Origin of the sequence: Nocardiopsis sp. NPDC006938, from assembly GCF_042869555.1 — a bacterium.
Classification (GTDB): Bacteria; Actinomycetota; Actinomycetes; order Streptosporangiales; family Streptosporangiaceae; genus Nocardiopsis.
The window spans coordinates 311,243-418,077 of sequence record NZ_JBIAGA010000005.1 but is presented as its reverse complement, the minus strand read 5'-3'; the positions used below and the strand labels follow the sequence as shown (position 1 = coordinate 418,077).

At 73.6% G+C, this 106,835-nt stretch carries 98 protein-coding genes; 42 read left to right on the top strand and 56 right to left on the bottom strand.

Features of this window, described 5'->3' with window-relative positions; genetic code table 11:
- Positions 1-71 precede the first annotated feature (71 nt).
- Together ACFYL4_RS11265 and ACFYL4_RS11260 are read left to right on the top strand one after the other, a co-directional pair.
- Positions 72-1,721, top strand: coding sequence for an FG-GAP repeat domain-containing protein (locus tag ACFYL4_RS11265; RefSeq protein WP_387518215.1), 1,650 nt, complete (start codon positions 72-74; stop codon positions 1,719-1,721).
- Positions 1,722-2,025: 304 nt separating this feature from the next.
- Entirely contained in the window at positions 2,026-3,780 is a 1,755-nt protein-coding gene (locus ACFYL4_RS11260) for a GAF domain-containing protein (RefSeq protein WP_387518214.1), read from the top strand.
- A gap of 18 nt (positions 3,781-3,798) precedes the next feature.
- Here the strand turns inward: ACFYL4_RS11260 and ACFYL4_RS11255 are convergent, their stop codons facing one another.
- On the bottom strand, positions 3,799-4,455 hold the full coding sequence (locus ACFYL4_RS11255) for a response regulator (RefSeq protein WP_387518212.1): 657 nt from the start codon (positions 4,453-4,455) through the stop codon (positions 3,799-3,801).
- 359 nt (positions 4,456-4,814) lie between these two features.
- Here ACFYL4_RS11255 and ACFYL4_RS11250 point away from each other — a divergent pair, with 359 nt between their 5' ends.
- Complete coding sequence (locus ACFYL4_RS11250; RefSeq protein ID WP_357769893.1) at positions 4,815-5,375, top strand: pyridoxamine 5'-phosphate oxidase family protein; 561 nt, start codon at positions 4,815-4,817, stop codon at positions 5,373-5,375.
- 222 nt (positions 5,376-5,597) lie between these two features.
- Positions 5,598-7,853, top strand: coding sequence for a DUF6351 family protein (locus ACFYL4_RS11245; protein ID WP_387518211.1), 2,256 nt, complete (start codon positions 5,598-5,600; stop codon positions 7,851-7,853).
- Between the two features lie 12 nt (positions 7,854-7,865).
- Here ACFYL4_RS11245 and ACFYL4_RS11240 read toward each other — a convergent pair whose 3' ends face one another.
- Complete coding sequence (locus tag ACFYL4_RS11240) at positions 7,866-8,435, bottom strand: winged helix-turn-helix domain-containing protein (protein ID WP_357769889.1); 570 nt, start codon at positions 8,433-8,435, stop codon at positions 7,866-7,868.
- A gap of 176 nt (positions 8,436-8,611) precedes the next feature.
- Between ACFYL4_RS11240 and ACFYL4_RS11235 the strand changes: the two genes are divergently transcribed.
- A complete protein-coding gene (locus tag ACFYL4_RS11235) occupies positions 8,612-9,826 on the top strand; it encodes an MFS transporter (protein ID WP_387518229.1) in 1,215 nt (404 codons plus the stop codon).
- 41 nt (positions 9,827-9,867) lie between these two features.
- Entirely contained in the window at positions 9,868-10,698 is an 831-nt protein-coding gene (locus ACFYL4_RS11230; RefSeq protein ID WP_387518210.1) for a phosphotransferase enzyme family protein, read from the top strand.
- A 19-nt stretch (positions 10,699-10,717) separates the two neighbouring features.
- Here ACFYL4_RS11230 and ACFYL4_RS11225 read toward each other — a convergent pair whose 3' ends face one another.
- Positions 10,718-11,419, bottom strand: a complete 702-nt coding sequence (locus ACFYL4_RS11225) for a class I SAM-dependent DNA methyltransferase (protein WP_387518209.1) — start codon at positions 11,417-11,419, stop codon at positions 10,718-10,720.
- 513 nt (positions 11,420-11,932) lie between these two features.
- Between ACFYL4_RS11225 and erm the strand changes: the two genes are divergently transcribed.
- On the top strand, positions 11,933-12,802 hold the full coding sequence (erm, locus tag ACFYL4_RS11220; RefSeq protein WP_387518208.1) for an ErmE/ErmH/ErmO/ErmR family 23S rRNA (adenine(2058)-N(6))-methyltransferase: 870 nt from the start codon (positions 11,933-11,935) through the stop codon (positions 12,800-12,802).
- Between the two features lie 35 nt (positions 12,803-12,837).
- Here erm and treZ read toward each other — a convergent pair whose 3' ends face one another.
- Positions 12,838-14,631, bottom strand: coding sequence for a malto-oligosyltrehalose trehalohydrolase (treZ, locus tag ACFYL4_RS11215; protein WP_387518228.1), 1,794 nt, complete (start codon positions 14,629-14,631; stop codon positions 12,838-12,840).
- 121 nt (positions 14,632-14,752) lie between these two features.
- Positions 14,753-15,571 carry a putative RNA methyltransferase gene (locus ACFYL4_RS11210; protein WP_387518227.1) on the bottom strand — a complete coding sequence of 273 codons (819 nt, stop codon included), beginning with the start codon at positions 15,569-15,571 and terminating at the stop codon, positions 14,753-14,755.
- A gap of 170 nt (positions 15,572-15,741) precedes the next feature.
- Here ACFYL4_RS11210 and ACFYL4_RS11205 point away from each other — a divergent pair, with 170 nt between their 5' ends.
- On the top strand, positions 15,742-16,575 hold the full coding sequence (locus ACFYL4_RS11205; protein WP_387518207.1) for a MerR family transcriptional regulator: 834 nt from the start codon (positions 15,742-15,744) through the stop codon (positions 16,573-16,575).
- Between the two features lie 99 nt (positions 16,576-16,674).
- Here ACFYL4_RS11205 and ACFYL4_RS11200 read toward each other — a convergent pair whose 3' ends face one another.
- Genes ACFYL4_RS11200 through treY form a run of 4 tightly spaced genes read right to left on the bottom strand, consistent with a single transcriptional unit; the run spans position 16,675 to position 21,443 of the window.
- A complete protein-coding gene (locus tag ACFYL4_RS11200) occupies positions 16,675-17,127 on the bottom strand; it encodes a thioesterase family protein (RefSeq protein WP_387518206.1) in 453 nt (150 codons plus the stop codon).
- Positions 17,124-18,113, bottom strand: coding sequence for a 3-hydroxyacyl-CoA dehydrogenase NAD-binding domain-containing protein (locus tag ACFYL4_RS11195; protein ID WP_387518205.1), 990 nt, complete (start codon positions 18,111-18,113; stop codon positions 17,124-17,126). The genes ACFYL4_RS11200 and ACFYL4_RS11195 overlap by 4 nt, the downstream gene beginning before the upstream one ends.
- A 29-nt stretch (positions 18,114-18,142) precedes the next feature.
- Positions 18,143-19,039 carry a 3-keto-5-aminohexanoate cleavage protein gene (locus tag ACFYL4_RS11190; RefSeq protein ID WP_357766021.1) on the bottom strand — a complete coding sequence of 299 codons (897 nt, stop codon included), beginning with the start codon at positions 19,037-19,039 and terminating at the stop codon, positions 18,143-18,145.
- A 58-nt stretch (positions 19,040-19,097) separates the two neighbouring features.
- The gene (treY, locus tag ACFYL4_RS11185; protein WP_387518204.1) at positions 19,098-21,443 is read right to left on the bottom strand and encodes a malto-oligosyltrehalose synthase; all 2,346 of its coding nucleotides are present in this window, start codon (positions 21,441-21,443) and stop codon (positions 19,098-19,100) included.
- A gap of 302 nt (positions 21,444-21,745) precedes the next feature.
- Here treY and pstS point away from each other — a divergent pair, with 302 nt between their 5' ends.
- Positions 21,746-22,888: a phosphate ABC transporter substrate-binding protein PstS gene (gene pstS / locus ACFYL4_RS11180; RefSeq protein ID WP_357766014.1), complete on the top strand. Its 1,143-nt coding sequence runs from the start codon at positions 21,746-21,748 to the stop codon at positions 22,886-22,888.
- A gap of 45 nt (positions 22,889-22,933) precedes the next feature.
- On the opposite strand, the gene ACFYL4_RS11175 is transcribed toward pstS, so the two are convergent.
- The 5 genes from ACFYL4_RS11175 to ACFYL4_RS11155 form a co-directional block, all read right to left on the bottom strand.
- The gene (locus ACFYL4_RS11175) at positions 22,934-24,601 is read right to left on the bottom strand and encodes a glycosyltransferase (RefSeq protein ID WP_387518202.1); all 1,668 of its coding nucleotides are present in this window, start codon (positions 24,599-24,601) and stop codon (positions 22,934-22,936) included.
- Between the two features lie 96 nt (positions 24,602-24,697).
- Positions 24,698-24,868 (bottom strand): hypothetical protein, encoded by a 171-nt coding sequence (locus tag ACFYL4_RS11170; protein ID WP_357766009.1) that lies wholly within the window; start codon positions 24,866-24,868, stop codon positions 24,698-24,700.
- Between the two features lie 89 nt (positions 24,869-24,957).
- Positions 24,958-25,965 (bottom strand): NlpC/P60 family protein, encoded by a 1,008-nt coding sequence (locus ACFYL4_RS11165; RefSeq protein ID WP_357766007.1) that lies wholly within the window; start codon positions 25,963-25,965, stop codon positions 24,958-24,960.
- Between the two features lie 473 nt (positions 25,966-26,438).
- Positions 26,439-28,337 (bottom strand): alpha/beta fold hydrolase, encoded by a 1,899-nt coding sequence (locus ACFYL4_RS11160; protein WP_387518201.1) that lies wholly within the window; start codon positions 28,335-28,337, stop codon positions 26,439-26,441.
- A 274-nt stretch (positions 28,338-28,611) separates the two neighbouring features.
- Complete coding sequence (locus tag ACFYL4_RS11155) at positions 28,612-29,073, bottom strand: Rv3235 family protein (RefSeq protein ID WP_387518200.1); 462 nt, start codon at positions 29,071-29,073, stop codon at positions 28,612-28,614.
- 156 nt (positions 29,074-29,229) lie between these two features.
- Between ACFYL4_RS11155 and ACFYL4_RS11150 the strand changes: the two genes are divergently transcribed.
- The 5 genes from ACFYL4_RS11150 (at position 29,230) to ACFYL4_RS11130 (ending at position 36,192) form a co-directional block, all read left to right on the top strand.
- A complete protein-coding gene (locus tag ACFYL4_RS11150; protein WP_387518199.1) occupies positions 29,230-30,045 on the top strand; it encodes a glycerophosphodiester phosphodiesterase in 816 nt (271 codons plus the stop codon).
- An 8-nt stretch (positions 30,046-30,053) separates the two neighbouring features.
- Positions 30,054-31,439 (top strand): MFS transporter, encoded by a 1,386-nt coding sequence (locus ACFYL4_RS11145; protein ID WP_387518198.1) that lies wholly within the window; start codon positions 30,054-30,056, stop codon positions 31,437-31,439.
- 72 nt (positions 31,440-31,511) lie between these two features.
- On the top strand, positions 31,512-34,505 hold the full coding sequence (locus tag ACFYL4_RS11140) for an SNF2-related protein (protein WP_387518197.1): 2,994 nt from the start codon (positions 31,512-31,514) through the stop codon (positions 34,503-34,505).
- Positions 34,502-35,245, top strand: a complete 744-nt coding sequence (locus ACFYL4_RS11135) for an SWIM zinc finger family protein (RefSeq protein WP_357765990.1) — start codon at positions 34,502-34,504, stop codon at positions 35,243-35,245. The genes ACFYL4_RS11140 and ACFYL4_RS11135 overlap by 4 nt, the downstream gene beginning before the upstream one ends.
- Positions 35,246-35,355: 110 nt before the next feature.
- On the top strand, positions 35,356-36,192 hold the full coding sequence (locus ACFYL4_RS11130; RefSeq protein WP_357765987.1) for an SAM-dependent methyltransferase: 837 nt from the start codon (positions 35,356-35,358) through the stop codon (positions 36,190-36,192).
- An 18-nt stretch (positions 36,193-36,210) separates the two neighbouring features.
- Here ACFYL4_RS11130 and ACFYL4_RS11125 read toward each other — a convergent pair whose 3' ends face one another.
- The 8 genes from ACFYL4_RS11125 to ACFYL4_RS11090 all read right to left on the bottom strand — a co-directional run bounded on the left by ACFYL4_RS11125 (position 36,211) and on the right by ACFYL4_RS11090 (position 43,895).
- Positions 36,211-37,047 carry an isocitrate lyase/phosphoenolpyruvate mutase family protein gene (locus ACFYL4_RS11125; RefSeq protein WP_357765984.1) on the bottom strand — a complete coding sequence of 279 codons (837 nt, stop codon included), beginning with the start codon at positions 37,045-37,047 and terminating at the stop codon, positions 36,211-36,213.
- Positions 37,048-37,107: 60 nt separating this feature from the next.
- Entirely contained in the window at positions 37,108-38,247 is a 1,140-nt protein-coding gene (gene pcaD / locus ACFYL4_RS11120) for a 3-oxoadipate enol-lactonase (protein WP_357765981.1), read from the bottom strand.
- Positions 38,237-39,610: a 3-carboxy-cis,cis-muconate cycloisomerase gene (pcaB, locus tag ACFYL4_RS11115; RefSeq protein WP_357765978.1), complete on the bottom strand. Its 1,374-nt coding sequence runs from the start codon at positions 39,608-39,610 to the stop codon at positions 38,237-38,239. The genes pcaD and pcaB overlap by 11 nt, the downstream gene beginning before the upstream one ends.
- Before the next feature lie 62 nt (positions 39,611-39,672).
- Positions 39,673-40,263, bottom strand: coding sequence for a protocatechuate 3,4-dioxygenase subunit alpha (gene pcaG / locus ACFYL4_RS11110; protein ID WP_387518194.1), 591 nt, complete (start codon positions 40,261-40,263; stop codon positions 39,673-39,675).
- Positions 40,260-41,012, bottom strand: coding sequence for a protocatechuate 3,4-dioxygenase subunit beta (gene pcaH / locus ACFYL4_RS11105; RefSeq protein ID WP_357765973.1), 753 nt, complete (start codon positions 41,010-41,012; stop codon positions 40,260-40,262). The genes pcaG and pcaH overlap by 4 nt, the downstream gene beginning before the upstream one ends.
- A 51-nt stretch (positions 41,013-41,063) precedes the next feature.
- Complete coding sequence (locus ACFYL4_RS11100; protein WP_387518193.1) at positions 41,064-42,239, bottom strand: thiolase family protein; 1,176 nt, start codon at positions 42,237-42,239, stop codon at positions 41,064-41,066.
- 37 nt (positions 42,240-42,276) lie between these two features.
- Entirely contained in the window at positions 42,277-43,032 is a 756-nt protein-coding gene (locus ACFYL4_RS11095) for a CoA-transferase subunit beta (RefSeq protein ID WP_357765967.1), read from the bottom strand.
- A complete protein-coding gene (locus ACFYL4_RS11090; protein ID WP_387518192.1) occupies positions 43,029-43,895 on the bottom strand; it encodes a CoA transferase subunit A in 867 nt (288 codons plus the stop codon). Before ACFYL4_RS11090 ends, ACFYL4_RS11095 begins: the two co-directional genes overlap by 4 nt.
- Positions 43,896-44,072: 177 nt before the next feature.
- On the opposite strand from ACFYL4_RS11090, the gene ACFYL4_RS11085 reads away from it, so the two are divergent.
- A complete protein-coding gene (locus ACFYL4_RS11085; protein ID WP_357765963.1) occupies positions 44,073-44,876 on the top strand; it encodes an IclR family transcriptional regulator C-terminal domain-containing protein in 804 nt (267 codons plus the stop codon).
- A gap of 69 nt (positions 44,877-44,945) precedes the next feature.
- Here ACFYL4_RS11085 and ACFYL4_RS11080 read toward each other — a convergent pair whose 3' ends face one another.
- The 5 genes from ACFYL4_RS11080 to ACFYL4_RS11060 all read right to left on the bottom strand — a co-directional run bounded on the left by ACFYL4_RS11080 (position 44,946) and on the right by ACFYL4_RS11060 (position 50,647).
- Positions 44,946-46,334 carry a tripartite tricarboxylate transporter permease gene (locus ACFYL4_RS11080; RefSeq protein WP_357765960.1) on the bottom strand — a complete coding sequence of 463 codons (1,389 nt, stop codon included), beginning with the start codon at positions 46,332-46,334 and terminating at the stop codon, positions 44,946-44,948.
- The gene (locus tag ACFYL4_RS11075) at positions 46,331-46,780 is read right to left on the bottom strand and encodes a hypothetical protein (RefSeq protein WP_357765957.1); all 450 of its coding nucleotides are present in this window, start codon (positions 46,778-46,780) and stop codon (positions 46,331-46,333) included. Before ACFYL4_RS11075 ends, ACFYL4_RS11080 begins: the two co-directional genes overlap by 4 nt.
- Complete coding sequence (locus tag ACFYL4_RS11070) at positions 46,780-48,048, bottom strand: hydroxymethylglutaryl-CoA reductase, degradative (RefSeq protein WP_387518190.1); 1,269 nt, start codon at positions 48,046-48,048, stop codon at positions 46,780-46,782. Before ACFYL4_RS11070 ends, ACFYL4_RS11075 begins: the two co-directional genes overlap by 1 nt.
- 129 nt (positions 48,049-48,177) lie before the next feature.
- Positions 48,178-50,061, bottom strand: a complete 1,884-nt coding sequence (locus ACFYL4_RS11065; protein ID WP_387518189.1) for a helix-turn-helix domain-containing protein — start codon at positions 50,059-50,061, stop codon at positions 48,178-48,180.
- A 37-nt stretch (positions 50,062-50,098) separates the two neighbouring features.
- Entirely contained in the window at positions 50,099-50,647 is a 549-nt protein-coding gene (locus ACFYL4_RS11060; RefSeq protein WP_387518188.1) for a CGNR zinc finger domain-containing protein, read from the bottom strand.
- A gap of 25 nt (positions 50,648-50,672) precedes the next feature.
- On the opposite strand from ACFYL4_RS11060, the gene ACFYL4_RS11055 reads away from it, so the two are divergent.
- Positions 50,673-50,831 (top strand): hypothetical protein, encoded by a 159-nt coding sequence (locus ACFYL4_RS11055; protein ID WP_387518187.1) that lies wholly within the window; start codon positions 50,673-50,675, stop codon positions 50,829-50,831.
- Between the two features lie 31 nt (positions 50,832-50,862).
- Here ACFYL4_RS11055 and ACFYL4_RS11050 read toward each other — a convergent pair whose 3' ends face one another.
- On the bottom strand, positions 50,863-51,435 hold the full coding sequence (locus ACFYL4_RS11050; protein WP_387518186.1) for a TetR/AcrR family transcriptional regulator: 573 nt from the start codon (positions 51,433-51,435) through the stop codon (positions 50,863-50,865).
- Positions 51,436-51,547: 112 nt separating this feature from the next.
- Here ACFYL4_RS11050 and ACFYL4_RS11045 point away from each other — a divergent pair, with 112 nt between their 5' ends.
- Both ACFYL4_RS11045 and ACFYL4_RS11040 read left to right on the top strand, forming a co-directional pair.
- Positions 51,548-52,417, top strand: coding sequence for an NAD(P)H-binding protein (locus ACFYL4_RS11045; protein ID WP_387518185.1), 870 nt, complete (start codon positions 51,548-51,550; stop codon positions 52,415-52,417).
- Positions 52,418-52,544: 127 nt separating this feature from the next.
- Positions 52,545-53,423: an aldo/keto reductase gene (locus ACFYL4_RS11040; protein WP_387518184.1), complete on the top strand. Its 879-nt coding sequence runs from the start codon at positions 52,545-52,547 to the stop codon at positions 53,421-53,423.
- A gap of 88 nt (positions 53,424-53,511) precedes the next feature.
- On the opposite strand, the gene ACFYL4_RS11035 is transcribed toward ACFYL4_RS11040, so the two are convergent.
- Positions 53,512-54,033, bottom strand: coding sequence for a GNAT family N-acetyltransferase (locus ACFYL4_RS11035; protein WP_357765936.1), 522 nt, complete (start codon positions 54,031-54,033; stop codon positions 53,512-53,514).
- 220 nt (positions 54,034-54,253) lie between these two features.
- On the opposite strand from ACFYL4_RS11035, the gene ACFYL4_RS11030 reads away from it, so the two are divergent.
- Entirely contained in the window at positions 54,254-56,188 is a 1,935-nt protein-coding gene (locus tag ACFYL4_RS11030) for a glycoside hydrolase family 13 protein (protein WP_387518183.1), read from the top strand.
- On the opposite strand, the gene ACFYL4_RS11025 is transcribed toward ACFYL4_RS11030, so the two are convergent.
- A complete protein-coding gene (locus ACFYL4_RS11025) occupies positions 56,119-56,865 on the bottom strand; it encodes a thioesterase II family protein (protein WP_387518182.1) in 747 nt (248 codons plus the stop codon). The genes ACFYL4_RS11030 and ACFYL4_RS11025 overlap by 70 nt on opposite strands.
- Positions 56,866-57,165: 300 nt before the next feature.
- On the opposite strand from ACFYL4_RS11025, the gene ACFYL4_RS11020 reads away from it, so the two are divergent.
- The gene (locus tag ACFYL4_RS11020) at positions 57,166-57,813 is read left to right on the top strand and encodes a penicillin acylase family protein (protein WP_387518181.1); all 648 of its coding nucleotides are present in this window, start codon (positions 57,166-57,168) and stop codon (positions 57,811-57,813) included.
- 30 nt (positions 57,814-57,843) lie between these two features.
- Here the strand turns inward: ACFYL4_RS11020 and ACFYL4_RS11015 are convergent, their stop codons facing one another.
- Complete coding sequence (locus ACFYL4_RS11015; RefSeq protein ID WP_387518180.1) at positions 57,844-58,806, bottom strand: helix-turn-helix transcriptional regulator; 963 nt, start codon at positions 58,804-58,806, stop codon at positions 57,844-57,846.
- Between the two features lie 71 nt (positions 58,807-58,877).
- On the opposite strand from ACFYL4_RS11015, the gene ACFYL4_RS11010 reads away from it, so the two are divergent.
- Positions 58,878-61,142 carry an ATP-binding cassette domain-containing protein gene (locus tag ACFYL4_RS11010; protein ID WP_387518179.1) on the top strand — a complete coding sequence of 755 codons (2,265 nt, stop codon included), beginning with the start codon at positions 58,878-58,880 and terminating at the stop codon, positions 61,140-61,142.
- A 38-nt stretch (positions 61,143-61,180) separates the two neighbouring features.
- Here the strand turns inward: ACFYL4_RS11010 and ACFYL4_RS11005 are convergent, their stop codons facing one another.
- Positions 61,181-62,044: an NAD(P)H-binding protein gene (locus ACFYL4_RS11005; RefSeq protein WP_387518178.1), complete on the bottom strand. Its 864-nt coding sequence runs from the start codon at positions 62,042-62,044 to the stop codon at positions 61,181-61,183.
- A 152-nt stretch (positions 62,045-62,196) separates the two neighbouring features.
- On the opposite strand from ACFYL4_RS11005, the gene ACFYL4_RS11000 reads away from it, so the two are divergent.
- From ACFYL4_RS11000 to ACFYL4_RS10985, 4 genes are all read left to right on the top strand, one after another.
- Positions 62,197-62,784 carry an MFS transporter gene (locus ACFYL4_RS11000; protein WP_387518177.1) on the top strand — a complete coding sequence of 196 codons (588 nt, stop codon included), beginning with the start codon at positions 62,197-62,199 and terminating at the stop codon, positions 62,782-62,784.
- 193 nt (positions 62,785-62,977) lie between these two features.
- The gene (locus tag ACFYL4_RS10995; protein ID WP_387518176.1) at positions 62,978-64,285 is read left to right on the top strand and encodes a PepSY-associated TM helix domain-containing protein; all 1,308 of its coding nucleotides are present in this window, start codon (positions 62,978-62,980) and stop codon (positions 64,283-64,285) included.
- 269 nt (positions 64,286-64,554) lie between these two features.
- Complete coding sequence (locus ACFYL4_RS10990) at positions 64,555-65,166, top strand: TetR/AcrR family transcriptional regulator (RefSeq protein WP_387518174.1); 612 nt, start codon at positions 64,555-64,557, stop codon at positions 65,164-65,166.
- Complete coding sequence (locus ACFYL4_RS10985; RefSeq protein ID WP_387518173.1) at positions 65,159-65,773, top strand: GNAT family N-acetyltransferase; 615 nt, start codon at positions 65,159-65,161, stop codon at positions 65,771-65,773. Before ACFYL4_RS10990 ends, ACFYL4_RS10985 begins: the two co-directional genes overlap by 8 nt.
- A 9-nt stretch (positions 65,774-65,782) precedes the next feature.
- On the opposite strand, the gene ACFYL4_RS10980 is transcribed toward ACFYL4_RS10985, so the two are convergent.
- The 3 genes from ACFYL4_RS10980 to ACFYL4_RS10970 form a co-directional block, all read right to left on the bottom strand.
- Positions 65,783-66,112 (bottom strand): hypothetical protein, encoded by a 330-nt coding sequence (locus ACFYL4_RS10980; RefSeq protein WP_387518172.1) that lies wholly within the window; start codon positions 66,110-66,112, stop codon positions 65,783-65,785.
- A gap of 194 nt (positions 66,113-66,306) precedes the next feature.
- Positions 66,307-67,017, bottom strand: a complete 711-nt coding sequence (locus tag ACFYL4_RS10975; protein WP_387518225.1) for a response regulator — start codon at positions 67,015-67,017, stop codon at positions 66,307-66,309.
- 14 nt (positions 67,018-67,031) lie between these two features.
- Positions 67,032-67,907: a sensor histidine kinase gene (locus ACFYL4_RS10970; protein ID WP_387518171.1), complete on the bottom strand. Its 876-nt coding sequence runs from the start codon at positions 67,905-67,907 to the stop codon at positions 67,032-67,034.
- A 133-nt stretch (positions 67,908-68,040) separates the two neighbouring features.
- Here ACFYL4_RS10970 and ACFYL4_RS10965 point away from each other — a divergent pair, with 133 nt between their 5' ends.
- From ACFYL4_RS10965 to ACFYL4_RS10940, 6 genes are all read left to right on the top strand, one after another.
- Positions 68,041-68,754: an ABC transporter ATP-binding protein gene (locus ACFYL4_RS10965; protein ID WP_387518170.1), complete on the top strand. Its 714-nt coding sequence runs from the start codon at positions 68,041-68,043 to the stop codon at positions 68,752-68,754.
- Entirely contained in the window at positions 68,751-69,560 is an 810-nt protein-coding gene (locus ACFYL4_RS10960) for an ABC transporter permease (RefSeq protein ID WP_387518169.1), read from the top strand. The genes ACFYL4_RS10965 and ACFYL4_RS10960 overlap by 4 nt, the downstream gene beginning before the upstream one ends.
- Positions 69,557-70,306, top strand: a complete 750-nt coding sequence (locus tag ACFYL4_RS10955) for an ABC transporter (protein WP_387518168.1) — start codon at positions 69,557-69,559, stop codon at positions 70,304-70,306. The genes ACFYL4_RS10960 and ACFYL4_RS10955 overlap by 4 nt, the downstream gene beginning before the upstream one ends.
- Before the next feature lie 223 nt (positions 70,307-70,529).
- Positions 70,530-70,811, top strand: coding sequence for a hypothetical protein (locus ACFYL4_RS10950; protein WP_387518167.1), 282 nt, complete (start codon positions 70,530-70,532; stop codon positions 70,809-70,811).
- Between the two features lie 237 nt (positions 70,812-71,048).
- Positions 71,049-71,624 carry a snapalysin family zinc-dependent metalloprotease gene (locus tag ACFYL4_RS10945; protein WP_387518166.1) on the top strand — a complete coding sequence of 192 codons (576 nt, stop codon included), beginning with the start codon at positions 71,049-71,051 and terminating at the stop codon, positions 71,622-71,624.
- A 374-nt stretch (positions 71,625-71,998) separates the two neighbouring features.
- Positions 71,999-72,259: a PLD nuclease N-terminal domain-containing protein gene (locus ACFYL4_RS10940; protein ID WP_357762849.1), complete on the top strand. Its 261-nt coding sequence runs from the start codon at positions 71,999-72,001 to the stop codon at positions 72,257-72,259.
- Between the two features lie 42 nt (positions 72,260-72,301).
- Here ACFYL4_RS10940 and ACFYL4_RS10935 read toward each other — a convergent pair whose 3' ends face one another.
- From ACFYL4_RS10935 to ACFYL4_RS10910, 6 genes are all read right to left on the bottom strand, one after another.
- A complete protein-coding gene (locus ACFYL4_RS10935) occupies positions 72,302-73,654 on the bottom strand; it encodes a carboxylesterase family protein (protein WP_387518165.1) in 1,353 nt (450 codons plus the stop codon).
- Between the two features lie 164 nt (positions 73,655-73,818).
- Positions 73,819-74,595 (bottom strand): MBL fold metallo-hydrolase, encoded by a 777-nt coding sequence (locus ACFYL4_RS10930; protein WP_357762855.1) that lies wholly within the window; start codon positions 74,593-74,595, stop codon positions 73,819-73,821.
- A 58-nt stretch (positions 74,596-74,653) separates the two neighbouring features.
- Positions 74,654-75,754 (bottom strand): ABC transporter ATP-binding protein, encoded by a 1,101-nt coding sequence (locus ACFYL4_RS10925; RefSeq protein WP_387518164.1) that lies wholly within the window; start codon positions 75,752-75,754, stop codon positions 74,654-74,656.
- A complete protein-coding gene (locus ACFYL4_RS10920; protein ID WP_387518163.1) occupies positions 75,751-76,512 on the bottom strand; it encodes an ABC transporter permease in 762 nt (253 codons plus the stop codon). Before ACFYL4_RS10920 ends, ACFYL4_RS10925 begins: the two co-directional genes overlap by 4 nt.
- A complete protein-coding gene (locus tag ACFYL4_RS10915; protein ID WP_387518162.1) occupies positions 76,509-77,390 on the bottom strand; it encodes an ABC transporter permease in 882 nt (293 codons plus the stop codon). The genes ACFYL4_RS10920 and ACFYL4_RS10915 overlap by 4 nt, the downstream gene beginning before the upstream one ends.
- Entirely contained in the window at positions 77,390-78,433 is a 1,044-nt protein-coding gene (locus tag ACFYL4_RS10910; RefSeq protein ID WP_387518161.1) for an extracellular solute-binding protein, read from the bottom strand. Before ACFYL4_RS10910 ends, ACFYL4_RS10915 begins: the two co-directional genes overlap by 1 nt.
- Positions 78,434-78,749: 316 nt before the next feature.
- Between ACFYL4_RS10910 and ACFYL4_RS10905 the strand changes: the two genes are divergently transcribed.
- Both ACFYL4_RS10905 and ACFYL4_RS10900 read left to right on the top strand, forming a co-directional pair.
- The gene (locus tag ACFYL4_RS10905) at positions 78,750-79,787 is read left to right on the top strand and encodes a LacI family DNA-binding transcriptional regulator (protein ID WP_357762866.1); all 1,038 of its coding nucleotides are present in this window, start codon (positions 78,750-78,752) and stop codon (positions 79,785-79,787) included.
- A gap of 159 nt (positions 79,788-79,946) precedes the next feature.
- Positions 79,947-81,578, top strand: coding sequence for a BCCT family transporter (locus ACFYL4_RS10900; RefSeq protein ID WP_387518160.1), 1,632 nt, complete (start codon positions 79,947-79,949; stop codon positions 81,576-81,578).
- Here ACFYL4_RS10900 and ACFYL4_RS10895 read toward each other — a convergent pair.
- Positions 81,571-82,500 (bottom strand): DMT family transporter, encoded by a 930-nt coding sequence (locus ACFYL4_RS10895; RefSeq protein WP_387518159.1) that lies wholly within the window; start codon positions 82,498-82,500, stop codon positions 81,571-81,573. The two genes, ACFYL4_RS10900 and ACFYL4_RS10895, sit on opposite strands and share 8 nt — an antisense overlap.
- Positions 82,501-82,537: 37 nt before the next feature.
- Between ACFYL4_RS10895 and ACFYL4_RS10890 the strand changes: the two genes are divergently transcribed.
- Entirely contained in the window at positions 82,538-83,941 is a 1,404-nt protein-coding gene (locus ACFYL4_RS10890; RefSeq protein ID WP_357762875.1) for a PLP-dependent aminotransferase family protein, read from the top strand.
- A 17-nt stretch (positions 83,942-83,958) separates the two neighbouring features.
- On the opposite strand, the gene ACFYL4_RS10885 is transcribed toward ACFYL4_RS10890, so the two are convergent.
- Complete coding sequence (locus tag ACFYL4_RS10885; protein WP_387518158.1) at positions 83,959-84,531, bottom strand: TIGR03086 family metal-binding protein; 573 nt, start codon at positions 84,529-84,531, stop codon at positions 83,959-83,961.
- Positions 84,532-84,661: 130 nt separating this feature from the next.
- On the opposite strand from ACFYL4_RS10885, the gene ACFYL4_RS10880 reads away from it, so the two are divergent.
- Together ACFYL4_RS10880 and ACFYL4_RS10875 are read left to right on the top strand one after the other, a co-directional pair.
- On the top strand, positions 84,662-85,840 hold the full coding sequence (locus ACFYL4_RS10880) for a saccharopine dehydrogenase family protein (protein WP_387518157.1): 1,179 nt from the start codon (positions 84,662-84,664) through the stop codon (positions 85,838-85,840).
- A 25-nt stretch (positions 85,841-85,865) separates the two neighbouring features.
- On the top strand, positions 85,866-86,837 hold the full coding sequence (locus ACFYL4_RS10875; protein WP_387518156.1) for a patatin-like phospholipase family protein: 972 nt from the start codon (positions 85,866-85,868) through the stop codon (positions 86,835-86,837).
- A 105-nt stretch (positions 86,838-86,942) separates the two neighbouring features.
- Here ACFYL4_RS10875 and ACFYL4_RS10870 read toward each other — a convergent pair whose 3' ends face one another.
- The 3 genes from ACFYL4_RS10870 to ACFYL4_RS10860 form a co-directional block, all read right to left on the bottom strand.
- Positions 86,943-87,944 (bottom strand): hypothetical protein, encoded by a 1,002-nt coding sequence (locus ACFYL4_RS10870; RefSeq protein WP_357762886.1) that lies wholly within the window; start codon positions 87,942-87,944, stop codon positions 86,943-86,945.
- 323 nt (positions 87,945-88,267) lie between these two features.
- On the bottom strand, positions 88,268-89,767 hold the full coding sequence (locus ACFYL4_RS10865; RefSeq protein WP_387518224.1) for an aminopeptidase P family protein: 1,500 nt from the start codon (positions 89,765-89,767) through the stop codon (positions 88,268-88,270).
- Positions 89,768-89,934: 167 nt separating this feature from the next.
- Complete coding sequence (locus ACFYL4_RS10860; RefSeq protein ID WP_357762892.1) at positions 89,935-90,480, bottom strand: GNAT family N-acetyltransferase; 546 nt, start codon at positions 90,478-90,480, stop codon at positions 89,935-89,937.
- Positions 90,481-90,619: 139 nt separating this feature from the next.
- On the opposite strand from ACFYL4_RS10860, the gene ACFYL4_RS10855 reads away from it, so the two are divergent.
- On the top strand, positions 90,620-91,717 hold the full coding sequence (locus tag ACFYL4_RS10855) for a pyridoxal-phosphate-dependent aminotransferase family protein (protein WP_387518155.1): 1,098 nt from the start codon (positions 90,620-90,622) through the stop codon (positions 91,715-91,717).
- A 21-nt stretch (positions 91,718-91,738) separates the two neighbouring features.
- Here the strand turns inward: ACFYL4_RS10855 and ACFYL4_RS10850 are convergent, their stop codons facing one another.
- A complete protein-coding gene (locus tag ACFYL4_RS10850; protein WP_357762897.1) occupies positions 91,739-91,960 on the bottom strand; it encodes a DUF3099 domain-containing protein in 222 nt (73 codons plus the stop codon).
- A gap of 204 nt (positions 91,961-92,164) precedes the next feature.
- Here ACFYL4_RS10850 and ACFYL4_RS10845 point away from each other — a divergent pair, with 204 nt between their 5' ends.
- Complete coding sequence (locus ACFYL4_RS10845; protein ID WP_357762900.1) at positions 92,165-92,878, top strand: nuclear transport factor 2 family protein; 714 nt, start codon at positions 92,165-92,167, stop codon at positions 92,876-92,878.
- Positions 92,879-92,895: 17 nt separating this feature from the next.
- On the opposite strand, the gene ACFYL4_RS10840 is transcribed toward ACFYL4_RS10845, so the two are convergent.
- Positions 92,896-93,585, bottom strand: coding sequence for a response regulator transcription factor (locus tag ACFYL4_RS10840; protein WP_357762902.1), 690 nt, complete (start codon positions 93,583-93,585; stop codon positions 92,896-92,898).
- A complete protein-coding gene (locus tag ACFYL4_RS10835; protein WP_387518154.1) occupies positions 93,552-94,970 on the bottom strand; it encodes a sensor histidine kinase in 1,419 nt (472 codons plus the stop codon). The genes ACFYL4_RS10840 and ACFYL4_RS10835 overlap by 34 nt, the downstream gene beginning before the upstream one ends.
- A gap of 136 nt (positions 94,971-95,106) precedes the next feature.
- On the opposite strand from ACFYL4_RS10835, the gene purB reads away from it, so the two are divergent.
- On the top strand, positions 95,107-96,537 hold the full coding sequence (gene purB / locus ACFYL4_RS10830) for an adenylosuccinate lyase (RefSeq protein WP_387518153.1): 1,431 nt from the start codon (positions 95,107-95,109) through the stop codon (positions 96,535-96,537).
- A gap of 84 nt (positions 96,538-96,621) precedes the next feature.
- Here the strand turns inward: purB and ACFYL4_RS10825 are convergent, their stop codons facing one another.
- Positions 96,622-97,878, bottom strand: coding sequence for a sensor histidine kinase (locus ACFYL4_RS10825; RefSeq protein WP_387518152.1), 1,257 nt, complete (start codon positions 97,876-97,878; stop codon positions 96,622-96,624).
- Positions 97,879-98,146: 268 nt separating this feature from the next.
- Between ACFYL4_RS10825 and ACFYL4_RS10820 the strand changes: the two genes are divergently transcribed.
- A complete protein-coding gene (locus ACFYL4_RS10820) occupies positions 98,147-99,610 on the top strand; it encodes an alpha/beta fold hydrolase (protein ID WP_387518151.1) in 1,464 nt (487 codons plus the stop codon).
- Positions 99,611-99,687: 77 nt separating this feature from the next.
- Here the strand turns inward: ACFYL4_RS10820 and ACFYL4_RS10815 are convergent, their stop codons facing one another.
- Positions 99,688-100,005, bottom strand: a complete 318-nt coding sequence (locus ACFYL4_RS10815) for a hypothetical protein (RefSeq protein WP_357762917.1) — start codon at positions 100,003-100,005, stop codon at positions 99,688-99,690.
- Between the two features lie 179 nt (positions 100,006-100,184).
- Here ACFYL4_RS10815 and ACFYL4_RS10810 point away from each other — a divergent pair, with 179 nt between their 5' ends.
- Positions 100,185-100,337 (top strand): hypothetical protein, encoded by a 153-nt coding sequence (locus tag ACFYL4_RS10810; RefSeq protein ID WP_357762920.1) that lies wholly within the window; start codon positions 100,185-100,187, stop codon positions 100,335-100,337.
- A 55-nt stretch (positions 100,338-100,392) separates the two neighbouring features.
- Here ACFYL4_RS10810 and ACFYL4_RS10805 read toward each other — a convergent pair whose 3' ends face one another.
- A complete protein-coding gene (locus ACFYL4_RS10805) occupies positions 100,393-101,349 on the bottom strand; it encodes a threonine/serine dehydratase (protein WP_387518150.1) in 957 nt (318 codons plus the stop codon).
- Positions 101,350-101,399: 50 nt separating this feature from the next.
- Between ACFYL4_RS10805 and ACFYL4_RS10800 the strand changes: the two genes are divergently transcribed.
- Complete coding sequence (locus ACFYL4_RS10800) at positions 101,400-101,993, top strand: flavin reductase family protein (RefSeq protein WP_387518149.1); 594 nt, start codon at positions 101,400-101,402, stop codon at positions 101,991-101,993.
- 12 nt (positions 101,994-102,005) lie between these two features.
- On the opposite strand, the gene ACFYL4_RS10795 is transcribed toward ACFYL4_RS10800, so the two are convergent.
- From ACFYL4_RS10795 to ACFYL4_RS10780, 4 genes are all read right to left on the bottom strand, one after another.
- The gene (locus ACFYL4_RS10795) at positions 102,006-102,677 is read right to left on the bottom strand and encodes a maleylpyruvate isomerase family mycothiol-dependent enzyme (protein ID WP_387518148.1); all 672 of its coding nucleotides are present in this window, start codon (positions 102,675-102,677) and stop codon (positions 102,006-102,008) included.
- A gap of 85 nt (positions 102,678-102,762) precedes the next feature.
- On the bottom strand, positions 102,763-103,842 hold the full coding sequence (locus tag ACFYL4_RS10790) for a lytic polysaccharide monooxygenase (RefSeq protein WP_357762932.1): 1,080 nt from the start codon (positions 103,840-103,842) through the stop codon (positions 102,763-102,765).
- Positions 103,843-103,904: 62 nt separating this feature from the next.
- Positions 103,905-104,927: a glycoside hydrolase family 5 protein gene (locus tag ACFYL4_RS10785; protein WP_387518147.1), complete on the bottom strand. Its 1,023-nt coding sequence runs from the start codon at positions 104,925-104,927 to the stop codon at positions 103,905-103,907.
- A gap of 83 nt (positions 104,928-105,010) precedes the next feature.
- Positions 105,011-106,417, bottom strand: coding sequence for a glycoside hydrolase family 6 protein (locus ACFYL4_RS10780; RefSeq protein WP_357762938.1), 1,407 nt, complete (start codon positions 106,415-106,417; stop codon positions 105,011-105,013).
- Positions 106,418-106,835 lie beyond the last annotated feature (418 nt).

Here is a 106,835-nt window from a genome sequence, read left to right as displayed (position 1 = left end):
AGCTTCGTTCGTCCCTGCGGTGTTCGGTCCTCGCGGATTCGAAAGTGCATAGCACCCCTTGAACTGGGGTGTTGCGACGACCACTAGAACCCAAGGTGAGCCGCCCCGGCCCCTCGCCGCGCACGGCCCCGAACCGCTCCCGGACCCGTCGCGGTGGGGGTCGCCCACCCCGACGGCTCCGCCTTCACGTCGGACTTATCCACCGGGGAGTACACGGAAGGGACACCGGTACGGCCCCAGGAGCGCCCCGGAACCCCGCCCCCGAACCGGCGAACGCCCCCTGGCACGGCCTACCGCCCACGAACCGAACGGTTCCACCGTTCCCCCGCCCCTGGGAGGCCCCCATCGTTCAGCGCACCACCGTCCCACTGAGCACCCTTCCCCTGAGCGCCGCCGCGCTCGTCCTGCTGGCCACCGCCTGCGGCGCCCCCACCACCGACCTCAGCGAAGCCGAGAACACCGGCGCCTCCGGCACCCGTGCCGACCCCGCGCCGACGGTCGACGTCAACGGCGACGGCCACCCCGACCTGCCGATCAGCGGACGCTCCGGTACGGACGGGACCGGCGAACCCTACGTCGGCGCGCTGCTCGGCGGCACCGACGGGCTCTCCCCCGACCGCTCCGTCACCCTGACCCGCGCCGAGTTGGGGCTGGCCGACGACGGCGAGCCCATGAGCGTCCTGGGCACGGGCGACCTCGACGGCGACGGCCACGCCGACCTGATCGTGGACGCCGGGAGCGGGTACGTCGTGTGGGGTGGCCCCGAGGGCCCCACCGGGCAGGCCCAGCCCCTGCCCTGGCTGGACAAGGACGACCCGAGCGACATGTACGCCGTGTCCCTCGTCGTCGGCGACTTCGACGGGGACGGCAGGACCGACGTCACCGTCCTGGACCATCTCCAGGGCAGCCCGATCGGCGAGTACGAGGCCGCCTTCCACCGGGGTCCCTTCGAGCGGGACGGCTCCCCCGCCCAGACCCGCGAGGTGCCGCTGCCCGACGACGCCGGGGACGCCGACCTCGACGTGGTCGACGCCGACGGCGACGCCGCGCTGGACCTACTGCTCGTGCGCAACTTCGACGAGTCCCCCGCGCCCCACCTGGTGCTGCGCTCGGGACCGGACGGCCCCGCGCAGGAGGTCGTCGGCGACACCGCGCCCGGTCACGCGTACGCGACCGGTGACGTCGACGGCGACGCCAGCCCCGACCTGCTCGTCGGGGTGAGCGGCATCCCCAACAACGAGCCGGGTCACGAGGACGAGCTGCACCCGGGCCACGTCGACGCCTACGCGGGCTCCGAGGGCTTCCTGGACGCCGCACCGACCCGGATCACCCTCGACACCGAGGGTGTTCCCGGCGACTCCGAGGACGGGGACGGGTTCGGCAACGACCTCCTGGTGGCCGACGTCAACGGCGACGGGTACGACGACGCCGTGGTCATGACCGGGCCGTTCCACTCCTTCGAGAGCGCGACCCTGCTGTTCGGCGGCCCCGAGGGCCTCACCGGCGAGGGGGCGTCGGCCCTGCCGGTACCCGAGCGCGGCGACCTGGGCTCCTACCGCGCCCACGCGCTCGCCGACTACGACGGCGACGGCCACCCCGACCTGCTGCTGAGCACGGTGCACCCGGCCGCGCCCGACGACGCCGCGGGCTACGCGCTCCACCGGGGCGGCCCCGAGGGGTTCGACCCGGAGCCGGTGGAGTTCACCACCGAGGGGCTGTAGGACCGGGAAGGCCAGCGGGACCGTCTTCGAGCGGGGGCCGGTTCGGGTCGTGGACCACGCCCGGACCGGCCCCGCGCGCTCGACCACCCGCCACGGGCCGACGGTGGGGCGCATGCGGGGCGAGCCCAAGGTCCTTTCTGGGAAGGCCCTTCGGCACTTGTGCTCCAAGGAGGCCCAGCTGGGCGAACGACCAGTTCAGCCGGGGTGACCCGGCGCACCCGGCGGGGGCGGAGGCGGCGACGGGCGCCCCCGGGGCGCGCCTAGACTCGGTGGCGGCCCCTGGACAGCTGCCGGAAAGAGTCTCATGCGCGTGACAGACGGCGATCCCCACCGCCCCCTCGGGCAGGACCGGCTGTCGCTGCCCGAGGTACGCCTGGACGACCTCCTCGACGAGGTCCGGTCCCGGATGTCGGAGATCTCCCGCACGCAGGAGCGCATCCGCACCCTCCTGGAGGCGGTCGTGTCGATCGGCGAGGGCCTGGAGCTCGAACCCCTCCTGCTGCGGATCACCGAGACCGCGACCAGCCTCGTGGAGGCCCGCTACGGGGCGCTCGGCGTGATCGGCCCGGACGGGAACATGAGCCGGTTCATCCCGGTGGGCCTCACCCCGCACGAGATCGACCACATCGAGCACTGGCCCGAGGGCGAGGGCATCCTCGGGCTGCTCATCAAGGAACCCCGGCCGCTGCGGCTGCGCGACGTGCGCGACCACCCCGAGTCCCGGGGCTTCCCCGCGGGCCACCCGCCCATGCACACCTTCCTCGGAGTGCCGATCCGCATCCGCGACCAGGTCTTCGGCAACCTGTACATGACCGACAAGGTCGGCGGCGCGGAGTTCACCGGAGACGACGAACTCCTGTTGCGGGCCCTGGCCACGGCGGCGGGCACGGCGATCGAGAACGCGCAGCTCTTCGCGCAGACCCAGAGCCGGGAGACCTGGCTGGACGCCTCGGGTCAGATCACCACCCGGCTGCTGTCCGGCGCCGCCCCGGAGGAGGTCCTGCGGCTGGTGGCCCGGCGGGCCCGGGTGATGGCCCACGCCGACCTCGCCGTGATCGCCATGCCGGGTGAGGAACCCGAGACCCTCACCGTGCGGGTGTGGGACGGCACGGACGACCCGTGCGGCCAGGTACCGGGGGCGGCCCTTCCCCGTGAACCCGACACCCTGCTGGGCCGGGTCTACCTGAGCGGCACCCCGGTGCGGACGGACGTGGCCGAGTTCGAGCACCTCGGGGCGGGGTTCCTGGACCGCCTGGGGATGGGCCCGGCACTGGTACTGCCCTTCGGCCCCCCGGAGGGCGCGCGCGGGGTCCTGGTGCTCGGCCGCGACCGGGACCGGGAGCCGTTCCAGAGCAGTTGGCTGAGCATGCTGTCCTCCTTCGCCGACCAGGCGGCGGTCGCCCTGGAACTGGCCGAGGCACGGCTGGACTCGGAGCGGCTGAGCGTGCTGGAGGACCGGGACCGGATCGCCCGGGACCTGCACGACACGGTGATCCAGCGCCTGTACGCCACGGCCCTGACCCTGATGGGAACGGTGCGGCGGATCGACGACACCACGTCGTCGGAGCGGGTGCGGTCGGCCGTCAACGACCTGGACGACACCATCCGGCAGATCAGGTCCACGATCTTCGCCCTCCAGAGCCCGGTCGGCGACGACGCGCCGTCCCTGCGGTCGCGGGTGCTGGAGGTGGTCAACTCCGCCACGGAGTCGTTGGGCTTCGCACCGAGGCTGCTGACCCAGGGACCGGTGGACAACGGGGTGGACGAGGCCACCGGCGCCCATCTCGTGGCGGTGCTGCGGGAGTTGTTGTCGAACGCCGCCCGCCACTCGGGGGCGGCGTCGGTGGACGTGCAGGTCACGGTGGACGAGGACCGTCTGGTACTGCGGGTCTCCGACGACGGTCGGGGCATCCGGGAGGGCACGCACCGCAGCGGGCTGCGCAACGTCGTCTCGCGGGCGCTCGAACTGGGCGGGGAGGCGTCGGTGGACTCGGGGCCGGGTGGGGGCACCTCGGTGGAGTGGTCGGTCCCGTCCCGGACCGGCGGCGGGGCGCCGTAGCCGGGCCCGCCGCGCCGGTCAGGCGGTCTGGTTCATGGACAGCCGCACCGCGTACGCGGCGGCCTGGGTGCGGCGTGCCATGCCGAGCTTGGCCAGGACGCGGGACACGTAGTTCTTCACGGTCTTCTCGGCCAGGTACATCCGGGAGCCGATCTCCCGGTTGGTGAGCCCCTCCCCGATGAGTTCGAGGACGCGCCGCTCCTGTTCGGTGAGTTCGCCCAGCGGGTCCTTGCGCCCGGCCTCGGCACGCAGCCGTTCGAGCATGCGGGTGGTGGACTCGGGGTCGAGGAGGGAGCGGCCCTCGGCGACGGTGCGCACGGCGCCGACCAGGTCGGTTCCGTGGATCTGCTTGAGGATGTAGCCGGAGGCTCCCGCCATGACGGCACCGTAGAGGGCCTCGTCGTCGGAGTAGGACGTGAGCATGAGCATGCGGGTGTCGGGGAGCATCGAGCGGATGTCGCGGCAGACGGTGACGCCGTCGCCGTCGGGCAGCCGGACGTCGAGCACGACCACGTCGGGTTCGAGGGCGGGGACCCGGGCCAGGGCCTGCGCCGCGGTCCCGGCCTCGCCCACCACCTCGATGCCGCCCTCTTCGTCGAGGAGCGCTCCGACCCCTCGTCGGACGATCTCGTGGTCGTCCACCAGGAACACCCGGATCGGCGTGTCGGCGACCATCGGGCCCACCTCCTCAAGCGCTGGATGCGGTGACCGGGGGCGGCGCGGCCGCCTCGGGTCGTGGTTCGCACGGGGTCGTGGGTCGCCTCCGTCCCCAATCGGTTGGGGGCGTGACGGAAGGGCCGGCGGCGGGGCCCCGGCCGTGCGACATCACGGTGCGCCTCCCAGACTAGACAATTCAGATTCGCGACCTATGAGTCGAACGTCCTTTTCTGTTTGGGGCGAGCGTCCCGGCGGGTAGTCCGCACATGGGGACCTTCTCCGTCGCGCCGAGGGCTCGCGACCCTCCTTCTCGACGGCCGCGACCAGCGACGATGGCAAGGGTCGGAACCGAGGGCAGGCCACTTCTGGGGGTCGTGATGACGGGAACAAGCGATAGCGGCGTCTCTGCTCAGGACCGGAGTTGGGTGACGGGATCGGCGTCTCCGCCGGAGCAGAGGAGCGCCTCGGAGGGCACCGAAGGGCTCGCGGACAGCGACCGGTTGAGGACCGGGGCCGACCTCGCGGAGGAGCGCGACACGGCCTTCACGGTCCTGGCCCGCCAGACCTGTTTCAACCTGTTGGCCGCGCACGACATCGGTCGGGTCGCCTTCACCATCGAGGGCGACGCCGCGCCGACCGTGCTGCCGGTCAACTACGCGCTGGTCGACGACGCCATCATCCTGCGGTCGACGTTGGCCGGAACCATCATGCGCCACGCGCGCGGACACGCGGCCTTCCAGATCGACCACTTCGACGAGGAGCGGCACGAGGGGTGGAGCGTGCTGGCGTCCGGCCGCTGCCGATGGGTGCGCGAGCGGGCCGAGCTGGAGCGCATCCCCCAGGGGAGGCTGCCGCACCCCTGGGCGGAGGGGCCGCGTGACCAGGTCCTGAAGATCGTCCCGGGGCGACTGACCGGGCGGGAGGTCCACCGCACCTGAAAAGGGGACACCAGGGGCCGGACCCGGTGAACCCGGGCGCCGTTTCGGGGTGTTTCCTCCCCTGGAACGGGGTATCGGTGGCGGCATGGGAGCACAAAGCCCGCCTTACCGCCGGAGTGTCCCCGACCCGGTCCCGTGTCGCGCGGAGACGATCGTCCCGTGCGACACCGGTCTTCCCCGTCACCGCGCTGCGGCCCCGCGCTCCGGCGCGGAGGCCGCCCCTTGAGGTGCGCGTGGGGGCGGGTCGCACTGGGCGCGGGCGCCGCCGTCACGGCCACCCTCCTCACGGTCTCCGGTACGCCGCTGCTGCTCCACCAGGCCACGGCACTGACCCTGCCGCCGTCGGCGGCGCCCGGCGTTCCGGCCGGGGAGGCGGGCACGGACGCGCTGGCGGTGCGCGTGCTGTCGTCCCGTCCGGACGCGGTCGCGGGCGGCACCGCCCTGGTCCGCGTGGAGGTGCCTCCCCCGGCCGAACCGCACCAGGTGCGGCTGGAGGCGGACGGGTCCGACGTCACCGAGACCCTGCGCCCGGTCCACGCGCCCGGCGACGGGCACGTGCTGGAGGGGGTGGTGACCGGACTACCCGAGGGGACGACCGCGCTGGTGGCCGGGCTCACCGACGAGGCGGTGTCCGCGCACGGGGCGGGCGCCCCCGGCGAGGGGCGCGTGGTGGTCACCAGCCATCCCGCCGCCGGTCCGGTGTTCGCCGGTCCGCACCAGGACCCGTTCGTCTGCCAGACCGGGTCCTTCGCGCTCGCCTGGGGCGGTGATCTGGGCGCTCCACTGGACGAGGACTGTTCGGCGCGGACCGTGGCGGGCTACGTGTACCGCTCGGTCGACGGCCGGTTCCTTCCCCTGCCACGGGAGGACGTGCTGCCCTCCGACGTCGCCCACACCACGACCTCGACCGGGGAGCGGGTGCCGTACACGGTCCGCGTGGAGACCGGAACCGCCAACCGCGCGGTGTACGAGACCGCGGTCCTGCACGACCCGCGTGAGCCCGGTCCCGATCCGTGGAACGCGCCCGAGGGGTGGAACCGGCGTCTGGTGTACACGTTCGGCGGCGGCTGCCCGGGCGGCTGGTTCGTGCAGGGGGCCCGGACCGCCGGGGTGGTGGACCACGGCATGCTGTCCCAGGGGTACGCGGTGGCCTCGGCCTCGTTGAACGTGTTCGGCAACAACTGCGACGACCTGTTGGCGGCCGAGACGATGAGCGCCGTCAAGCAGCGGTTCGTCCTGTCCCACGGGGTCCCCGACCACACGTTGGGCTGGGGGTCCTCGGGGGGCGCCTACCAGTCGCACCAGATCGCGGACAACTACCCCGGTCTCCTCGACGGGATCGTGGTCTCCCAGAGCTACCCCGACGTGGGCTTCTCGACGGTTCCGGCGGTCACCGACGCCCTCCTGCTGCGCACCTACGCCGAGGCCCACCCCGACGCCCTGAGCCGGGAGGAGCTGCGCGCGGTGTCGGGGTTCGGGACGTGGGAGGGGATCGGGGCGATGGCCGACGCGGCCGCGCGGATCGACCCGCGGGGCGTGTGCCCGTCGGCGCTGCCCGCCGAGGAGCGCTACCACCCCCGGGACCACCCGGACGGGGCGCGCTGCGACGTGTTCTCGCACGCCCGCAACGTCTACGGCACCGACCCGGACTCCGGTACGCCCCGGCGCCCCCTGGACAACGTGGGGGTGCAGTACGGGTTGTCGGCCCTGGTCGACGGGGTCATCGACGTCGACCGGTTCCTGCACCTGAACGAGCACGTGGGCGGGTTCGACGGCGACGGCGCGGTGGTGCCCGAGCGCACCGTGGGGGACGCGTCGGCGGTACGGTCCGCCCACGCCTCCGGGCGGTTGCTGTACGGGGGCGGCGGACTCGCGGAGATCCCGGTCGTGGACCACCGGCCCTATCAGGACCACGCGCCCGACGGTGACATCCACATGCGGTACCACTCGTTCAGCACCCGCGAACGGCTGCTGGCGGCCAACGGCGACGCCGACAACCACGTGATGCTGGTCGAGGAGCACAGCGGCGGGGTGTTCTCCGCCGACCGGCCGGTGGCGGGACGGGCCCTGACCGAGCTCGACGCGTGGGTCACGGCGGCCGGGGAGCTCGCGCTGGAGAAGCCCGGGACGGCCCCGGCCGACCGGCTGCGCCGCACCCGCCCGGAGTGGCTGACCGACTCGTGCTGGGTCGGGGACGAGCGCGTGGTGGCTCCGCAGAGGCCGTGGCCGAAGGGCCGTGGCGACCGCTGCGCCGACGCCTTCCCCACGTACGGCTCACCGAGGACGGTGGCGGGCGGCCCGCTCGCCTCCGACGTCGTGAAGTGCCGGTTGACCCCCTTCGACGAGGCGGCGCATCCGGCGGACTTCGACGAGCGGCAGGCGGAGCGGGCCGGGGAGGTGTTCGCCGAGGGGGTCTGCGACTGGTCGGTGCCGGGCGAGGGGCAGCGTCCGCCGAGGGGGACCTGGCAGTCCTTCTGACCCCGGGGCGCGTCAGTCCTCGGAGATCCCGTGCAGGATGAGCCCTCCCCCGTAGAGGGGCCGGTCCCGGCGTTCGTGGTCGCTGACCACGTATTCGTCGACGACCGCCAGGAGGCGCCGGTTGAACTCGTGGCGCTCCTCGTCGTTGAGGTGCAGGGCGAACCGCCCGAGGATCTGCACGGTGTCGGGATCGGCCGCGCCGAGCTCGGAGGTGAACACGTCCAGCGGTGATGAGCGCTCCTCGGCGGCCATGTCGCGGAGGGGGTCGTCCAACCACCAGGTCGCGTTGGTGGCGCGGTAGGGCTTCTCCAGGGCCCCGGAGGCGCCCTGCCGGACCGGTTCGGCGGTGAGGAACCCGACGTCCACCAGCGTGCGAACGTGGTGGAGCACGGTTCCGGGGTTGGTGTCGAGCCGGTCGGCGAGTTCGCGGTTGGTGCGGTCGGCGATCAGGCACAGACGCAGGATGCGCAGGCGCAGCGGGTGCCCCAGGGCCTTGGCCTCGCGGGCGGTGGCCCGGCGGCGTCGGTTCGGGGCGGGGGGGTCGTTCCGTTCCGTGGGCTGCTCTGGGTCCGGGTCTGCCATGGGGGAAGCCTAGCGGGTGGTGACGCGGAACCGGATCGATTGAAATTTCTCAATCGATCTGTCAATCTCGATTCATGTCCTCCCCCCAAGGGCCCGCGCCCGACCCCCCTCCCGACGGCACCGGCTCCTCCGCTCCCGGCCCCGACCCCGCGCCCCCGCCCGCCGCCCACGGCCCGCTGGGGGCCGCCTACCGGCGGCTGTGGACCTCCTCCGGGCTCTCGAACCTGGCCGACGGCGTCATGCGGGTGGCCCTGCCCCTGACGGCCCTGCGCTTCACCGACTCCCCCGTACTGATCGCGGGCGTCACCACGGCCCTGGGCCTGCCCTGGCTGCTCTGCGCCCTGCCCGCCGGGGCCCTGGCCGACCGCGTGGACCGGCGGTGGGCGATGCTCTGCGCCAACCTCGCGCGCGGCGCCCTCGTCCTGCTGCTCACCGTCGGCCTGCTCCTGGACGCGGGGTCCGTCTGGCTGCTGTACGCGGCCGCCTTCCTCGTCGGAACGGCCGAGACCCTGTACGACACCTCGGCCCAGTCGATCCTGCCGCAGATGGTCCACCGCGACCGGCTCTCCCGTGCCAACGGACGCCTGTACGCGGTGGAGCTGACCGCCAACCAGTTCGTCGGCCCGCCCCTGGGCAGTGCTCTGGTGGCCCTGAGCGCGGCCCTGGCCTTCGTGACCCCGGCCGCGCTGTGGGTGGCCGCCGTGGGCCTGCTCCTGCTGGTACGGGGGCGGTTTCGGGTCGACCGCTCGGGCGCGTCCACCACGGTGCGGGCCGACATCGCCGAGGGGCTGCGGTTCCTGTGGCACCACCGCCTCCTACGGTCGTTCGCCGTCATGGTGGGGATCTCCAACTTCGCCACCAGCGCCGTGTTCGCGATCATCGTGCTGTACGCGGTGGGTCCGGACTCCCCCATGGGTCTGAGCGAACCCGCCTACGGCGTACTCCTGACCGCGACGGCCGCCGGAAGCCTGTTGGGATCGCTCGCGGCCGAGTGGGGTGAGCGCGTGCTCGGCCGGGCCTGGTCCCTGCGATCGTGCGTCCTGCTGTTCGCCCTTATGGTGGCGGCCCCCGGGCTGACCCCCAACGTGTGGCCGGTGGCGATCGGCTTCCTCGTCGGCGGAGTCGGGATCACGGTGTGGAACGTCATCACCGTGTCCCTGCGCCAACGCCTGACACCGGCGGCCCTGATGGGGCGCACGAACAGCGTCTACCGGCTGCTGGCCTGGGGCACCATGCCGCTGGGGGCGCTGACCGGCGGTCTGGTCGCCGAGGTCCTCGGGCTCAGGGCGGTGTTCCTCTGCATGGGGGCGCTCACGCTCGTCCTGCTCGTCCCGCTGTTCCGGCTGGACGAGGCGGCCCTGTCCCGCGCGGGTCAGGCACCGGAACGGTAATCCGATGGACCCGGTCCGGCCGCTCCGGTGAGGATGGCCGCATGCGCGACGACGACCGCTCCACCCCCTCGCCCCGGTTCGGGCCCACCGACGACGTCGAGGTCCTGGAGGGCGGCAACGTCGCCGCCCGGGTCCTGCGCGTGGGCGCGACCGTGCTCAAGCCCTGGCTGGCCTCCTCCCCGGCCGTGACCGCGCTCCTGCGCCACCTGCGGGATCGGGGGTTCTCCGGAGCGCCCGACGCGTACGGGGAGGGCCCGGCCGGGTTCCAGCGGCTGGCGTACGTACCCGGCACCCTCGCCGACCGGATGCCGCCGATGACCGAGGCGGAACTCCGGTCGCTGGGCGCCATGACCCGGCGGCTGCACGACCTCACCGCCGGATTCCGGCCCCCGGAGGGCTCCGTGTGGGACCAGCTCTTCCCTCCCGAGGAACCCGAGGTGGTCTGCCACAACGACCTCGCCCCCTGGAACCTGGTGCGGGGTGAGGACTCCCGCGCGGACGACCCGTGGCCGGAGTCGTGGTGCCTCATCGACTGGGACGGCGCCGGTCCGGCCAGCAGGATGGGCGACCTCGGGTACGCCGCGCACGGCTTCGTCCCCCTTCACGCGGGCGGCGACCCCGAGGCGGATGGGGCGCGGTTGCGGGCCCTGGCGGACGGCTACGGTTGCGACGCCGAACAGCGCCGTGCCCTCCCGGGCGCGGCGCTGCTGCGGGTGCGGGGCATGTTCACGGTCCTGGAGGAGGGCGCGCGAACCGGCCGGCAGCCCTGGGCCCGCCTGCACGCCGAGGGGCACGCCGACCACTGGGGCCCGGCCGCCGACTACGTCGAACGGCACCGGGAGCGGTGGGAGGCGGCCCTGTCGGCGCCGTGACCCCCCGGGCTCGGCGGGGTCAGTCGGGCCGCACCCACACGAACGCGGCGGAGATCGGGTGGCCGCGGAACCGTTCCCACTGGGGTTTGGCCGCCACCCAGCCCTCGTCCACGACCGCCTCGTCCAGTTCCTCCAACCGCCATCCGTGGGCCAGCGCCGCGCTCACGTGGTCGCCGATCAGGTGCACGTGGGTGGTGATGGCGACCTCCTCCCCCGTGGCGTCCGTGAAGTGCGTGGGCATGCCGGAGGCCATGATGAACTGCGGGTGGTAGGAGACCAGCACGCAGCGCCCGCCCGGCCTCGTCAGCCGTCGGGCCTCGGCGTAGAGGGGCGCGAGGTCGGGCAGGTGCTCGTCGATCAGTGAGGCGATGACCAGGTCGTAGCTGTTGCCCGGCAGGCCGGTGGCGCGCACGTCGCCCTGGGTGAGGGTGTCGTGGGCGCCGCGCCGGGCCGCCAACGCGAGCATTCCGGCGCTCAGGTCGACACCGTCCACGTGTGCCACGTCCCGGCCGCGCAGCCACGCCCCGGTGCGGCCGGTGCCGCAGCCGAGGTCGGCGGCGCGGCGGACCCCGGACCAGTCGGGCGCGCGGAGCCCGTCGAGCAGGGCCAGGTCCATGGCGTCGAGCACGGAGTCCTCGTAGGTGCTGGACCAACCGTCGTAGCCGGTGACCACGTCGACCGTGCGGTAGTGGCGGGTGTCGAAGTCCGAGAAGTCAGGCATGGACCCGAGTATGACCGGGGACGGAGCCCGCACGCGAGCGGTTTCGGATGCGCCACGGCGGTGCCCGGGCGCCGTGGGAAAACCCGTTGCGGTGCCGTCCGCGCCCCGTCTACCGTGCTGTCCATGGCAGCCTTCAACGCGATCGTTCGCGGCCAGCACGCCTGGCCCGTGGTCGCCCACGACTTCACCCGTCCGCGGTCCGTTCCACTGGACCGGTAGCGAAACCCCTCCGAGCGCACCGCCGTTTCCGCACCCCGCTTTCCCCGGGGGCGACGTCGGCGGTGCCAGGGGAGGTCGCTTCGGCACGCCTCACGTCCCCGGCGTGACGCGTGCCGCCGACGCGCCCGTGTAGAGCCACCCACCGGTCCAGGCCCGCCCCCGTCCCCTTCCTTCGGACGGGCGGTCGCGGTCCCCCCGGTTCCACCGGTGCGCCCGCCCCCTTGGGGGTGAGGCGCCGGTCCGTGCTGCCCGTCCTCGTCAGACCGCCCCCGAAGGCGGCAGAACGGACCACGCGTGGCACGCCACTCCCGCAGGACCACCGATCACCGCAGGAACGCCCCCGAGCGGGGGAACGCCCGTCCGGACCACCGGCGGCGCCTCTCCCAGAACTTCCTCGCCGACCCCGGAACCGCGCGCTGGGTCGTGCGGCTGTCCGGCGTGGGCCCCGACGACCTCGTGGTCGAGGTCGGCCCGGGTGAGGGCGCCATCACCCGGTTCCTCGCGGCCGCCGCCCGGCGGGTGGTCGCCCACGAACTCGACCCCCGCCTGGCCGCGCGGCTCGCCGAGCGCTACCGCGACCCGGCCCGGGGCGTGCGGGTGGAGCACGGCGACTTCACACGGTCACGGCCGCCCCGCGAGCCGTTCGCGGTGGTCGGCAACATCCCCTACTCCCGGACCTCCGACATCGTCCGGTGGTGCCTGGAGGCGCCCGGGCTGAGGTCGGCCACCCTCGTCACCCAGCTGGAGTACGCCCGCAAGCGCTCCGGGGCCTACGGGAGGTGGAGCCTGGTCACCGTGCTCACCTGGCCGTGGTGGTCGTGGCGGCTGGCCGGGCGGATCGACCGGAACCGCTTCCGGCCCGTGCCCCGGGTGGACGCGGGCGTGCTGGTCCTGACCCGCAGGACCGCGCCCCTGCTTCCGGTCGGACGCCGGGGCGAGTACCGGCGCGTGGTCGAACTCGGCTTCGGCGGCGTGGGCGGGTCGTTGTCGGCGTCGCTGTCCCGGCGCTACCCGGCCCGGCGGGTGGCCGCCGCGCTGGGGGCGGCGGGCGTGCCCGGCGCCGCACCGGTGGGGATGGTGCGCCCCGACCAGTGGGTCACCATCTTCGAGACCCTGTCCGGTCCCGCACACCGAACGACGCCGCGCCGCCACGACCGGGGGTGATGTGAGCGGGGTCGGCGCGGGCCCGCCGACCCCGCTCACATCCGCAGGACGGCGAACGACTCCTCCGGGACGGTGACCGTACTCGCCTCGATCTTGGCTCTCCCGGAGTCCAGCACCACCGCGCGCGGCTCGGCTCCCAGATCCACCGCGGCCTCCCGGTCGCCGAGGTTGCACACCAGGCGCAGCGATCCCCGGTGCAGGGTGAGCACACGTCCGTCCCGGTCGGCGTCCACGCGGAACCGGTCCAGGCGCGGGTCGGCGAGCTCGGGTTCGGCGCGGCGCAGGGCGATCAGGGCCCGGTGGACCTCCAGCACGCGCGCGTGCGGTTCCCGCGACGGTTCGGTCCAGTCCAGAACGGCGCTGTCGCGGGTGGCCGGGTCCATCGGGTCGGGGACCTCCTCCTCCGCCCAGCCCAGGGCGGCGAACTCGCGGCGGCGGCCGCGCCGCACCCCCTCGGCCAGGTCGGGGTCGGCGAAGGACGCGAAGAAGGGCCAGGGGGTGGTGGCCGCCCACTCCTCCCCCATGAAGACCATCGGAGTGTAGGGCGAGCACAGGACCAGTGCGGCACCGCAGGCCAGTAGGCCCGGCGAGACGTGCTCGCCCATGCGGTCGCCCCGGGCCCGGTTGCCGATCTGGTCGTGGGTGCCGAGGTAGCCCAGGAACCGGCTCCCGGGCAACCGCGCGGTGTCGACCGGGGCTCCGTGGCCGCGTCCCCGGAAGGTGGAGCGGGTCCCGTCGTGCCAGAACACGCGGCGCAGCGTCTCGGCCAGGACCGAGGGGCCCTCGAAGTCGGCGTAGTAGCCGTGGTTCTCCCCGGTGAGCGCCACGTGCAGGGCGTGGTGGAGGTCGTCCGACCACTGCGCGGTCATGCCGAGCCCGCCCGCCTCCCTGGCCAGGACGGTGCGCGGGTCGTTGCGGTCGGACTCGGCGACCAGGGACAGGGGGCGTCCCAGACCGGTGGCGAGCGCCTCCACCTCGGCGGAGAGTTCGGCGAGCAGCGGCACCGCGCGGTCGTCGCGCAGGGCGTGGACGGCGTCCAGGCGGAGCCCGTCCAGGTGGTAGTGGCGCAGCCAGTCCAGGGCGCCGTCGAGGACCAGCCGCCGGACGGGGTCGGAGTCGGGGCCGTCCAGGTTGAGGGAGGGCCCCCAGTCGTTCTCCCCGGAGAAGTAGGGCCCAAAGCGCGGCAGGTAGGCGCCCGAGGGGCCGAGGTGGTTGTAGACGACGTCCAGGAGGACGGCCAGACCCCGGCGGTGGCAGGCGTCGACGAACGCCTTGAGGGCGTCGGGGCCGCCGTAGGGGGCGTGGACGGCGGACCACAGGACGCCGTCATAGCCCCAGCCGTGGGTTCCGTCGAAGGCGTTGAGCGGCAGGAGTTCGACGTGGGTGACGCCGAGGTCGGCCAGGTGGTCGAGGCGGTCGGCGGCCGCGGTGAGGGTGCCCTCGGGAGTGAAGGTGCCGACGTGGAGTTCGTAGACGACGCCCCCGGCGAGCGGCCGACCGGTCCAGGTGTGGTCGCTCCAGGTGTGGGCGGTGTGGTCGAGGACCCGGCTGGGCCCGTGTACCCCGTGGGGCTGCCACAGGGAGCGGGGGTCGGGCAGGGGTTGGGGGTCGTCGTCGAGGAGGTAGGCGTAGGAGGTGCCGGGTCCGGCGCCCTCCACCCGGGCGTGCCACCATCCGTCGTCGGCGCGTTCCATCGGGTGGTCGGAGCCGTCGGCGCGTACGCGTACGCGCTCGGCCCGGGGCGCCCAGACGGAGAAGTCGCCGCACACACCGCGACCAGGAGAGTGAGGCGCGGTGTCGGCGTGACTGGAGTGCGGGGTGGCGGGCATGACCGGTTCGTTCACGGGGAGTGGCCTACCCCGGTACCCCGCGCGCCACGCCGACCGGTCCACGGGCCCGCGAGGGCGGCGCCCCGGCGGGATGCGCCCGAGCCACCGCCCCGGCCACGCCCTACGGGGACCTGAGGTAGGTGCCCAGGCGCACCGAGGCGGTCGTGGCGAACGGCTCGGGTAGCTCGGCGACGCGCCCCGCGAGCTCCTCGGGGGTCACGTGCCGGGCGCTGGGCCCCATCCCCACCACGGTCCGGACGTCCTCGTGCTCCAGGTCCATCGTGAAGCGCAGCTCCCGGGTGGCGACGGGGGTGAAGTGGCCTTCCAAACTCTGGGCCAGGCGTTCGTCCTTGCGGGGGTCGACGTCGAGCAGCCCCAGGGCCGCGCGGGGTTCGGTCAGGTGGTCGGGGGCCGGGGTGACCACCAGCAGCACCCCGCCGGGCCGCAGGATTCGGCGGAACTCGGCCGCGTTGCGGGGGGCGAAGACGTTGGTCACCGCGTCGGCGGTGTGGTCGGCCAGCGGCAGGCGGCGCCAGGAGTCGGCGGTGACGGCTCCGCCGCGCGGGTGCGCGCGGGCGGCCCGTCGGGCGGCGAACTTGGAGACGTCGGTGGTCAGCCCCACGGCGTCGGGAAGCTCGTCGAGAATGCGGGTGAGGTAGTGGCCGGTGCCGCCGCCGACGTCGACGATGACGCGGCGCCCGGCGAGCTCCTCGGCCAGTGCCCGGGCGAGGGGGTCGTAGTGGCCACGCTCCTGGAAGCGCTGGCGGGCGGCGACCATCTCCCTGGTGTCGCCGGACCCGGGCGGGGTGGCGCCGGTGAGCAGGCTCGCGTAGCCCTCCCGGGCGACGTCGAAGCTGTGGCCCCGCGCGCAGGTGAGCCCCTGGTCCAGCGGGAGCGCGCAGACGGGGCAGGTCAGGGAGGCCGCCAGGGCGGCGGGCATGCGCAGCTCGGGGCCGGTCTTCTTCGTCATGATCACGGTCAGCCTACCGAGCGCGGGGCACCGCGCGGCCCGGACCGGTTCCCACCGCCCGGGCGAGGCCGAACTCCGAACCCGCCGGTCGTGTCCGCGCACGAGTGCGACCCGCGCGGCCGGGCGGATAGCTTGTGTTCATGGGTGAGAGGCCGGTGCGACAGCCGACGAGTCGAGGCGGCGCGGACGATCGGGCCACGACCGTGGGAGTGGTCGCCTCCCTCCTGGGGGTCACGGTCCGGACGCTGCACCACTGGGACGAGATCGGCCTGGCCCGCCCCAGTGAGCGAAGCGCGGCGGGCTATCGGATCTACACGGCCGAGGACGTGGCCCGTATCCACCGGGTGCGCGTGTACCGGGACCTCGGGGTCTCGTTGGAGGAGATCGCCCGGCTGCTGGACGCCGACGCCGAGGAGGCCGCGCGGTCCCTGCTCCACCAGCGGGACCGGTTGCGCGGGCGCGTTCGCGAGCTGGAGCGGATGGCGGAGGCCCTGGAACGCCTGGCCCGGGCCAGGCAGGAGGGCGTGCTGCTGTCGGCGCGGGAGCAGATCGACGTCTTCGGGGCGCACTGGCAGCCCTCCTGGGCCGCCCGGGCCCGCGAACGCTGGGGCGCGACCCGCCAGTGGGCGCAGTTCGCCGAGCGGGCCGCGAACCGCACCGCCGAGGACTGGCGGCTGGTCGCACAGCGGGTCAGGGCACTCGACGCCGACCTGGCCGAGGCGGTACGCACCGGTGTCGCACCGGCGAGCACGGAGGCGAACGCCCTGGCCGAACGGCACCGCGAGTCGATGGGCGCCTACTTCGACTGCACACACTCCATGCAGGTGATCCTCGCCCAGACCAACGTGGACGACCCGGGGTTTCGGGCGCACTACGACGGCATCGCCTCCGGGCTGGCGGTGTGGCTGCGCGACGCCGTCAACGCCAACGCCCGCGCGCACGGCGTCGATCCGGAGAACGCGCTGTGGGAGTGACCCGCGCCGTCCGGCATCGGCCGGGTTCATGACGTCCGGGCGCGTTCACCGGGCCCGCCGGGACGGACTCCGCCCCGCTCCCACGTCCCGAAGCTCCGCCTAGGAACCGACGGAGCGGCCCGCGTAGTCGGGGGCGGGTTCGGCGAGGGCCGCCAGGCGGGCGGCCACCTCCTCGGGGAAGGGCACGGCCCTTCCTCGCCCCCGGTCGACGTGGAGCGCCATCAGCTCCTCGGTCGCCACCAGGGCGCCCGCCACCAGCATCTCGTGGCAGATCCGTACCTTCCTGCCCACGGGGCGGCCGGGTTCCGGTCCGACCACCCGGGTGCGGACCCGGACCTCGGCGTCGGCACCGACCTCCAGCAGGTACCGCACGTGCGCCTCGACGGTGTAGAGCGAGCAGCCGGACGCGTCGCGGTAGGCCGCTCCCAGACCGACCCGGTCCATGAGGGCGTCGGTCGCGAACCCGAAGAGCAGGACGTAGTAGGCCTCGCTGAGGTGACCGTTGTAGTCGATCCACTCGGGCCGCAGCCGCCGGGTGAGGGTCGTGTTCACGCGCCGCCTCGCGTTGGCTCGGCCGCCTCGGCCCGTTCGACCTCCGCCAGGGCGCGCGCCACCGCGATCAGACGCCGGTCGCGCTGGGCGACGAGTTCGGCGGTGGAGCGCCCGGCCACGACCTCGTCCGTGCCCGCGACCATGCGGTCGCGCAGCTCAGCGGTGAGTTCGGGGGCCTCCAGGCGGGTCCACGGCTCCTTCAGGGACGGCCCGAAGTGGTCGAGCATGTGCGCCATCCCGCCCTCTCCTCCGGCCAGGTGGAAGGTCAGGCAGGGCCCGAAGAAGGCCCAGCGCAGACCGGGCCCGCTGGTCATCGCCCGGTCGATCTGTTCCACGGTCGCCTCACCCTCGGCGACCATGTGCAGGGCCTCGCGCCAGGCGGCCTCCTGGATGCGGTTGCCGATGAATCCGGGAAGCTCGCGGTCCATGCCGATCACCGACTTGCCCGCGACCCGGTAGAAGTCCGCGGCCCAGTCGACGGCCCACCCCCGGGTGCGTTCTCCGCCGACGACCTCGACGAGGGGCACCAGGTAGGGCGGGTTGAAGGGGTGGCCGACCACGAGCCGCTCCGGGGTGCGGGCGGCCACCTGCATCTCGCTCATGCCGTAGCCGGAGGTGGACGAGGCGATGACCACGCCCGCCGGGGTGGCGGCGTCGATCTCGGCCAGCAGGCCGATCTTGAGGTCGAGGCGTTCGGGGGCGCTCTCCTGGACGAAGTCGGCGTCGGCGACCGCCTCGGCCAGTGTCGCCGCGACCGGCAGGTTCTCCTGGGCGGCGCCCTCGGCCAGTCCGAGCTCCTCCAACGCGGGCCAGGCCGAGGCGACCAGGGCGCGCAGCCCGTCCTCGGCTCCGGGGTCGGGGTCCCAGGCGACGACCCGGTAGCCGCGGCCCAGGAAGTGGGCGACCCAGCCGCCGCCGATGACGCCCGCACCGACGCAGGCGACCGTGCGCACGTCCTCGGGGGTGGTTCTCGCGTTCTCCGACATGGTGCTCCTCAAGGGGGTGAAGGGGGAGGTCAGGCGCCGCGGAGCTTGAGCATGGCGCGGGTCTCGGCCGGTGTGGCCACCCGGGCGCCGAGCCCCTCGATGAGGGAGACCGCCCGCTCGGTGAGTTGGCCGTTGGTGGCCTTCACCCCCCGGCTCAGGTACAGGTTGTCCTCCAGACCCACCCGGGCGTGTCCGCCGAGCAGCACCGACTGGGCCACCCAGGGCATCTGTCCGCGACCGATGGAGAAACTCGCCCAGTGGGCGCCCTCGGGGAGCAGGTTCACCATCGACAGGAGCACGCCGGGGTCCGACGGCGCCCCGTAGGGGATGCCGGTGCACAGCTGGAACATCGTCGGGTCGTCGATGAGGCCCTCGGCGTACATCGTCTTGGCGAACCACAGCTGGCCGGTGTCGAAGATCTCCAGTTCCGGGCGGACCCCGAGTTCCTGGATGCGCCGGGCGCCCGCGCGCAGCATGTCCGGGGTGGAGACGTAGACCTGGCTGCCGTCCCCGAAGTTGAGGCTGCCGCAGTCCAGGGTGCAGATGTCGGGCAGCAGCTCCTCCACGTGCGGGAGCCGGTCCAGGCCGTTGACCAGGTCGGTACCCTCCTCGAACCGGAGCGGGTCGTCCTGGCCGAGGACGAGGTCGCCGCCCATGCCCGCGGTGAGGTTGATGACGATGTCGACCCCGGTCTGGCGGATGCGGTCGACGACCTCGCGGTACAGGGCGTTGTCCCGGGAGGGCGCGCCGGTCTCGGGGTCGCGGACGTGGATGTGCACCGCGCTGGCTCCGGCCCGCGCCGCCTCCACCGCCGACGCGGCGATCTCCCTGGGGGTCACGGGTACGTGCTCGCTCCGGCCGACGGTGTCTCCGGCGCCGGTGAGGGCGCAGGTCAGGATGGGTGTGGGGTTGAGGGTGTCGCTCAAGGGGCTCCTTCTCGGTGATGGGGGACGGAGCCGGCGCCGGGCCGGCTCCGGAAGGGCTCTACCGCCGGACCAGGACGGCCACCGGGTAGTGGTCGAGCACCTCTGACAGGCGGGCGGTCGTGAGGCCGTCCACGCGTTCGGGGGCGAGCGTGCGGCCGGTGAGGCGGTCGGTCCACTCCCCCGGTCCCGAGGGCAGGGGGAGCACCGTGTCGGCCCAGCCCCCGGCGTCGGCCAGGGTCACCGGCAGGCGGGTGGCCACCACCGCCAGGCCGGGCTCGCGGGTTCCCCGGGGGGTGCGCGCGAAGGCGAGGGCGTGCCCCGCCGAGGGCCCCTGGGCGGCCAGCGGAAGGTAGCCCGTGGGGCGCAGTTCCCGGCGGGTGCGCAGGCAGGTCCGGACCACGTGGAGCTTGGCGGCCCCGGTGTCGTCCACGGGCGGGCGCCACCCCTGTTCGAGGCGATCCAGGAGCGCGGCGCGGACCGCGTGGTCCACGGGCCTGCGGTTGTCCGGGTCCACCAGGGACAGGTCCCACAGCTCGGTGCCCTGGTAGACGTCGGGCACGCCCGGGCCCAGCAGCTGGAGGGCCTTCTGCCCCAGGGCGTTGCTCCAGCCCGGCTCGCGCAGGGACTCCGCCAGGGCCGCGACCTCGGCGTATAGGCCCGTGTCGGCTCGCAGCCGCTCGGGCCACGAGCGGACGCGGTCCTCGAAGTCGGGGTCCGGAGCCGTCCACGAGGTGCCCAGCCGGGCCTCGCGGGCGGCCTTGAGCAGGTAGTCCACCAGGCGCTGGTCACTCAGCGGCCAGGCGCCCAGGAGGGTCTGCCAGCCGAGGAGGTCGAGGGAGGGCTCGGGCAACGGGACGCGTGCGCTCCAGCGGCGGACGGCGTCGGCGAACTCGGCGGGGATCTCCGAGAGGACGGCCAGCCGGGCGCGCACGTCCTCTGAACGCTTGGTGTCGTGGGTGGAGAGTGCGGTCATCGTGTGCGGTTCGGCCGCCTCACGGCGCAGGTTGTCCTCGTGGAAGGCGTCGGGCGCCACACCGAAGCGAGCGGGGTCGCCGCCGACCTCGTTGAGGGCGACGAAGCGGGTCGCCCGGTAGAACGCGGTGTTCTCGGTGCCCATGGCCACCACCATGCCGCTGGTCTGCTGGACGCGGCGGGCGGTCTCGCCGTGCGGGTCGTCGCGGACGGCGCGGTCCAGTGTCTTGAGGACCGGCTGGAGGTCGGGGCGGCGCTCGGCGGCGGCGCGCACGGCGCGGAACCAGGCCGGCTCGCCCTCGGGCAGGTAGGAGCGGTACACGTCGAAGGAGGTGAGGAGCTCGGTGACGGCCTCCTCGGCGCCCTCGGCGGCGGGCAGTGTCGCCGCGATCCTGCGGACCTCCGTGCGCAGGAGCTCGTTGGCGGCGTGGGAGCGGGCCTGGTGGTCGACGGCCCCGGTGTCGGTGGGCACGCCGAGGTCGCGGGCCAGCGACGTCAGGACGGGTTCGGCGTCGGAGTCGACGAACACCCCGCAGACCGTGCGTAGGGCGTCGTATCCGGTGGTCCCGGCCACCGGCCAGGAGGCGGGGAGGGTCTCTCCGGGCGCGAGGACCTTCTCCACCACGATCCACCCGGGGAAGCGTTCGGCGAGGCGGCGCAGGTAGCCCCCGGGGTCGCTGAGCCCGTCCACGTGGTCCACCCGCAGCCCGTCCACGCCCCACCGCAGGATCTCGGCGTGGGCGGCGTCGAAGACCCCGGGGTCCTCCACACGGACGGCGGCCAGGTGGTCGACGTCGAAGAAGCGGCGGTAGTTGAGTTCGCTGTCCCCGCGCCGCCAGGAGACCAGCCGGTAGTGCTGGCGTCCGTGCACGTCGGCGGGGTCGTCACCGGGGGCGTGGGTCCCCGGGGCCAGCGGGAAGCGCAGGTCGAAGTAGACCAGGTGGCCGTCGGTGAGGGTGAGCTCGGACAGGGCCGCGCGGCCGTCGTCGCCGTCGTCGGCCAGGACCGGCACCAGGATGGGCCCGGAGTCGTGGTCCAGGTCGAAGCAGCGGGCGTACACGGAGTCCCGTCCGTGTTCCAGGACGTCCCACCACCACGGGTTGGCGTCGGGGCGGGCCACCGACATGTGGTTGGGCACGATGTCGGCGACCACGCGCACGCCGAGCTCGCGTGCCCGCTCCAGGAGCGCGGAGAGCGCCCGTTCGCCTCCCAGCGCCTCGGAGACGCGTGTGGTGTCCACCACGTCGTAGCCGTGGTCCGATCCGGGCGCCGCCGCGAGGAGCGGAGAGAGGTAGACCGCGCCCACTCCGAGCCGGTGCAGCTGGTCGAGGAGGGCCGTGGCCTCGGGGAGGCCCAGACCCGGCCCCAACTGGAGCCGGTAGGTCGACGTGGGTGCCTGGGGGCCGTTCGGGCCGGTGCTGTGCGCGCTCATCACCCAGGATCAGTGCCCGGCCGTTCGGCGTGTCATACCTGTCCTGCGCCACCCGTGTCGGAAGGCCCGGCCCGGCAGCCTTCACCGGCGGAGAACCCCTCGTTCACCTCCCGTCCACCCGGCGTCCTCCGGGCCGCCACGGACACGTCCGGTTCCGCACACACCCGCGTTGGGGAAGAGCGTCCGACAATGGTTAAATTCATCGGCGGTCTTCCGTCACCAGCGACGACGCGCCGGGAACCGGCGGCCGGTGGTCGCCGGTGCCGAGGCCCACCGACTCCGACGAAGGGGATAGAAGCAGCGTGCTCCCGTCCAACAAGCGCACCCGCACCCAGCGCCGTCCCAGCACCCGCCGGGGCGCGGCCGCCTCGGCCGCGCTGGCCGGACTTCTGCTCGCGTCCACCGCCTGCGGCAGCGACGACGCCGTCCAGGGGGCGGGGCCCGAGGTCCCCGACGACCTGGAGTGCTTCTCGGGGAGCCTGCACGGTTCCGGGTCCAGTGCCCAGGAGAACGCGATGACGACGTGGATCGCGGGCTTCCAGTCGGCCTGTGAGGACGCTCGCATCTACTACGACTCGATCGGCTCGGGCGGCGGCCGCAACCAGTTCATCGACGGCGCGGTGACCTTCGCCGGGACCGACGCGGCGATGGACCCCGAGGAGAACGCGGACGCCGTGTCGCGCTGCGGGGGGTCCGACACCATCAACCTGCCCGCGTACGTGGTGGCGATCGCGGTGGTGTTCAACCTGGACGGGATCGAGCACCTCAACCTGTCCCCGGACACCCTGGCGATGATCTTCAACCAGGACATCACGCGCTGGGACGACCCGCGGATCGCTCAGGACAACCCCGACCTCGATCTGCCGGACCTGGCGATCACGCAGGTCAACCGGGCCGACGACTCCGGTACGACGGAGAACTTCACCCGTTACCTCGCCAAGGCGGCCCCCGACGCGTGGCCGCACGAGGCGGGCGGCCAGTGGCCGATCACCCCGCGCGAGTCCGCACAGGGCAACAGCGGCATCGCCGACACGGTCTCGCGCGCGAACGGCGCGATCGGGTACGTGGAGATGTCCCACCTGCACGGACTCCCCGCCGCCAGCATCGGCGTGGGCGACGAGTTCGTGGACATCGCGCCGGAGGCGGCCGCCAAGGTCGTGGCGGACTCCCCGCGCCGCGAGGACAACACCAGTGAGTTCGACCTGGCCCTGGACCTGGACTACGGCACCACGGAACCGGGCAGCTACCCGTTGGTGCTGGTGAGCTACGAGACGGTGTGCCTGGACTACCCGGACGCGGGCGAGGCCGAGCGGGTCAGGGCGTTCCTGCGGTACGTGGTGAGCCCCGAGGGCCAGGAGGCGGCCTCGGAGGAGACGGACTCGACTCCGGTCAACGACGCGCTGCGCGAGGACCTGCTGGCGTCCATCGACGCGATCGGCTCCTAGCGGGGGCGGTGGCCCCCGGGCGCGTCACCGAGGTGGCGCGCCCGTCTACGTGCCCCCGTCCGGGTCGTCGTCGGGCATCTGGCGGCCGCACGCCCGGCAGGCGCGGTGCCAGAGCCCGCGCAGCCGGGCGCGTACCGACCCGCGCGGGCGGGGGCGGCGCCAGCGGCGTCGGGTACGCCCTGTCCCAGTGCCGTCGTCCCCCTCTTCGGCCGGTCCGTCGGGTTCGGGGTCGGCGGGCACGGGCAGGAGGGTGTCCGCGGCGGCCCGGGGCGGTGGCGGGACGGACCGGTGCAGGGTCAGATCGGTGAGCGTGCCCTCGCCTCCGTGGATGCGGTAACGGCCGTGGAGCTCGGCGACCACGTCGGCGAGGTCCTCGTCCTCGCCGCACACCCGCATGGCCCGGGCGAGCGCGCGGGTCCGCCAGAGCCGCACCCCCGCGTCGCGGGTGGGCGAGGCGGCCAGGAACAGTTCGGTGAGTCCGGCGCGGGCGCGCTCGGCGCTGGCCAGCAGCCGCGACAGGGCGAGCTCGCCCAGCCCCCACGCCACGGGTACCTGGAGCAGGAACGGCGAGGGGAATCCGGTCCTGGGAGCGGAGGCGGCGAAGGAGATGCGCGGCTCCCGCAGGTAGTTGGCCTGGATCAGGCGCAGGTCGAGCTGGGGCCCCTCGAAGGTGCCCGGGGCCGCCCCGACGCCCTCCCAGTCGGCGACCAGGGTGACCGCGAGGTCGGTCTCGGTACCGCCGAGCAGCCGGTCCACGCACCCCCGGACCAGGTCGTAGGGGGCGCCTGCGACGTCCACCACGGCGTGGACCAGCGGGGTGCGGCGTCGGGCCTCGGGGACCCGTTCCCGGTAGGCGTGCGGGTGGGGCATGAGCTCCGCGAGGACCTCGGTGCGGAAGCGCTCGGAGGGCAGGCGGGTGCGCGCGGTGGAGGCCGCGCCCACGTGCCAGGCGGTGGCGGCGCGTTCGGGGACCATGACGGCTCCGGCCTGCCAGAGCCGGTAGCCGAACTCGGTGTCCTGGCCGAGGTCGAGGTCGGGGTCGACCCCGCCCGCGGCTTCGTAGAGGCTGCGCCGGACCCCGGCGGCGGCACCCAGGTAGGCGTGGAATCCGAGGTGGTCGGCGTCGCGCAGGTCGTCGCTCTGGTCGAGCAGGTGCTCGATCCAGTCGTGGCGGCCGCCGGTGTCCGGGGCTCCTTGCGCGTCCGCGGCGCGTGCCATGGCCAGGACCGCGTCGGGTTCGTGCGGGTCGGTGTCGCTGAAACGGACGCGGCCGAGGGTGACGCACTCCGCGTGGGCGTGGTGCCAGCGCGCCTGGGCCTCGACGAACTCGGGGCAGACGACCATGTCGGCGTCCATCCACATGAGGACGTCGCCGGTGCTGGCGTGGGCTCCGTAGGCGCGTGCGTATCCGGCGCCCCAACCGCCGTCGGGCGCGGCCACCACGCGGCAGCGGCGGGGCCGGACGTCGGGGAGCGTGAGCGGTGGCGCGGAGTGGTCGTCCACGACCACGACCTCGAAGAGGTGTTCGGGATAGGTCTGGTCGGAGAGCGAGGCCAGTGCCAGGTCGAGCCGTTCCTGGCCGCCCCGCGCGGGGATGATGACACTGACGGTGAGTTCGGGTGTCCAGCGGCCGGTGGCGGGGGGTGTCAGCGCGCTCCAGTCGTTGCGGAACACACGGGTGGCGACCCGTTCCACCCGGCCGCGGTGGGACACCCCGTCAACATGAGACCCTACGTGCTTATTCAGTGACACAGAGTCACTATAGCGATGTTTCCCCACACAGAGTGAGTGTCACCCCGCGTCGCTGTGTCACCGGCCCTGTGCCTGGGACCTGAGCATCCGTACGCCCAACAGGACGACACCGGCGACCAGGGCGATCATGACGCCCCACACCAGCAGGCCGACGATCACCGACAGCAACCAGAAGAGGGCGACGACGACCGCGACACCGGCGGCGACCCTGAGAACGAGACGACCCATGCGCGGAAGAATACGCGGCCGCCGCCTCCGGCGGAACCCCGGTCCGCCCTCCGGGAGGGGGCGGACCGGGGAGCCAGCGCGGGAGCGCCCTAGCCGGGGCGGACGGCGCTGGTGAAGACACCGTCCCAGTAGGCGGCCAGGGAGACCTCCTCCAGAGGCTTCGACGGGTTCGATCCGTGGATCATCTTGCCGTTTCCGGAGTAGATGCCCACGTGGCTCGGCGCCGAGACGCTGTAGAAGAACATCAGGTCGCCCGGCTGGAGCTGGTCGCGCGAGACCGGGGTCCCCGCGTTGACCTGGTCGTAGGTGGTCCGCGGCAGGTTCACGCCCGCCTGGGCCCAGGCGGCCTGGGTCAGGCCGGAGCAGTCGTAGCCGTTGGGACCGGTACCGCCCCAGACGTAGGGCTTGCCGATCTGCGCGCGGGCGAAGTCGAGCACGGCCTGGACGTCGCCGGAGACGGCGACCGCGGCTCCGGCGGAACCGCCGTCCGTGCCCGTCCCGGAGTCCTCGCCCACGGTCGGGTCGACACCTCCCAGACTCTCCAGCACCTCGGCCTGCTCCTCCAGTGCGGCCTCCCCCTGGGCCACCGCCTCCTCGGCGGCCGCCAGGGACTGGGCCGCGGCCTCCTCGGTCGCCTCAGCCGCGTTGAACAGCTCCTCGGCGTTCTCGACCTCGGTCACGTAGTCGGCCAGGGTCGCCTGCTGCCCCTCGGACAGGTAGTCGAGGTCGGCGATGTTCTGGAGCGCGTTGTCGGCGTCGCCGCCGAACAGCACTCCCATGGAACTGTGGGTGGCGCCGGTGTAGGCGCCCTGCACGATCACCGAGACCTGGCCGGACTTGGCGTCCAGTTCCTCCTGGGCCTGGTCGAGCCGTTCCTGGAGGTCCTCCAGCTCGGCCTCGGTCGCGGCGTGGTCCTCCTTGGCCTCGTTGTAGTCCGCGTTCAGCCCGGAGAGCTCCTCCTGGAGTTCCTCGTAGCGTTCACGGGCCTCGGACTCGGTCTGGTCGGCCAGGGCCACGCCGGAGGACAGGACCACGGCGCCGAGGGCGACGAAGCCGACCGTCGTCAGGCGGCGGGTGGGTTCGGGGTTGCGAGTCACAGCACCGACTGCCTTTCTCCCACACCCGTTTACCGGCACGCGGGCATCCCGAAGGCGCGCCGAGGGACGGCGCGGGGATGCGTGGCGGAGGGGTACCGGCGGCGACGGGAAGGGTCGCGTGAAGACGCCGGGCGTCGTGACGGCCCCCGCTCCTGGGAAGAGGACAGCTGCTGAGCGGGGCGCAACGGCAGGCCGTACGCTGTCACCCTGGTGGTGACGAACCGGGGCGTTCCGACCTGGGGGAACACTAATTCATCCCTCGGACCGGACGCGACCCGTCCGTGACCTCCCGTTGGGCGACCCGCCCCCGCCGCCCCGGGGGCGGACCGGCCCGGAACCCCGCCGGGCGCGAGGGTGGCGTCGGGTCGATCCCGGATCGGGCGGTTCACGAACGGGTCGAGCGCGGACGTGACCGTGGCGCGTCTCACACCGCCAGCGGGAAGGGGTCGGACACCGGTGCCCGACCCCCGACGTCACAGGTGGCGGGCCCACCATTCGAGGATCGCCTCGAACCGGGCCACCCGGTGGCTGGGCAGCCCCGTACGCGACAGTTCGTGGCCCTCCCCCGGGAACAGCAGCATCTCGGTCTCGTGCCCGCGCCGCTTGAGCGACACGAACAGGCGCTGGGCCTGTTCCACCGGGCAGCGCCAGTCCTGCTCGGAGTGGATGATGAGAAACGGCCGGTCGATCCGGTCGGCGTGGCTGAGCGGGCTCTCCTTCGCCCAGGTCTCCGGCGGCCCGTACAGCGGCTCGGGGAAGTAGGGCCCGATGTCGGACGACCCGTGGAAGCTGTCGATCGCGTTGACGGCGCGCTCGCTGATGGCCGCCCGGAAGCGGTCGCCGTGGTGGGCCGCGATCCACGTGGTCATGAACCCGCCGTGCGAACCTCCCATGACGCCCACCCGTGAGGCGTCCAACCGCTCGTCGGTCAGTGCCTCGTCCAGGAGGGCGAGGACGTCGGTCGAGGTGACCGCGCCCACCGACCCGATGACCGCCCGCCCGTGTTCCTGGCCGTAGCCCGAGGAGCCGCGCGGGTTGCAGTAGACCACCGCGTACCCGGCCGCCGCGTACACCTGGGTCTCGTCGAAGAGCTGCCAACCGTACTGCGCGAAGGGTCCGCCGTGGATCATCAGCACCACGGGGTGCGGCCCCTCCCCCTCGGGCACCGCCACCCAGCCGTGCACCTCGGTGCCGTCGACGGTGCGGGCGGTCAGCTCGGTGACCGCGACGGGGTCCAGCTCGGGGTCGCCGAAGGAGGTCAGCCTCCGGGGCCCGTCGCCGGTGACCGCGTACAGTTCCCCGCTGTCGCGCTCCCCGGACGACGCCACCACCGTGACCCCGCCCGCGTGGTCGAAGGAGGTGACCTGGACGTGTCCGCCGTGGACCACGGAGCGCACGCCGCCGGGGGTGACCCGGTACAGCTCGACCGCGCCCCGGTTCTCTCCGGTGACCAGGACGCCCTCGTCGGTCACCCGGGGAGTCTGGACCATGCGGGGGTCCTCGGTCCCGGTCAGCCTCCGGGGAGGCTCGGTGCCGTCGAGCGGGACCGACCACAGGCCCGTCACCCGGCCCACGAAGTCGCTGAGGTCCGGGCCGAGCTCGTCGGCGAGGAAGTACACGGTGGCGCCGTCGTCGGCCAGGGCCGCCGCCCGCGCGCCCAGGTCGCCCCGGGTGATTCGGCGCGGCTCGGCGCCCGCCTCGGGGGCGCAGACCCACAGGTCGCGGACGAGGTCGGTGTCCCGGGTCGCGTGCAGGGCGGCGTCGAACACCAGCCCGGTACCGTCCGGGGTCCACAGCGGCCGTCCGTGGTCGGTGTCGCCGACCGTGACCTGGACCGGCTCGCCCGCCTCCCCCGCCGGGTCGACGGGGGCGCTCACGAACACCTGCTGGCGCCGGTCGTTGGTGAACCCGAAGTCGTCGAGACGGTACTTGAGCGCGGTCAGGCGCCGCGGCGGTTCCTTGTCGGGAGTGCCGTCCACGTACCGGCCCTCCTCGGGCACGCGCGCGTTGTAGGCCAGTCGGGTGGAGTCGGGGCTCCAGGTGAAGGCTCCGGCGCCGAGGGGGTGTCCGGTGATCCTCCACGGCTCTCCGCCGTCCGAGGGCAGCACGTGGATCTGCGGGCGCCGGTCCTCGTCGGGGCGCAGGAAGGCGATCCACCGGCCGTCGGGGGAGAAGAGCGGGGAGGCGTCGCGCTGCCCCCGGGTGAGTCTGCGGGCGGGCGCGGACCCGTCCGTGGGCACGGTCCACAGAGAGCCGAGGTAGGCGTCCTCCTCGAGGTCCGGGCGGGTCACGGCGAGGACCGCCCGGGCGCCGTCCGGGGACAGGGACGGTGCGCCGAGGGTGTGCAGGCGTGCGATGTCAACGGGTTTCATAGACGAGTGGCGGCCGCGCGGGGGCGCGATCCGCCGTCTCCTTCCCTTGGGTACGGGGATGCCGGTGACCGAAGGCGCCCCCCGGTCAGGGGGTCATCCCACCCCGGACCCTATCGACGCGCTATGGGTCGCATCCATAGGTCCTGTCCCCTTTGTGTGACGCGTTCGTCGGGGACGGCCCGGGACGCCGGGGCCGTACCGCGCCGCCCGGGCCCGGGGCCCACCGCCCAGCCCGCCGCTGGCGTGTGCGCTCCGTGCCCGGGGACGGCGGCCCTCACAGGGAGCCGTCGGTCTCCAGACGGGTGCAGACCCAGCGGGTACCCTCCCGGCGCAGACGGAAGGCGAAGACGCGGGAACGGCTGTCGCAGGAGATCACCGCGCTGGCCTCCACCCCGCCCGCCCCGAGCGGCTGGTGGAACACCCGGGTCAGCCGGGGCGCCATCGCGCAGTCCACCGTGCCACGCAGTCGGCGCAGTTCCTCGCGGACCGGTACGGTCACGTGGTCGCGCAGCACCTCGGGCGCCCGCCTGCCCACCAGCACCTCGGCCATCTGCTGCGCCAACCTGCGGACGTCTCCCGGGGTGCGGTGACCGGCCAGGGGGGCCGCCGCGCACCGTCCCGCGGTCATGCCCCGGCGCGGGGTCCGGGCGGGGGTGCGCACCGGCCGCCAGGGGTGGGCGGCGGCGCGGGCGCAGAGGTGGCGCCGACAGGGGTGACCGGGAGTGGCGTGCGACATGAACGATTCCCTTCCGGGGAGGAACGAGGACCCGACACCCTTCAAGGAGCACGGCCCCGGGTTCCCGTGCCACCTGGCATTCCAGCTTTCGCGCGACCGTCGACACGGCTCACCCTCGACGAGCGGCCCCCACCTGGGAACCGTCATACTTCAGGTGTGACTCACGCTTACCTTTCCTCCCCCGTGCCCGTCGCCCTCGCCCACCGGGGCGGTTGGCTCACCGACGACCAGGGCGTGCGCCGCACCGAGCTGGAGAACACGGCCGTGGCCTTCCAACACGCCGTCGACCTGGGCTACGCGTACCTGGAGACGGACGTGCACGCCACCAGCGACGGCGTGCTCATGGCCTTCCACGACCGCACCCTGGACCGCACCACCGACCGGGCGGGCGCCATCGCCGCGCTGCCCCACCGCGAGGTGGCCCGGGCCCGGGTCGCGGGCAAGGAACCGGTCCCCCTGCTGGAGGACCTGCTCGGCGCCTGGCCCGGCACCCGCTTCAACATCGACCTCAAGGCGGACGGCGCCGTCGTGCCGCTCCTGGAGGTGATCCGCCGCACCAACGCCTGGGATCGCGTGTGCGTCGGTTCCTTCAACCAGAACCGCCTGGAGCGGGCCCGGCGGCTCTACGGCCCCCGGGTGGCCACCTCGTGCGGGCCCGCGGACGTGGCGCGGCTCCGCCTGGCGTCGCTGTCCCCGGTCCTGCGCCCCTTCGCCAGCCGCACCCCCGACTGCGCCCAGATCCCGTTGAGCCACGCCGGTTTCCCGGTCCTCAGCCGCGACGTGATCCGCACCGCCCACCGGATCGGCATGCAGGTCCACGTGTGGACCGTCAACGACACCGGGGTGATGGAGCGGCTGCTCGACGCGGGCGTGGACGGCATCATCACCGACAACACCGCCGGGCTGCGCGAGGTGCTCGTCCGGCGGGGCCGCTGGAACCCGCACGACCCCAGAACCGCGCAGAACGGATAGCCCCCTCCATGGCCACGACCACCGCGGACAACTCCCCCGCGTCCGACCCCGCGCAGCGCAGACGCGAACAGCGCGGCTGGTACACCTACGACTGGGCCAACCAGGTGTTCATCACCTCGGTGGTCACCGTCCTCATCGGCCCCTACCTGTCCGGGCTGGCCTGCTCGGAGGCGGGCGCGGCCGGGGACTGCTCCCAGCCCGGTCTCGTGCTGTACCCGCTCGGCGTCGAGTGGTTCGGCATGCACCCGAACTCGCTGCACCCGATGGTGACCACCCTCGCCGGGATCATCCTGCTGGTGATGCTGCCGGTCGTGGGAGCGCTCGCCGACCACACCCAGCACAAGAAGCGGTGGCTGTTCTGGCTGGCCGCCGCCGGGTCGCTGTGTGTCAGCGCGCTGTACCTCACCAGCGACTACCAGACGGCCGCGCTGCTGTTCGTCGCGGGCAACACCTTCTACGGCATGTCCCTGGTGGTGTTCAACGCCTTCCTGCCGGAGATCGCCACCGCCGACGAGCGCAACCGGGTGTCGGTGACGGGGTGGGCGCTGGCCTACCTGGGCGGCGGCCTGCTGCTCGCCGCGCACATGGGCCTGCTGGCCTCCGCCGAGTCCCTGGGGGTCTCCGAGGGGCACGCGGTCCGCATCGCCTTCGCGTCGGTGGGCCTGTGGTGGTTCCTCTTCTCCGTCATCGGCATCCGCCTGCTGCGCAACCGCTACGGCGGGCTCGCGGCGGAGCCCGGCCCGCCCAGGCTCGGCTCCTCGCTGCGACAGTACGGGCGCACCCTGCGGGAGATGCGCCACTTCCCGAACACGTTGACCTTCCTCCTCGCGTTCGTGCTGTTCAACAACGGCATCCAGGCGGTCATCTACTTCGCGGGCAGCTTCGCCAGCCAGGACCTCAACCTGTCCCTGGCGGTCCTGAGCGCCACCATCCTGCTCATCCAGTTCGTCGCCTTCGCGGGCGCGCTGCTCATGGGGTGGATCGGCCGCCGGTTCGGCACCAAGAACACGGTGCTGGCGAGCCTGGTCGCGTGGTGCGCCCTGGTCACCTGCGGCTACTTCCTGCCTCCCGACGACCCGGCGCTGTTCCTGCTGCTCGGGGCAGGCATCGGCCTGGTGCTGGGCGGCACCCAGTCGCTGGCCAGGGCCCTGTACTCGCTGCTCATCCCGCGCGGACGCGAAGCGGAGTACTTCAGCCTGTTCCAGCTGGCCGACCGGGGTTCGGTACTGCTGGGGGCGGCCTCGATCACGCTGGTCGTCAACCTCACCGGAGGCTTCCGCACCGCCATCTTCTCCTTGGTGGTGTTCTTCGTCATCGGCGGCGTGCTGCTGTGGCGCACGGACCTGAGGAAGGGCATCGAGGCGGTGGGCAACACCGTGCCGAACAACCTCTGACCCGTCACGGAACGTCGTCGGTCCCGGTGATACTGGGGGCCGACGACGTTCGTGTTCGGTACGGGGGGTGCGGTGCGGGTTCTGCACGGGGTGTGGTCCAGGGACGCGCTGGTGCTGTGGGGCGAGGGCGAGCCGCACGCCCGCCCCCGGGGCCCGCGGGCGGGGGCGCACCCCAGCGCGGCCGGGGTCGAGGAGCTGCGCGCGATGGCCGCCAAGGCCGGGATCGACCCCGACGCGCCCGCCGCCGTCGCTCCGGTACTGCGGCTGCCGGGGAGCGCGGCGGCCCCCGCCCCCTCCGACACCCCGGACGAGGCCCCCGCCGAGTTCGGCGACTGGTCGGTGCCGGGTCTGGAGCTGTCCGCGGCCGGCGCCCACCTCCTGCTCTCGGCGCTGGGCGACCTCCCCGTGGCGGTCGGCCCGGCCCTGGCCCACCTGCGCGCGGTGCACACCCTGGCCGAGCAGCTGGTCCGAGCCGGGTGCGTGCTGCCCGACCTGGTCGGCGACCCGCCCCGGGCGCGGTGGCGGCCCGCGCCCCTGGACACCGCCGAGGAACACCTGGCGGCGCTCACCCGGGCGCTCCCTCCCTCGGCCAAGGCGCACCTGCGCCCGGAGGAACACGGTGACGCGGCCCGCCTGTGCGTACTGGCTCCGCTCGAACTGCTCACCGACGCCGTCGCCCGGAGCCGGTCCGCCCCCGGGCGCGCGGGTCCGCCCGCCGAGGAGGACGCCCCGCCCGCCGCGCGGCTGGCGGCGGCGCTCACCGGCGACCGCGCCGGAGTGGACGCGGGCACCGCGCGAACCCTGCGCGGTCCCCTGCGGGAGTGGCGCTCCCGCGTGCGCGGCGGCGGTCGGGCACAGCTCCTGTTCGTCCTGCGTGAACCCGAGCCCGAGGGACCGCACGGCGGTCCCCGCCCCTGGACCCTGGAGTTCTGGGTGCGCTCCACCACCGACCCCGGCCTGCGCCTGCCGCTGGAGAGGGTGTGGCGGGGCGAGGGAGCCGCGTGGCTCCCGGAGGACGTGGGCACCACCGCCCTGGCCGACCTGCGCGGGGCCGCGCGCCACCTGCCCGGCCTCCACCGCTGTTTGCGCGAGCTCGCCCCGGCCCGGCTGGTCATGGACACCGCACGGGCACAGGACTTCGTGGGCGGGGCCGCCGCCCGGCTCACCTCGGCGGGGTTCGGCGTGGTCCTGCCCGAGTGGAGCGGACGCGCGGCCCTGTCCCTGCGGATGACGGTGCGGGAGGAGCCCCAGCGGCGCGGACGCGGCGGTGTGGGCCCGAACGAGCTCGTTGACGTGTCCTTCGAGGCCCTGCTGGGCGGCCCGGGGTCGCGGGAGCCGCTGGACGGCGCCGAGTTGGAGGAGCTCGCCGAGCTGGCCCGGCTCAAGCGCTCCCTGGTCCAGGTGCGCGGCCGGTGGATGGAGATGGACCCCGAACGGGTCGGGGCCGCCCTGGACCTCATGCGGCGCGGCGGGCGCGTGCCCCGCGAGGCGGCGCTGCGGACCGCGATCGGCGCGGAGCCGACCCCGCTGCCGGTGGCGGACGTGGTGGCGGAGGGGCCGCTGGGGGCGCTGCTGGACGGCGGGGTCGAGGCGGTGCCGCGCCCGATGGGCAGCCCGGCCGGGTTCGAGGGGACGCTCCGCCCCTACCAGGACCGGGGTGCGGCCTGGTTGCGGTTCCTGGGCGAGCTCGGGCTGGGCGCGGTGCTCGCCGACGACATGGGGCTCGGCAAAACCGTGCAGCTGCTGGCGCTGCTCACCGACGAGCGCGCCGAGGGCCCCGCCCCCGGCCCGACCCTGCTGGTGTGCCCGGTGTCGCTGGTCGGCAACTGGCGCAAGGAGGCGGCGCGGTTCGCGCCGGGGCTACGGGTGCACGTCCAGCACGGCCCGGACCGGCCCGGCGGCAACGCGCTCGCCCGGCTCGTGGGCGGCTGCGACCTGGTGGTCACCACCTACGGGGTGGTGGCGCGCGACGCCGAGGAGCTGGCGGGCCTGCCCTGGCACCGGGTGGTCTGCGACGAGGCCCAGGCGCTCAAGAACCACGCCACCCGGCAGGCCCGGGCGGTGCGGTCGCTGCCCGCCGCGACCCGGATCGCCCTCACGGGCACCCCGGTGGAGAACAACCTGGGCGAACTGTGGTCGGTGATGGAGTTCGCCAATCCCGGTCTGCTGGGTACGGCGGCCGGGTTCCAGCGCGCGGTGGGCGCCCGCGCCGAGGCCGAGGGGGGCTCGGGTGAGGGCACGGACCTGGTGCGGCGCCTGACCGGGCCGTTCGTGCTGCGACGGCTCAAGACCGACCGATCCGTCATCGCGGACCTGCCGGACAAGCACGAGATGCGGACCTGGTGCACGCTCACCCCCGAACAGGCCTCCCTGTACAAGGCGGTGGCGGACGACCTGGCCGAGCGGATGGCCGAGGCCGACGAGAAGGAGCGCAAGGGGCTGGTGCTGTCGGCGATGTCACGGCTCAAACAGATCTGCAACCACCCCGCGCAGTTCCTCGGGGACGGTTCGGCGCTGGCGGGGCGTTCGGGCAAGCTCGACCGCCTGGAGTCGATCCTGGGCGAGGCGGTGGCCGAGGGTGACAAGGCGCTGTGCTTCACGCAGTACGCGCGTTGGGGCGAACGGTTGGCCCCCTACCTGCGCTCGCGACTGGGGGTGCCCGTGCTGTGGCTGCACGGCGGCACCTCCCGCGCGGAGCGCGAGCGGATGACCGAGCACTTCCAGACGGTGGCGGGACCAGTGGTGTTCCTGCTCTCGCTCAAGGCGGCCGGGACCGGTTTGAACCTGACCGCGGCCAACCACGTGGTGCACGTGGACCGCTGGTGGAACCCCGCGGTGGAGAACCAGGCCACCGACCGGGCCTTCCGGATCGGCCAGCGCCGGAACGTACAGGTGCGCAAGCTGGTGTGCGTGGGCACCGTCGAGGAGCGGGTGGACGAGATGATCGAGCGCAAGAGCGTGCTGGCGGACGGCGCCGTGGCCACCGGGGAGGGCTGGCTGGGCGGATTGTCAGTGGAGGACCTGCGCGAGGTGGTGCGGCTGGCGCCCGAGGCGGTGTCGGGGTGAGCTGGGCGGAGCTGGTGCGCGACGCCCTGGGCCTCACCGGGGGCGGGGGCGGAGCGGTGGAGCGGCTCACGGTGGGCCCCGGTGAGGTCGGCGCGCGGACGCGGGGGCACGAGGTGAGCCTGATCCGGACCGTGTGGCCGGACCGCGAGTGGGAGAGGGCGGGCGCCGCGCTGGCCTCGCAGCCGCTGTTCCGTGCCCGTGTGCTCTCCGGTGAGCTGCCGGGGGCCGTGGCGCGGGTGTTCGCGCTGCTCGGCCTGGACCTGGTACCGGACGGCTGGGGCGACCTGGTCGCGACGTGCTCGTGCGACCACTGGCAGGGCCGGTGCGCACACGTGCTCGCGGTGGCCGACGCCCTGGCGGCCGAGGCCGATCGGGACCCCTTCGCCCTGGCCCGCTGGGCGGGCCGGGAGCGGCGCGCGCTGGTGGAACTCGTGCGTTCCTCGCCCACCGGTTCCCCGGCCCCTTCGAGTGAGGGAACGGAGTTCACCGGTGGCGGGGCCGAAGACCATTCCCGGGAACGGTGGGAAACGGGAAACGACGTTTTCGCCGCACAGGCACAAACGGCGTCCCCCCTTTCTCCGGCGGGATTTTGGGCCTTCCCCGTGATGCCCGCGCCACCAGCGCTGCCGGACGGTGCCGGGGATCGTGTCAGGGCCGCGGCGCCAGGGCATGTCGCCGACCACCTGCCCGGTTTCGACCGTTCCGCGAAGGGCCGCTCGGAGACCGGCGAAGGGCTCTGAGGCAACGCGTCGACCTTCTTACGGAAAACGCCGGTGGGGGCGCCCGGTCACGGTTACGATTCGCCTGGAGACGACCCCGCACGACGAGTCCTGATTGGTACCTCTCTCTTATGGCCGATCGCTTCCCTCCGCACATCGACATGGACACCCCGAGCATCGCGCGGATGTACGACTACCTGCTCGGCGGAAAGGACAACTTCGAGGCGGACCGCAAGGCGTGCGAGGCGCTGGCCGAGCACATGCCCGAGCTCGTCGCCTGCGCCAACGACAACCGGGCCTTCCTCGGCCGCGCCGTGGACCACGTCGTCTCCACCGGGGTGGACCAGTTCCTCGACCTCGGCGCGGGTCTGCCCACCACGGAGAACACCCATCAGGTCGCCCAGCGCACCAACCCGGCCGCGCGTGTGCTCTACGTCGACAACGACCCCATCGTGCTCGCCCACGGCCGCGCGCTCCTGGGCGACAGCGGGACGACCGCCTTCCTGATGTCCGACGTCCGCGACACCGACGACATCCTCGCCTCCCCCGAGGCCGCCAAGCTGATCGACCTCGACCGACCGGTCTGCGTCATGCTGGTCTCCGTGCTGCACTGCCTGCCGGACGAGAGCGACCCCTTCGGGCTGGTGCGTTCCCTCATGGACCGGGTCGCCCCCGGTTCCGCCGTCATCTACTCCCACGTGGTCTCCGACGACCCGGCGGCCGCCGCCTGGATGAACGGCATGATGGCGGAGTTCGGCACGTCCTGGGGCCGGGTGCGCACCCCCGAGGAGGCCGCCAGCGCGTTCGCGGGCCTGGCACCGGTCAGCCCCTGGGTGGACGGGAGGGACGAAGGCCCCCCGGCGGTGGACTGCGCCAGCTGGCGCCACCCCGACCACGACCCTCGTCCCCGCCCGCTCGACGCCGACGTCAAGCGGTGGGAGACGGCCGGGGTGGCCTTCAAGCTCTGACCCCGACGCCGCCCCCGCTCACAGCAGGTCGTCGATCTCCGACATGGAGGTCGCCGACGACATCCGCCCGAAGGTTCCCCGCTCCGCGACCTCGCCCGCGGCCGCCAGCGCTCCGGCCAACGCCGACCTCGACAGCCCCGAACCCAGGCTGATCCGCCGGGCGCCCAGGGCCCCCAGCTCGGCCACGGACATCCGGGCGGCCGCCCCGGCGGCGAGCACGTTGACCGGTCGCCCCACCGAGGAGCACACGGCGCGGACGGCGTCGGCGTCCGGCAGCCCCGGGGCGAACAGAACGTCGGCCCCGGCCTCCTCGAAGGCCCGCAGTCGGCGGATGGTGTCGTCGAGGTCGGGGCGGCCGTACAGGAAGTTCTCCGCCCGAGCGGTGAGCGTGAACGGGAAGGGCAGGGTCCGGGCCGCCTCCACGGCCGCCCGGACCCGGTCCACCGCCAGCGCGAGGTCGTGGACCGGCGCGTCGGGGTCGGCCGTGGAGTCCTCGACGGAGCCGCCGACGACCCCCGTGGCACCGGCCTCCACGACGGTGCGGGCCACCTCGTCGGGAGTGGCGCCGAACCCGTTCTCCAGGTCCGCCGACACCGGCAGGTCGGTGGCGGCGGCGATCTGCCCGGCGTTGTGCAGGGTCTCCTCACGCGAGACCAGCCCGGCGCCGTCCCTGCGGCCCAGGGAGTGCGCGAGACCGGCGCTGGTGGTGGCCAGGGCGGCGAACCCGAGCCCGCCCAGGAGCCGGGCGGACCCGGCGTCCCAGGCGTTGGCGATCACGAAGGGCTCCGGCCCGCGGTGCAGTGCGCGAAGTCGTTCGGCACGCCTGGTCACGTCCTGTGCGGTGTGGTCGTCCATGCCGCTCGTTGTACACCGGCCCGACGACAGAACGGCGTCGGCGCGCACGCGGACCCGAGGTCAGTCAACGGCGTCCTCGTCGAGGACCTCCTGGGCGATCGCGAACGCCTTGTTGGCGGCCGGGACCCCGCAGTAGACGGCCGCCTGGAGGAAGACCTCGCCGATCTCGTCCGGGGTGAGCCCGTTGCGGCGGGCGGCCCGCACGTGCATGGCCAGCTCGCCCCAGTGCCCCTTGGCCACCAGGGCGGTGAGCACCATGCAGCTGCGGGTGCGCCGGTCCAGGCCGGGGCGGGTCCACACCTCGCCCCAGGCGTAGCGGGTGATGAGGTCCTGGAAGGGTTCGGTGAAGGCGGTGGTGCGGGCCCGGGCCCGGTCCACGTGGGCGTCGCCGAGCACGCTCCGGCGCACCAGGGTTCCGGCGCCCCGTCGGTCGGCCTCGGCCAGGTGCTGGGTGATGAGCGTGTTGACACGGGGCGCGTGCGACCACGACAACAGGTGGGCGGCTCCCTCCAGCACCACCAACCGCGCACCGGGCACCAGCTCGGCGATGAGCGCGCCGTGCTCGCCGGGCGGGGTGGAGGGGTCGTCGGCCCCGGCCACGACCAGGGTGGGGGCGGTGACGCGGTGCAGGTCGTCGCGGACGTCGTGCCCCTCGATGGCACCGCAGCAGCCCGCGTACCCCTCGTCGGGGGTGGCCACGATCTGGTCGCGCAGGACCGTCACGTCATGGGGGTGCTCGGCGGCGTAGCCGGGGGTGAACCAGCGCTCCACGACCGCGTCGGCCAGCGCGGCGGTGCCCGCGTCGCGGGCCAGCGCGGCCCGGTCGCGCCAGGTGCTCGCCGGACCCATGTGGGGCGAGGTCGCCAACAGGACCAGGCTTCCGACGCGCTCGGGGGCGTGGACCGCCAGCCACTGCCCGACCATCCCCCCGATGGACAGGCCCACGAAGTGGGCGCGTGCGACACCCAGCCGGTCGAGCAGGGCCAGGACGTCCCCGCCGAGGTCGGCCATGCTGTAGGGCCCCTCGGGGGCGGGTGAGCGCCCGTGCCCGCGCAGGTCCACGCGGATCACCCGGAAGACGGCGGAGAGCGCGTCGACCTGCGGCTCCCACATCCGCCCGGTGGTGCCGAGCGATCCGGCCAGCACCAGCGGCGGCGCATCGGCCGGTCCGCTCACGTCGTGGTGGAGGTCAACGCTCATCGGTTCCTTCTTCGTTGTCGTCGGGGTCCGTCCGGCCGGTCCTACCCGTGACCCGGTCGGTGAACACCGGTGCGGCGCCGAGGTAGTCGGCCGGGTCGAGCAGGGCGGCGATCCGGTCGCGGGTGCGCCGTCCGTCCAGGTGTTCGGCGAGGACGGTGACGGGGTCGCGGCCCTCGTCCGACGCGGCCCGGCACGCGTCGGTGACGCGCCGGTGGGCCTCCAGTCGGCCGAGTTCGGGGGTGAGGTCGGCGGTGAGGCGCTCGGTGAGCGCCAGGCCGCCGGTGAGGCGGAGGTTGGCGGCCATGCGGTCGGGGTGCACGCGCAGCCGCGCGGTGCTCACCCGCAGCCAGGAGGCGGCGGAGCCGGTACGCCGGAGCAGGTCGGTCAGGGGCAGCCACTCGGCGTGCCAGGCCCCGGCGGCGCGCTGGTGCTCCTGGATCTGCGCCGCGAACAGGGCGGCCACCAGACCGGGCACCTGCCGCGCGGCGGCCAGGGCGCTGACGGCCGCGACCGGATTGCGTTTGTGCGGCATGGTGGAGGAACCCCCGGTTCCGCTCCCGCCCTCCTCGGTGACCTCGCCGACCTCGGTCTGGGCGAGGAGGACGACGTCCTGGGCGACCTTCCCGGCCGCGCCGCCCACCCGTCCGAGGACGGCGGCGACCTCGGTGATCCGTCCGCGATCGGTGTGCCACGGCAGGCGGGGTTCGGGGAGGTCGAGCCGGGCGGCGAACGCGGCGGCAACGGCGGGTCCGTGCGGGTGCAGGGAGGCCAGGGTGCCCACGGCGCCGCCGAGTTGCGCGGCCAGGCGGTGGTCCAGTACCTCGCCGAGACGCTCGTCGGCGTCGGACAGCCCGGCCGCCCACCCGGCGGCGACGGCGCCGAAGGTGGTGGGCAGCGCCTGCTGGAGCAGGGTGCGTCCGGCCATGGGCGTGGCTCGGTGGCGGTCGGCCAGGTCGCGCAGCTCCTCGGTGAGGCCGGCCAGTTCGGCGCGTAGGGCGTGACCGGCCCGGCGGACCAGGAGCATCGCCGCGGTGTCCATGACGTCCTGGCTGGTGGCGCCCTGGTGGACATGGCGCGCGGCCTCGGGGTCGCGCTCCCGCACGTGCGCGGTGAGCCGTTGGACGAGCGGGATGACGGGATTGCCTCCGCCGGCGGCGGCCCGGCCCAGTTCGGCCGGGTCGTGGCGGTCGGCGGCGCATGCGGCGGCGATGCCCTCGGCGCGGGTGGACGCGATGAGCCCGGTGTCGGCGAGGGCGCGTGCCAGGGCGGCCTCGGTGTCGAGCAGGGCCCGCAGCCACGCGGTGTCGTCGGTGAGCGGTGCGAGGGGGCCGTGGTTGAGGACACCGTCGAACAGGCCGGTCATGGGTGGTCCCTCACTGGTCGGGCGGGCCGGTGGCCCGGCGGGGCCGGCGGGTCGGGCGCGGGTCACACGTCGAAGAAGACGGTCTCGCCCTCTCCCTGGAGGCGGATGTCGAAACGGTAGCCGTCCTCCTCGCGGACGGAGACCAGGGTGGCGCGGGCGGCCGGGTCGCCGATGGAGTTCAGCACCGGGTCGGCCGCGTTGGAGGTCTCCTCATCGGGAAAGTACAGGCGGGTGACGACGCGGTGCAGCATGCCGCGCGCGAAGACGGAGACGTCGACGTGGGGTGCCTGCTCCCCGGTGGGCCCGGGGACGGGCCCTGGCTTGAGGGTGAGGACCTCGTAGGCACCGGCGGCGTCGGTGGGGCAGCGACCGAAGCCGCGGAAGCCGGGTAGGGAGCGCGCCCCGCGCGGGTCGTCGGGGTGGTCGAAGCGGCCGTCGGGGTCGGCCTGCCAGGTCTCGACGAGCGCGTCGGTGACCGGGGCGCCCGCGCCGTCGTAGACGGTGCCGCGCAGCCGGACGGCACCGGGTGTGCCCTCGGCCACGGCGAGGGGGCCGTCCGGCCAGGGCAGTCCGATGTGCAGGTAGGGGCCGACCGTCTGGGACGGGGTGGTGGGTACCCCGGGTTCGGTGGGAGGTGTGGGGCGGGTGCTCATTCGTCGTCCTCCAGGACCTCTTCCTCGGACTCGAACGGGGTCTGTTCCCGTCCGCGCAGCACGATGTCCCACTGGTAGGCCAGGGCCCACTCCGGCTGGGTGGCGTCGTGGTCGTAGCGGGCCAGCATGCGGGCGCGGGCCCGCTCGTCGGGGACCGACTGCCACATGGGGTCCTGGAAGAACAGGGGGTCGTCGGGGAAGTACATCTGGGTGACCAGGCGCTGGGTGAAGGCCCGACCGAACAGTGAGAAGTGGATGTGTGCGGGGCGCCAGGCGTTCTGGTGGTTCTTCCAGGGGTAGGCCCCGGGGCGTACGGTGACGAACCGGTAGCGGCCCTCGGCGTCGGTGAGGGTCCGGCCGACGCCGGTGAAGTTCGGGTCGAGCGGGGCGGGCCAGGTGTCCCCGGTGTGGCGGTAGCGTCCGGCGGCGTTGGCCTGCCACACCTCCACGAGGGTGTGCGGGACGGCGCGGCCGTCGCTGTCGCGCACCTGGCCGTGCACGATGACGCGCTGCCCCTGGGGCTCGCCCTCGTGCTGGCGGGTGAGGTCGTGGTCGTGGTCGCCGAGCCGGTCCTGCCCGAGGACGGGGGAGGTGATCTCGGTGAGGGTGTGCGGGAGCAGGGTGAGCGGGCGCCGGGGGTGGCGCAGGGCGGTGCTCCGGTATCCGGGATAGTCCAGCGGCGGGTGGGAGCCGTGGTCGCGGACGTAGCCGGGCACGTGGAGCCCGGTGCCGTCGGAGGTGGTGGACATGCGGTCCTTCCTTTCGGAGCGGGCCCCGGTGGGCGGCGGGGCCCGGGGGCTTCAGGCGTGCAGCACGACGGCGATCCCCTGGCCGACCCCGACGCACAGGGCGGCCAGGCCCCATCCTCCCCCACGTCGGCGCAGCTCGTGGGCGAGCGAGCCGACCAGGCGGGCGCCGGAGGCGCCGAGCGGGTGGCCGAGGGCGATGGCGCCGCCGTGGGGGTTGACGATCGCCGGGTCCAGCTCCGGCCAGGCGCGCAGACACACCAGCGCCTGGGCGGCGAAGGCCTCGTTGAGTTCGACGGCGGTCAGGTCGCCCCAGCCGATTCCGGCGCGTTGGAGCGCGATCTCGGCGGCGCGGACCGGTCCGACCCCGAACACGTCGGGGTCCACTCCGGCCACGCCCCGGCTGACCAGCCGGGCCAGGGGTTCCAGGCCGGTGGCGCGGACGGCGGCGTCGTCGCCCAGGAGGAGGGCGGCGGCACCGTCGCTGAGGGGAGAGGCGTTGCCCGCGGTGATGGTGCCGTCGTCGCTGAAGGCGGGTTTGAGGGCGGCGAGCTGTTCACGCGAGGTGTCGCGGATGCCCTCGTCGCGGTCCAGGTGGGCTCCCTCGACCTGGACGGTCTCGGCGTCGAACACTCCGTCGGCCCAGGCTCGGGCGGCCTTCTCGTGGCTGGCCAGGGCGAACGCGTCCTGGTCGGCGCGGTCGACGCCGTGCCGTCCCGCGAGCCCCTCGGTGCTCTCTCCGAGGGAGACCGTCCACCTCCGTGGCATGCGCGGGTTGACCATGCGCCAGCCCAGGGTGGTGGAGTGCAGGGTCGCGTCGGTGGCGGGGAAGCCCCGGGCGGGTTTGGGCAGCACCCAGGGGGCTCTGCTCATGGATTCCACTCCCCCGGCCAGGACCAGCGAGGCGTCGCCGGTCTGGACGGCGCGGGCCCCCTGGACGGCGGCCTCCATACCGGACCCGCAGAGTCGGTTGACGGTGGCCCCGGGGACGCTGGTGGGGAGCCCCGCCAGGAGGGAGGCCATGCGGGCGACGTTGCGGTTCTCCTCGCCCGCGCCGTTGGCGTTGCCGAACAGCACCTCGTCGACGGCCGCGGGTTCCAGGCGGGGGGCGCGTTCGACGAGCGCCCCGACGACGCGGGCGGCCAGGTCGTCGGGGCGGGTTCCGGCGAGGGCTCCGCCGTACCTGCCGAAGGGGGTGCGGACGGCGTCGAGCACGTGGACTGCGGTCACCGGGGCCTCCAGGGTGGGGTGGGTCCGTCGGGGCGGTTCAGGCCGCGCCGGTCAGGGAGCGGACGACGGCGAGCTCGGTGTCGGTGGGGGCGGGGGTGCGCGCGAGGTCGTCGGAGACGCGCAGGTCCCAGCCGGTGGCCTCGCGCACGGTGGCGACCTCCACTCCGGGGTGCAGGCCCACGAGGGTGAGTTCGCGGGTGCGGGGGTCGGGTTCGAGGACTCCGAGGTCGGTGATGACCCGGACGGGTCCGGAGCCGGTCAGGCCGAGCCGTTCGCGGTCGCCGGGCCCCGACCCGTGGCCGACCGAGGTCACGAAGTCGACTCTCTCGACGAACGCGCGGCTGTTGTGGCGCATGATGACGATGACCTCGCGGCAGGAGGCGGCGATCTCGGGGGCGCCCCCCGCCCCGGGCAGTCGCACCCGTGGTGCGTCGTAGTCGCCGATGACGGTGGTGTTGATGTTGGCGTACCGGTCGATCTGGGCGGCGCCGAGGAACCCGGCGTCGATGCGTCCGGCCTGGAGCCAGTAGTTGAAGACCTCGGGAACCGACACCACGGTGTCGGCGGTGTCGGCCAGGACGCCGTCGCCGATGGACAGCGGCAGGTGGTCGGGCGCGGCGCCCAGGGTCCCGGACTCGTAGATCATCCACAGGTCGGGGGCGTGCGTGCGGCTGGCCACGTTGGCCGCGGTGCTCGGCAGGCCGATGCCGACGAAGCAGGCCATCCCGTCGCGCAGCGAGCGCGCCGCGGTGACGGTCATGATCTCGTCGGACGTCCAGGTCACGGTGGTCACGCGCCTCTCCCTACGGGTCGGGGGTCGGCGCCGGGGTCGGTGGGCGCCGAGGGGGTCTGGGGGGCGGTGCCGCAGGTGAGGTCGTCGAGCCAGGCGGTGAAGGCGTCCCGGTCGCGCCCGATCGCGTCCCAGGCGCGGTAGGCGGCGTTGTCCCGCTCGTAGTAGCCGTGCGCGTAGGAGGGCGCGGCGCCGCCGGGAGCGACGCTGACGGCGTCGACGACCCGGCTGGGCAGGATCACCTGCCCGGGGACGGGGTCGAGGGCGTCCACGACCTCCTCCACGGTGACCAGGACGCGCGTGGAGGCCAGGGCGGCCTCCTTCTGGATGCCGGTGATGCCCCACAGCTGGACGTTGCCTCGGGTGTCGGCCCGCTGGGCGTGGATGACGGCGACGTCGGGGTTGAGGGCGGGGACCGCGGCCAGCTCCTGTCCGGTGAAGGGACAGGTGACGGTCCGGATGTGGTCGTTGTGCTCGACGAGGTCGGTGCCGCTGTATCCGCGCAGCACCGCGAAGGGGAGCCCGGAGGCGCCGGCGACGTAGCGGTTGGCCATCCCGGCGTGGCTGTGTTCCTCGATCTCCAGGGGGGCGGGCCAGCCGTGGGTGACCGCGTCGCGGAAGCGGTGCAGGGAGCCCACACCGGGGTTGCCGCCCCATGAGAAGACCAGTCGGCGGGCGCACCCGGCACCGATGAGCTGGTCGTAGACGATGTCGGGCGTCATGCGGACCAGGGTGAGGTCCCGCAGGCCCTGGCGGATGATCTCGTGCCCGGCGGCCACGGGGATGAGGTGGGTGAACCCCTCCAGGGCGACGGTGTCGCCGTCGTGGATGAGCTGCCGGACCGCCTCGTCCAGGGGCACGGCCATGGTGACCCTCCCGTTCGTATAGCGAATTAATGTTCACACTGCGAACAACTGGGTATGACGGTAGCGCCGATCACAGGACGGGTCAAGGTTCGGCCCCCCTGTTCGGTATGAGAACATCGCGGTGACCGTGACCCCGCGCCGCGCGAACGTGCCCCCGCACCCGAACCGGAAGGCCCCATGACCACCGAAGACGCCCCCGAACGCGGCGCCCACTTCGTGCAGTCCCTGGAGCGGGGACTCATGGTCGTCCGCGCCTTCTCGGCCGAGCGCCCCGCCATGACCCTCAGCGAGGTGGCCCGCGCCACCGACCTCACCCGCGCCGCGGCCCGGCGCTTCCTGTTGACCCTGGTGGACCTCGGGTACGTGCGCACCGACGGCCGGATGTTCGCGCTGACCCCGCGCGTACTGGAACTCGGATACGCCTACGTGGCCTCGGCCGGACTGCCCGACGTGGCCCAACCGCACCTGGAGGACCTCTCCGCCCGGGTGCGCGAGTCGGCCTCGGTGTCGGTCCTGGACGGCGACGACGTCCTCTACGTCGCGCGCGTGGCCACCTCGCGCATCATGGCCGTGTCCATCGCCGTCGGCACCCGCTTCCCCGCCTCCACCACCTCGATGGGCCGCGTGCTGCTCGCCGGGTACGGCGACGACGAACTCGACGCCTACCTGGGGCGGGTCACCCTGAGGCCGCTGACCCGGTTCACCCTCACCGACCCCGCCGACCTGCGGGCCGAGATCCTGCGGGTGCGCGAACAGGGGTACGCGATCGTCGACCAGGAGCTGGAGGAGGGCCTGCGCTCACTGGCCGCGCCGGTCCGCGACGCCGACGGGCGGGTCATCGCCGCGACCAACGTCTCCGCGCACGCCAACCGCTCCTCCATCGACGACGTGCGCCGCGACCTGCTCCCCGCCCTCCTGGAGACCACCGCGCGCATCGAGGCCGACCTGGCCTCCGTCGCCCGCCGCGACACCGCGCGCTGACCCCGGACACGGCTGCGCGGCCCGACCAGGACGGGGTCGGGCCGCGCGGCGTCCTCGGGTGGGGGCGGCTCAGGCCGCCAGGGCGAGCAGCTGGGGCACGGTCAGGACCGCGACGTAGAAGCCCATGAACTGCACGCCGCTGTGCATGTTGAACATCTTTCCGAAGAGACCTCCGACCAGGCCCACGGTCAGGGTCACGCCCACCGCGAGCAGGCCGCCCTCGTACAGGCAGATCACCAGGATCAGCCCGGCGAAGGCGCCGATGATCGCCTCGTGCGAGATCCGGCGCATGACGAACGAGGCCGCCCGGTGCGCGTAGGTCATCGCGAACGGGTAGGCGATCACCGAGGCGATGACCACGCCCAGCAGACCGTAGACCAGGAACTCACCGCTGGACAGCAGGTCGTGCAGGTTGTGGGTCTCCCCGGTCTCGGTGTTGACGGTGTGCACCGGCGGGGCGTTGAACAGCGGCGCGGCCGGGCCCGCGGCCATCGGGGAGAGCGGCAGACCCAGCGCGATCAGCGGAATCAGCGTCTCGGCGATGTAGGTGGACTCGGTGGTGCCGTTGCGCACCGACATCACGGTGGTGAGCCGGTGGTACCCGTTCTTGATCCGGGCACCGACGATCTCGCCCATGAGGACCGTCATGGCCACCGGGGAGAACACGAACGTCGCGCTGGAGACTCCGGCGGCGGCGCTCGTGTACGCGACCTGTTTGCGGTCCAGCACCTTGAGCGGGTTGGGCAGCCGCCCGGACCAGGTCCGGGTGTCGGGTGCCAGGTCGAAGCGGCGACGCGCCCGGCGCCGCAGCGCGTCCCGGCCCGAGGGAGCCAGGGACAGGAACAGGTCCGCGATGAGCGGCCCCGTGGCGATGCCGAGGAAGAAGCTGATGGTCAGCGTCCCCCCGGTGGTCTGGGACACGAAGGCCTGCATGCCCACGACCAGTAGAACGAACGGCACCAGGGCGAGCACCGCCGCCAGCTTGCCCTTCGAGGTGTAGGCAATCAGGACCGCCGCGACCACGAAGATCCACGGCGCCGCCTCGCCGATGGCGTCGGCGAAGGGACTCAACGCCCAGGCGAAGAGCACGGCCAGGGGCACCGACAGGAAGGCGGCGATCACACCGCCCGAGATCGCCTTGCGCAGGGCGATGTGCGGCACCCCGAGCTCACGGAGCAGTTGGGCGTCCCTGAGCATGGGGACGGCCAGGGTGTCGCCGGGGATGCCCAGCAGGGCCGTGGGGATGGCGTGGGTGATGTGCTTGGCGACGATCCCCGCCATGAAGAAGGTGAACACGCCGGCGGGCGGTACGCCGAGCAGCACCACCAGCAGGGTCAGCGGCGCGATGGTGGCCGTCTCGTCCGTGTAGGACGCGAGGCCGATGAAGGCGAAGACCACGGCGCCGATCAGGCCCATGCCCAGGGCCCAGGAGGCGTCGGTCAGCAGTTCGGGACTCACGGTTCTCGCTCCTCGCCGCGGCGCCGGTGCTGCGCCAGCAGGTCGTCGAAGAGTCCGAGCGCGCGCAGTTCCCTCCGCACGGGTTCGGACAGTTCGGTGGGGTCGCCGAGCGGGCCGTAGTCGGCCTCGACGGCGTCCATCGCGGCCCGCCTGCTCTGCTCGGTGGGCGCGTGCTCGGTGACCACGCGCTTGGGCGGGAACAGCAGGGCTCCGCCGAACCCGGCCAGCAGACAGCCGACCAGGCCGACCAGGAGCGCGTAGGTCCCCGCGACGGTGGCGTCGTCGACCAGCCGGGAGAACAACAGCTCCGAGCCCAGGTACAGGGGCACGGTCACGCCGACTCCCAGGGCGATCGCCCAGACGGTGTGGCGGGAGTCGACGGTGTCGCCCCAGATCTCCAGGAGGCGGCCGCCGTCCTCCTCCCGATCCGTCGTCGGTTCGGTCATCATCGTCCCCTCAGCTGGTCGAGGACGGCCTCGGCACGGTCCTGCCGGATGGCCTTCTCCTGGATGAGCACCGCCACGACGCGGTCCACCTCGTCGCCGCGGGCTCCCGCGGTGACGGCGATGTTCCTGGCGTGCAGCGACATGTGGCCGCGCTGGATGCCCTCTCCCGCGAGGGCCCGCACGGCCGCGATGTTCTGGGCCAGCCCCACGGCGGTGACGAGTTCGCCGAGCGCGGTGGCGTCGGTGACCCCGGTGAGCGCCACAGCGGCCTGGGCGGCCGGGTGGGTGCGGGTCGCGCCGCCGACCAGGCCCACCGGGGTCGGCAGTTCCAGGGTGGCCACGACGTTGCCGTCCGTGTCGCGCTCGAAGGTCGACAGCGAGGTGTAGCGCCCCTCGGCGTCGACAGCGTGGGAGTGCGCCCCGGCCTCCACGGCCCTGGTGTCGTTGCCGGTGGCCAGCACGACCGCGGAGACGCCGTTCATGATGCCCTTGTTGTGGGTGGCGGCACGGTAGGGATCGGCAGCGGCCAGGCGGTAGGCGTGGACCATGTCGGTGGCGACGGCCTCGCCGCCGAGCGCCTCGGTGTCCAGGACGGCCCGGGCGCGGCTGAGCCGCAGGTCGGCCTTGTTGGTGAGGATGCGCAGCACGGGGCGCCCCCCGGCGATCCCGGCCAGGCGCGGTGCCACGGCCTCCGCCATCGTGTTGACCGCGTTGGCGCCCATGGCGTCGCGTACGTCGACGACCAGGTGGGCCACCACGTAGGTCTCGTCGAAGGCGCGGACGGTGCGCACGGTGAGGTCGCGCACCCCTCCGCCGACCTCGACGAGCCGGGGGTCCTGGGCGTTGGCCAGGGCGACGAGCTCGTCCCGGGCCTCCAGGACGCGCAGCCGGGCGGACTCGGGGTCGGTCACGTCGACGACCTGGACCTGTGCCTGCATGACCGGCCCGGTCGAGCTGGTGTGGAAACCGCCCCGGACACGGGCGATGCGGGCGGCGTTGCTGGCGGCCGCCACCACGGAGGGCTCCTCCGTGGCCATCGGCACCAGGACGTCGTGCCCGTTGACGGTGAAGTTGGTGGCGACCCCGACCGGGACGCCCATGACGCCGACGGCGTTCTCGATCATGTGGTCGGCGGCGGCCACGCTCAGACCGTGCTGGTCGAGGGCGTCGAACACGGTCTCGTCCAGACCGGCCGCGGAGGCCAGGCGCGTGCGCCGCTCCGCCACGGTGAGGGACCGGAGACCGGACAACCTGCTGGTGTGCACCACGTGTGGATTCACTCCTGAGGGAAAGGGCGCCCCGGTGTGGGGTACGTCACTTGAGGATTGGTCCATCCAAGCAGCGCCGTTCACCCCGGCGACATGTCCGAAACGGACAGGAAACACGGGCTCGACGTGTCACTTTCCGTTCTGTCTGAGCAGGTGGAGGCGGGTGGCGACGGTGACCCGGAACAGTGATTCGGCCGACCTCCAGTCCTCGCCCAGGAGCGAGGTCACCCGCTCCAACCGCTGTTTGACGGTGTTGGGGTGGACGTAGAGGACCCGCGCGGCCCGGGTCACGCTCCCACCGCTCCCGGCGAGCGCGGTGATGGTGCCGGTCAGGTCGGAGTGGTGCCGGGCGTCCCACTCCACGACGGGGCCGATCACCCGGTCCACGAAGGCGAGCGCGCGGCCGCCGTCGGTGCCGAACATCGCCAGGTAGGGGGCGTAGTCGTCCACCTCGTGGGCGCCCTCGCACACGCCCAGGGAGGGCAGGAAGGCGGCGCACTCCCAGGCCTCGGCGAGCACGGCGGGCAGGCCGGGGAGGTCGGGGACGGCGGCGCCCACCGCCAGGGCGGGGGCGTCCGTGACCGCACCGACCCGCTGGGCCACCAGGGTGGCGGCCGAGGTGGGGTCCCGACCGGGGACGAGGACGCTGACGCCCTCGCCCTGCGGTGCGGACATCCACCCCGGGTGGACGGCCAGGGCGCGGTGCAGGGCGTGCCGGTGGCGGTCGGGGACGGGGACGACGACCACGGTCCAGGGCTGGTCGAGGACGATGCCGCGTGCCGAGGCCCGGCGGCGGAGGGTGTCGGTGTCGGCCGCGCCGGAGAACAGGTCGAGGGCGAGTTCTCCGCGCACCCGCTCCTCGGCATGGGTGACGGCCTCGCTCTGCATGGTGAGCAGGGCGAGGATCTGCCCGCAGCGTTCGACGGTGCGGCGCTCCACGTCGCTCAGCGGTCCGTCGCCCTCCCCCACCAGCAGGAGCCCCAGCAGGTCGGACCCGGCCGAGACCGCGACCACCACCTCCGGTCCGGGGCCCTCCACCCGGGCGCAGTGCCCGGACTCGCGACTGCGCGCCAGGGCCCGCGCGACCCCGGGGGCGAGCCGCCCGCCCGGCCACCACCCCTCCGAGGCCCCGCGGGTACGGGTGACCGGGCGCAGGTCGCGGTCGGCGATGGCGACCGGACGGTTCAGGGACTCCGCCAGGGTGAGGGCCACCTCGTGCGGGCCGTGGCCGGACAGCACCAGCGCGGTCAGCCGTTCGTGCACGCGCGCAGCGGCGTTCATGGCCTCGGCGTGCCGTTCGGCCCGGTCGGCGGCCTCCGTGGCGGCGGCGAAGAGGCGGGCCGTGTGGAGGATGACCGCCGCCTGGTCGGCGAAGGCCGAGAGCAGGGCGATCTCCTCTCGGGCGAAGGGACGGGAGGCGCGGTCGGCGGCGAACAGGACTCCGAGGATCTCCCCGTTGGCGGACATCGGCACGCCGACGAGGGAGCGCAGCTGTTCTTCGGCGATGGCGGCGTCGATCCCGGGGTCGCGGTCGAAGTCGTCGCGTTCCCCGTAGTCCGAGGTCCACTGTGGAGCGTTGGCGCGCACGACGCGGCTGGCGATCCCGGCCCCGGCGGGCACGCGCAGGCCCGGGAAGCGGGGAGAGACGGTGCCGCGGCTGGCCCGGACGAAGAGTTCGTCGGTGTCCTTGTCGTAGACGGACAGGTAGGTGACGTCGGTGCCGACCAGGTCGTGCGCGCGGTCGACCAGCCTCCTGAGCAGGGGCTCGACGTCCCTGACCTCGACCAGGTCGCGGGTGCTGGCGATCAGTGCCGAGAGTTCGCCCTCGCGGCGGCTGAGGCGGCGCAGGCGCGCGGACAGCTCCCTGATCCGGTCCACCAGGGCGGCGTCGACGGCGCCCAGGAGACCGGTGACGTCCTCGGCGGAGGGGTGACGGCCCTCCGCCAGCCGGGCCAGCAGGTCCATGAGGGCGCGCTGGCTGCTCGCGTCGAGGCGCGGGAGACCTTCTTCCATCGCACCAGTCTCACATCCTCGCTGGTCGGGCGGGGGCTCAGGGTGTGGCGTCGGCCCCCTCCCCGTGCTCGGCGGACCGGGCCCGGTGGCGTCGGACGGCGTCGCGGTTGCCGCACCCGGGCGAGCAGTAGCGCTGTCGGCCGTTGCGGGAGAAGTCGGCGTACACGAGCGCGCAGCCACCCGCGGCGCACCGCCCCAGGCGGTGCATGCCCCGGCCGGTCAGGTGCAGGGCGGTGCCGACCGCGATCAGGGACGCGATCTGCCGGTGGGCGGGCAGGTCGTCGGGGCGGTAGTGCAGGTGCCAGCCGGTGCCCGCGTGGTCGGTGAGCCTCGGCGGCCCCGAGTACTCGGTGAGCAGGTCGTTGAGGCGCGCGGCCCGGCTCCGCGGGTCGGCGCTGTCGACGACGGCCGCCCACCCGTCGAGGAAGGAGCGGACCCGGGCGAGGTCGTCGCGCCCCACCGGGCGCTCCAGCAGGAATCCGGCCTGCGCACAGCGGCGTTCTAGGTCGGCGGTGTCGGCGCAGGGGCGGTTGGCCAGATCCACCGCCAGGGTGAGCGGACCCTGCCCGTAAGGGTTGAGATGCATAATGCCATTACATCAGACTGGGGCCATGACCGAACACGAACACCGCTGGACCACCGACTCCACCCATACGACCAGCGAGGGCGTGGTCATCTACCAGCGCTGCCGCTGCGGCGAGCACCGCGTGGCGCTGGCCGCGCCCACCCTCCAGGCGCGCGCGACCGCCCCCGCCGGGCGCGGCCACTGAACGGCCGACCCCGCGCCGACCCACCGCCCCCTCAGGCGCCGACCCCCCGCTCCAGGACGCGCACGACAGCGGGAGTCACCGCGTGCCGCGGCATCCGCCCGCGACCGACCTGCTCGAGACCGGTGAAGATCAGCGCCCACAGGACCTGGACCACCCAGGCGGGGTCGGCCTCGGGGTCGAAGACCCCCTCCTCCTGACCCCGGCGCACCAGGTCCGTGAGGATCTCCGGTTCGGGGTCGGCGGCGTCGGGCGCGTCGTCGAAGACCTCGTTGGCGGTGTCACCGAAGGCGAACACCACCCAGTCGCCCACCTCCACGTGCGCGGCGACCACCCGGCGCAGGGCCTGCGACGCGGGCCCCTCCTGTGCGCGCGCCTCGTCCATCACCCGGCCGATCTCCGACAGCGCCTCCTCGTAGGTGGCGGCCAACAGCACGTCGCGGTCCGGGAAGTAGCGGTGCAGCGTACTGCGCCCCACCCGCGCCCTCTCGGCCACCTCCGAGAGCGGCGCGGCGCGGTCGTGTGCCAGGACGGCGGCGGCCGCGCGCAGGATCGCCCCCCGGGTCCGGGCGCGCACCCCCGTCCTCGGGTTCTCGGTGCTCGTCATGGCGCCAACCTATCGGGCGCACCAGAAAGGGATGCCAGGACCCTTTTATGAGACACTGGTGTCCCATTATGATTCCAAGGAGTTCCACATCCTCTAGGGAAAGGACCCTGCCATGCGCGTCCTGGTGACCGGAGCCAGCGGAACCGTCGGCTCCCTGGTGGTCCCGCGCCTCCTCGAAGGCGGTGCCGCCGTCCGTGCGCTCAGCCGCGACCCCGCCCGCCGCGTCTTCCCCGAGGGGGTCGAGCCCGTCGCGGGCGACCTGGAGGCCCCCGCGACCCTGGACGGCGTCTTCGACGGCGTCGACGCGGTCATGCTCTACCCCCACCCCGAGACCGCCGAGGAGGTGGTGCGGCGGGCCCGCGCCGCCGGAGTGCGGCGGATCGTCCTGATGTCCTCCGCCTCGGTCGAGACCGATCCCGGCGCCGACACCGACCACAACTACGGGCACCTGCACCACCGCCCCGTGGAGGAGGCGGTCGAGCGCTCCGGCCTGGAGTGGACCCACCTGCGCGGGGGCGAGTTCATGGTCAACGACCTCGACTCGCTCCCCGACTCCGTCCGCTCCGAGGGTGTGGTGCGCGCCCCCCGGGGTGACGAACCCGCCGCACCCGTGCACGAGGCCGACATGGCGGACGTCGCGGCGGCCGCGCTGGTGGAGGGGGGACACCACGGCCGGGCGTACGTGATCACCGGCCCCGAGCCCGTCACCCCGGCCGAGCGCACCGCCGTGATCTCCCGCGCCCTGGGCCGCGAGATCACCTTCGTACCGCTCACCCTGGCCCAGGCGCGGGAGCTGTGGCTCGCGCGGGGGGTCCCTCCCGAGCTCTGCGACTGGCTGTTGTGGGAACCCGCGACGGACGAGGAGACGGGCACCGGCTCCGACCCTCAGGAGTGCGTGTCCCCCGACTACGAACGGGTCATGGGGCGCCCCGGTCGCACCTACGCCCGGTGGGTCGCCGACCACCTCGACGCCTTCCGGTAGCGGCACGCCTCTCCCCCCCCTGCCCCGGGGACGGGCGGCGACACGGGGGCTGCGGACACGGCCGTGTCCGCGCCGACCTGGCAGCATGGCACGCACCCGGCCGCCGTGCCGCAGAAGGAGGAACATCGTGACCGACGCCCACAGCACACCCCCCGTCGCGGAGCGGGCGGGCACGCTCCTCCTCGGAGGGGACCTGCCCGTCCACCGCCTCGGGTTCGGGGCCATGCGCATCGTCGGCGAGGGCGTGTGGGGACCGCCCCGCGACCGGGAGGAGGCCCTGGCCGTCCTGCGCCGCGCCGTCGAGCTGGGCGTGGACTTCATCGACACCGCCGACTCCTACGGCCCCCAGATCAGCGAACAGTTGATCCGCGAGGCGCTCCACCCGTACCCCGAGGGCCTGGTCATCGGCACCAAGGCCGGGTTCGTCCGCACCGGGCCCGCGCAGTGGCACCGGCTGGGCCGCCCGGAGTACCTGCGCCAGCAGGTCGAGCTGAGCCTGCGCCACCTGGGGGTGGAGCGCATCGACCTCATGCAGCTGCACCGGATCGACCCCGAGGTACCCCTGGCCGACCAGTTGGGCGCGCTCGCCGAACTCCGGAGTGAAGGCAAGATCCGGCACATCGGGCTGAGCGAGGTGAGCGTGGACGAGCTGTCGGCGGCCCGCGGGATCACACCGGTCGCGTCGGTGCAGAACCAGTACGCGCCGTCCTTCCGCCAGTCCGAGGACGTCCTCGAACAGTGCGAGCGGGACGGGATCGCCTTCCTGCCGTGGGCGCCGGTGGGCCGGGGCGAGATGGCGGCGGCCGACTCCCCGCTGGCCGGGCTCGCCGCCCGCCACGGGGTGAGCCCCGTCCAGCTGGCGCTGGCCTGGCTGCTGCACCGCTCCCCCGTGATGGTGCCGATCCCCGGGACCTCACGGGTGGCGCACCTGGAGGAGAACACGGCCGCGGCCGCGGTGCGGCTGTCCGAGGAGGAGGTCGATCGGATCAGCCAGCTCCTGTCCTGACGGGCGGCCCTCCCGCGCCGCCCGCACGGGCGCGGCCCAGCGGAGCGAACTCCGACGGGCCGCGCCGGGGCCTTCCACGCGCCACGGATCAACCGGGACGCATGCGGAACACCTGGAGTCGCATGTCGTAGTACTTCTCGGTCTCGCCGACCCACTCCATGCCGAGCCTGCGGGCCACGGCGAGCGCGCGCTCGTTGTGGGGGCGGGCGACCGCGAACACCTCCTCGATCCCCTGTTGGAACGCCCAGTCGATGATGGCGCGGCTCGCCTCGGTGGCGTAGCCCCGCCCCCACACGTCCGGGCGCAGCGCCCAGGACAGCTCGAAGTCCTCCTCGAACGGCGGAAGAAGCTTCAGGGAGAGCCCTCCCACCAGTTGGCCGTCCTGCCTGTCGACGATCGCCCAGCGCCCCGCGGGTGGGATGAGGTTCGGTCCCGCCTCGATCCACGCGTGGAGCACCGAGCGCATCGCGCTGATGTCGGTCACCGGGCGCCACTCCGGTGTCAGCCAGTGCGCGACCTCCTCGGCCCCGTAGATCTGGAGGGCCGCGTCGGCATCGCCCAGCTCCCACTCCCTGATCAGGAGTCTTTCGGTTGGCAGCTCAAGGCTCATGCATCCACGGTAACTCGGAAGGGTGCGGCGGGACAGGGGGGCGCAGGCGCGGACTCGCCCGGTTCGCGCCCCGCGTGGGTGCCCGATGCCGGGAGGCGCTGGGGGAACGCACCACGTGCCTCACCACGCCCGCAAGAAAAGCGCGTAAAAACTTTCGCACCAATGACGTTTTCTTGCCATGATGTGACGTGAAATTTCCTTACCGCCCCTGGAGTCCCACATGCTCTTCAGCCACGACCCCCACCACGACGGCTCACCCGACTACGTGAGCCTCGACGGGGGCCGCGCGCGGCTCCGGGTCCGGGTGCCCGGCGGCGCCGACTCCGTCTACGCGTACGTGGTCGAGGACGGTGAGGCGGGCCTGGTCGAGGCCGCGCTGGAGCGCTCGGAACACGGTGTGGACTGGTACGCCGTGGAGATCCCCCTCCAGCCCGTGGCCACCCCCTACCGCTTCGCGATCGTGCGCGACCGCCGCTACACGTGGCTCAACCAGGCGGGCGTCCACGACCACGAGGTCACCGACGACGCCGACTTCCGTCTGGTGAACGCCCCCGAACCGCCCTCCTGGGTACCCGCCACCACCCTCTACCAGGTCTTCCCCGACCGCTTCGCCCGCGACGACGACTCGGTGGAACCCCTCGCCGACCACCCCGCGTGGGCGGTCCCCCGCGCCTGGGACGACGAGCCTTCCGGTTCCGGTCCCGACGCTCCCGGCGAGTACTACGGAGGCACTCTGGAGGGAGTGCGCCGCCACCTGGACCACCTGGTGTCGGTGGGCGCCGAGGTGCTGTACCTGACCCCGTTCTTCCCGGCCCGCTCCACGCACCGCTACGACGCCTCCGACTTCGACCGGGTGGACCCGCTGCTGGGCGGGGACGAGGCCCTGGCCGCACTGGTCCGCGAGGCGCACGCGCGGGGACTGCGGGTGATGGGCGACCTCACCACCAACCACACCGGTGACGAGCACGTCTGGTTCCGGGCGGCCCAGGCCGACCCCGGTTCGGAGGAGGCCGGCTACTACTACTTCGAGGAGCATCCCGACTCCTACGTGAGTTGGCTGGGCGTACGGTCCCTGCCTAAGCTCGACTACTCCTCGAAGGCCCTGCGCGAACGCGTGTACGGTGCGCACGACTCGGTCCTGGTGGACCGCCTGCGCGGCGAGGACGGCCTGGACGGATGGCGCGTCGACGTGGCGAACATGACCGGCCGGCTCGGCGCCCAGGACCTCAACCACGAGGTGTCCGGCGAGATCGCCGCCCGGATGCGCGAGGCGGCGCCGGACGCGTGGCTGCTGGCCGAGCACTTCTACGACGCCGGGCCCGACACCCGCCACGACGGCTGGCACGGCGTGATGAACTACGCGGGGTTCACCCGGCCGGTGTGGGCCTGGCTGAACACCGGCCCGGAGGGGGTCCGCTTCGCGGCGACCCACACGTCGGCCCCGCTGCCCCGCAGCGGCGCCGCCGAGGCCGTTCGCGCGATGCGGGTCACCAACGCCGGGTTGCCCTGGCGGGTGCGCACCCACAGCGTCAACGCCCTGAGCACCCACGACTCGGCGCGGTTTCGCACGGTGACGGGCGATCCGCTGCTCCAGGCGGTGGGTGTGGCCGCCCAGGCCGCGCTTCCGGGCGTGCCGTTCGTGTTCGCGGGTGACGAGATCGGCCTGGAGGGGCGCGACGGGGAGAACTCCCGGCGCACGATGCCCTGGCACCGTCCCGGGGACTGGGACCGCCGGGTGCTGGACTCCCACCGTCGTCTGCTCGCCCTGCACCGGGGCCTGCCCGCGCTCCACGGCGGGGGCCTGCGCTGGTTGGACGCGGGCGAGCACCACATGACGTTCCTGAGGACACTCGGTGAGCAGGTGGTGCTGGTGCACCTGACGGACGGCCCGCACGAGGAGCGCACGGCCTCCGAGGTCGAGCTGGACGCGAGGGGTCTGGAGGTCGTGGAGAGCGACGGCGGGGTCCGGGCCCGGCTGGGGAGCGGGGTGGCGCTGTCCGCGGACGGCCCCGGCTACGTGTTCGCGGTCGGGACGCGTTCGGGGGCTGACGCCCCTCCCGCTCCTGGGGTGGGGCGCCCGGGCACTCACCCCAGGAGCGGCTCCACGTCCCTGGTGATGCGGGCGACCACGTCGGCGGTGCGCCCGGAGAAGTAGAAGTGGTCTCCGGGCAGGGTGTGGTGGCTGAGGCCGCCCTCGACGTGGTCGGCCCATCCGGCGAGGCGCCGGGGGGTCATGCCACGGTCGTCGGCTCCCCCGAAGACCGACACCGGGACCCGCAGGGGCGGGGTGAGGGGGTCGGGGCTCCAGGTGTCGACCAGCTCCAGGTCGGCGCGGACGAGCGGTTCCACGGTCGACCACAGGTCGGGGTCGTCCAGAGCGCGGCGGGGGGTGCCGCCCATGCGGGCGATGGTCTCCCGTAGGCGGTCCTCGGAGACCAGGTGGCGGGGCTCGGTCCGTTCGGGGCCGGGGGCGGGGCTCCACGCCGAGGCGCCGAGCCAGCGCGGCGGGGTCCCGTCACCGGCGAGGCGCAGGGTGAGCTCGTAGGCGACCAGGGCGCCCATGCTGTGCCCGAAGAGGCCGAAAGGGAGGTCGAGCTCGGGGCGGACCACCTCGTGCATACGCGCGGCCAGGTCCCGGGCGTTGCGCAGCGGCGGCTGGTCGGCGCTGTGGACCCGGCCCGGCGCGTCGAGCAGGCAGATCTCCCAGTCCGAGGGGAAGTGGCGCACCCAGCCCCGGTAGCCCAGGTGGGAGCCGCCCGCGTGGTGGAGGACGAAGAGGCGGAACCGACCACCGGGAACGGGTCTGAGCCGGTTCAGGGCTCCCTCGTGCACGACTCCCCCACCTTTCTACTCTCGAGTAACCCAGCGAACCTACCAGTCGGTAATAGACCTTGGGCAACTCGGAGCACCCGCACCGCTCCCGCGCGTGAGCACCGCCACACCACGCCGATCCTCACCCGCGATCCGCTCGCGACCCGCGCACCGCGCCGTGACCGGCGGACACCGCCTCCAGCACGACCACGTGAGCCCGGTCGCCCGCGCCGCGCTGGCCGTGCTGGCCGACCTGCCGCGGACGACCCCTGGGCGGCGCGGGCCCTGCGGCTGCTGGGAGACGGCTCCTGGGAAGGGACGATGGCGGTCGACCTGCCCCAGCCCACCCTGTTAGAGCACTGGTTCTCCCAGCGGTCGCGCCCGACGCTGCTGCGCGAGCGCCTGCGGGACCTGGTCGGCCCCGAACGCGTCGGGGAGGCGGTGCGGGCGCTCCTGCCGGATCGGGCCGCCGACCCGCGCGTGACGCTGCGGCTGCTGGAGGAGGCGGCCCGGGACCGGCGGGGACGGGCGCTGGTGGCGCGCTCACTCGGCGCCGCCTACCACGACCTGGTCGAACGGTTCGGTCCCCTCGGGCCCACCTGGCACTGGGGCGAGCACCACTTCGCCCGGTTGGACCACCCCCTCACCGCGCTCCCCGACCCACCGGCGTGGGCCCGGGGACGGCGCGTGCCCCGTCCCGGCAGCGGGGACACCGTGGACCTGACCGCCTCGGACTCCACCGGGCGCCAGTACCACGGCACGTCCTTCCGGATCGTGGTGGACGTCGGCGACTGGGACCGTTCCCTGGCGGTCAACGCGCCCGGCCAGTCCGGCGACCCCCGCAGCCCCCACCACGACGACCTCACCGACCTGTGGGCGAGCCGCGGCCACTTCCCCCTGCTGTACTCGCGGGCGGCCGTGGACCGCCACCGCGCCCTGACCCTGCGCCTGTTCCCGCCAGCGCGGTGACGAGGAGGACGCGCCCGTCACGGCGTGCCCTCACCCGGCGGCCGCCCGCCCCAGCCGGCCGGAGAGTTCGGCCGCGTGGGCCCGGAACCCCTCCGGCCCCTCCACGGCGAACTCCAGGCCGGTCATCGCCAGCACCAGGGAGATCCACGCGTAGGAGTCCACCCGCGCCGTGTACCGGCTGCGGTCGGGGCCGAGCGCCTCCAGGGAGCCGTCGACCCGGGTCAGACACGCGGCCACCCGGGCCGCATCCGCGTGGAACACCACCGTCACGGTGTGCCGCTCCGGCCCCGCGCCGAACCCCTCCTCCAGGTACGCGGCCAGGTCCTCGGCGGGCAGCTCCCTCGGATCGACGACGGCACGGGTCGGGGTGACCCCGGTGATCCGGTCCAGCCGGAAGGATCGCCAGTCCTCGCGGTCGCGGTCCCAGGCGAACAGATACCAGCGCCCCCGCAGCAGGACCAACCGGTAGGGGTCCACCTCCCGGCGCAGCTCCCGCCCGTCGCGGCCCCGGTGCGTCATCCTGATCCGGTGCCCGGCGGCGACCGCCTCCCCCAGCCCGGTGAGCACGCCCACCGGCGTTCCCGGCCACACCCTGCGCCCCGGGTCGACCGCGGCGGCCAGGGTCACGGTCCGGCGGGCCAGGCGCGGGGGCAGCACGCGCTCGATCTTGCCCAGGGCCCGCTCGGCACCCTCCTCGGCCCCCAGCACGCCGCTGAGACCCCCCGCGACCATCCGCAGCCCCAGAGCGACGGTCACCACCTCGTCGTCCTCGAACATCAGCGGCGGCACGGCGTTGCCCGCCACCATGCGGTAGTGGCCCCCGGGGCCGCGCAGGCTCTCGACGGGGTAGCCGAGCGCGCGCAGTCGGTCGACGTCGCGGCGCAGGGACCTCGGGCTGGTGCCCAGGGCGGCGGTCAGGTCCGAGCCGGACCACGCCCGTCCGTTCTGGAGCAGGGAGAGCAGGCGCAGCATGCGCTGACTGGTGTCGGCCATGCCGACATTCTTCCCGACGCCGGGCCAATTGTGGCCGGAAACTGACCACAATGTCTCCTAGCGTGGGCCGCATGGACACCACACCCTCCGACCGACCCGGAATCACCGTGACCGGCGCCCGGGAGAACAACCTCCGAGACGTCGACCTGACCCTGCCCCGCGAACGGCTCACCGTGTTCACCGGGGTGTCCGGTTCGGGCAAGTCGTCCCTGGTGTACGACACCATCGCCGCCGAGTCCCAGCGCCAGCTCAACGAGGCCCACGACAGCTTCACCCGGAGCCGCATGGCGCACCTGGGCGTGCCCGACGCGGACCGGCTGGAGAACCTCACCGTGACCGTGGCGGTGGACCAGCGCAGGTTCGGCGGCAACGCCCGCTCGACCCTGGCCACCGCCACCGACCTCGCGCCGCTGATGCGGCTGCTGTTCTCCCGGATCGGTCGTCCCCGAGCGGGCTACTCCCCCGCCTTCTCGTTCAACGACCCGAGCGGCATGTGCCCGGAGTGCGAGGGGCTCGGCCGTGTCCGGCGCGTGGACGCAGACGCCCTGCTGGACGACGCCCTCTCCCTGGACGAGGGCGCCATCCGGCTGCGGACCTTCGCCCCGGGGACCTGGCGGTGGAAGCGCTACGTGCACTCCGGGTTGTTCGACCGCACACTGCCGGTGGGCCGCTTCACCCCCGACGAACGCCGCCTGCTCCTGCACGCGGAGGGGGTGAAGGCACCCCGCGCCGACCCCGAGTTCCCGGTCTCCGGGGTGTTCGAGGGGGTGGTCCCCCGTATCACCCGCAGCCTGCTGGACGCCCCGCTCAAGCCGGGCGACCGCGAGGAGCTGGAACGCGTGGTCCGGCGGGGCCCCTGCCCCGCGTGTGACGGCGCCCGCCTCAACCCGGCCGCCCTGGCCTGCCGGATCGGCCCGCACAACATCGCCGACCTCTACGCTCTGCCGGTGTCCGGCCTGCGCCCGCTCATCGGCGACATCGACGACCCCGAGGTGGCCCCGGTGACCGGGGCACTGCTGGAGCGGCTGCGCGGCCTGGAGGAGGTGGGGCTGGGCTATCTCAGCCTGGACCGGCACTCGGCCACGCTGTCCGGGGGAGAGGCCCAACGGGTACGGCTCGTGCGCCACCTGGGCGGCGCGCTCACCGGACTCACGTACGTGCTCGACGAACCCAGTGCCGGGCTGCACCCGGCCGACGTCCACCGGCTCACCGGGCTGCTGCGACGCCTGCGCGACAAGGGCAACACGGTGCTGGTGGTGGAACACGACCCCAACGTGATCGCCGTCGCCGACCACGTGGTGGACCTGGGGCCCGGGGCCGGGGCCGAAGGCGGACGCGTGGTGTACCAGGGGTCGGTGGCGGGGCTGCGGCGCGCCGCCACCCCCACCGGACGCTACCTGCGCCGGCCCCGCGCGGTACGGGCCCGCACCCGTGTCCCGGACGGCGCCGTGCGGGTGCGCGACGCCCGGCTGAACAACCTGCGCGGCATCGACGTGCGCGTGCCCACCGGGGTGCTGACGGCCGTCACCGGCGTCGCGGGGTCGGGCAAGAGCTCACTCGCGCACGGGGAACTGCCCCGGGCACGACCGGACGCCGTGGTGCTCACACAGAACTCACTACACAGCGGCCCCCGGTCCACACCGGTGACCTACCTGGGGGTCCAGGACACCCTGAGGTCGCGATTCGCCCGCGCCAACGGGGTGGGACCGGGCTGGTTCAGCGCCAACTCCACCGGAGCGTGCCCCACCTGCCGGGGGCGCGGGGTCGTCGTCACCGACCTCGCCTTCCTCGACGACGTCGAGACGGAGTGCGAGGGCTGCCACGGACAGAGGTTCAACGACCGCGCGCTGTCGTACACGCTCGACGGCCGCACCATCGCCCAGGTGCTGGAGCTGACGGCGGCCGGAGCCCGGGAGCTGTTCGACGGGGCGCTGCGCGACGCCGCGGAGCGGATGGAACGGGTCGGTCTCGGCTACCTGCGGCTGGGGCAGTCTCTGGACACGCTCTCGGGAGGCGAGCGCCAACGGCTCCGGCTGGCACGGAAGCTGGAGGAGCCCGCGCGGCTGTACGTGCTGGACGAGCCGACGACCGGCCTGCACGGCGGTGACGTGGCCGGGCTGGTCGCCCTGTTCGACCGCATGGTGGACGCCGGGGGCTCGGTGGTGGTCGTGGAGCACCGGATGGACGTCGTGGCCGCCGCCGACCACGTGATCGACCTGGGTCCGGGCGCCGGACACGAGGGCGGCCGGGTGGTGTTCGAGGGGACGCCGGCGCGGCTGGCGGAGGTGGGGAGTGGCGCGACCGCTGACGCCCTGCGCGCCCACCTGGCCGGTTGAGACCGGCGCGGGCGGGACCGCCGGGCGGCGGCGACCGGTCAGCGGAAGGACGCCTCGTGGTCGCGTACCCACTCGGCCAGGCCGCGCGGGGCGTGCCCGGTCACCCGTTCGACCGTGTCCCACACCGGTTGGGGCGCCCGGGACATCGCGGCGTAGGCGGTGACCATGCCCTCGATGTCGGCCTCGGTCCAGCCCTCGCCCCGCATGTGGGCGCGGAGCTCGTCCGCCGAAACCTCCTCGAAGAGCACCGGACGGCCGAGCGCCTCACCGATGATCCGCACCTGTTCCACCTGGGTGTGCGGCTCCGGACCGCTCAGGTACAGGCGCTCGCCCCGGTGCGTACCGTCCAGCAGCACCCGGACCGCCACGTCGGCGATGTCGCGTTCGTGGAGCAGGGTGCGGCTCGCGTCGCCGAAGGCCTCGCGCACCACGCCCTCCCGGACCTGGTCGCCCCACTCCAACAGCGAGGCGGCGAAGCTGGTGCAGCGCAGGAGGGTCCACGCCGCCGCGTGCGGCGAGGCACTGCCGACGATCACGCGTTCGACGTCGGCGTGCATCTGGTTGACGGGGTCGGCCTGGACCGGCCGGGTGTCGTCGATCCCGGCCGAGGACAGGTACACCAGGTGCCGGGCGCGCTCCACCAGGGCTTCGACCACCGCTGAGGCGTGCGAGGTGTCCACCCCCGGCCAGACCAGGAACACCGTGTCCACACCGCGCAGGGCCGCCCCGACGCTCACCGGGTCCGTGAGGTCTCCGCGCACCGCCTCGGCCTCGGGCGGGAGGTCGGCGGCGCCGGTGTCGCGGCTGAGCGCGCGCACGGAGCGGCCCTCCTCCACCAGGCGGCGCACCACCTGGGAACCGACGTTCCCGGTCGCACCGACCACCAGGGTCGTGTCCGTCATACGTCCTCCTCTCGTCCGTGTCCCCCACAGCGGGGAACGCGCTCACCGTAGCGGACGAAAAACCGGTGGCGTGCCCGGCGCGAAACCCCGACACTGGTGGGTCGGACCGCCCCTCCCCCCACCCCCACCCCCGGCCGACCGATGGGACCCGGTTGCCGCGTCCGCGAGCCCTCCTCCCCCGTTCCCTGGACCACCGCGGGTTCCGCCTCCTGCTCTGCGGCCGCGGCGCGGGCGACCTGGGTTCGGAGATGCTGCCGGTGGCCATGGTCGGTCTGGTCCTGATCGACCACGGACCACTCGTGCTGGGGCTGCTCCTGGGCGTACGCGGGGCCGCCGGTTCGCTGTTCTCCCTCCTCAGCGGGGCGATGCTGACGCGGATGCGCAAGTCGACGGCGCTGGTGGCCAACGACGCCGTCCAACTCCTGGTGATGCTGGGGTTCGCACTGGGTCCGGTCGGCGTGCCCTGGCTGCTCGCGCTGGCCGCCCTGGGCGGGGTGTCGGGGTCCGTGGTGCAGCCGGCCAGCGGTTCGCTCATGCCCCTGCTCGTCCCCCGCGACCAGCTCCAGCAGGCCAACGCGCTGCGCAACATCGTGGGGCGGGCCGCCGGGGTGCTCGTGGCGGTGGTCGACGTACGGACCGTGTTCGTCGTCATCGCGGCGCTGCTCGCGGTCTGCGTGGCCACCCTGGTGTGGATTCGTGAGCCGCCCCCGCGCCGGAGCGGGCACGGGAGTCCGTACTGACCAGCCTCCACGGGGTTGGCGGGAGGTCGCGGGCCGCCCCCTCCCCCGGACTGACCGCGCCTCCCCGGGAACTCAACGGGCCCCGCGGACGACGTGAGTGTCGACCGGGACGGCGACGGCAGGGAGACCCATGGAATCGGCGACCACGACCACACCCCCCACCGGGGCCGGGGCACCCCCAACGAAGAGGGGCGTGTGGACCCAGCTCAGGCCGCTGCTCCTGCGGCTGCACTTCTACGCGGGCGTGCTGGTGGCCCCCTTCGTCCTGGTGGCGGCGGTCTCCGGGCTGTTGTACGTGTGGACGCCCCAACTCGAACAGGCGCTCTACGCCGACCTGCTGCGGGTGCCCGCCGCCGAGGAGTCCCTCCCCCTGGCCGAACAGGTGCGGATCGCCCGGGCCGAGCTGCCCGACGCCAGGGTGCACTCGGTACGCCCGGCCACCACCCCGGAGGACTCCACGTGGGTGCTCATGGACCTGGCCCGGAACGGTACCGGGGCCCGCACGACGGTCTTCGTCGACCCCCACGCGGGCGAGGTGCTCGGAGTGTCGGAGAGCTACGGAACCAGCGGGGCGCTTCCGGTCCGCACCTGGACCGACCTGCTGCACCGTGAGCTCCACCTGGGCGGGGTGGGACGCCTCTACAGCGAACTCGCGGCGAGCTGGCTGGGGGTGGTCGCGCTGGGCGGCCTGGCCCTGTGGGTGGCGCGTGTGAGGAGCGGCCGCACGCGCCCTGGGCGGGTTGGATCGGGGCGTTCCCGATCGGTCTCCGCACACGCGCTCACCGGCACGTGGATTCTCGTGGGGCTGCTATTCCTGTCCGCCACCGGTCTGACCTGGTCGCAGTACGCGGGGGCGAACGTCTCCGACCTACGCGAGCGGATGGCGTGGACCACCCCCGCGGTGTCCACGCAGACGGTCTCCGAGAGCCCAGGGGTGGACGTCGGGCCGGACGCGGTTCTGGCCAGCGCCCGGTCCGCCGGGCTCGACGGCCGGGTCACCGTGGACCTGCCCGCCGACCACACCTCCCCCTACGTGGTCACCCAGCTCGAACGCTCCTGGCCCACCCGGGCGGACTCGGTGGCGGTCGCCCAGGACACCGGGGAGGTGGTCGACGTGGTCCGGTTCGAGGACCACCCCCTGATGGCGAAGCTGAGCCGCTGGGGCGTGGACGCGCACATGGGCCTGCTCTTCGGGGTCCCCAACCAGCTCGTGCTCACCGCGCTGTGCGGTGGGCTGCTGTGGGTGATCGTCCTGGGCTACCGGATGTGGTGGCGGCGCGGATCTCGGCCCGGCGGGGTACGGGGCCCGGGCAGGCCCTACCCGCGCGGCTCGTTCCCGGCGCTGTCCTGGCCGCTGCGCGCGGCGGTGGCCGTGGTGTGCGCGGCCCTCGGGGCGGCCCTGCCCGTGCTGGGGGTCTCGCTGGCGGCCTTCCTCGTGGTCGACGCCCTGGTCGCCCTGGTGCGCGGTCGCCTCGGGTCGGGGGGCAGCCGGGTGCGCTGAGGCGGGGTCGGCGCTCGTCCCCTCCCCTGCCGCCCGCGCCCCCGGCTCGGAGGGGCCCCCGCCGGGACAGCCGCCCGGTGAGGCCCCCGAAGGCGACGACGTGGGCGAACCCCAGGGCTGCCCCGTGCGAGGCGGACGCGGTCCGAATCGAAGGCTGGGCGATCCGAGGTCTGCTGGTCGTGGCCGTCCGGGACCTCCGGGTTCCGCCGAGGCGCCGATGCGCCTAGAATGAACATATGTTCATTCTAAAGATCGGGAGTTGAGGCACCGTGCCACGGAGTCCCGAGCAGCACGAGGCGATGCGCGCCGCCACCCGGGAACGCGTGCGGTCCGCCGCCGTGCGCCTGTTCGCGCGCCAGGGGTACGCCGCGGTCAACATGCGGAGCATCGCGGCGGAGGCCGGAATCAGCACCGGCTCCATCTACCGCCACCACGCCACCAAGGAGGAGCTGTTCGACTCGCTGGTCGCCGAGGCGGCCGCCGGGATGGGCGCCGTCGTGGATCTGTTCCGGGGACCGGGCGACCCGGTGGACGCGCTGCGCGCGTTCACCGAAGAGTTCCTGTCGGACCTGTCCGGCGACGGTGACTTCGTCGAGTTCTTCCAACTGATGCACCAGGCCTTCACGCAGGCGAACGGCGCCCCGGCCACCGGCGCCCTGGTCGAGCGCAACACCGAGCTGCTCGCCGCGACCGTCGCGCTCGTCGAGCGGGGTCAGGCCGGGGGCTCCGTTCGGGACGGCTCCGCCGACGAGCTGGCCTCCTGCTACTTCGCCCTGCTGGACGGCCTCGTGTCGATGCGCTCGGCCCTGGGTGAGCGGTGCGCGCTGCCGAGCGCCTCCACGGTGATGGGACTGTTCCTCAGGGAGGGCGACGATGGGTGAGGCGACCGGGGAGACGCGGATCGAGGTCAGGCGCGGCGACACGTTGGGCGAGGCGTACCGGAGGGCGATCACGGAGGTGTTCGTCGAGGGGTTCGGCGAGGACCTGGCGTACTTCTCCAAGGACACGGTCCGCCTCACCGGGGCCGTGGAGCACATGCTGGTTCTGGAACGCTTCCACGTGGCGCTGATCGACGGCCGCCCGGCCGCCCTGGCCAGTCTCACCGAGAGCGGCCAGGAGGCGATCGACCACGACGCGCGCACGCTGCGCCGGCACCTCGGGCCGGGGAAGGGCACCATCGCCGACCGGGTGTTTCGCACCCACTTCCAGGGCGGTTCCGGCGCGGACCGGCCCGGTCGCGCCGAGATCGGGTTCGTCGCCAGCGCCCGGCGCTTCCGCGGTCGGGGCGCGGCCAGGGCCGTGCTCCACCACATCGTCTCCCTTCCCGGCTACGACGAGTTCACGTTGGAGGACATCAAGGACACCAACGCGCCCGCGCTCGGGCTCTACGAGAGCGTCGGCTTCCGCGAGTACCGCAGGCGCCCGGTCCGGCACACGCGGTGGAGCGGTTTCCACGCGTACGTGTCCATGATCCGCGCCCGGGAGTGACCCACCGGTTCACCGAACGGTGACGGCCACACCGCGACCGTCCGGGTCGGTCAGCAGGTGTTCTCCCCGGGCGAGCGGCGGGTCGGTCTCGGCGGCGTCCAGGGCCAGGCGCAGCCCGAGGCCCACCGTCCGCGTCCCCTCCGCGACCGGGCGAATCTCCAGGACCGGCCCCAGGGGCAGTCGGGTGGTGTAGCGCCCGGCTCCGCGCGGGAGGGCGCCGGGCTCCTCACCGAAGGCCAGCCCGAGCGCGTTGTAGACGTCGCGGCACTCCGTGGCCCGGGACGAGTACAGGACGAGGGCGTCGAGGCTGGCGTGGGTGTCGAAGAGGGGTTCCAGCATGGCCGTCCCTACGGTTCGGAAGGTGGGGAGAGGGGTGTCCTCGGTTCCAGTCTGGGCGCACAGCCGGACGGCCACAAGCGGGGCCGTCCGGCTGTGGACAACTCCCCCGGAGCACCTCGGCGGTGCCGCGGCCACCGGCCCCGGTCTCCCCCGCCCGGGGCGGCGAGGGCCCGCCACCCGGGACTCGTGTCGTGTCAGGGCGGGACGACCAGACCGCTGTCGTAGGCGGCGATGACCAGCTGGGCCCGGTCCCGGGCACCCAGTTTGGCGAGCAGGTTGCCGATGTGGGTCTTGACCGTTCTGATCGAGATGGTGCACGCCTGGGCGATCTCGGTGTTCGACAGTCCCCGCGCCACCAGGGTGAGGACCTCGGTCTCCCTGTCGGTCAGGTGGTCGATCCCGCGTGCGGGCCCCGCCCCGGGGCCGCGCAGGAAGTGCTCCACCACACGGGCGAGGACGCTCGGCGCCAGCAAGGACTCCCCGGCGTGCGTGCGCCGGACCGCATCGACCAGCTGGTCCGGGTGGGCGTCCTTCAGCAGGAAGCCGCTGGCCCCGGCCCGCAGGGCCGCGTGAACGTATTCGTCGAGCTCGAACATGCTCAGCACCACCACCCTGGTGCGGGTCCCCCCGGAGGCGGAGGTGATCGTCCTGGTGGCCTCGATCCCGTCCCCGTCGGGCATGCGGATGTCCATGAGCACGACGTCGGGGTCCAGCAGCCGGGTGAGTGCGACCGCCTCGCGGCCGGCCCCCGCCTGCCCGACCACGGCCACCCCCGGCGCGGCGTCGATGAGCAGGGAGAGGCTGCGGCGCAACAGGAGCTGGTCGTCCGCGACGAGCACGCGCACGTCGGCGGAGGCAGAACCGGGCGTGTCGCGAGCGCCGGGCGAGGGGTCGGTGTCGGGCACCGGGGGCGTCGCGGTCACGCCGTCTCCGGATCGGGGAGCCGCGCGGTGACCACGAACCCGGTCCCCTTCGGACGCGCGGACAGGGTTCCGTCGAGGGCACGCACGCGTTCGCGCAGACCGACCAGGCCGAACCCGGCTCCCGGGCTTGGCACCCACCCCCGCGCCGGGCCGTCGTCCACCACGGTGACCGTCACGGAACGGTCCCCCCGGCGCACGGCCACCCGGGCGCCGGTGGGTCCCGCGTGCCGGGCGCAGTTGTCCAGGGCCTCCCGAACGACGGAGCACACCGTGAGTTGGACACCGGGTGACACGGTATCGACGACGCCGGGCGGGTCCGGCGTCACCTCCAGGGCGACGTCCAGCCCCCGTTCCCGTGCGCCCCGGACGATCCCGGGCAGAGCGTCCAGCGTCTCGGCGGGTCGCACCGAGGCGCCGGGGCCGGAGGAGCGCAGCACGGTGAGCATGCGCCTGAGCTCGGTGGTGGTACGACGGCTGACCTCCTCGATGTCGGCCAGAGCACCGATCCGCTCCCGGTCACCGGACGGCCCCTGCGCCCGGGCCGCCGCGGCCGCCCGCACGGTGACGGTCCCCAGTCCGTGGGAGACCAGGTCGTGCAGGTCGTGGGCGATGCGGAGGCGCTCTCGCTGGACCGCCCGCTCCCCCGCCCAGAGGGCGAGGCGCCGTTCGTGCTCCCGCCGTTCGCGCCGTGAGCGCAGCGCCGTCCACACCGTCAGCCCGGTGGCCAGGGCCGCGACGGCCGTCATGAGGGAGAGCACCGCGGTGCCCCCTCCCAGGCCGACCGTGGACGCGGCCAGGGCGGCGGCGCCGCCGACGGTCAGGGCGGGCAACAGCCACGTGTGGGGGGCTCTGGGCGGTTCGGGGGTATCCACTGTCCCGATTGTAGGAGCGGGCGCCGCGCACGGCATGGGCCCGTGGTCCGAGGGCCCTGGGGCCGACCTCCGGCTCGGGGTCCGGCCCCCGGACCGATGTCCGCGGGCCGGGCGCGCTGCTTGCATGGCGGTCATGCTCACCCTGGAGAACATCACCAAGCGGCGCGGGAACCGCGTCATCCTGTCCGACGTGACCTTCCGCGCCGGACCGGGCCGGGTCACCGCCCTGCTGGGCCCCAACGGCGCGGGCAAGTCCTCGTCACTGCGTGTCCTGCTGGGCCTGGACCGGCCCACCTCCGGCTCCGCGCTGGTCGACGGACGCCCCTACGCCTCGCTGCGGGCTCCGCTGCGCACCGTGGGCGCCCTGCTCGACGGCGCGTCGCCGGTGCCCGAGCGCCGGGGCGTGGACCACCTGCGGTGGCTGGCCCACACCCACCGCCTCCCGACCCGACGGGTCGACGAGGTACTGGCCACGGTCGGGCTCACCGACGCGGCCCGCAGACGCGTGGGCCGGTACTCACTGGGGATGCGGCAACGACTCGGGCTGGCGGCCGCGCTGCTGGGGCGTCCGCGCGCGCTGGTGCTGGACGAGCCGGTCAACGGACTCGATCCGGAGGGCATCCGCACCGTCCGCGCGTACCTGCGCGAGTACGCCGCGCGGGGGAACACCGTGCTGGTCTCCAGTCACCTCATGAACGAGGTGGAGGAGATCTCCGACGACGTGGTGATCATCGACCGGGGGCGGGTCATCGCCGACGGACCGCTGGCCGAGGTCAGTGCCGGTCACGGCTCGCTGGAGGAGGCGTTCTTCGCGCTCACCGACGGGTCGTCCGGGAGGAACTGGTGAGCGTCGTGTCCACCGTCCGCTCGGAGCTGACCAAGACCGTGACCCTGCCCAGCGTCCTCGGGGTCACCGGCGCCCTGGCCGTCCTCACCGTCCTCTTCCAGTTCCAGGGGCTGGCGTCCACGCGAGAGGCCCTGGAGACCGTGGACGTTCACGGCGACCACTGGTGGTACGGAAGGCCGGTCCCCGCCGACCTCGACATTCTCGTGTCCATGGGCGCCGGCGTGTTCAACCCCGGCATCTTCTTCCCGGTCCTGGGCGCGGTCATCGCGGGAGCCGAGTTCCGCTCGGGACATCTGGGGCTGAGTGTGCTGGCGGTACCCTCACGTATGCGCCTGGTCCTGGCCAAGTGCGCGGCCACCGGCCTGTACACACTCGCGTGCGGGCTGTTCTTCGCCGCCCTCGCCCTGTTCTTCACCCACCTCGCGGTGCGGGACTGGCAGCCGGACCTGATCTGGCGGGCGGAGTCGCTGGCCCGGATCGCCGGGGCGGTGCTGTTCCTCGTCGTCATCACGACGGTCTCGTTCGCCGTCTCCCTGATCGCCCGCCGGATGGTGTTCGGTGTGCTCCTCATGGGCGGCCTCCTGGTCCTCACCCTCACGCAGGCGTTGGCAGCCCTCGCGCCGGGCCTGGACGCCCTCACCCCGTTCAGCGCCGGACGCAACCTCCTGCTCCAGAGCGAGGGGCTGGACCTGGCGGGACCGCCGTTCAGCGCGTCGCCGACAGCGGGCGGACTCGTCCTGCTGACCTGGTTGGTCGTGACCGTCGCGGCCGCGGCACTGGTTCTCCACCGGAGGGACGCCCGATGAACGCGCCGTTCACGACGCTCCGCCCCCGTCTGCGTGACGTGGTCCGAGCGGAGACCACCAAGATCCTGACGCTCCCGGTGACCTGGCTGGCGTTGTACGGCACACTGGTGGCCAACACCCTCTTCGCGGTGCTGGCCACCGCCGACGGGCTGAGGTTCGGCATCGGTGACGACGTGGCCCCGCTGTCGGCGTTCGCCGTGGTGATGTTCGCCCCGGTCCACGTGTTCCTGCTGGTGCCGCTGCACGCCATGGGGAGCGAGTTCCGGGAGGGGCAGCTGCGCACGACCCTGGCCGCCGTGCCGGGGCGCGGCCGACTGGCCCTCGGCAAGTTCCTGGCGACGGGCGCGGTCGTGGTTCCGGCGGCGTTCGCGGTGCTGCTACCCGGCCGGGTGATCCTGGGCCTCGCGGAGGACGCGGGCGGGGGCGCCGTCCTCGCGGACACCGGCCGTTGGGCGCTCGCCTACACCCTGGTGTCGGTCGTCGCCCTCGGGTCGGCCGCCCTCATGCGCGGGACCGCCGCGCCGCTAACGGTCCTGGTGGGGGTGTCCGTGCTCGCGGGCGGCGGCTTCCTCCAGTGGCCGGAAGGGGTCCGCCTGCTGCCGGACCAGGCCGCCATGAGCCTGCTGGGCACACCGGCGTTCGAGGTGACCGAGCTCGCGCCCGGGGTCGCCGCCATGGTCCTGGTGGTGTGGGCGGCGGTGTCCTGCGCCGTGTACGCGGGCTGCCTCGTCCTGCGCGACGCGTGAGGGGCCCGAACGGAGCCAGCGGATGCGGGGCCCCTCGTGTCCGGTCCCGGGAGGAAGGCGTAGCCGTCTTCGGCGGCGGCCGAGCCGTACGGCACCTGACGGAGAGGAATGACCTCCTCCTGGTGGTGAATGCCTGCTGTCATACGCTGGAGAGGCCCTGTGCGGGCGCCTTTCGGATGGGTGCCGTGCGCCGGGGCTCCCCCCACCCCCTCGGAGGACTTCAGTGAAATCCCGGCTTTTCGCTCTCGCCCTCGCTGCTTCCGCGATCCTCGCGCTGACCGCCTGTGAGGCTTTGCAGGAGGAGTTCGAGGAATCGAACAGGAGCGCCCCGACCTCTTCTCATGAGGGAAGCAAGGCCCCTTCCCAGGTCCACGTGTTCGATGTGGAAGTGGACGGGCGCGAAGTGACCTGCATTTCCGCCGCCCACCAGGGAGGCGGCAGCCCCGGCCTCTCGTGCGACTGGGAATCCGCCAAGGAAGAGACGGACGACACCGACGAGGACTAGCCGGAACACTCCGGCTCACCCGAGACCAGGGAACCGGAACCGGAGGCGGTGTCCGCGCTCCTGGACGACCTCGCGGCGCATCTGGACGCGGCGGGTTCCTGAACTCCGCAGCCCGGGGCGCGCTGCGGAATCTTAGCGTCCTGCACTCCTTGTGGGGACCAACCATCACGCATAGCATCACCGCGACCCCACCGGGTCACGAAGATCATCAGCACCCTCACCCCCCAGGGAGACCCCATGCTGAGACGCGTCCTGACACCCCTCCTGGTCGCGCTGAGCGCGCTGGCGCTGACGCTGGTGGGCACCGCACCGGCCGGCGCGGCGTCCACCGAGCAGTCCCTCCGGCAGAACCCCACCGTCCTGTACTACGACGCCAGCCAGGCCGCCGAGTTCACCTCGGTCGTCGCCTCGGCCGCCGACGTGTGGAACTCCAGCGTCGACAACGTCCGTCTGGAGCCCGCCCCCGCCGGGCCGCGCGCCGAGATCCGCGTGATCACCGACGACGGCTGGCCGCGCGCCCACCTGGGTCCGGTCCGTCCGGGCGGTCAGGTCACCGTCTGGATGGGCCGCCAGGGCACCGCCGAGGGGCACGACCCGCTGCGGATCGCCGCGCACGAGCTCGGCCACAGCCTGGGGCTGCCCGACGCCAAGCCCGGCCCGTGCTCCTCCCTCATGTCGGGTTCGACCGGCGGTGTGGGCTGCGCCAACGCCCAGCCCAACGCCACCGAGCGGGCCCGGGTCGAGGCCCTCTACGGTGGCGGCCCGGCCGGTCTGGTCGGCGCTGACGGACAGATCGTGGTCGACCGCCACTAGCGACGCGGGGGTCCGGGGCCGACCCGGCCCCGGACCCCCTTCTGGTCGTCGTCGGTCAGTCGCGGTCCACGACCTCGACGCCGCTGAACGCGGGCACAGGTGGCGGCCAACGGCCGACCACCGTTCGGTGACGACTCGCCCCTCTCGGTGATCGGACCCGGGGGCGGAGGACCCCCGACGAAAGTCGGTGCGCGCCGCCACGAAAGCGTCGGCCGGGCGGGGTCGGGCACCGTCCAAGGCGACGCGCGGGAACGTCCCCCAGGGGGAGGCCCCACGGGGGTGGGCGGGCCTAGCGTGGAGTGCCTAGCCAAGGGGCCCGGTCCCGCACCGAGACGGGGGCGGCCGGGCCCCGCCTGACCCTGAGGAGAACCGAGATGTCCCTGCTGTCGCTGTTCGAGTCGATGACCCCGGAGACCGGGATCGCCCTGGCCCTGATGATCGGCGCCCTGTTGGCGGGGCTGGTGGCGGTCGTGCTCATCGTCGCCGCCGTGTTCAGCATCCTGTTCTCCGGACTGGACCTCGCCATGAAGTTCGTGTGGATCGTCCTCGTGTTCCTCGCTCCGCTGGTCGGCGCGATCCTGTGGTTCCTGATCGGCCGCAACCGGGTCCCGGCCCGGCAGTACGGGTACCGCTGAAGCCCACCGCGCCACCGGACGCCGACGGGCCGGGGCGGTGGGTCAGGAACGGTGGACGGTGAGGCTGTCGGAGGCGGCCTCGGCGTTGTCGGCGGAGACGGTGCCGGTGCGCGCGAAGTCGGCCCACAGGCGCCGCACGGCCCGGCCGCGCCGGTCGAGTTCGGCCCAGTCGGTCCGCCCGACGAGCCTGGTGCCCTCCCAGGCCTCCCTGGTACCGAGCAGCAGGGGGACGTCCACGATGTGGGCCGCGCCGTAGGGGCTGCCCTCCGGACGCCAGGTGACGGTGTAGCGGGTGGCCCGGCCGCCGGACCTTCGGTGGTGGCGGGCGAACCGCTTGGTCGGTCCGGTGTAGATGCGGTGGGTGGTGGCCCACACGAGAAGGCGCCGCAGGGCTCCGCCGACCACGGGCAGGGCGGCCAGGCGCCGGATCGGCGGCAGGAACTCGGCGAAGAGCCCGGTCTCCTCGCTGGTGGCGCCGATGAGCAGGTCGACGCCGGGGGCCGCCGCGCGCCAGGCGCGCAGCCGCAGGGACTCGGGGGGCAGGGGCGCGTGCCCGTACTGGGTGCCGAACGGCATGGCGCTGGCCAGTCCGAACCCCTTGGCCGCCGCGCCCGCCCGTTCTTCGAGTGCGACCAGTTCGGCCGCGGTGGCGTCGGGGTCGGGGGCGCCGACGGCCCGCGCCATGGCCTCCGACATCCGGGAGCGCCCGGTGATGATGCCGAGCGGCGCGCTCTGCACCACCGCGCGGCGGAAGAGGCCCTCGGCGCCTTGGCTGATCATGAGGTGGGCGACGGCGTCGCCGCCCGCGGACTGGCCGAAGAGGGTGACGAGGTCGGGGTCGCCGCCGAAGGCCGCGATGTTGGCGCGCACCCAGCGCAGCGCCTGGACCTGGTCGAGGAGGCCGAGGTTGGCGGGTGCGGTGTCACCGAGGCGCAGGTAGCCCAGCACCCCGAGCCGGTAGGTGAGGGCGACGACGACGATCCGCTGTTCGGTGACCAGCCGGGTGGGGTCGAAGATCTCCATGTCCCCGGCGCCGGTCACGTAGGAGCCGCCGTGAATCCACACCATGACGGGCAGGCGCTCGTCGTCGGCCAGGTCGGCGGGGAAGGTGACCGAGAGCCGCTGGCAGTGCTCGTCGTGGCGTCCGACCGAGACGCCGTCGACGGCCGTGGAGACGACGCGGGAGGTCAGCTGGGGCGAGGCGGGTGCGGGGCTGGTGGCCTGGAAGGGTGCGGTGAACGCGGGGGCGGGCCTGGGCGGGGCGAACCGTTCCGCGTGCGCGTAGGGGATGCCGAGGGCGCGGACGACGTCGCCGCGGACCGTGCCGACGACGGGCCCGGCCGGGGTCTGGACGCGGCGGAGCTCCTCACGGGCGACGGAGGTCTGGTCGGTCATGGTTCCCTCCCGGTGCGGCGCGCCGCGGCTGGGGCCCCGGGCTGCGGGGACGGCGTCCAGGGCGAGGATAGTCCACCCGGCCCCCGCGGCCCCCGTGCCCCGGCACCGCGACCACGGAGGGCGCGGTTCGTGGCCGGGGCGCGGGGACGGGACCGGGGCCGCCGTCAGAAGCGGCTGCCGGGTACGGCGACGCTCACCTTCCCCGCGAAGGCCTCCTGCGCGTGGCGGCGGCCCTCCTCCCAGTCGGCCGGGTCGGCGAAGTGCGTCAGCACGAGGTGTCGGGCGTCGGCCTCGGTGGCCAGCAGCCCCGCCATCCGCGCGGTGAGGTGGCCGTGTCCGTGCAGGGCCTGTTCGTCGGCCTCCAGGTAGGTGGCCTCGCACACGAACAGGTCGGCCGCGCGCGCGGCCTCCGCGACCGGGGCGCAGTACCCGGTGTCGGACGAGAACGCGACGCTGCGGCCGTCGGGCGACTCGAAGCGCAGCGCCGCCGAGGGCACGCTGTGGTGTGCCGGGAACGACCGGAAGGAGACCCCGTCCACCTCGTGCGCGGTCCGGCCGTCCCTGGGCATCGGGGTGATCTCGAAGGACTGCGCGATGGGCTGGTGCATGGTCGGCAGGGTGGGGATGCCGAAGACCGCGTCGAAGGCGGCCACCCGCTCGGTCTCGCCCTCGGGAAGGAAGAGGGGTACGCGCGGCAGCACCCGCGGGAAGGTCCAGCGGTAGGCCCAGGCCATGAGGTCGAGGCTGTGGTCGGCGTGCATGTGGGTCACCACGATGCCGCGCAGGCGGTCGAGCCCGTACCGGGAGCAGTAGGCGAGCAGTGACCCGGGACCGGCGTCCACCAGGACCACTCCGGTCTCGGTGTGCAGCAGGTAGCAGGAGGCGGGCCCCTCCTTGGTGGGCGCGGTGGCGTTCGATCCGAGGATCTCCAGTTCCAGCATGTTTGTTCCTCTCGTGGCCGTGGTCGGCGGGCGGGGGCGGGTGTGCGTCGTGTGCGGGTCAGGGGCGCAGCAGGGTGGCCCTTCCCGGGGCGGCGGCGAGCGCCACAGAACGCCCGATCCGCGCGTCCGGGGGGACCCGCACCCCCAGGTGGTGGCCGCCCGCGCGGACGGTCAGGTGCACGCCGTCGCCGGTGAACTCGGAGTGGGTCACCTCCGCGACCAGCGCCGAGGCGGCGGAGTCGTCGGTGACGGTGAGGCTGTCGTGCCGCAGCAACAGGCGCACGGCCCCGTGTTCGGTGGGGCGCACCTCCAGGTCGCGGACCGGCAGGCGCCAGCTCCCGTCCAGGGTGACGGCGTGCCCGTCGTCGAGTTCGGCGTCCAGCAGGACCGCCCCGGCCAGGAAGTCCGCGACGAAGGCGTCGGCCGGGTCGTCCCAGAGGCGTTGGGGCGTGTCGAACTGCACCAGCCGCCCGTCGCGCAGCAGGGCGATGCGCGACCCCAGGGACAGTGCCTCGCGCTGGTCGTGGGTGACGATGAGGGTGGCGCACTCGGTCGCGGCCAGCATCGTGGCCAGTTCGCGGCGCAGCCCGCCGCGCAGCTGCGGGTCCAACGCGGCCAGGGGTTCGTCCAGGAGGAGGGCGTCCGGCTGGATCGCCAGCGCCCGGGCCAGGGCGACCCGCTGGCGCTGGCCGCCGGAGAGCTGGTCGGGGCGGCGGTCGGCCAGGTCGGACAGGTGGGTCAGTTCCAGCATGTCCCGCACGAGCGCCTCGCGGCGGGCTGCGGCCGTCCCCCGGGCGCGCAGGCCGTAGCCGATGTTGGCGGCCACGCTCATGTGCGGGAAGACGGCGTAGTTCTGGGGGACCAGGCCGATGTTGCGCCGGGCCGGTCCCAGGGCGGTGACGTCGCGTCCGGCCAGGCCGATCGCCCCCTCGGAGACGGGGACCAGACCGGCGACGGCGCGCAGCGTGGTGCTCTTGCCGCAGCCGGAGGGGCCGATGACGGCGACGGTCTCGGCCGGGGCCACGTCCAGGGACACGTGTTCCACGGCGGTGGTGGAGCCGTAGCGGACGGTCAGGCCGTCCACGGTCAGCCCGGCCGCGCGGGTGACGGCGGGGGCCTCGCCGCTCGGGGTCGGTGACGCGGTGGCGTGGGTGGTCACGGGGTCCTCCTCGGGGCCCGGCGCCGGGCCAGGACGATGGCGGTCAGCACCGGTGCGACGAAGGCGACGAAGATCATCGACTGCGCCGAAGCGAGTTCGAGGCGCTGGGTGGAGTAGGAGTCGAAGAGGGCGAAGGGCGCGGTGGGCGTGGCGGGCGGGTTGATGAAGAAGCTGATGTTGAACTCGCCGAACGACAGCGCGAACACCATCGTGACGGCCTGGGTGACGGCGACCAGGCAGGCGGGGACGGTGATCGTCCGCAGGACGCGCACGGAGCCGGCGCCCAGGCTGCGGGCGACGCTCTCGTTGGTGCGCAGCTCGTCGTCGGCCAGGGCGGGCACCAGCGCCGCCAGGGTGAAGGGCAGGGTGAAGACGAGGTGGCCCAGGACCAGCAGTAGCCCGCTGGGGCGCAGCATCGGGTAGGTGCCCACGAGGGCGACGCTGAGCGCGATGCCGGGCACCGCCAGCGGCACGTTCACCAGGTAGCCGGTGAGACGGGTCAACCATGAGGGGTGGCGGGCCACCCACCAGGCCAGCGGCCCCCCGATCGCCAGGTTCAACACGACCACGAGGGCGGCCACGCCCAGGCTGCGGCCGATCACCGGAGCCAGGGGCGGCCACGCGTAGGCGAACCAGTCCAGGGTGGGACCGCCGCCCCACGGGCCTTGGGAGAAGTCGACGCTGGTGGCGGCGACCAGGGTGGCCACCAGGGGAATGACCACGAAGGCGCAGGTCAGCCGGGTGACAAGCCGGGTCATGAGGACACCGCCCGACGGACGACGCGGGCCAGCACGCGGCCCAGGACCAGGGCCAGCACCGCCGTCACGGCCAGGATGACCGCGAGGGTGGACGAGGCGGCGAGCCGGTAGCCGGTGGTGAGTTCGTTGGCGACGTTGAGCGGCAGCAGCCGCACCCCCTCGGACAGGGTCGCGACCGTGCCGTACCCGCCGAGGGCGACCGCGATCGCGGTACCGCTGGTCTCGATCGCGGCGGGCAGCAGCAGGGGCAGGGTGACGGTGCAGAACACGCGGGGTCGGGAGGCGCCCAGCGTGCGGGCGCTCTCGGCCAGGGACGGGTCCAGGGTGGCGGCGGCGCCGCGCAGCGGCCCCAGCACCCGGGGGAGGGAGAAGTAGAGGTAGGCGATGAGCAGGCCGGGGAAGGTGTAGGCCAGTCCCGCGAAGCCGTCCCACGCCAGCCCGAGCAGACCCGTGCGTCCGGTCAGGACGATCGCGAAGAACCCGATGATGATGCCGGGCAGCGCGATGGGCAGGGTCAGCAGGGCGTCCGTGAGGGCTCCGCCCCTGCCCGCCCGGTCGTCGTCGGCCTGGCGCAGCACCACCGGCACGGCCACGCAGAGCGTGATCAGCACCGATCCGAGGGCGATGTAGAGGGAGTTGACGAGCGCGTCGCGGACGGCCGCCGAGCCGAAGGCCCGGACGTAGTGCTCCAGGGTGGGCCCGCCGTCGGCCGGGGGCTGCCCCAGGCCGAGGGAGTTGGCGACCATCACCACGACGGGGTAGGCGCTGAACAGGCCGATGACGATCAGGGCGGGGAGCGCGGCGATCCAGGCGGGCGCGGCCGCCGCGCGTCCTCGTGTGCCGGGGGCGGTGCCCCCGGCGGTGGCGCTGGAGGGCACTAGAAGCCGACCTCGTCCTGGTAGAGCTCGATGAACTCCTGCTGGCGCGCGCCCTGTTCGACGTAGTCGATCGTGGTGGCGCGCTCGTACTCCTGCGGCGGCAGGACCTTGTCGGCGAGCTCCTCGGGCATCTCTCCGATCACCGGGCGCATGTACCCGGCGGCGAACAGGCCCTGGCCCCGCTCGGAGAAGTAGAAGTCGAGGAGCTCCTTGCCGTTGTCCTCGTTGGGCGCGCCCTCGACCAGGCCCACGATGTAGGGGATCTGGAGCGAGCCCTCCTCGGGGATGACCACGGAGACGTTGGCGCCCTCGTCGCGGAGCTTGTAGCCGTTGAAGTCGGTGTCGATCAGGATCGGGATCTCGCCCTGGGCGACCTTGGCGGTGGCGGTCTGCGCGGAGGTGGAGGCCCCGTTGTCCTTGAGTCGGCTGAGGTAGTCCAGGCCCGGTCCCCAGTCGTCGAGGTCGCCTCCGAGGGCGACGTTGACGGCGGTGGCGGCGGAGTAGCCGACAGCGGCCTGGGTGGGGTCAAGGTAGCCGACCTTGCCCTCGTAGGCGGGGTCGAGCAGGTCCTCCCAGCTCCGCGGTACGGGGGCGCCGTCGAGGTGGTCCTCGTTGACGATGAGGGCGATGGTGCCGGTGTGGACGCTGGTCCAGGCGCCGTCGGGGTCGCGGAGTTCCTCGGGGACCTGGTCGGCGCCCTCGGGGACGTACGCCTGGAGGACACCGGCCTCCACCAGCTGCTCTCCGAAGGCGATGCCGGTGTAGGCCACGTCGGCGACCGGGGAGCCCTTCTCGGCCTGGAGCGCGGCCAGGGCCTGGCCCGAGTTCTTCGGGTCGTTCGGGGCGTTGATGCCCGTCTCCTCCGTGAACGCGCTCAGCACCTCGCCGTAGTTGCCCCACTCGGAGGGCGAGTTGTAGGTGATGACGATGTCGCCGCCGCCCGAGGCCGCGCCTCCGGGGGCGTCGACGTTGCCGCACGAGGTCAGGGCCAGGACGGTGAGGGTCACGACGGCGCCGGTGATCGCCGTGCGTCGGTGGGACATGGGGGCTCCGAAGGGTGGTCGGACGGCCCGGACGCCGGGCCGAGGGGTGGGTTGAGGGTACTTCGTGATGAAACGATTTACCATAGGGGTGACCTGCACTGTCGTGATCGGTGTCCGCGAGGCCAACACCCTGGGAACCCTCGGCCAACCGCGTCACCTGCGTCACCTGCGCACCTCGGTGCGCCCGCCCCGTGCCAGCCCCGGTTCGCGGCCCGTGCTCCCCCTCGACACCGCCGCGCGTACCGCTCGACGCGCGTGGCGTCTCCACCGCCCCACCGGCATCATGACCGCACACCTCCTTTCGGAAGGACCTCCCATGCCCTCCTCACGCAAGCGCGTGACCCTGCGCGACGTCGCCGCCCTGGCCGGGGTCTCCGTGGCCCAGGCCAGCTTCGCCCTGAACGGTCAGGGACGGGTGGCCCCGGCGACCGTGGAACGGGTCCGCCGCGCCGCCGCCGACCTCGACTACCAGGTCGACGGGCGGGCGCGGGCCCTGCGCACCGGGCAGCGCTCCGCCTACGGGGTCGTCATCCGCAACATGCGCAACCCCTTCTTCCTCGACGTCCTGCGCGGCATGGAGGTACGGGCGCACCGCGAGGGCGCCTTCCTGCTGATCCTCAGCTCCGACTACGACGTCGAACGAGAGTCGGCCGCGCTGCGCAGGCTCGCCACCGAGGGGGTGGGCGGAGTCGCGATCAGCCCGATCGGGCGCAGGGGACCGCTCACCGACTGGCTCCCCCGGCACCCGGACGTCCCCGTGGTGGCGTTCAACCGCACCCCGGAACCGGCGGTGCCCGGCGCCGAGCGGCTCTCCACCGTCGGGCCGGACGACGGGGCCGCCGTGGCCCTGGCCCTGGAACACCTGCGCGCGCGGGGGCACCGTCGCGCGACCCTCGTCATGGCCCCCGAGGGGTTGGCCGCCGACTGGGGCCGCGAGGAGGAGTTCGTCCGGCTCTGCGCCGCGTGGGGACTGACGGGGACCGTGGTGCGCTGCCCGCTCGACCACGACAGCGTCGCCCGGATGGTCGCCGGGCGGATCGCTCCCGCCGGAGGGGGCGGGTCGGCCGGACACGAGGCGTTCGTGGTCAACTCCGACTACCTGGGCACCGCCGTGTACGCCGCGGCCCGCTCCCTGTCGATGCGGGTCGGTCGGGACGTGAGCGTGGTCGGGCACGACGACCTCGCCACCTCGGGGCTGCTCGACCCGGGTCTGACCACCGTGGGCCTGGACCGCGAGCTCCTGGGCGACCACGCCATGCGCCTGCTGACCGCGCCCGGGGACGGTCCCGGGCGGTGCGTACGGCTGCCGGTCCACCTCGTGGAGCGCGACTCGGTGGCCCTCCTCGGCGGGTGACGCGGCCAGACCCGACCCGGCGACGCGGCCGCGGCCACACACCCGCGTGGTGGGACGCACCCCCGCACACCCACTCGGATCAGGACGAACGCACGTAGACTCGGCCGGTCCGCCGGGGCCTCCGGCGGGCGCTTCCGATCGAGGGGCAACCTCTTCTCCATGTCTTCCACCGCGAGCCCACGCGTGCCCGAAACCGGCCGCCGACCCGATCTCTGGGTGGTCGGTGTCTCCGGCGGCCTGCTGATCGCGTTCGTCCTTGCGGCGCTGGTGTCCCCGTCAGGGGTGAACACCGCCGTCGACGCCGCCTTCGCGTGGTCGGCGCGCTGGTTCGGCGCCTACTGGCAGGTGCTGCTCCTGGCCACCGTGGCCGTCGCCACCGTGCTCGCCCTCTCCCGGTACGGACGCGTGCGCATGGGCGGGACCGACGCCCCCGGATTCACCTGGTTCCGGTGGGTGGCCATGGTCCTGACCACCCTGCTCGCGGCGGGCGGCGTCTTCTGGGCCGCCGCCGAACCCCTCGCCCACTACGTCGACCCGCCGCCGCAGTACGCCCACATGGCCGGTGGCATGGAGGGCGCCTCGGTCGCCCTCGCGCAGACCTTCGTCCACTGGGGGTTCCCGGCCTGGGCGATCGGCGGTTCCCTGGCCACGCTGGTGATGATGCGCGGCGTGGAGAAGGGCATGCCCCTGCGACCGCGCACGCTCCTGTGGCCGGTCCTGGGCGACCGGGTCCGCACACACTGGGTCGGCACCGTCGCCGACATCAGCTGTGTGGTGGCGGTGGTCGCGGGAACGGTCGGCCCCATCGGCTTCCTCGGCCTCCAGATGTCCTACATCGGCGGTGAGATGTTCGGCTTCGGCTCCGGTTTCGGCACCCAGGTGGCGATCATCGTGGGTCTGACCGCCGTGGCGACCGTCTCGGTGCTCAGCGGCCTCGACCGGGGCATCCAGCTGCTCAGCCGGATCAACGTGTGGGCCGCGCTCGTGCTCATCGTGTGCGTGGTCGGGTTGTCCTCGCTGCCCTTCGTCGTCGACCTGTTCCTCCAGGCCAGCGCGGTGCACGTGCGCGAGTTCGTGCCGATGACGCTGTACCGCGGCGACACCGGGTGGCTCGGCTACTGGACGGTCTTCTTCTTCGGCTGGTTCATCGGCTACGGCCCGATCATGGCGATCTTCATCGCCCGCATCTCCAAGGGCCGCACGGTCCGGCAGATCTTCCTGGGCGCGACCGTACTGCCCGCCGTGGTCACCTCCGTGTGGTTCACCGCGCTGGGCGGCAGCGGGCTGTGGCTGGAGCAGCGCACTCCCGGGGCCATCTCCGGGCCCTACGAGGAGCACGGCCTGCCCGCCGCCGCGCTGGCCATCGTCCAGGCCCTGCCGATGAGCGCCCTGCTGGCACTGGTCATGATCGCCGTGACCCTGATCTTCTTCGCGGCCACCCTGGACGCCATGTCGTACTCGATCTCGTCCGCGAGCATGAGGACGGGCGAGCCCTTCCCGTGGGTGAGGGCGTTCTGGTGCGTGGGCATGGGCGCCGCCGCCATCGTGCTGCTCACCGTGGGCGACAACGGGGTGCAGGCCCTCCAGTCGTTCATCGTCGTGACGGCCGTGCCGGTGGGGCTGGTGCTGCTGCCCACCCTGTGGAGCGCGCCGCGCCTGGTCAGGGAGATGGCGGTGGAGCAGGGCGTCGTCGCGGCCCCCGAGCCCGCTGACGGAGCCGGCGCCGACGGTGCCCGGACCGAGGGCTCCGAGGCCGCCCAGGACGTCCCGGAGCGCGTGAGCGCTAGTTAGGGATCGGCCCCGGTGCCGGGGCCACGCGCGCCGTCGTCGTCCGCCCGGCCCTGGAGCGGACGGCGACGGCGGCGCACAGGACCACCGCACCCCCTCCGAGGAGCGCGGGCCAGGTCAGACGTTCGCCGAGCAGCAGGACCGCCCAGCTCAGGGTCATCACCGGCTGGGTGAGCTGGATCTGGCTGACCCGGGTCATCGGGCCGGTCGCCAGGCCCCGGTACCAGGCGAAGAAGCCCAGGTACATGCTGACCACCGCGAGGTAGGCGAGCGCCCCCCACTGCCCGGGCGACCCGCTCGGCGGCTGCTGGACCGCGGCGACCCCGCTCAACAGGGCCATGAGCGGCGCGGCCAGCACCAGGGCCCAGGAGACGGTCTGCCACGCGCCGAGCTCACGGGCGAGGAGTCCGCCCTCCGTGTAGCCGATCGCGGCCGCGATGACGGCGCCGAACAACAGCAGGTCGGCCCAGGCGGGGCCGCCGCCCGTCCCCCCGCCCTGGAACGCGGCGAAGCCGACCGCCGTGACCGTGCCCACCGCGGCGGTGGCCCAGAACACCGCGGGGGGCCGCTCGCGGCCGCGCGCCACCGCCGCCACCGCCGTCGCCGCGGGGAGCAGGGCGATCACCACCGCCCCGTGACTGGCCGAGGCCGTCGTCAGGGCGAACGAGGTCAGGATCGGGAACCCGGCCACCACTCCCCCGGCCACGAGGGCCAGACGCCACCACTGGCGCCCGCTGGGCGGGCGCTGACGGGTGAGGAGGAGCGCCGCGGCGGCCAGCAGCGCGGCGACCACGGCGCGGAAGGAGCCCACGAACAGGGGCGACATCGCCCCCTCGGCCACGGCGACGCGCGTGAACGGGACGGTCAGGGAGAAGGCGGCGACCCCGAGCAGACCCCACCAGAGCCCGGAACGCGAAGATAGCACCGGGGGAAGTTTTCGAGTAGCGCTACTATGATCACTCATGAACAACGATAGCAGTGCGCGTATCGTCGAGGGGTTGCGCGCGTGGATCTCCCAGGCTGCCCCCGGAGCCCGCCTCCCCTCGACCCGGTCCCTGGTGGCCGAGTACGCCGCCAGCCCGGTCACCGTCCAAAAGGCCCTGCGCGCTCTGGTGGCCCAGGGTGCGGTGGAGAGCCGTCCCGGAGTGGGCACGTTCGTACGCGCGGTCCGGGTCGCCCGTCCTCACGACTACGGCTGGCAGACCGCCGCGCTCGGCGCCCCACGGCACCGCTCCCCCGGCCCGGACACGGCGTTGCGCACCCCGCCCAACGACGCGATAGCGCTCCACTCGGGATACCCGGACCGGGACCTGCTCCCTGAGCGCCTGGTACGCGCCGCCCTCACACGCGCCGCTCGGAGCGAGGCGACCGTGAGCCGTCCTCCGGCCGCCGGTCTGCCGGATCTCCAAGCCTGGTTCGCCCAGGGGCTCGCCGCCCACACTCCGGTGGGGGTCACGCCCCCCACCTCCGCGGACGTGCTCGTCCTCCCGGGGAGCCAGGGCGGCCTGGGCGCGGTCTTCCGTTCCCTGGTCGGTACCGCGGGGCCGCTGCTGATCGAGTCACCCACCTACTGGGGCGCCACTCGCGCGGCCGCGCGGGCGGGTGTGGAGATGGTGCCGGTTCCCAGCGGGGCCGACGGCCCCGACCCGGACGAACTGGACCGCGCCTTCGAGCGGACCGGGGCGCGGGTGCTGTACGCCCAGCCCAACTTCGCCAACCCCACCGGGGCCCGCTGGTCCGCCGACCTCGGTGAGCGGGTACTGGAGACCGTGCGCCGCCACGGCGCGTTCCTGGTGGAGGACGACTGGGCGCACGACCTCGGGATCGACGCGGAGCCGAGCCCGCTGGCCGCGCGGGACGACGCGGGTCACGTGGTGTACCTGCGCTCGCTCACCAAGAGCGTGTCCCCGGCCGTGCGGGTGGCCGGGATGGTCGTCCGGGGCCCGGCCCGGGAACGCGTCCTCGCCGATGTGCGGGCCGAGTCCATGTACGTCAGCGGTGTGCTTCAGGAGGCGGCGCTGGACGTCGTCACCCAGCCCGCCTGGGGCACCCACCTGCGGGGATTGCGCCAGCAGTTGGCGGCCCGCCGCGACCTCCTGGTCGACGCGCTCCGCGTACACGCGCCCACCGCCTACCTCGCGGCGGTCCCCCAGGGCGGGCTCAACCTGTGGCTACGGCTGCCGGACGCCACCGACCTGCCCCGCGTGGTCCGCGAGTGCGAGGAGGCGGGGGTCCTGGTCGCTCCGGGCGGCGAGTGGTTCCCGGCGGAGCCCACCGGACCGCACCTTCGGCTCAACTTCGCGGGCCCGCGGCCCGGAGCCTTCCCCGAGGGGGCCCGCGTGCTGGGTCGGGCGCTGGCGTCGTAGCCGGGCCCGCTGCCGGACTACGGCCAGGGCTTTCGCCCGGTGAGGGCGAGCAGGCGGGTCTGGGCGTCGGCGCCGTCGCCGACGGGGACCCGCTCGGCGAACAGCGAACTGCCCGAGAGCACCGCCGTGTTCTCCTCGGCCCAGGCCAAGAGCTCGGCGACCAGGCCGGGGTCGAGCCGCTCGTCCGCGCCGATCCCCCGCGCCAGGTCCCAGGCGTGCACTCCCAGGTCGAAGGTCATCTGCCACAGGTACACGCGGCCCGGAACGTCCCCGAAGGACAGGTGGACGGTCCGTTCGGTGGCGGAGGGCGCCAGCCAGGCGGTGCGTGCCTCGCGGGAGGCCACCGACCAGGTGGCGGCCGGTTCCTCGCCCAGGATGTCGCCGTCGAAACGGTCGCCCACCTCTTCGAGGGTCGCCCCGTCCAGCAGGGGCGGCACCCACAGCTGTTCCGAGGTCAGGTGGTTGACGAGGTCGTGGACGTCCCAGTCCGCGCAGGGCGTGGGCCGGGCCCAGTCGGCGAGCGCCACCCCCGCCACCCGGCGGTCGAACTCCGCCATCGCGGTGCCGTGCAGGTCGACCAGGTCGGCCATGGTGTCTCCCCCGGATTCGGATGCCGTTCCCGGAGCGCCCTACCCCGCGCGACCGGCTCCCCAAACCGGCGCGGCCGGGCGTGCGAGACTGTGCTCGGCGCACGACACAGATCCGAGAGGCTGGAACACCGTGGAACGCGGTCACGACATCGTCCTGTTCGGCGCGACCGGGTACACCGGCGCGCTGACCGCCGAGTACCTGGCGACCAGCGCCCCGCGCGGCCTGCGCTGGGCGCTGGCGGGCCGGGACCGGGACCGTCTGGAGGCGGTACGGGCGGAACTGGCCGAGATCGACCCCGACCGGCCCGTACCGGAACTGCTGCTGGCCGACGCCGAGGACCCCGGCTCCCTGCGCGCCCTGGCCGCCTCGGCCCGGGTGGTCGTCACCACGGTGGGCCCCTACGGCCCGTACGGTGAGCCGCTGGTGGCGGCCTGCGCGGCCGAGGGCACCGACTACGTCGACCTGTGCGGCGAGCCCGCGTTCGTCGACCTCGTCTACGCGCGGCACCACGCCACCGCCGTGCGGACCGGCGCGCGGCTGGTGCACGCCTGCGGGTTCGACTCCGTCCCCCACGACCTGGGGGTGCTGTTCACCGTCGAACAGCTGCCCGAGGGGGTCCCCCTGAGCGTGGAGGGGTTCGTCCGGGCCAGGGGCGGCGTCTCGGGCGGGACCCTGCGTTCCGCCGTGGGCGCCTTCGCCGACACCTCCGGGATGCGGCGCGCCGCCCGCGAGCGGCGCCTCGTCGAGCCCCCTCTCCGGGGCCGCAGGGTCCGTGTCGACCACCGCGTCCGACCGCGCACCCGGCTGGCCCGGGGGTGGGCGGTGCCGCTCCCGACCCTGGACCCGCGCGTGGTGGTCAGGTCCGCGGCGGCCCTGGAGCGCTACGGGCCCGACTTCTCCTACGGCCACTACGCGGCCTTCCGTCGTCTGGGCGGCGCGCTGGGCGCGGTCGGCGGAGCCGCCGGGGTGGTGGCCGCCGCCCAGGTGCCGGCGCTGCGGTCACGGCTCCGGAACCTCGTCCCGGCCGGTGCGGGTCCGACCGAGGAACAGCTCGCCAACGGGTGGTTCACCGTGCACTTCACGGGGGCCGGGGGCGGGCGGCGCGTACACACACTGGTCTCGGGCGGCGAACCCGGCTACGGGGCGACCTCGGGCATGCTCGCGGAATCGGCGCTGTGCCTGTGGGAGGACGACCTGCCGCCGACCTCCGGGCAGGTCACCACCGCCGTCGCCATGGGCGATGCGCTCATCAGGCGGCTGCCCCGCGCCGGGGTCGACTTCGAGGTCCTGCGCGCCGTGCGGGACTGAGGTCCGGCCTTCCTAGACTGTCCGCGTGACAGACACTCCCCGCACGCCCCGTACCGCCCCGCCCGCCCGCGCCACCGAGCACCCGGCGGACCCAACGGGCCCCGCGCCCACGGCGGGAGGCCCCGGACCGGTGGCCTTCGTCCTGGGCGGTGGAGGCGTACGCGGCGCCGTCGAGGTCGGTATGGTCCGCGCCCTGTTGGAGGAGGGCATCACCCCGGACCTCGTGGTGGGGACCTCCATCGGGGCGATCAACGGCGCGGTGCTGGCCCTGGACCCCTCCATGGCGGCGGTGGAACGGCTCGTCCGGACCTGGACCTCCCCGGAGGCCGACTCGGTGTTCGGTGAGGCGGTGGGCCGCCAGCTGCACCGCATCGTGACGACCCGCACCCACCTGATCTCCCCGGAACCGCTACGCCGCCTGCTGGTGGACGTTCTGGGCCCCGATCCGGTCTTCGAGGACCTGGCGGTCCCGCTGCGGGTGGTGGCGGCCAGTATCGAACGCGCCGCCGAGCACTGGTTCTCGGAGGGGCCGCTGATCGACGCCGTGCTCGCCTCCTCCGCCGTCCCCGGCCTGCTTCCGCCCCAACGGATCGGCGACGAGCACTTCCTGGACGGCGGGATCGTCAACTCGATCCCGATCGAGGCGGCGGTACGCGCGGGCGCGCGCACGGTGTACGTGTTGCAGGTCGGCCGGGTGGAGGAGCCGCTCTCGGTGCCCGCCAACCCGGTGGAGACGGCACGTGTGGCGTTCGAGATCGCCCGTCGCCACCGCTTCGCCCGGGACCTGGCGACGCTGCCCGAACAGGTCCGGCTGCACGTGCTGCCCAGCGGCGGTTCGCTGGCGGGGGACGACCGGCCGATGGCGTTCCGGCGGCTGGACTCCGTACCCCGGCGGATCGACCGGGCCTACACGGCCTCCCGCGACTACCTGGCCGGGGTCGACGCCGCGCCCCCGGACCCGTCCCGACCGGGGCCGGACCCCGCGACGCGGGAGTGACGTCGCGGCCACCTGGTCCGCCGTGTCGTGGACCGTGGCGGTCGCGGTGACCGCGACCGCCGGGACCCCGGTGCCGGGCGGGCCCGCCTCCTGGACCGAGCCGCCCTAGACGCTCACGTGCAGGGCGTACACGCCCTCGGTGGTGGCCAGGACCACCACGTGGTCGGGGGCGGCGACCAGGTCCTCCAGCTCCCCCGGCCACGTCCCGGGCACCTCCACCACGGGCTGGCCCGGGCGGTCCAGGTAGCGCACCCGGAGCCGGTCCAGGTACCAGGAGCCGAGGCCGCCGGGGCGGGCGTCCTCCTCCTGGTAGACGGCCACCGCCTCGCCCTCCCACTCGACCAGCGACACCAGGGTGCGCGGGCCGCCCAGCTCCGCCACCAACTCCAGGTCGGGCAGGGAGTGGACGCGCCCCGCGACCGCCAGTAGAGAGCGGCCCCCCACCCGGGCCGCCACGGTCTCGGAGTCGGCGTGGCTCTCCACCTCGCCGAGGTACTCGCCGTCCTCCAGCCGGTACACGCGCTCGCGCGGGTGCTCGTAGTCGGCGAGGATGACCGGGTCGAACCCCGGGTCCTGCCCCGGGGCGACGAGGAAGTCACCGGCGAAGGACATACGCTCGCCCCTGGCCTCGTGGCCGGGGCGGGAGTCCGCCAGGTCGGGGACGGTCGCACCGGTGAAGGGGTCCACCGCCCACCAGCGGGTGGCGCCGTCGCCGTCCTCTCCGAAGAGGAGGACCACCGCCTCCTTGTCCAGGACCCGCAGGGCCACGTCGTCGGGCCACAGCTCGCCCGGCTCGGCGAGGTCGGTCTCCAGCAGCGGTGTTCCGGTGCTGGGGTCGCGCACGGTCACCGAGCGCCGGGAGGCCTGGACCAGGACCGTGCCGGGCCACCCCTGCCCCTCGGGGGCCCGCGCCAGGTTGACCGGCCCCTGCGCCTCGAAGGCGGTGCCCAGGGGCCTCAGGGAGCGCGTGTCGAAGGCCCGGGCCTCGTACCGCGACTTCCGGGGATCGGGGTTGGGGTCGACGTCGCCGTGAACGAGGACCGTCCGCTCCGCCAGGAACAGGCGGGGAAACCTCAGCCCCCTGCGCCACAGCCGTTCCGCGCGCACGCGTGAACCTCCCCCAGTTCTGTCTTACGTATCCGCCCGCCACAAAAACCGTAGCGGGTGCCAGATCGGACCGCTCCCGGATCGGGAAGGCCGTCAGTGGAACAGCACCGATGGTTCCACACCCGGCCCGGTGAATATCCGGACAGGGCGGTCATGCCCCACTCCCGCCCGCACGTCGGGCCGAGCTACGGACAGCCGAAACGCGTCGGCGCTCCACCCGGTATCGGTCGACCCGTGTCCGAATCCCCGGACACGGCGACGGGCCGCCTTCCCCGGGGGGGAAGACGGCCCGCGCTCCGGTCCGGGCTCCGCGAGCGACCGGGTCAGCGCGGCAGGCGCTCGGCCAGCCAGGCCTCGACGTCGGCGGAGGACCTCGGCAGTCCGGCCGACATCACGGTGCGGCCCTCCTCGGTGACCAGGACGTCGTCCTCGATGCGCACGCCGATACCGCGCAGCTCCTCCGGCACGGTCAGGTCGTCGGGCTGGAAGTACAGGCCCGGCTCCACGGTGAGCACCATGCCCGGCTTCAGTTCGCCGTACAGGTGGATCTCCTGCCGGGAGACCGCGCAGTCGTGCACGTCCATGCCGAGCATGTGGCCGGTGCCGTGCAGCGTGTACCGGCGCTGGAGGCCCAGCTCCAGTACGCGGTCGACCGGGCCCTCCAGCAGGCCCCACTCCACCAGACCCTCGGCCAGCACGCGCTGGGAGGCCTCGTGGAAGGCGGTGAAGGGCCGACCGGGGGCGACCGCGGCGATACCGGCCTCCTGCGCCTCGTACACCAGGTCGTAGACCTTGCGCTGGAGCTCGGTGAAAGTGCCCGAGACGGGCATGGTGCGGGTGACGTCGGCGGTGTAGAGGGTGGTGGTCTCCACCCCGGCGTCCAGGAGCAGCAGGTCGCCCTCGCGGACCGGACCGTCGTTACGGGTCCAGTGCAGAGTGGTGGCGTTGGCGCCGGAGGCGGCGATGGTGCCGTAACCGACGTCGTTGCCCTCGACCCGGGCACGGAGGAAGAAGGTGCCCTCCACGTAGCGCTCGGAGGTGTCCCTGGCCTGGGGCAGCGCCTTGGCGACGTCGCCGAAGCCGCGTACGGTGGCGTCGACGGCCAGCTGGAGCTGGGCGATCTCCCACTCGTCCTTGACCAGGCGGTGGTCGGCCAGCGCCACCCCGAGGTCCTGGTCCAGCTGGACGGACTTGGCGCGGGCCTCGTCGTCGGCGTCGGCGTCGGCGCGCAGACCGTCCACCAGGGCGTCGATCTCGGCGTCGTGGCCCCGAACGACGCGGGTGGTCGCCGAGGTGTCGGAGCCGAGCACGCCCGGCAGGGTGCGCACGTCGGCGGTGGGCAGGCCCAGCAGCTCGGCGGCCTCTCCCAGGCTGTTGCGGCGCCCGGTCCACAGCTCGCCGTAGCCGCCGAGCCAGAACTCGCCGTTGTCGCGGTTGGAACGCGGCTTGAGGTACAGGACGGCGTCGTGACCGCCGTCGGCCCTCGGGGTGAGCACCAGGCAGTTGCCGTCGGTGGTGTCACCGGTGAGGTAGGCGTAGTCGGTGGCGGCGCGGAAGGGGTACTCGGTGTCGTTGGAGCGGGTCAGGAGCTGACCGGAGGGAACGACCAGGCGGTCCCCGGGGAAGGCCGCGCTGAGCACGTCACGGCGGCGGGCGGTGTGCCCGGCCTGCTCGACGGGCTCCAGGTCGCGCAGCTCGGTGTCGGCCCAGCCGGTGGTCATCCACGCCGCGAGCTCGTCGGAGACCGACTGCGCCTGGCCGTTCTTGCGCGGCCTGAACACGGGGGCTTCGGCCTCGGCCTCGGGACGCTGCTGCTCGCTCACGTTGTGACTCTCCTCGTCGAGTTCGTCGAAAGGGTGCGGGGCGTGGTGACCGCTGGTGGCGGTCACCCCTCTCATCGTACAAAGGCGTTCGTACCCCTGTCCGCGTGCCGGTCATAGCGCTGCCCATAACGTCCGGGCCAGCGTGCGCGCCCGTGCGCACCGGGCGGTCACCCGGTGGCGGGAACCAGGTCGCGGGCGAAGGGGATGGCCTTCGGGTAGGGCAGGTCGTCGACGGTCGCGGGGTCGACCCGGCGGTAGCCGATCCGTTCGTACAGGGCGACCGCCTCGGGCTGGGAGGGGCCGGTGAAGAGCATCACCCGGGAGTACCCGAGGTCGCGGGCGGCCTCCTCCAGCGCGCTCATGATCCGCCGCCCCAGCCCGCGCCGACGGTGTCGGGCGCTGGTCCACACGCGCTTGAACTCGACGGTGTCGGCGCGGTCCCGCCGGTAGGGGCGCAACGCTCCCCCGGCCACGACCTCGCCGTCGAGTTCGGCCAGGACGAGACCTCCCCCGGGGGCGACGAACTCGGTGACCGGGTAGCGGCTGAGCTCGTTGGCGGCGCCCTCGGCCCCGTAGCGCTCGGTGTACTCCTCCAGGAGCCCGTCGAGCAGACCCCCGATCCTGGGGTCGTCGTGGGCCACGCGCAGCAGGCGTACGCCGTCGGCAAGTGCTCCCCTGGTCGCGGCGGCGGCCGCGGCGTCGGTCTCGGTCATGGTGTCTCGGGCGGCGCGGCACGGTCCCCGCGGTCGTGTGCCGTCACCCTCTCCCTCCCTGTTCGGCTCGGACCCCGGGCACGCGGTCCCGGATCACCCCGTGGGGGCCCGGCCGTCCCGTCCCGGCTAGTGTTCGACCATGTCAGTCAGCGAACGCACCCTACTGGGCCCCGGACCGAGCAACCCCTACCCGGAGGCCACCCTGGGCCTGGCCGCCCCGCTCCTCGGGCACCTGGACCCCGAGTTCATCACCCTGTTGGAACGCGCCTGCGCGCGGCTGCGTTCCCTCTGGGGCACCGAGAACCCGCTCACACTGCCGCTCTCCGGCACCGGTTCCCTGGGCATGGAGACCGCCTTCGCCAACTCCGTGCGCCCGGGCGACGTGGTGGTCGTGGCGGTCAACGGCCTGTTCGGCGAGCGCATGTGCGAGGTCGCCGGGCGCTACGGCGCCGAGGTGGTGCGAGTGGACCACGAGTGGGGTCGGCCCGTCGACGTCCAGCGTGTCCTGGACGCCCACCCCGCCCCGAAGCTCGTGGCGGTCGTGCACGCAGAGACCTCCACCGGGGTGGTCAGCGACGTCGGCGCGCTGGGCCGGGCCCTGCGCGAGCGCTCCGACGACACCCTGCTGCTGGCCGACTGCGTCACCTCGCTCGGCGGCATGCCGATGGCCCTCGACGAGTGGCTGGTGGACATCGCCTACTCCGGTACCCAGAAGTGCCTGGGCGTGGCTCCGGGGCTGGCTCCGTTCACCTTCTCCGAACGGGCGTGGGAGCGCCGGGTGCAGTCCCCCCCGGTGTGGTACGTCGACCTCGGTCTGCTCGGCGCCTACGTGCGCGGCGGCCCGGGCGGGCGCGCCTACCACCACACCGCTCCGACCGCGATGGTCGCGTCCCTGGACGCGGCCCTGGCCCGGATCGAGGAGGAGGGCGTGGACGCCGTCGCCGCCCGTCACGAGGCCGCTGGCGCGCGCCTACGCGAGGGCCTCCAGGAAATGGGGCTGGAACTCTTCGCCGCCGAGGGCCACCGGTTGGCGCAGCTCACCTCCGTGCGCGTGCCCGACGGCGTGGACTCCGGCAAGGTGCGTGAACGCCTGCTGCACGACTACGGGCTGGAGATCGGCGCCGGGGTGGGCCCCCACGCGGCGACGGTGTGGCGGATCGGCCTCATGGGCCACAACGCCCGCCTGGACCGCGCGGAGCTGGTCCTGAGCGCCCTGCGTCGCGTGCTGGAGCGCTGACTCCGGGTGCGGGCCCGGCGCCTACTCGGCGTTGGGCCCGTACCTGTTGTCGTGGTCGCGCGGGTCGTCGGGGTCGGAGATGCTGCCCAGGGTGACCGCGACGGGCGGCAGGACCATCGCGACGGCGCACATCGCCACCGCCCACCCGACACCGAACAGGTAGTAGACGGGGGTGGCCCCGGCGAAGAGCAGCAGACACAGCCCCATGACGACCGTGTACCGGATCTTCCTGCGTTTGACCATGTCACCTCCGGTCGTCCCGTGGGTGAGGCCTCCTCACTTCCACGCTAACGCGCGTGGTCGGGGCGGTCGAGTCCCCGCCGGGCCGGGCAAACCCGGGCCTGACCCGGGATTGGTCGAATCGGAGACCGGTCGGGGAGCAGGGTGGAGGTAGGGCACCCGACAATGGTCCGCGTGCCCCGTCGCTCCCAGAAAGGGGTCCGCATCATGTCAGCCAACACCAACGGCAACGAATTCGACATCGAGGTGTTCCGGCGGGCCGTCGAGGACGGCGACACCGCCCTGCTGATCCGCCAGTTCGCGGAGGACGCGGACATGGAGACCGTGGACCGGCGCACCCCGCCCAGCTCGCCCACGGTGCTACACGGGCGCTCCTCGATCGAGGACCAGCTCCGGCAGGTGTACTCGATGGACCTGGAACACGAGGTCCTGGAGTACTTCACCGACGGCGACCGCGCCGCCTACACGGAGCGCTGCACCTACCCGGACGGTCTCACCGTGCGGAGCATGTCCCTACTGGACCTGGAGGACGGCCGGATCGTGCGCCAGTCCATGGTGCAGGCCTGGGACGAGGAGCCGCCCGGCGCCGTGCGGATCGGTGACTTCGACACCTCCGGGGAACTGGTGGAGTTCGACCACGGCCGGTCCTCGTCCGTGCACCTGGGCGGCCAGCTCATCACCCGCATGACCCTGGAACCGGGGTGGCAGTGGAGCCGACACATGCGCCCGGACGCCGGGACCGACCTGTGCATGGCCACCCACGCGCTCACGCTCCTCCAGGGGACCATGGGGTTCCGTACCCGGGACGGCTCCGAACGCGAGCTGGTGGCGGGCCAGGTGGCGTACGTACCACCCGGCCACGACGCCTGGGTCGTGGGCGACGAGACCGTGGTGGTCGTGGACCGTTCGATGGACGGTTGAGGGCCACCCCGCCCGGGTCAGGAGCTCTGGGCCCGGAGGTAGGCGAGCACCGCCTGGACACGGCGGTGCACGTCGTGGTCGGGCGGCAGGTCGAGCTTGGCCAGGATGTTGCCCACGTGCTTGCCCACGGCCGCGTCGCTGACCACCAGCCTGCGCGCGATGGCGCCGTTGGAGTGACCCTCGGCCATGAGTTCCAGCACCTGCCGCTCCCTCGCGGTGAGCCGTTCGAGCGGGTCGGAGCTACGGCGCAGCAGCTGCCGTACGACCTCGGGGTCGACGAAGGTGGCGCCCTCGACGACCCTGCGCAGCACCGAGGCGAACTCGCGCACGTCGCCGACCCTCTGTTTGAGCAGGTAGCCCACGCCCTTTCCGTCACCGGAGTCGAGCAGGTCGGTGGCGTAGCTGAGTTCCACGTACTGGCTGAGCGCCACCACGGCCAGCCCGGGGTGGCGCTGACGCAGTCGCACCGCGGCCCGCAGCCCCTCGTCGGTGAAGTCCGGGGGCATGCGGATGTCGGTGACGACCAGGCGGGGACGGTGTTCAGTGACCGCCTCGACGAGGGCGTCGCCGTCCTCGACGGCGGCGACCACCGGGAAACCGAAGCGCTCCAGGACGCCCACCAGTCCCTCCCGCAGCAGCACACCGTCCTCCGCCAACACGGTCGGAACGGGGGTCACGGGGTCGGGTTCGCGGGAATCGGTCCGCACGGCAGCTCCACTCGGATTCGGGTCGGCCCGCCTGCGGGGCTCGTCAGTCCCATTGTCCCGCCCATCACCGCGACCCGGTCACCGAGACCGGTGAGGCCGGTGCCGCGCCGGGCGTCGGCGCCCCCGACCCCGTCGTCGGTGACCTCGACGGTGAGGACGCCCGTGCCCTCGTCCGGCACCGTTTCGGGAAGGGTGTGCGTCGCGGCGGCCCCGGTCGGCCCCGGGACCAGGCGGGCGCGCACGGTGACGGAGTCGGCGCGGGCGTGCTTGTAGACGTTGGTGAGCGCCTCCGCGACCACGAAGTAGGCGGTGCCCTCCACGTGCGGGGGCAGCCGGTGGGGGACGGCCGTCTCCACCGCGACCGGCACCGGGCAGTGGTCGGCCAGCTCCTGGAGGGCGTCGCGCAGGCCCCGGTCGGTCAACACGCGCGGGTGGATGCCGCGCACCAGTTCGCGGAGCTCGTCGATGAGTTCGTCGACCTTGGCCTGGGCCGCCGCCACCCGCTGGTCGGCCGGGGAGCCCTCGTCCAGGTCCACCCGGGCCATGCCCAGGTCCATGCTGAGTGCCACGAGCCTCTGCTGGGCGCCGTCGTGGAGGTCGCGTTCGATCCGGCGCCGCTCGTACTCGAAGGCGTTGACGAGTCGGGCGCGCGACTCGGTGACCTGGTCGAGTTCGGCACGCAGGACCTCCTTGGGCGGCCCGACCAGCAGTGCGCGGGCGATCACGGCGTGGCCGAGGGACATCAGCCCGCACGCGTAGAAGAGCAGGACCGCGGTGACCGGCGCGGCCAGCGTGTACGGCAGGGCCTCGCCCGGAGTGGTGAGGGAGGTCCAGCCCAGGGAGATGGGGGCCTCGTTCCCGTCGAGGAGGATGAACGGGGCCAGCGTCAGCAGGATGGTGAGGGACGTCAGGGTGAACGACACCATCAGGGACAGGCCGAGGACCGGGAACATGACGGCGGCGTAGGCCACCTCACGCCAGGTGGCGGCCTCGGAGTAGCGGGTGCGCACCCAGCCCCACAGTCCCGGCGGCGGGGTCCGGTGGCCGCTGCGGTTCTCACCCGGCATCACCAGGTGGAGGCGCCTGCGCTCCAGGGCGCCCAGGGGGATGGCCACGAGCGGGGCGAAGCAGAGCACCATGAGCAGCCCGAACAGGAACCAGAAGGCCAGGTGCCCGGCGTCCCGGTCGTGGCCGAGCCGGGACACGAACACGGCCCAGGGCGCGTACACGGGAAGGGCCACGAAGAGGAGCAGTCCCCCGACCACCAGGGTCGTCAGGGTGTGGGCCAGGGACCGCCACGCCCAGGCCGACAGGAGGAACCGGGGGTGGGCGAGCGCCTGGCGCAGGGTCTTCGGCCGTCGTCGCCGAGCGTTCGGGGTGGTCATGTGTTCCACGCTAGGGCGCGGCGCCGGACGGCGACATCCGCCGGACCCGCCAGTGGGGGGTAGGGACGGCACTACCGGTGAACTGGGGCTGGACCGAAGCGCGTCCGGCCCGGCACGGGCGATAGGGTGGCACGACGTGAGCGCGAAACCTGTGATCCCCGATGTCCTGGCCGCCCGCTACGCGTCCGCGGAGCTGACCCGGCTGTGGTCCCCTGAGTACAAGGTGGTCGCCGAGAGGCGGCTGTGGCTGGCCGTGCTGCGTGCCCAGGCGCGTCTGGGCGTGGACGTCGCGGCCGGTGTGGTGGAGGACTACGAGAAGGTCCTCGAACAGGTCGACCTGGCCTCCATCGCCGCGCGCGAGCGGGTGACCCGGCACGACGTGAAGGCCCGGATCGAGGAGTTCAACGCCCTCGCCGGGCACGAGCACGTGCACAAGGGCATGACCTCGCGCGACCTCACCGAGAACGTCGAACAGCTCCAGATCCGCGACAGCCTGCTGCTGGTGCGCGACCGCGCGGTGGCTCTGCTGGCCAGGCTCGGCCGACTGTCGGCCGAGTACGGCGAGACGGTCATGGCGGGCCGTTCCCACAACGTGGCCGCGCAGGCCACGACCCTGGGCAAGCGGTTCGCGTCGATCGCCGACGAGGTGCTCGTGGCCCTGGGTCGCCTGGACGAGCTGGTCGCCCGGTATCCGCTGCGCGGGATCAAGGGCCCGGTCGGCACCGCCCAGGACATGGTGGACCTGCTCGGCGGCGACCGCGCGGCGTTGGACGCCCTGGAGGACGAGGTCGCGTCGCACCTGGGCTTCGAGCACCGGTTCACCAGCGTGGGCCAGGTGTACCCGCGTTCGCTGGACTTCGAGGTGCTGACCGCCCTGGTGCAGCTCGCGGCCGGGCCGTCCTCGCTGGCCAAGACGATCCGCCTGATGGCCGGGCACGAACTGGTCACCGAGGGCTTCGCCGAGGGCCAGGTGGGCTCGTCCGCGATGCCGCACAAGATGAACACGCGCTCGTGCGAGCGGGTCAACGGCCTCACCGTGATCCTGCGCGGGTACGCCTCCATGGCCGGGGAGCTGGCGGGCGACCAGTGGAACGAGGGCGACGTGTCGTGCTCGGTGGTGCGCCGGGTGGCGCTGCCGGACGCGTTCTTCGCGTTCGACGGCCTGGTGGAGACCATGCTGACGGTGCTGGACGAGTTCGGCGCCTTCCCCGCCGTGATCTCCGCCGAACTGGACCGTTACCTGCCGTTCCTGGCCACCACCAAGATGCTGATGGCCGCGGTGCGCGCCGGGGTGGGCCGCGAGACCGCGCACGAGCTCATCAAGGAGCACGCGGTGGGCTCGGCGCTGGCCATGCGCCAGGAGGGCTCGGCCAACCAGCTGCTGGACCGGTTGGCCGCCGACGAGCGCTTCCCGCTGGACCGCGCCGCCCTGGACGCGCTGCTGGCCGACCGGATCACCTTCACCGGCGCCGCCGCCGACCAGGTGGCGGCGGTGGTGGCGCGGATCGAGGAGATCACCTCGGCCCGTCCGGAGGCCGCGGCCTACACGCCCGGTTCGATCCTGTAGGTCCGCATCGGGGCTCGGCGGCGCGCGGCGCCCCGGGCCCCTTCGCGGTCCCGTCGCGTGCCGGGCCCGGCACGCGTCACCGCCTCAGACGGGTTCGGGTTCCGCGTCCACGGCCGCGGGCAGTTCGGCGCTCAGCCGCCAGCCGCCGTCGGCGGTCTCCTCGGAGGTGAGCCGTCCCTCCAGCTCGTCCACCCGCTCCCGCAGTCCGGACAACCCGTACCCGCTCGTCGGCGGGGGCACGAGGTCGCTCGGCGGTTCGGCGTTGGCGACCTCCACGGTCAGGCGGCCCGCGCCCAGCCGGAGCGTGACGGTCACGTCGGCTCCGGCGGCGTGCTTGGCGGCGTTGGTGACGCCCTCCTTCACCACCTGGAAGGCGGCGCGCTGGACGGCGAGCGGGAGGTCGTCCGCCCCGGTGAGCCCGTCGCGGAGTTCGACGCTCATCCCCGCCTCGCGCCACTCGTCGAGCAGTTCCGGTACTCCCGCCAGGGTGGGCTGCGGCCGCGGCCGCGCGGGCGCGGGTCCGGAGGGGTGTTCGCGCAGTACGCCGAGGATGTCACGCAGCTCCCCCAGGGCCTGGCGTCCCGTTCCCCTGATGAGCCCGGCGGTCTCCAGGGCCCTGGGGTCGCTGGTGGAGACCTCCAGCCCTCCGGCGTGCAGGACGATGAGGCTGACCCGGTGGGCGACGACGTCGTGCATCTCGCGGGCGATGCGGTTGCGTTCGGCGCTCACCGCGCGCTCCGCGAGCAGGTGCCGCTCGCGGTCGAGCCGTTCGGCCCGCTCCCTGAGCCCGTCCACCAGCTCGCGACGGGTACCCACGTACAGCCCCAGGGCCAAGAGCAGCAGAACGGCCATCGCTCCCATGAGGGCGATGTCGACCGCCTCCCGGAAGGCCAGCGCGATCCCGACGGCGTAGGCCAGGGACCACGCCACCGGCGAGAGGGGTCCCCGGGCGTGGACGGCGTGGGAGTAGACCGCCACCAGCACCGGCACGACGTTGCCGAACCCCAGGAGCAACACGAGCGCCGACCCCAGCAGCCACAGGGGCTGGGCGCGCCGTACCAGCATGGTCGCCGTCACGCCCAGCACGGGGAGCCCGTAGTACAGCAGACCCGGGAGTTCGGGCCCGTACCGTGCGGATTCGGCCTCGAAGAGCTCTCCGGTCCAGGCACCCGCCAGACCCCAGCCGTCCATGGACTGGATCTGGAACTGGAGGGTCAGGAGCACGGTCCCCAGGGCGTACAGCCAGTCGGCGACGGTCCAGCGCCATTCGCGCCGGGTGAGGGGGTCCAGGCCGCGCCATCGGGCGAGGCAGCGGCTGGGGTGAGGCATCCGGGTGCGCATGGGGGCTGAGTGTAGGACGCCCGCCACCGTGTCCGGACCGCGGGACGGTGTCCCTTCGCACGCGCCCCCCACGAAAGTGGGTGCCGGAGCCGACCAAGGAGACGGCGGCACGACCTCCACCCGGTACTTCCGAGACCCCGGGAATCCTCCGTGAGGCGCACGCCCCGGGAGGGTGACCGAACGTAGCATGACGGCGACGCGAGGGCCCGCGCGCAACCGTCCCCACGGCCGCGCCCCTCGACCCCCACCCCCACGAGCGGAGACCCCCATGCCCCTGACGCGCGGAGCCGCGCTGATCGCCCTGTCCGGACTCCTGCTCACGGCGGGGGCCGTACCGGCCGCGGCCGAGCCCGACCCGGAACCGGACTGGCGGCTCTGCGCGGAGGTCGCCGAGGGTTGGGACGCGGGCGACGAACGCACCCTGTGCGCGACGGTGACCGTGCCCCTGGACCACGACGACCCCGACGGACGCGGCCTCGAACTCGCCGTCAGCCGGGTGCCCGCCTCCGAGAACAACGACTATCCGGTGCTGTTCAACCCCGGAGGGCCCGGGCACCAGGGGGTGACCATGCCCGGCCACGTCCTCGACACTGGGCTGCGAGACCTCGGGGCACGTCACGACCTGGTCGGATTCGATCCGCGCGGTGTCGGGTACAGCGGGGCCCCGGAGTGCGGGTTCGAGTTCACCGCGCCCGACCCCGGCCCCGGTCCGGACGCGGAGGAACGGGCCCGCGCCCTCGCCGGGGAGTACGCCCGGATGAACGAGGAGTGCCACGCGGCCGACCCCGAGCTGGTCGAGTCCCTGACCGTGGAGAACGTGGCCCGCGACATGGAGCTGGTCCGGAGGGCGCTGGGCGCGGAGACCATCGGCTTCTACGGGGTCTCGTGGGGCTCCCTGCTCGGCGCGACCTACCGTTCCCTGTACGACGACCGGGTCGAGGCCATGCTCCTGGACTCGGTGGTCTCTCCCGACACCAGTGTGTCCCGGCTGGAGGAGGGCCAGGCGGAGGCGGGCGAGGAGGTGTTCCACCGGTTCACCGACTGGGTGGCCGAGCACGACGCGGTCTACGGACTCGGCACGGAGGGTGAGCCGGTGCGTGCCCGGATGCTGGAACTGCGCGACGCACTGGCGGAGGAGCCGCGCACCGGCCCCGACGGGACCGTGGTGGACGGGGACTTCGTGACGGCGCTGCTGCCCACGCCCGAGCGCGAGTGGCCCGACAACGCGGCCGCCCTGGTGACCCTGCTGGACGGGGGCGTCCCCGATCCGGGGCAGCCGCGCGCCGAGGGCTTCGGGTGGGACGCCGAGACCGACGGCGCCACGTTCTTCTCCCAGGTGGCGCTGTTGTGCAACGACTCCGAGAGCCCTCGTGACTTCGACCGTGTGTGGCGGGACCGGGCCGAGCGGGCCGAGCGCCTGCCCGCCATGGGCACCACGGGCTTCTACGCGCACATGTGCGCGGGGTGGCCCACCTCCGGACGCGCGCCGGAGCTGGAGCGGGGTCAGAGCCCGCTCCAGCTGGTGGGCCACACGCGCGAGATGGTGACGCCCCACCGCTGGGCCCTGGACATGCGGGACGTCGTCGGCGGCCGGGTGCTGAGCGTGGAGGACGACGGCCACGGCACACTGTCGCGCCTGCCCTGTGCCGAGGCCGCGGTGGAGTTCTTCGCGTCCCGCGAGGCGGTCGCCGACACGTGCCCGGGCACGGCCCCGCCCATGCCCCGAGGCTGAGGGAGAGCGACGGCGCGCCCTCCCGACACTCGGGAGGGCGCGGTGTTCGAGGCCTCCCAGAGCACAGGTGGCACCGGTCAGTCGGGGCGGGTGTCGGGGTCGAGGTCTCGCAGGTTCCGCTCCCAGCGGAGTCGGCGATCGTCGAGGGTCATCTCCCACCAGGGCGTTCCCCTCTCCCCCAGGCCCTCCTTGGCACGCGCCACGTTCGCCCGGGCCCGAGACTCGGCCTCGGCGTCCCCGGCGCGCAGGGCCGAGGCCACGTCTCGGCGGGCCGCCATCAGGTGGTCGACCAGGCGCTGGCGGACCGACTCCGGGAGTTCGGGGTCGCTGGCCCGCCACCTCCGGCCCCGGACGACGACGTAGCGGCCGTCGTGGGTGCGTTCGGCGTCCGACATGACCCGGAACGTGCCCTCGATCGCCGTTCTCCAACCGGGACCTCCCGAGTTCGGTTATGACGCAGTTCACTCGGGCTTACACTGGGTCTGAAAGTTAACACCTATTACGGTTGGAGGCGCCGACATGCCCGGCATGTCGGACGCACGAGCGTTGGCGCCCTCGACCCCCGGAGCTCCCCATGATCGACCCCACCTCGTTCGGCACCGCCCTGACCACGCTGGCGGTCATCGTGGCGATGGTGATCGCCTTCGGCCTGGCCATCGTGTCCGACATGGCCATGCGCCGACGCGAGGACCGCGCCGCCGCCGACCGGCAGTCCACCGACGGCTGACCGGCCGCCCATCGGGATCACCGTGACCGGTGCGCACGGACCGTCGGCCCCGGGTTCAGTCCACCCGGGTCAACCGCGTGAACAGGGCCGGGTCGACGTTGCCGCCCGAGACCACGGCGACCGTGGCCTCGGGCCGACGCGTCACGGTCTCCACCTTCCCCGCCAGGACCGCCGCCGTGGCCAGCGCGCCGCTGGGCTCGGCGACCAGCCGGGCCCCGTGCGCGAGCGCGGACACGGCCCGGGCGATCTCCTCCTCCGAGACCGTGACGATCCCGTCCAACCGTGCCGAGAGGTGCGCGAAGGTGCGTTCGGACAGGCAGACGCGCACCCCGTCGGCCATGGTCCGGTGGGTGCGCTCCGGTTCCCAGGAGACGAGGCGCCCCTCGCGCAGGCTCTCGGCGGCGTCGGCCGCCAGCTCGGGCTCCACTCCCACCACCCGCACCCGGGGGTGGGCGGCCCGCACCGCCGTGGCCACGCCGGAGGCCAGTCCGCCTCCGCCCACCGGCACGACGATGGTGGTGGCCTCGGGTGACTGTTCGAGGATCTCCAGTCCCACGGTGCCCTGACCGGCGATCACCCGGGGGTCGTCGAAGGGCGGGATCAGCATGCGGAGTTCACGGTCGCGCAGCTCGGTGGCGGCGGTGAGGCGCTCGGCGGGCGGCACGGTCACCACACGCGCGCCGTAGGAACGAATCCGCTCCACCTTGACCGCCGGTGCGCCCTCCGGCACCACGACGGCGCAGGGCACCCCCTGACGGGCGGCCGCCAGGGCCAGCGCGAGGCCGTGGTTACCCGAGGAGTGCGTGACCACACCGCGTTCGCGCTGGACCGGGGTGAGCTGGGCGACGGCGTTGGTGGCGCCGCGCAGTTTGAAGGCACCGGTGGGTTGGAGGCTCTCCGGCTTGAGGAGGAGGTCCGTCCCGTGGGGCCCCGCGGTGAGGGGCGTGCGCACCACGTGGCCCCGAATCCGGGAGGCGGCGGCGCGGACGTCGTCGGCGGTGACCAGTTCCATCCGGTGGGTATGCCCGCCCCCACCCCCGGCACACGGGATACTCGTCGGTGATGCGTACCGAACACACCCCCGCCGCCCTGCCCGGCCGGGACTTCTACAAGCTGATGTCGTCGGTGATCCTCCCGCGCCCGATCGCGTGGGTCTCCACCACCTCCGAGTCCGGCGTGGACAACCTGGCGCCGCACTCCTTCTTCACCATCTCCTGCACCGAACCGCCGATCGTGCAGTTCACCTCGGTGGGCCGCAAGGACTCCCTGCGCAACGTGGAGGCCACCGGCGAGTTCGTGGTCAACCTGGCCACCGAACCGCTCCAGGACCAGGTCAACGCGACCGCGACGGAGTACCCGCCACACCTGAGCGAGTTCGACGAGCTGGGCATCGAGCGGGAGGCGAGCACGACGGTACTCCCTCCCCGGGTGGCCGCGTCGCCGGTCGCGCTGGAGTGCGCCCTGCACTCGACCCTGCGCCTGGGTGACTCCACGGTGGTGTTCGGCCGGGTCCAGACGGTGGCCGTGGACGTGTCCGTCGTGGTGGACGGCCTTCCCGAGGCCACCCTGCTGCGTCCGATGGCGCGGCTGGGACGCAACGAGTGGTCCACCCTGGGAGAGGTGCGGGCCGTCAACCGCGTCCCCTACACGCCCTGAGCCGGAGGCCGGTCAGACCGTGAGGTCGGCCTCGGGTGCGGGGAGGGTGGGCAGGAGCGGGGCGACGCTCGCGGGGTCGCCGCCGGTCCAGTCCATGGCCAGGATCTGGCGCACACCGCGCCGTCCGGTCACCGCCCTGGCCAGCTCGTAGGCGGTGCCTCGCAGGGTGAGCCCGGGGTCCTCTCCGAGGGTCCACTCCTGTCCGGTGTCGGTGGCGACCACCCGCACGGCGGGCCGGTCGGCCGACCAGACCTTCGCCAGCCCGCCCAACGGGAAGTCCGCGAGCTGGTCGGCGTCCTCGGTCCGCGCGGCCAGACCCAGGGCGCCCCGCAGGTCGTTCTCGTGATGCCACAGGTCCAGGGCCAGCAGCGCGTAGCGCCTGCGCGTCCGGGTCAGCAGCAGCTCCAGCAGGGCGGGGGCGCTCGCGCGCCACTGGTCGGTGATGGCGCCGATGTCCAGGTGGGCGCGGTCCGCGACCTGGCGGGCCGTCACCTCGTCACCGACCGGAGGGGTGGCGTTTCCGCTCAGCACGTCGGCGCCGAGCCCCGCGAGGTGGGCGTACACCTGCTGGACGGTCCAGTCCGGGCAGGCGGGGACAACGGTGGCGAGCTGGTCCCGGTCGAGGGTGGGGGCCAGGTCGAGGAGGCGGTCCTGGCAGTTCTGGTAGATGCGCGCGGAGTCCATCGTCCCAGGCTACCTAACAGCGTTAGGAACGGGGTGGGCCGGTCCCGGGCCGTCATGCCCCAGGACCGGCCCGACGCGTCAGCGATCAGGGTCGCTGGCACTCCACTCCGGGCACGATGTTGGCGCCCTCGAAGGTCGCGGTGAACCCGAAGGTGGTGGAGTCACCCGCGGCGAGCGTTCCGTTGTGGGCCGCGTTGGAGGCCTCGAAGTGCGCGCCGTGGTTCACGAGCGAGGCGTTCCAGACGTTGCTGATCTCCTGCCTGTTGGCGAACACCCAGTCCACCATCCATCCGGTCACACCGTCCTCTCCAGCGGTGACCTCTACCTCCGCCTGGAAGCCGTCGCTCCAGGCGTCGGTGACCCTGTACTCCGCCGTGCAGTACTCCTTCGCGGGCGGGTCCGTCGGGTCGGGGCCGGGCGGGTCGGTCGGCTCGGGGGCGGGCGGGTCGGTCGGCTCGGGGTCCGTCGGTTCCGGGCCGGGCCCGGGTTCGGTTCCCGGGTCGTCGCCGAAGACCACGTCGGAGCAGTTGTAGAAGGCCTCGGGGCTGTCGGAACGCTCCCAGACCGAGTAGACGAGGTGGCGCCCCTCCCGGTCGGGGAGGTCCACGTCCCAGTAGTACTCGGCGCCCGCCTCACCCCCGCTGCGCAGCGGGGGGTCGACGACCTCGTCGATCAGTTCCAGGTCATCCCAGGTCAGGGGCGAGTTCGGGTTCCAGCCGTCCACCGTGACATAGGTGAAGAAGGTACCCGGGTGGGGCGCCCACGCGTTGTGGTGGAACTCCACGGTCGTGTTCGGCTGCAACTGGGTGGACGGCCAGTCGGTGCGGGCCGCGTTGAAGGCGGCGAACTGCTCGGTGGGCCCGCACAGCTCCCCGTCCGCGACGAACTCCCGGTGCCGACCGTCGGAGTCACTGATCAGGTTGCCGAACCAGTTCCAGAAGGCGTAGTCGCCGCCTTCGGAGAGGGCGTCGGCGCAGGCGGCGTTGACGGGCTGGAGGGCGCCCCCGGAGCTTCCGCCGGTAGCGTCCTGGAAACAGGCGTAGGTGCGGGAGGCGGGATAGGTGAAGGCCCCGTGGGCCTCGGCGGGTTCGGGCGCGGCGACGACGGCGTAGCCGACGGCCAGGCCTCCGAGCGCCAGGGCGGCGATGGTCTGACGTGACCGCATGAGGTCACTCCTCGTGTGTGCGTTGGGGGAATCCGGCCGCGCACGGCGCGCGGCCGGGGGTCTTACTTGCGTACTCGTGGGCCGGGCTGCTCCGCTCCGTAGACGGGAGCCCGTACCGAGGTCTCGACGATGCCGTCGGGACCGTGGAAGATCCGGTCTCCCCAGGGGGTCAGGGAGTCGACGTCGAAGTCCTCGACCATGTCCAGGTAGGCGACCTCGCCGCTGTTTCCGCTCCACGACCAGCCGACGTACCCGAGGCCGAGTCGCTCGGTGTGGCGCATGATGGCGTCCTCGTCGGGATCGCCGTCACTGTGGTCGAAGCCGAACTCACCGACGATGAGGGGAAGACCGCGGTCGGTGAAGTACTCCAGGTAGTCGACGATCACCGACTCCTGTTCGTAGACGCCGTACATGTGGATGGAGAACACGGTGTTGGCGTGGGGATCGGCGTCGAAGACGCCCTGTGCGCCGTCGCGCATGGTGTGCGTCCAGTCCTGACCCCAGTTCGGGGCGTCCACGACCAACGTGTGGTCGAAGCCCGCCGAGCGCAGGCGCCGAATCGCCTCCGAGGTCGCGGAGGCCCAGGACGCGTTGGTCGCCTCGTCGTTGCCGAAGGGTTCGTTGGCGATGTTGACCAGGACGTGGTCCTCCTCCCCCGCGACCGCATCCTGGATGCGCAACCAGTAGTCGACGGCCTGGTCCAGCGTCGCGGCCTCGGAGTCCTCCCCGTAGCCGGTGGTGTCGTGCACCTCCAACATGCAGATGAGTCGGTTCTCCTTGCAGTCGGCGACGACCGCCGCGACGTCCGCGACGTCGTTCTCCTGCCAGCGGTCGCCGCTGCTGAGGACCACGCGGACGGTGTTGGCGCCCAACGACCCGATGTCGGCCAGGGCTCCGGTCTCGTGGGTGAACCAGGTGTGCGGGTGGCTGACCCCGCGGATGACGAAGTCGTTGCCCGCCGCGTCGACGAGGCGCCCGTCGCTGACCCGGAACCCGGTGTCGGCGTGGGCGGGGATCGCGTGCGCGAACGGCGCGGCCAGGAGTGCGAGGGTCGTGGCGAGGGCGAGTGTCAGGCGTTGCTTCACGAGGGCTCCGTTCGGGAGGGGTGGCCCTTCCGGGCGCCCGCCGCCGGGGGACGGCGGCGGGCGCCCGATCCGGGGAGGGCCTCCTACTGGACGGGCGGGTACGCGTTGGCCAGCAGCTCCTGGAACTGTGCGGAGAACCAGTGGCCGGAGACGGGGGCGTCGGGCAGGGCGCCGCTCATGTTGTGGTTGTTGCGGGGGTTGCCCTCATAGGTGGGGTCGCACATGCGGTCGAACCCCTTGCCCTCGTCGTTGGGAATCTCGGCGCTGGAGCCGTCGGACTCACCCGGGGGCTTCATCCACACATACGCGTCGATGCCCGGTTCGGGAGCGGTGGTGGGCCGCTCACCCAACCCGGCTCCGGCCTGGTTGCACCAGTTCCCGTACTGGATGCGGCGGTCGAAGCGGCCGCCGTCGACGTAGGCGTTCACATCGGTGGTGGGCCCGGCACTGGTGGGCCGGTCGGCGCCGCCCCAGCCGTTGCGGGAGGTGTCGATGAGCATCCCGATGCCCGGGTCGAACCCCTGGGAGACCAGCTCGGAGCGCAGGGCCTGGGCGAAGGAGAGCTCGTCGACGTAGTTGTTCCAGTCCACCCAGCTGGACTGGCGCACCGGGGTCCCGTTGATGGTCTGCCCGATCGCGAAGTGCTCCTCCTTCAGGGCCGAGTAGTTGGCGGTGTTGGCGATGAATCCGTGCACGTCGTCGGGGGTGGCCCCGTTGGCGTTGGCGGCCTCGTGGAACAGGGCCGCGGAGGGCGCGAAGTTGTCCTCCCAGCCGATCCAGCCGTGGTGGCCGGCGTCCACGTAGTTGTAGACGTTGCCGATCGCGCCGAGCTGGGCGAGCGCGTAGCCGACGCCGTTGACGTAGTTGCCGTTGGCCAGCATGACGTCGCACTCGGGGGTGGCGGTGTTGCGGGGGGACACATTGGTAATCAGATTGGGCAGCGAGTCGAGTTCGATCGTCGTGACGATCCGCAGGGAGGTGTCCTCGTAGTCGCGCAGGATGTCCGCGATCGGGTCGATGTACTCCGACTCGTAGCGGTCGATCTCCTCGGGCCCGAGCTCGCCGTTGGAGGCCAGAGCGGCGCAGTCGCGCCCGGGCAGGTTGTAGACGACCAGCTGGAAGACCAGCGGTTCTCCGGCGGCCTGCTCGACGGCCTCGTCGAGGTGGTCGCGCAGGCCCATGTCACCGGTGGTGGGGCTGTCGTTGCCCTCGATGGCGCTGATGCGGTCCAGCCAGATACCGGTGGGCTCGTCCGCGACGGCCTCACCACCGGGTTCGGCCGCGGCGTTGGCGGACCAGATCGGGTTCACGTAGACGTCCGCGCCGACGTAGGGGTTGTCCACCCGCTCGTTGGCGGCGGACGCTCCGTCGTCGGCCGCGGTGGCGGGGGCGGCGGTCAGTGCGGTGGTCGCGCCCAGCAGGAGGGCGGAGGCCACGGCGAGTGCGCGCCGCGGCGGGGTCGGGTGTGCGGGGGAAGGGGATCTGCTCATCGTCGTTTCCTCGCGTAGGGGGGGTGCCAAGGAGGGTGAGCTTGCGGGGGCGTCGCACGGTCCCGAAGGGGGCCGGGAGGGCGACGCGGCGTGCGGACCCGGCCGGGGTGGACCCCTCGGGTCCGGTCGCGCACCAGTCGGTCGTGGCGCTGTCCGGACGGCGAGCGGGGGCGTCCTCGCGTTCGCGGGAGCGCTCCCATGCTTCGCTTCCTGGAAAGTTAACACCATTGAAATCCCGTGGCAACGGGTGACCGGAGGAAAACTCTCCGGAGCTTCCGGATGATCGCGGAAGCGCTGGTCACGCGCCGTGGGGCGCGGGGGGGCGGGGCGCCGCCCGGCGCGGCGGGCGGGGGGGGGGGGGCGGCGCCGGGCCGGGGGCGCGGGGGGGGGCGCGGCGGCGCGCCCCGCGCCGGGGGCG

What these genes read in the sequence shown, in the direction of transcription:
- ACFYL4_RS11260 (WP_387518214.1), top strand. Translation starts at nt 2,026, where the DNA reads ATGCGCGTGACAGACGGCGATCCCCACCGCCCCCTCGGGCAGGACCGG.
- ACFYL4_RS11255 (WP_387518212.1), bottom strand. Translation starts at nt 4,455, where the DNA reads ATGGTCGCCGACACGCCGATCCGGGTGTTCCTGGTGGACGACCACGAG.
- ACFYL4_RS11250 (WP_357769893.1), top strand. Translation starts at nt 4,815, where the DNA reads ATGACGGGAACAAGCGATAGCGGCGTCTCTGCTCAGGACCGGAGTTGG.
- ACFYL4_RS11240 (WP_357769889.1), bottom strand. Translation starts at nt 8,435, where the DNA reads ATGGCAGACCCGGACCCAGAGCAGCCCACGGAACGGAACGACCCCCCC.
- ACFYL4_RS11230 (WP_387518210.1), top strand. Translation starts at nt 9,868, where the DNA reads ATGCGCGACGACGACCGCTCCACCCCCTCGCCCCGGTTCGGGCCCACC.
- ACFYL4_RS11225 (WP_387518209.1), bottom strand. Translation starts at nt 11,419, where the DNA reads ATGCCTGACTTCTCGGACTTCGACACCCGCCACTACCGCACGGTCGAC.
- treZ (WP_387518228.1), bottom strand. Translation starts at nt 14,631, where the DNA reads ATGCCCGCCACCCCGCACTCCAGTCACGCCGACACCGCGCCTCACTCT.
- ACFYL4_RS11210 (WP_387518227.1), bottom strand. Translation starts at nt 15,571, where the DNA reads ATGCCCGCCGCCCTGGCGGCCTCCCTGACCTGCCCCGTCTGCGCGCTC.
- ACFYL4_RS11205 (WP_387518207.1), top strand. Translation starts at nt 15,742, where the DNA reads ATGGGTGAGAGGCCGGTGCGACAGCCGACGAGTCGAGGCGGCGCGGAC.
- ACFYL4_RS11195 (WP_387518205.1), bottom strand. Translation starts at nt 18,113, where the DNA reads ATGTCGGAGAACGCGAGAACCACCCCCGAGGACGTGCGCACGGTCGCC.
- treY (WP_387518204.1), bottom strand. Translation starts at nt 21,443, where the DNA reads ATGAGCGCGCACAGCACCGGCCCGAACGGCCCCCAGGCACCCACGTCG.
- ACFYL4_RS11170 (WP_357766009.1), bottom strand. Translation starts at nt 24,868, where the DNA reads ATGGGTCGTCTCGTTCTCAGGGTCGCCGCCGGTGTCGCGGTCGTCGTC.
- ACFYL4_RS11160 (WP_387518201.1), bottom strand. Translation starts at nt 28,337, where the DNA reads ATGAAACCCGTTGACATCGCACGCCTGCACACCCTCGGCGCACCGTCC.
- ACFYL4_RS11155 (WP_387518200.1), bottom strand. Translation starts at nt 29,073, where the DNA reads ATGTCGCACGCCACTCCCGGTCACCCCTGTCGGCGCCACCTCTGCGCC.
- ACFYL4_RS11145 (WP_387518198.1), top strand. Translation starts at nt 30,054, where the DNA reads ATGGCCACGACCACCGCGGACAACTCCCCCGCGTCCGACCCCGCGCAG.
- ACFYL4_RS11130 (WP_357765987.1), top strand. Translation starts at nt 35,356, where the DNA reads ATGGCCGATCGCTTCCCTCCGCACATCGACATGGACACCCCGAGCATC.
- ACFYL4_RS11125 (WP_357765984.1), bottom strand. Translation starts at nt 37,047, where the DNA reads ATGGACGACCACACCGCACAGGACGTGACCAGGCGTGCCGAACGACTT.
- pcaD (WP_357765981.1), bottom strand. Translation starts at nt 38,247, where the DNA reads ATGAGCGTTGACCTCCACCACGACGTGAGCGGACCGGCCGATGCGCCG.
- pcaB (WP_357765978.1), bottom strand. Translation starts at nt 39,610, where the DNA reads ATGACCGGCCTGTTCGACGGTGTCCTCAACCACGGCCCCCTCGCACCG.
- pcaG (WP_387518194.1), bottom strand. Translation starts at nt 40,263, where the DNA reads ATGAGCACCCGCCCCACACCTCCCACCGAACCCGGGGTACCCACCACC.
- pcaH (WP_357765973.1), bottom strand. Translation starts at nt 41,012, where the DNA reads ATGTCCACCACCTCCGACGGCACCGGGCTCCACGTGCCCGGCTACGTC.
- ACFYL4_RS11090 (WP_387518192.1), bottom strand. Translation starts at nt 43,895, where the DNA reads ATGGCCGTGCCCCTGGACGAGGCGGTCCGGCAGCTCATCCACGACGGC.
- ACFYL4_RS11085 (WP_357765963.1), top strand. Translation starts at nt 44,073, where the DNA reads ATGACCACCGAAGACGCCCCCGAACGCGGCGCCCACTTCGTGCAGTCC.
- ACFYL4_RS11075 (WP_357765957.1), bottom strand. Translation starts at nt 46,780, where the DNA reads ATGACCGAACCGACGACGGATCGGGAGGAGGACGGCGGCCGCCTCCTG.
- ACFYL4_RS11065 (WP_387518189.1), bottom strand. Translation starts at nt 50,061, where the DNA reads ATGGAAGAAGGTCTCCCGCGCCTCGACGCGAGCAGCCAGCGCGCCCTC.
- ACFYL4_RS11060 (WP_387518188.1), bottom strand. Translation starts at nt 50,647, where the DNA reads ATGCATCTCAACCCTTACGGGCAGGGTCCGCTCACCCTGGCGGTGGAT.
- ACFYL4_RS11055 (WP_387518187.1), top strand. Translation starts at nt 50,673, where the DNA reads ATGACCGAACACGAACACCGCTGGACCACCGACTCCACCCATACGACC.
- ACFYL4_RS11050 (WP_387518186.1), bottom strand. Translation starts at nt 51,435, where the DNA reads ATGACGAGCACCGAGAACCCGAGGACGGGGGTGCGCGCCCGGACCCGG.
- ACFYL4_RS11045 (WP_387518185.1), top strand. Translation starts at nt 51,548, where the DNA reads ATGCGCGTCCTGGTGACCGGAGCCAGCGGAACCGTCGGCTCCCTGGTG.
- ACFYL4_RS11035 (WP_357765936.1), bottom strand. Translation starts at nt 54,033, where the DNA reads ATGAGCCTTGAGCTGCCAACCGAAAGACTCCTGATCAGGGAGTGGGAG.
- ACFYL4_RS11030 (WP_387518183.1), top strand. Translation starts at nt 54,254, where the DNA reads ATGCTCTTCAGCCACGACCCCCACCACGACGGCTCACCCGACTACGTG.
- ACFYL4_RS11020 (WP_387518181.1), top strand. Translation starts at nt 57,166, where the DNA reads ATGGCGGTCGACCTGCCCCAGCCCACCCTGTTAGAGCACTGGTTCTCC.
- ACFYL4_RS11015 (WP_387518180.1), bottom strand. Translation starts at nt 58,806, where the DNA reads ATGGCCGACACCAGTCAGCGCATGCTGCGCCTGCTCTCCCTGCTCCAG.
- ACFYL4_RS11010 (WP_387518179.1), top strand. Translation starts at nt 58,878, where the DNA reads ATGGACACCACACCCTCCGACCGACCCGGAATCACCGTGACCGGCGCC.
- ACFYL4_RS11005 (WP_387518178.1), bottom strand. Translation starts at nt 62,044, where the DNA reads ATGACGGACACGACCCTGGTGGTCGGTGCGACCGGGAACGTCGGTTCC.
- ACFYL4_RS10985 (WP_387518173.1), top strand. Translation starts at nt 65,159, where the DNA reads ATGGGTGAGGCGACCGGGGAGACGCGGATCGAGGTCAGGCGCGGCGAC.
- ACFYL4_RS10980 (WP_387518172.1), bottom strand. Translation starts at nt 66,112, where the DNA reads ATGCTGGAACCCCTCTTCGACACCCACGCCAGCCTCGACGCCCTCGTC.
- ACFYL4_RS10965 (WP_387518170.1), top strand. Translation starts at nt 68,041, where the DNA reads ATGCTCACCCTGGAGAACATCACCAAGCGGCGCGGGAACCGCGTCATC.
- ACFYL4_RS10955 (WP_387518168.1), top strand. Translation starts at nt 69,557, where the DNA reads ATGAACGCGCCGTTCACGACGCTCCGCCCCCGTCTGCGTGACGTGGTC.
- ACFYL4_RS10945 (WP_387518166.1), top strand. Translation starts at nt 71,049, where the DNA reads ATGCTGAGACGCGTCCTGACACCCCTCCTGGTCGCGCTGAGCGCGCTG.
- ACFYL4_RS10940 (WP_357762849.1), top strand. Translation starts at nt 71,999, where the DNA reads ATGTCCCTGCTGTCGCTGTTCGAGTCGATGACCCCGGAGACCGGGATC.
- ACFYL4_RS10935 (WP_387518165.1), bottom strand. Translation starts at nt 73,654, where the DNA reads ATGACCGACCAGACCTCCGTCGCCCGTGAGGAGCTCCGCCGCGTCCAG.
- ACFYL4_RS10930 (WP_357762855.1), bottom strand. Translation starts at nt 74,595, where the DNA reads ATGCTGGAACTGGAGATCCTCGGATCGAACGCCACCGCGCCCACCAAG.
- ACFYL4_RS10920 (WP_387518163.1), bottom strand. Translation starts at nt 76,512, where the DNA reads ATGACCCGGCTTGTCACCCGGCTGACCTGCGCCTTCGTGGTCATTCCC.
- ACFYL4_RS10910 (WP_387518161.1), bottom strand. Translation starts at nt 78,433, where the DNA reads ATGTCCCACCGACGCACGGCGATCACCGGCGCCGTCGTGACCCTCACC.
- ACFYL4_RS10905 (WP_357762866.1), top strand. Translation starts at nt 78,750, where the DNA reads ATGCCCTCCTCACGCAAGCGCGTGACCCTGCGCGACGTCGCCGCCCTG.
- ACFYL4_RS10900 (WP_387518160.1), top strand. Translation starts at nt 79,947, where the DNA reads ATGTCTTCCACCGCGAGCCCACGCGTGCCCGAAACCGGCCGCCGACCC.
- ACFYL4_RS10890 (WP_357762875.1), top strand. Translation starts at nt 82,538, where the DNA reads ATGAACAACGATAGCAGTGCGCGTATCGTCGAGGGGTTGCGCGCGTGG.
- ACFYL4_RS10885 (WP_387518158.1), bottom strand. Translation starts at nt 84,531, where the DNA reads ATGGCCGACCTGGTCGACCTGCACGGCACCGCGATGGCGGAGTTCGAC.
- ACFYL4_RS10860 (WP_357762892.1), bottom strand. Translation starts at nt 90,480, where the DNA reads ATGACCGAGACCGACGCCGCGGCCGCCGCCGCGACCAGGGGAGCACTT.
- ACFYL4_RS10855 (WP_387518155.1), top strand. Translation starts at nt 90,620, where the DNA reads ATGTCAGTCAGCGAACGCACCCTACTGGGCCCCGGACCGAGCAACCCC.
- ACFYL4_RS10850 (WP_357762897.1), bottom strand. Translation starts at nt 91,960, where the DNA reads ATGGTCAAACGCAGGAAGATCCGGTACACGGTCGTCATGGGGCTGTGT.
- ACFYL4_RS10845 (WP_357762900.1), top strand. Translation starts at nt 92,165, where the DNA reads ATGTCAGCCAACACCAACGGCAACGAATTCGACATCGAGGTGTTCCGG.
- ACFYL4_RS10835 (WP_387518154.1), bottom strand. Translation starts at nt 94,970, where the DNA reads ATGACCACCCCGAACGCTCGGCGACGACGGCCGAAGACCCTGCGCCAG.
- ACFYL4_RS10825 (WP_387518152.1), bottom strand. Translation starts at nt 97,878, where the DNA reads ATGCGCACCCGGATGCCTCACCCCAGCCGCTGCCTCGCCCGATGGCGC.
- ACFYL4_RS10820 (WP_387518151.1), top strand. Translation starts at nt 98,147, where the DNA reads ATGCCCCTGACGCGCGGAGCCGCGCTGATCGCCCTGTCCGGACTCCTG.
- ACFYL4_RS10815 (WP_357762917.1), bottom strand. Translation starts at nt 100,005, where the DNA reads ATGTCGGACGCCGAACGCACCCACGACGGCCGCTACGTCGTCGTCCGG.
- ACFYL4_RS10810 (WP_357762920.1), top strand. Translation starts at nt 100,185, where the DNA reads ATGATCGACCCCACCTCGTTCGGCACCGCCCTGACCACGCTGGCGGTC.
- ACFYL4_RS10805 (WP_387518150.1), bottom strand. Translation starts at nt 101,349, where the DNA reads ATGGAACTGGTCACCGCCGACGACGTCCGCGCCGCCGCCTCCCGGATT.
- ACFYL4_RS10800 (WP_387518149.1), top strand. Translation starts at nt 101,400, where the DNA reads ATGCGTACCGAACACACCCCCGCCGCCCTGCCCGGCCGGGACTTCTAC.
- ACFYL4_RS10795 (WP_387518148.1), bottom strand. Translation starts at nt 102,677, where the DNA reads ATGGACTCCGCGCGCATCTACCAGAACTGCCAGGACCGCCTCCTCGAC.
- ACFYL4_RS10790 (WP_357762932.1), bottom strand. Translation starts at nt 103,842, where the DNA reads ATGCGGTCACGTCAGACCATCGCCGCCCTGGCGCTCGGAGGCCTGGCC.
- ACFYL4_RS10780 (WP_357762938.1), bottom strand. Translation starts at nt 106,417, where the DNA reads ATGAGCAGATCCCCTTCCCCCGCACACCCGACCCCGCCGCGGCGCGCA.